The organism is Rhabdochromatium marinum (genome assembly GCF_016583795.1).
GTDB lineage: Bacteria > Pseudomonadota > Gammaproteobacteria > Chromatiales > Chromatiaceae > Rhabdochromatium > Rhabdochromatium marinum.
Window position 1 is genome coordinate 1 of record NZ_NRRS01000007.1, and the last position, 93,821, is coordinate 93,821.

85 protein-coding genes and 1 pseudogene are annotated in these 93,821 nt (G+C 60.7%); 34 read left to right on the plus strand and 52 right to left on the minus strand.

The features are described from left to right. Positions 1 to 76: 76 nt before the first annotated feature. Together CKO36_RS03555 and CKO36_RS03560 are read left to right on the plus strand one after the other, a co-directional pair. On the plus strand, positions 77 to 8,629 hold the full coding sequence (locus CKO36_RS03555; RefSeq protein ID WP_200280647.1) for a type I polyketide synthase: 8,553 nt from the start codon (positions 77 to 79) through the stop codon (positions 8,627 to 8,629). After that, positions 8,626 to 11,937: a type I polyketide synthase gene (locus CKO36_RS03560; protein WP_200280650.1), complete on the plus strand. Its 3,312-nt coding sequence runs from the start codon at positions 8,626 to 8,628 to the stop codon at positions 11,935 to 11,937. Before CKO36_RS03555 ends, CKO36_RS03560 begins: the two co-directional genes overlap by 4 nt. Here CKO36_RS03560 and CKO36_RS03565 read toward each other — a convergent pair. The 4 genes from CKO36_RS03565 to CKO36_RS03580 form a co-directional block, all read right to left on the minus strand. Then, on the minus strand, positions 11,901 to 13,169 hold the full coding sequence (locus CKO36_RS03565; protein ID WP_200280653.1) for a hypothetical protein: 1,269 nt from the start codon (positions 13,167 to 13,169) through the stop codon (positions 11,901 to 11,903). The two genes, CKO36_RS03560 and CKO36_RS03565, sit on opposite strands and share 37 nt — an antisense overlap. A 7-nt stretch (positions 13,170 to 13,176) precedes the next feature. Beyond that, positions 13,177 to 14,691 carry a serine hydrolase domain-containing protein gene (locus CKO36_RS03570; protein ID WP_200280656.1) on the minus strand — a complete coding sequence of 505 codons (1,515 nt, stop codon included), beginning with the start codon at positions 14,689 to 14,691 and terminating at the stop codon, positions 13,177 to 13,179. A 71-nt stretch (positions 14,692 to 14,762) separates the two neighbouring features. Beyond that, positions 14,763 to 15,779: a tetratricopeptide repeat protein gene (locus CKO36_RS03575; protein ID WP_200280659.1), complete on the minus strand. Its 1,017-nt coding sequence runs from the start codon at positions 15,777 to 15,779 to the stop codon at positions 14,763 to 14,765. A gap of 54 nt (positions 15,780 to 15,833) precedes the next feature. Continuing rightward, complete coding sequence (locus CKO36_RS03580; protein WP_200280662.1) at positions 15,834 to 16,940, minus strand: GGDEF domain-containing protein; 1,107 nt, start codon at positions 16,938 to 16,940, stop codon at positions 15,834 to 15,836. Between the two features lie 145 nt (positions 16,941 to 17,085). Here CKO36_RS03580 and CKO36_RS03585 point away from each other — a divergent pair, with 145 nt between their 5' ends. The 7 genes from CKO36_RS03585 (at position 17,086) to CKO36_RS03615 (ending at position 25,347) form a co-directional block, all read left to right on the plus strand. Continuing rightward, entirely contained in the window at positions 17,086 to 17,970 is an 885-nt protein-coding gene (locus CKO36_RS03585; protein WP_200280664.1) for an alpha/beta fold hydrolase, read from the plus strand. Positions 17,971 to 18,071: 101 nt separating this feature from the next. Continuing rightward, positions 18,072 to 19,553: an isochorismate synthase gene (locus CKO36_RS03590; RefSeq protein WP_242469369.1), complete on the plus strand. Its 1,482-nt coding sequence runs from the start codon at positions 18,072 to 18,074 to the stop codon at positions 19,551 to 19,553. Beyond that, positions 19,496 to 21,355: a 2-succinyl-5-enolpyruvyl-6-hydroxy-3-cyclohexene-1-carboxylic-acid synthase gene (menD, locus tag CKO36_RS03595; RefSeq protein ID WP_200280667.1), complete on the plus strand. Its 1,860-nt coding sequence runs from the start codon at positions 19,496 to 19,498 to the stop codon at positions 21,353 to 21,355. Before CKO36_RS03590 ends, menD begins: the two co-directional genes overlap by 58 nt. 181 nt (positions 21,356 to 21,536) lie before the next feature. Then, positions 21,537 to 22,355 carry a 1,4-dihydroxy-2-naphthoyl-CoA synthase gene (gene menB / locus CKO36_RS03600; RefSeq protein ID WP_200280839.1) on the plus strand — a complete coding sequence of 273 codons (819 nt, stop codon included), beginning with the start codon at positions 21,537 to 21,539 and terminating at the stop codon, positions 22,353 to 22,355. 41 nt (positions 22,356 to 22,396) lie between these two features. Beyond that, the gene (gene menA / locus CKO36_RS03605; protein ID WP_200280670.1) at positions 22,397 to 23,326 is read left to right on the plus strand and encodes a 1,4-dihydroxy-2-naphthoate octaprenyltransferase; all 930 of its coding nucleotides are present in this window, start codon (positions 22,397 to 22,399) and stop codon (positions 23,324 to 23,326) included. Positions 23,327 to 23,358: 32 nt separating this feature from the next. Further along, the gene (gene menC, locus CKO36_RS03610) at positions 23,359 to 24,549 is read left to right on the plus strand and encodes an o-succinylbenzoate synthase (protein ID WP_200280673.1); all 1,191 of its coding nucleotides are present in this window, start codon (positions 23,359 to 23,361) and stop codon (positions 24,547 to 24,549) included. Positions 24,550 to 24,561: 12 nt separating this feature from the next. Then, positions 24,562 to 25,347, plus strand: a complete 786-nt coding sequence (locus CKO36_RS03615) for an alpha/beta fold hydrolase (protein ID WP_200280676.1) — start codon at positions 24,562 to 24,564, stop codon at positions 25,345 to 25,347. 80 nt (positions 25,348 to 25,427) lie between these two features. Here the strand turns inward: CKO36_RS03615 and CKO36_RS03620 are convergent, their stop codons facing one another. Genes CKO36_RS03620 through CKO36_RS03630 form a run of 3 tightly spaced genes read right to left on the minus strand, consistent with a single transcriptional unit; the run spans position 25,428 to position 28,198 of the window. Then, on the minus strand, positions 25,428 to 26,048 hold the full coding sequence (locus CKO36_RS03620) for a DJ-1/PfpI family protein (protein WP_200280679.1): 621 nt from the start codon (positions 26,046 to 26,048) through the stop codon (positions 25,428 to 25,430). Positions 26,049 to 26,090: 42 nt separating this feature from the next. Then, positions 26,091 to 26,510, minus strand: coding sequence for a hypothetical protein (locus CKO36_RS03625; RefSeq protein ID WP_200280680.1), 420 nt, complete (start codon positions 26,508 to 26,510; stop codon positions 26,091 to 26,093). A gap of 41 nt (positions 26,511 to 26,551) precedes the next feature. Next, complete coding sequence (locus CKO36_RS03630) at positions 26,552 to 28,198, minus strand: methyl-accepting chemotaxis protein (protein WP_200280683.1); 1,647 nt, start codon at positions 28,196 to 28,198, stop codon at positions 26,552 to 26,554. Between the two features lie 807 nt (positions 28,199 to 29,005). On the opposite strand from CKO36_RS03630, the gene CKO36_RS03635 reads away from it, so the two are divergent. From CKO36_RS03635 to CKO36_RS03655, 5 genes are all read left to right on the plus strand, one after another. Further along, positions 29,006 to 29,713, plus strand: coding sequence for a GntR family transcriptional regulator (locus tag CKO36_RS03635; RefSeq protein WP_200280686.1), 708 nt, complete (start codon positions 29,006 to 29,008; stop codon positions 29,711 to 29,713). After that, a complete protein-coding gene (gene prpB / locus CKO36_RS03640) occupies positions 29,710 to 30,630 on the plus strand; it encodes a methylisocitrate lyase (RefSeq protein WP_200280689.1) in 921 nt (306 codons plus the stop codon). Before CKO36_RS03635 ends, prpB begins: the two co-directional genes overlap by 4 nt. Continuing rightward, positions 30,623 to 31,777 carry a bifunctional 2-methylcitrate synthase/citrate synthase gene (prpC, locus tag CKO36_RS03645; protein ID WP_200280692.1) on the plus strand — a complete coding sequence of 385 codons (1,155 nt, stop codon included), beginning with the start codon at positions 30,623 to 30,625 and terminating at the stop codon, positions 31,775 to 31,777. Before prpB ends, prpC begins: the two co-directional genes overlap by 8 nt. A gap of 68 nt (positions 31,778 to 31,845) precedes the next feature. Next, positions 31,846 to 33,294 (plus strand): bifunctional 2-methylcitrate dehydratase/aconitate hydratase, encoded by a 1,449-nt coding sequence (locus CKO36_RS03650; protein ID WP_200280695.1) that lies wholly within the window; start codon positions 31,846 to 31,848, stop codon positions 33,292 to 33,294. A 29-nt stretch (positions 33,295 to 33,323) separates the two neighbouring features. Further along, on the plus strand, positions 33,324 to 33,692 hold the full coding sequence (locus CKO36_RS03655) for a hypothetical protein (protein WP_200280698.1): 369 nt from the start codon (positions 33,324 to 33,326) through the stop codon (positions 33,690 to 33,692). 36 nt (positions 33,693 to 33,728) lie between these two features. Here CKO36_RS03655 and CKO36_RS03660 read toward each other — a convergent pair whose 3' ends face one another. Next, the gene (locus CKO36_RS03660; protein ID WP_200280701.1) at positions 33,729 to 34,247 is read right to left on the minus strand and encodes a putative 2OG-Fe(II) oxygenase; all 519 of its coding nucleotides are present in this window, start codon (positions 34,245 to 34,247) and stop codon (positions 33,729 to 33,731) included. Between the two features lie 77 nt (positions 34,248 to 34,324). Here CKO36_RS03660 and thiM point away from each other — a divergent pair, with 77 nt between their 5' ends. Together thiM and thiE are read left to right on the plus strand one after the other, a co-directional pair. Then, on the plus strand, positions 34,325 to 35,209 hold the full coding sequence (gene thiM, locus CKO36_RS03665; RefSeq protein WP_200280704.1) for a hydroxyethylthiazole kinase: 885 nt from the start codon (positions 34,325 to 34,327) through the stop codon (positions 35,207 to 35,209). Continuing rightward, on the plus strand, positions 35,206 to 35,862 hold the full coding sequence (thiE, locus tag CKO36_RS03670) for a thiamine phosphate synthase (protein WP_200280707.1): 657 nt from the start codon (positions 35,206 to 35,208) through the stop codon (positions 35,860 to 35,862). The genes thiM and thiE overlap by 4 nt, the downstream gene beginning before the upstream one ends. Here the strand turns inward: thiE and CKO36_RS03675 are convergent. The 8 genes from CKO36_RS03675 to CKO36_RS03710 form a co-directional block, all read right to left on the minus strand. Continuing rightward, positions 35,859 to 37,085 (minus strand): protoporphyrinogen/coproporphyrinogen oxidase, encoded by a 1,227-nt coding sequence (locus CKO36_RS03675; protein ID WP_200280710.1) that lies wholly within the window; start codon positions 37,083 to 37,085, stop codon positions 35,859 to 35,861. The genes thiE and CKO36_RS03675 overlap by 4 nt on opposite strands. A gap of 90 nt (positions 37,086 to 37,175) precedes the next feature. Further along, the gene (locus CKO36_RS03680) at positions 37,176 to 37,739 is read right to left on the minus strand and encodes a hypothetical protein (protein ID WP_200280713.1); all 564 of its coding nucleotides are present in this window, start codon (positions 37,737 to 37,739) and stop codon (positions 37,176 to 37,178) included. A 151-nt stretch (positions 37,740 to 37,890) separates the two neighbouring features. Next, on the minus strand, positions 37,891 to 38,469 hold the full coding sequence (locus CKO36_RS03685) for a Tll0287-like domain-containing protein (RefSeq protein WP_200280716.1): 579 nt from the start codon (positions 38,467 to 38,469) through the stop codon (positions 37,891 to 37,893). 192 nt (positions 38,470 to 38,661) lie between these two features. Further along, positions 38,662 to 39,021 (minus strand): septal ring lytic transglycosylase RlpA family protein, encoded by a 360-nt coding sequence (locus CKO36_RS03690; protein ID WP_200280841.1) that lies wholly within the window; start codon positions 39,019 to 39,021, stop codon positions 38,662 to 38,664. Between the two features lie 360 nt (positions 39,022 to 39,381). Next, positions 39,382 to 41,190, minus strand: a complete 1,809-nt coding sequence (locus tag CKO36_RS03695) for an RHS repeat domain-containing protein (protein WP_200280719.1) — start codon at positions 41,188 to 41,190, stop codon at positions 39,382 to 39,384. 282 nt (positions 41,191 to 41,472) lie between these two features. Then, entirely contained in the window at positions 41,473 to 41,724 is a 252-nt protein-coding gene (locus tag CKO36_RS03700) for a PIN domain-containing protein (RefSeq protein WP_200280722.1), read from the minus strand. A gap of 87 nt (positions 41,725 to 41,811) precedes the next feature. Beyond that, a complete protein-coding gene (locus CKO36_RS03705) occupies positions 41,812 to 42,132 on the minus strand; it encodes a hypothetical protein (RefSeq protein WP_200280725.1) in 321 nt (106 codons plus the stop codon). Positions 42,133 to 42,412: 280 nt separating this feature from the next. Next, positions 42,413 to 48,577: an RHS repeat-associated core domain-containing protein gene (locus tag CKO36_RS03710; protein ID WP_200280728.1), complete on the minus strand. Its 6,165-nt coding sequence runs from the start codon at positions 48,575 to 48,577 to the stop codon at positions 42,413 to 42,415. A 564-nt stretch (positions 48,578 to 49,141) separates the two neighbouring features. On the opposite strand from CKO36_RS03710, the gene CKO36_RS03715 reads away from it, so the two are divergent. Then, a complete protein-coding gene (locus CKO36_RS03715; protein ID WP_200280731.1) occupies positions 49,142 to 50,716 on the plus strand; it encodes an AAA family ATPase in 1,575 nt (524 codons plus the stop codon). A 66-nt stretch (positions 50,717 to 50,782) separates the two neighbouring features. Here the strand turns inward: CKO36_RS03715 and asd are convergent, their stop codons facing one another. After that, the gene (gene asd, locus CKO36_RS03720; protein ID WP_200280733.1) at positions 50,783 to 51,697 is read right to left on the minus strand and encodes an archaetidylserine decarboxylase; all 915 of its coding nucleotides are present in this window, start codon (positions 51,695 to 51,697) and stop codon (positions 50,783 to 50,785) included. Continuing rightward, a complete protein-coding gene (locus CKO36_RS03725) occupies positions 51,698 to 52,387 on the minus strand; it encodes an SCO family protein (RefSeq protein ID WP_200280735.1) in 690 nt (229 codons plus the stop codon). It abuts the gene before it with no gap. A gap of 221 nt (positions 52,388 to 52,608) precedes the next feature. On the opposite strand from CKO36_RS03725, the gene msrB reads away from it, so the two are divergent. Beyond that, positions 52,609 to 53,031, plus strand: coding sequence for a peptide-methionine (R)-S-oxide reductase MsrB (gene msrB / locus CKO36_RS03730; protein WP_200280737.1), 423 nt, complete (start codon positions 52,609 to 52,611; stop codon positions 53,029 to 53,031). Here msrB and CKO36_RS03735 read toward each other — a convergent pair. The 13 genes from CKO36_RS03735 to CKO36_RS03795 form a co-directional block, all read right to left on the minus strand. Further along, positions 53,028 to 54,065, minus strand: coding sequence for a type IV pilus twitching motility protein PilT (locus CKO36_RS03735; RefSeq protein ID WP_200280739.1), 1,038 nt, complete (start codon positions 54,063 to 54,065; stop codon positions 53,028 to 53,030). The genes msrB and CKO36_RS03735 overlap by 4 nt on opposite strands. 107 nt (positions 54,066 to 54,172) lie before the next feature. Continuing rightward, positions 54,173 to 54,697: a 5-(carboxyamino)imidazole ribonucleotide mutase gene (purE, locus tag CKO36_RS03740; protein ID WP_200280843.1), complete on the minus strand. Its 525-nt coding sequence runs from the start codon at positions 54,695 to 54,697 to the stop codon at positions 54,173 to 54,175. A 38-nt stretch (positions 54,698 to 54,735) separates the two neighbouring features. Then, on the minus strand, positions 54,736 to 55,908 hold the full coding sequence (locus CKO36_RS03745) for a 5-(carboxyamino)imidazole ribonucleotide synthase (RefSeq protein WP_200280741.1): 1,173 nt from the start codon (positions 55,906 to 55,908) through the stop codon (positions 54,736 to 54,738). After that, on the minus strand, positions 55,905 to 57,005 hold the full coding sequence (locus tag CKO36_RS03750) for a LysR family transcriptional regulator (RefSeq protein ID WP_242469371.1): 1,101 nt from the start codon (positions 57,003 to 57,005) through the stop codon (positions 55,905 to 55,907). Before CKO36_RS03750 ends, CKO36_RS03745 begins: the two co-directional genes overlap by 4 nt. A gap of 37 nt (positions 57,006 to 57,042) precedes the next feature. Further along, entirely contained in the window at positions 57,043 to 57,282 is a 240-nt protein-coding gene (locus CKO36_RS03755) for a hypothetical protein (protein WP_200280742.1), read from the minus strand. An 89-nt stretch (positions 57,283 to 57,371) separates the two neighbouring features. After that, complete coding sequence (locus CKO36_RS03760; RefSeq protein WP_200280744.1) at positions 57,372 to 57,719, minus strand: 4a-hydroxytetrahydrobiopterin dehydratase; 348 nt, start codon at positions 57,717 to 57,719, stop codon at positions 57,372 to 57,374. Further along, positions 57,700 to 58,179: a ferritin-like domain-containing protein gene (locus tag CKO36_RS03765; protein ID WP_200280748.1), complete on the minus strand. Its 480-nt coding sequence runs from the start codon at positions 58,177 to 58,179 to the stop codon at positions 57,700 to 57,702. The genes CKO36_RS03760 and CKO36_RS03765 overlap by 20 nt, the downstream gene beginning before the upstream one ends. Before the next feature lie 135 nt (positions 58,180 to 58,314). After that, positions 58,315 to 58,617: an alpha-carboxysome major shell protein CsoS1 gene (locus CKO36_RS03770; protein ID WP_275957815.1), complete on the minus strand. Its 303-nt coding sequence runs from the start codon at positions 58,615 to 58,617 to the stop codon at positions 58,315 to 58,317. A gap of 114 nt (positions 58,618 to 58,731) precedes the next feature. After that, positions 58,732 to 59,052 carry an alpha-carboxysome major shell protein CsoS1 gene (locus CKO36_RS03775; protein WP_200280751.1) on the minus strand — a complete coding sequence of 107 codons (321 nt, stop codon included), beginning with the start codon at positions 59,050 to 59,052 and terminating at the stop codon, positions 58,732 to 58,734. A gap of 18 nt (positions 59,053 to 59,070) precedes the next feature. Then, positions 59,071 to 59,358, minus strand: coding sequence for a carboxysome peptide B (locus CKO36_RS03780; RefSeq protein WP_200280754.1), 288 nt, complete (start codon positions 59,356 to 59,358; stop codon positions 59,071 to 59,073). 41 nt (positions 59,359 to 59,399) lie between these two features. Next, positions 59,400 to 59,648, minus strand: a complete 249-nt coding sequence (locus tag CKO36_RS03785; protein WP_200280756.1) for an alpha-carboxysome shell vertex protein CsoS4 — start codon at positions 59,646 to 59,648, stop codon at positions 59,400 to 59,402. A 34-nt stretch (positions 59,649 to 59,682) separates the two neighbouring features. Then, on the minus strand, positions 59,683 to 61,461 hold the full coding sequence (locus tag CKO36_RS03790) for a carboxysome shell carbonic anhydrase (RefSeq protein WP_242469372.1): 1,779 nt from the start codon (positions 61,459 to 61,461) through the stop codon (positions 59,683 to 59,685). A gap of 39 nt (positions 61,462 to 61,500) precedes the next feature. Then, on the minus strand, positions 61,501 to 63,642 hold the full coding sequence (locus CKO36_RS03795) for a CsoS2 family carboxysome shell protein (protein ID WP_242469373.1): 2,142 nt from the start codon (positions 63,640 to 63,642) through the stop codon (positions 61,501 to 61,503). On the opposite strand from CKO36_RS03795, the gene CKO36_RS19535 reads away from it, so the two are divergent. After that, positions 63,641 to 64,081, plus strand: coding sequence for a hypothetical protein (locus CKO36_RS19535; protein ID WP_242469374.1), 441 nt, complete (start codon positions 63,641 to 63,643; stop codon positions 64,079 to 64,081). The two genes, CKO36_RS03795 and CKO36_RS19535, sit on opposite strands and share 2 nt — an antisense overlap. A gap of 147 nt (positions 64,082 to 64,228) precedes the next feature. Here the strand turns inward: CKO36_RS19535 and CKO36_RS03800 are convergent, their stop codons facing one another. Next, positions 64,229 to 64,573: a ribulose bisphosphate carboxylase small subunit gene (locus tag CKO36_RS03800; protein WP_200280762.1), complete on the minus strand. Its 345-nt coding sequence runs from the start codon at positions 64,571 to 64,573 to the stop codon at positions 64,229 to 64,231. A gap of 90 nt (positions 64,574 to 64,663) precedes the next feature. Further along, positions 64,664 to 66,079 (minus strand): form I ribulose bisphosphate carboxylase large subunit, encoded by a 1,416-nt coding sequence (locus CKO36_RS03805; RefSeq protein ID WP_200280765.1) that lies wholly within the window; start codon positions 66,077 to 66,079, stop codon positions 64,664 to 64,666. A 479-nt stretch (positions 66,080 to 66,558) separates the two neighbouring features. Here CKO36_RS03805 and CKO36_RS03810 point away from each other — a divergent pair, with 479 nt between their 5' ends. Both CKO36_RS03810 and CKO36_RS03815 read left to right on the plus strand, forming a co-directional pair. Then, entirely contained in the window at positions 66,559 to 66,984 is a 426-nt protein-coding gene (locus CKO36_RS03810; RefSeq protein WP_200280768.1) for a YajD family HNH nuclease, read from the plus strand. A 12-nt stretch (positions 66,985 to 66,996) separates the two neighbouring features. After that, entirely contained in the window at positions 66,997 to 68,301 is a 1,305-nt protein-coding gene (locus CKO36_RS03815; protein ID WP_200280771.1) for a chloride channel protein, read from the plus strand. A gap of 49 nt (positions 68,302 to 68,350) precedes the next feature. Here the strand turns inward: CKO36_RS03815 and CKO36_RS03820 are convergent, their stop codons facing one another. Together CKO36_RS03820 and CKO36_RS03825 are read right to left on the minus strand one after the other, a co-directional pair. After that, complete coding sequence (locus CKO36_RS03820; protein ID WP_200280774.1) at positions 68,351 to 68,824, minus strand: hypothetical protein; 474 nt, start codon at positions 68,822 to 68,824, stop codon at positions 68,351 to 68,353. 96 nt (positions 68,825 to 68,920) lie between these two features. Then, positions 68,921 to 69,595: a Fe2+-dependent dioxygenase gene (locus CKO36_RS03825; protein WP_200280777.1), complete on the minus strand. Its 675-nt coding sequence runs from the start codon at positions 69,593 to 69,595 to the stop codon at positions 68,921 to 68,923. 96 nt (positions 69,596 to 69,691) lie between these two features. Between CKO36_RS03825 and CKO36_RS03830 the strand changes: the two genes are divergently transcribed. Then, positions 69,692 to 70,345: a hypothetical protein gene (locus CKO36_RS03830; protein WP_200280778.1), complete on the plus strand. Its 654-nt coding sequence runs from the start codon at positions 69,692 to 69,694 to the stop codon at positions 70,343 to 70,345. A gap of 31 nt (positions 70,346 to 70,376) precedes the next feature. On the opposite strand, the gene aroB is transcribed toward CKO36_RS03830, so the two are convergent. The 9 genes from aroB to CKO36_RS03875 all read right to left on the minus strand — a co-directional run bounded on the left by aroB (position 70,377) and on the right by CKO36_RS03875 (position 78,889). Then, positions 70,377 to 71,468 (minus strand): 3-dehydroquinate synthase, encoded by a 1,092-nt coding sequence (aroB, locus tag CKO36_RS03835; protein WP_200280780.1) that lies wholly within the window; start codon positions 71,466 to 71,468, stop codon positions 70,377 to 70,379. 43 nt (positions 71,469 to 71,511) lie between these two features. Next, positions 71,512 to 72,036 carry a shikimate kinase AroK gene (gene aroK, locus CKO36_RS03840; RefSeq protein ID WP_200280782.1) on the minus strand — a complete coding sequence of 175 codons (525 nt, stop codon included), beginning with the start codon at positions 72,034 to 72,036 and terminating at the stop codon, positions 71,512 to 71,514. A gap of 44 nt (positions 72,037 to 72,080) precedes the next feature. Beyond that, entirely contained in the window at positions 72,081 to 73,553 is a 1,473-nt protein-coding gene (locus tag CKO36_RS03845; protein ID WP_242469375.1) for a hypothetical protein, read from the minus strand. Then, on the minus strand, positions 73,553 to 74,332 hold the full coding sequence (locus CKO36_RS03850) for a hypothetical protein (RefSeq protein ID WP_200280784.1): 780 nt from the start codon (positions 74,330 to 74,332) through the stop codon (positions 73,553 to 73,555). The genes CKO36_RS03845 and CKO36_RS03850 overlap by 1 nt, the downstream gene beginning before the upstream one ends. Next, positions 74,329 to 75,546, minus strand: coding sequence for a glycosyltransferase (locus tag CKO36_RS03855; RefSeq protein WP_200280786.1), 1,218 nt, complete (start codon positions 75,544 to 75,546; stop codon positions 74,329 to 74,331). Before CKO36_RS03855 ends, CKO36_RS03850 begins: the two co-directional genes overlap by 4 nt. Before the next feature lie 27 nt (positions 75,547 to 75,573). Continuing rightward, the gene (locus CKO36_RS03860; protein WP_200280788.1) at positions 75,574 to 75,993 is read right to left on the minus strand and encodes a DUF2304 domain-containing protein; all 420 of its coding nucleotides are present in this window, start codon (positions 75,991 to 75,993) and stop codon (positions 75,574 to 75,576) included. Positions 75,994 to 75,995: 2 nt separating this feature from the next. After that, entirely contained in the window at positions 75,996 to 76,679 is a 684-nt protein-coding gene (locus CKO36_RS03865) for a glycosyltransferase family 2 protein (protein WP_200280790.1), read from the minus strand. Between the two features lie 129 nt (positions 76,680 to 76,808). After that, positions 76,809 to 77,585: a glycosyltransferase gene (locus CKO36_RS03870; protein ID WP_200280792.1), complete on the minus strand. Its 777-nt coding sequence runs from the start codon at positions 77,583 to 77,585 to the stop codon at positions 76,809 to 76,811. Continuing rightward, the gene (locus CKO36_RS03875) at positions 77,585 to 78,889 is read right to left on the minus strand and encodes a glycosyltransferase family 4 protein (RefSeq protein WP_200280794.1); all 1,305 of its coding nucleotides are present in this window, start codon (positions 78,887 to 78,889) and stop codon (positions 77,585 to 77,587) included. The genes CKO36_RS03870 and CKO36_RS03875 overlap by 1 nt, the downstream gene beginning before the upstream one ends. Positions 78,890 to 79,083: 194 nt before the next feature. Between CKO36_RS03875 and sdhC the strand changes: the two genes are divergently transcribed. Genes sdhC through CKO36_RS03900 form a run of 5 tightly spaced genes read left to right on the plus strand, consistent with a single transcriptional unit; the run spans position 79,084 to position 82,607 of the window. Next, positions 79,084 to 79,497 (plus strand): succinate dehydrogenase, cytochrome b556 subunit, encoded by a 414-nt coding sequence (gene sdhC, locus CKO36_RS03880; RefSeq protein WP_200280797.1) that lies wholly within the window; start codon positions 79,084 to 79,086, stop codon positions 79,495 to 79,497. Beyond that, the gene (gene sdhD / locus CKO36_RS03885) at positions 79,494 to 79,859 is read left to right on the plus strand and encodes a succinate dehydrogenase, hydrophobic membrane anchor protein (RefSeq protein WP_200280800.1); all 366 of its coding nucleotides are present in this window, start codon (positions 79,494 to 79,496) and stop codon (positions 79,857 to 79,859) included. The genes sdhC and sdhD overlap by 4 nt, the downstream gene beginning before the upstream one ends. Before the next feature lie 7 nt (positions 79,860 to 79,866). Beyond that, positions 79,867 to 81,630, plus strand: a complete 1,764-nt coding sequence (gene sdhA, locus CKO36_RS03890; RefSeq protein WP_200280803.1) for a succinate dehydrogenase flavoprotein subunit — start codon at positions 79,867 to 79,869, stop codon at positions 81,628 to 81,630. Position 81,631: 1 nt separating this feature from the next. Then, positions 81,632 to 82,324: a succinate dehydrogenase iron-sulfur subunit gene (locus CKO36_RS03895; protein WP_207161381.1), complete on the plus strand. Its 693-nt coding sequence runs from the start codon at positions 81,632 to 81,634 to the stop codon at positions 82,322 to 82,324. 4 nt (positions 82,325 to 82,328) lie between these two features. Then, positions 82,329 to 82,607: a succinate dehydrogenase assembly factor 2 gene (locus CKO36_RS03900; RefSeq protein WP_200280806.1), complete on the plus strand. Its 279-nt coding sequence runs from the start codon at positions 82,329 to 82,331 to the stop codon at positions 82,605 to 82,607. Here CKO36_RS03900 and CKO36_RS03905 read toward each other — a convergent pair. After that, positions 82,604 to 83,527, minus strand: a complete 924-nt coding sequence (locus CKO36_RS03905; RefSeq protein ID WP_200280809.1) for a CHAD domain-containing protein — start codon at positions 83,525 to 83,527, stop codon at positions 82,604 to 82,606. The genes CKO36_RS03900 and CKO36_RS03905 overlap by 4 nt on opposite strands. 100 nt (positions 83,528 to 83,627) lie before the next feature. Between CKO36_RS03905 and CKO36_RS03910 the strand changes: the two genes are divergently transcribed. Together CKO36_RS03910 and CKO36_RS03915 are read left to right on the plus strand one after the other, a co-directional pair. Continuing rightward, entirely contained in the window at positions 83,628 to 83,912 is a 285-nt protein-coding gene (locus tag CKO36_RS03910; RefSeq protein ID WP_200280812.1) for a BPTI/Kunitz-type proteinase inhibitor domain-containing protein, read from the plus strand. Positions 83,913 to 83,945: 33 nt separating this feature from the next. Then, complete coding sequence (locus CKO36_RS03915; RefSeq protein WP_200280815.1) at positions 83,946 to 84,827, plus strand: hypothetical protein; 882 nt, start codon at positions 83,946 to 83,948, stop codon at positions 84,825 to 84,827. A 3-nt stretch (positions 84,828 to 84,830) separates the two neighbouring features. Here CKO36_RS03915 and CKO36_RS03920 read toward each other — a convergent pair whose 3' ends face one another. The 6 genes and pseudogenes from CKO36_RS03920 to CKO36_RS03950 all read right to left on the minus strand — a co-directional run bounded on the left by CKO36_RS03920 (position 84,831) and on the right by CKO36_RS03950 (position 90,711). Continuing rightward, positions 84,831 to 85,403: an ankyrin repeat domain-containing protein gene (locus CKO36_RS03920; protein ID WP_200280818.1), complete on the minus strand. Its 573-nt coding sequence runs from the start codon at positions 85,401 to 85,403 to the stop codon at positions 84,831 to 84,833. A gap of 140 nt (positions 85,404 to 85,543) precedes the next feature. Continuing rightward, positions 85,544 to 86,407, minus strand: a complete 864-nt coding sequence (locus tag CKO36_RS03925) for a glycine betaine ABC transporter substrate-binding protein (RefSeq protein ID WP_200280821.1) — start codon at positions 86,405 to 86,407, stop codon at positions 85,544 to 85,546. Positions 86,408 to 86,442: 35 nt separating this feature from the next. Further along, complete coding sequence (locus tag CKO36_RS03930) at positions 86,443 to 87,366, minus strand: ABC transporter permease (protein WP_242469376.1); 924 nt, start codon at positions 87,364 to 87,366, stop codon at positions 86,443 to 86,445. A 24-nt stretch (positions 87,367 to 87,390) separates the two neighbouring features. After that, positions 87,391 to 88,596: a glycine betaine/L-proline ABC transporter ATP-binding protein ProV gene (gene proV / locus CKO36_RS03935; RefSeq protein WP_242469377.1), complete on the minus strand. Its 1,206-nt coding sequence runs from the start codon at positions 88,594 to 88,596 to the stop codon at positions 87,391 to 87,393. 182 nt (positions 88,597 to 88,778) lie between these two features. Then, positions 88,779 to 89,350 (minus strand): annotated as a pseudogene (locus CKO36_RS03940) (Uma2 family endonuclease). 122 nt (positions 89,351 to 89,472) lie between these two features. After that, entirely contained in the window at positions 89,473 to 90,711 is a 1,239-nt protein-coding gene (locus CKO36_RS03950; protein ID WP_200280865.1) for an ATP-binding protein, read from the minus strand. A 366-nt stretch (positions 90,712 to 91,077) separates the two neighbouring features. Between CKO36_RS03950 and CKO36_RS03955 the strand changes: the two genes are divergently transcribed. The 5 genes from CKO36_RS03955 to CKO36_RS03975 are packed head-to-tail and all read left to right on the plus strand — an operon-like array spanning position 91,078 to position 93,433. Next, positions 91,078 to 92,031 (plus strand): Gfo/Idh/MocA family protein, encoded by a 954-nt coding sequence (locus tag CKO36_RS03955; protein WP_200280827.1) that lies wholly within the window; start codon positions 91,078 to 91,080, stop codon positions 92,029 to 92,031. 32 nt (positions 92,032 to 92,063) lie between these two features. Next, entirely contained in the window at positions 92,064 to 92,651 is a 588-nt protein-coding gene (locus tag CKO36_RS03960) for an N-acetyltransferase (RefSeq protein WP_200280829.1), read from the plus strand. Further along, entirely contained in the window at positions 92,648 to 92,863 is a 216-nt protein-coding gene (locus CKO36_RS03965) for a hypothetical protein (protein WP_200280831.1), read from the plus strand. Before CKO36_RS03960 ends, CKO36_RS03965 begins: the two co-directional genes overlap by 4 nt. Positions 92,864 to 92,918: 55 nt before the next feature. Then, the gene (locus CKO36_RS03970) at positions 92,919 to 93,122 is read left to right on the plus strand and encodes a DUF4160 domain-containing protein (RefSeq protein WP_242469378.1); all 204 of its coding nucleotides are present in this window, start codon (positions 92,919 to 92,921) and stop codon (positions 93,120 to 93,122) included. Between the two features lie 2 nt (positions 93,123 to 93,124). Next, complete coding sequence (locus CKO36_RS03975) at positions 93,125 to 93,433, plus strand: DUF2442 domain-containing protein (RefSeq protein WP_200280833.1); 309 nt, start codon at positions 93,125 to 93,127, stop codon at positions 93,431 to 93,433. 66 nt (positions 93,434 to 93,499) lie between these two features. Here CKO36_RS03975 and CKO36_RS20075 read toward each other — a convergent pair whose 3' ends face one another. Continuing rightward, complete coding sequence (locus CKO36_RS20075) at positions 93,500 to 93,706, minus strand: hypothetical protein (RefSeq protein ID WP_207161382.1); 207 nt, start codon at positions 93,704 to 93,706, stop codon at positions 93,500 to 93,502. Between the last annotated feature and the right edge of the window lie 115 nt (positions 93,707 to 93,821).

A 93,821-nucleotide genomic window follows, 5' to 3' on the forward strand; every position in this document is an offset into this window, starting at 1 on the left:
CCACCCCATACCCACCCCGAACGCCTGACCGCCGGATGTGATCCAGGCGCGCAGCGCTGTAACCGCAAGCATCGAAATGGCCCCCACACCCGATTTTCTCTGCCTGACGCTCAGCCCCATCGAACTGACTCCACCGGGCATCGCCCTTGCCACCGCGCGGGCTGGTGGTATAGGCCTGCTTGACCATGAATGGTGCCCGGACGCACAGCTCAGCACGGCGGTGGAGAATCTCAACCGGCTGCGGAGCCTCACAAGCCCCTCCCAGGCCATCGGCCTGCGACTTGCCGCCGACCAGCTCGATGCAGACACCCTAACAGCGCTGCTCAATCCGCTGCTGGAACGCCCGCACTGGATCATCCTCTGCCAATGGACGCCGGCGACGCTGCACACCCAGCTCGGCAAACTGCCCGCCGCAGCCCAACGCCAGCTGCTGCTTGAAGTCACCGCTGCCGAGGCGCTGCAAGCACTGGAGACCATCCCCCCGGCCGTCACCGGCCTGCTCGCCAAGGGACATGAAAGCGGCGGCTGGGTGGGTGAGGATAGCGCCTTTGTACTGAGCCAAAAACTGCTGGCACATGGTCAGTGGCCAGTCTATGTCCAGGGCGCCATCGGCTCGCACAGCGCCGCCGCGTGCCGCGCCGCTGGCTGCGCAGGCGTCGTGCTCGACGACAGCTTGTGGCTGATGCCGGAATCCCCCTGGCCTGATGCCTGGCAGTCACTCCTGAACCACAGCAGTGGTCAGGATGCCCAATGCTTCGGCCCGCTGCGGGTACTGAAACGCCCTGGCTTCGCTGCCCTTGCACCCTTGCAGGATGCCACCACCCAAGGCGTGGATGACTCAGACGCCTGGCAAGCACTGGCGCAGTCCCAGATCGGCTGGGGCGATCCGGCCCGCAAGGCCTGGCCACTGGGCCAGGGTATCGACCATGCCAGCCGCTCACTAAAGAATCACAAAACCACTGGTCGCTATCTGCGCGCTCTGCTGCGCCAGAGTGCACAGAGCCTGGATCACAGCCAGCACCAACCGCAACTGCGAGCCGACGCGCCGCTGGCCCGCTCCCACGGCACGCGTTACCCCATTGTGCAGGGCCCCATGACCCGGGTCAGTGACTGCCCCGCTTTTGCCGCTGCGGTCGCCGCAGCCGGCGCCCTGCCGATGCTGGCGCTGGCGCTGTTACCCTCGGACACGGTTGCCGCTCTGCTGGCCGACACTCAGGCGCAACTGGGCGACCGGCCCTGGGGCGTCGGCCTGCTGGGCTTTGCACCGGCCGAGCTGTACGCCGCCCAGCTGGAGTGCATCCAGCGCGTGCGTCCGCGCTTTGCACTTATCGCCGGCGGCCGCCCCGATCAGGCTCAGGTGCTGGAAGCGCTGGGTATCGCCACTTACCTGCATGCGCCCACCCCGGCGCTGACGCGGCTTTATGTCGAGCAGGGTGCGCGCCGGCTGGTGTTCGAGGGACGCGAGTGCGGCGGTCATGTCGGCCCCCTCAGCAGCTTCGCACTCTGGGAAGGCGTGGTCGCCACCCTGCTGGAAACCGTGCCTGAATCTCAGGCCCCGGACATGCACCTGTTGTTTGCCGGTGGCATCCACGACCACCGCTCGGCACAGATGATCGAGGCACTGGCCGCTCCGCTGGCGGCGCGCGGCATGAAAATCGGCGTCCTCATGGGCACCGCCTATCTGTTCACCCGCGAGGCGGTCAGCACCAAGGCTATTCTGCCCGGCTTTCAGCAGCAGGCCCTGGCCTGCACGCGTACCGTCAACCTGGAAACCGGCCCCGGCCATGCCTCGCGCTGCGCCCTCACCCCCTTTGCCGACACCTTCGAGCACACCCGCCAGGCGTTGCGCCAACAGGGCCGCACCGCCGACGACATCCGCCAGGCGCTGGATCAACTGTGCCTCGGGCGCCTACGCGTCGCTGCCAAGGGGCTGACGCGCGACGGGGAGCAACTGGTCGAAGTCGATGCTGCCACCCAGGAACGCGAGGGCATGTACATGATCGGCCAGGTGGCCAGCTTGCGCGATGCCGTGATCAGCCTGGAGGAGCTGCATACGTCGCTCTGCACCCCCGAGCCGGACCAACAACCTGAGCCGGTCAGTCACTGCCAGAATCTTCCCGCCGCGCCAACCCCAAGCGACATCGCCATCGTGGGCATCGGCACCATCTTGCCGCGTGCCGATGACCCCGAGCGCTTCTGGTCCAACATCCTGGCTCAAATCGACAGCATCAGCGAGATTCCCGCCACCCGCTGGGACTGGCGGCTCTACTACGATGCCGACCCCAGCACGCGCGACAAGGTCTATTCCAAGTGGGGCGCCTTCCTCGACGAGGTGCCCTTTGACCCAGCACGCTTCGGTATCCCGCCCAAATCACTGCCGTCGATCGACCCCATCCAGTTGCTAAGCCTGGAGGCCGTGCGCCGCGCCCTGGAGGATGCCAACTATGGCGAGGGCGACTTTGATCGCGCCAATACCTCAGTGATTCTCGGCTACAGCGGCGGCCTGGGCGAGCTGGGGGAGCACTATGTGACCCGCGCGGAACTGAGCGCGCGCTTGGCCGGGCTGCCCTCGGCCGTCTTCGACCACCTGCCGGAATGGAGCGAAGACTCCTTCCCCGGTCTGCTGCCCAATGTCGCTGCCGGGCGGGTAGCCAATCGCTTTGACTGCGGCGGGGCCAATTTCACTCTTGATGCCGCCTGCGCCTCCTCGCTGACCGCCATTGATGTTGCGGTCAGTCAGCTCGACAGCGGCCGCTGTAACCTGGCCATTGCCGGTGGCGTAGACACCAAGCTGTCGCCCTTTGCCTATCTGTGCTTCTCGAAAACCCCGGCGCTGACGCCCCAGGAACGCGCCCGCCCCTTCGCCGCCGACACCGACGGCATTCTGCTCGGCGAGGGCGTGGCCATGGTGGTGCTCAAGCGCCTGGCCGAGGCTGAAGCAGATGGCGACCGCATCTATGCGGTGATCAAGGCCAGCGCTAGCTCCAGCGATGGCAAGGCGCTGGGCCTGACCGCGCCGCGCGCCAGCGGTCAGCGCCTGGCCTTTGATCGCGCCTATGCCCGCGCCGGGATCACTCCGGCCAGCCTGGGACTCTACGAGGCGCATGGTACCGGCACCCGCCTGGGCGACGAGACCGAGCTGGGCAGCGTCCAGCAGCTGCTGGCTGATCACCGCGCTCCGGCGCGCAGCTGCGCCCTGGGCGCGGTGAAGGCACTGATCGGTCATACCAAAAGCACCGCCGGCGTGGCGGCATTGATCAAAGCCACCCTGGCGCTGCATCATCGCACCCTGCCCCCGCAACCCGGTGTGCAACAGCCCCTGGCCAGCCTGTGCGATCCGGCCAGCCCCCTGTATCTGCCCAGTGAGCCGCTGCCCTGGCTAAGTCCGGATGGACACCCGCGCCGGGCCGGCGTCAGCGCCTTCGGTTTCGGTGGCGCCAATAGCCATGCCGTGCTGGAGGAATATCAGGGCAACCTGCACTCAGCCCGCGCCGGCGGCGAGTTGTGGCCCCAGGAGCTGATTCTGCTGGCCGCCGAGTCCCGCGCCGCGCTGGGTGAACGCATCACCGCCCTGCAAGACCAGCTACAGACACCGGAATCGGCTCCCGCACTGCTCACCCTGGCCAGCGACTGCGCCCGAGTGCTCACCCGCGACAGCGACAGCAATAGCGACGGTGACCAATCGCCAGCCCCCTGGCGCCTGGCGATTGTCGCCAGTGATGTTGCCGGCCTTGGCACGGCGCTCGCGCAAGCGAAAGCGGCGCTGGAGGCCGCGAGCCGCCCGCCGCTGCCCCCGCATATTTGCCTGACCCGCCCCGACGGCCCCCTGAAAACGCCCAACTCGGGGCAACTGGCCTTTCTGTTCCCCGGACAGGGCGCCCAATATCCCAACATGGGGCGCGAAGCGGCCCTGTGGTTCGACCCGGTGCGCGGCGCCTGTGAGCGCGCCGAACGGCTGTTCGCCCCCGAGCTGTCGCAGCCACTGAGCCAATATCTGTGGCCACGCGGGTTTGCTGATGAGCTGGAGTCCGCTACGGCGGCACTCACCGCCACTGAGATCGCGCAACCGGCCCTGGGAGCCATTGAACTGGGCTATCTGGATCTGCTCAGCCGCTGCGGCCTCAGCCCCGAGCTGGTCGGTGGTCACAGCTATGGTGAGTTCGTTGCCCTGGCCGCCGCCGGGGTTCTGAGCCCGAATGACCTGCTGCGTCTGTCGCGCGCCCGGGGTCTGGCGATGGCTGCCGCCAGCGGGGCTGGCGCCATGGCCGCTGTGCAGGCGCCGCGTGAGCGGCTGCAATCCCAGCTCAAAAACAGCGACCCCAGCGGTCAACTGGTGCTTGCCAACCATAACGCCCCCGAACAGTCGGTGGTCTCCGGGCCGCGCGCCGCTGTCGAGGCGCTGCTTGCGCAACTGGAAGCGGACGGCCTCAAGGTCCGACGACTGCCGGTGGCCGGTGCCTTCCATTCACCGCTGATGGCCGACTCGCTGGGCCCGCTGAGCGCCGCGATTGATCAGGTGACGCTGCATGCTCCGCGCCTTCCGGTTTATTCCAACATCCAGGCCCAGCCTTACCCGAGCGATCCAGAGGCAGTGCGCACCCAGCTCAATCAGCATCTGCTGAGTCCAGTGGAATTCGTCGCTCAGATTCAGGCCATGTACCAAGCCGGCGCGCGCCTGTTTGTCGAAGTCGGCCCCCGCGCCATTCTCAGCGGTCTGACCGGCCAGATTCTGGCCGATCAGCCGCATCTAGCGGTGGCTGTGGATGGCGCTGGCGGTGGACTGCGCGGCCTGCTGTGCGCCCTTGCAGCGCTGTTTGCCGAAGGCGTTGACTTAAACAACGAGGCTTTGTTCACCGGTCGCCGCGCCCCACAGCGTCCAACCACAACCGCCCAGTGGCTGGTCAGCGGTGGCGGTGTGCGCCGTCGTGATCAGACGCCCAGTCTTCCGACGCCCATTGCCATCGCCGCGCCGCCAACCGAACCATCAGCAGCAACCATCAGCCGCTCACGCCCGGAGCCCAGCGCGGAACCAATGTCGAATTCCAATTCAAGTGCAGCTCCCAACCAGGAAGCCACCCTCGCGGCCTATCGCGCCTATCAAGCCACCATGCAGCAATTCCTCGCGCTGCAAGAACGGGTAATGACAGGCCTCCTGTCTGGCTCCATGCCTGAAATGACTGGCGTGCCTGGTCTGCCTGGTATGCCAGACGGGCCAAGTGGATCTGACGCGCGCTCTGAACATCCCAACCAGGCGGATCTGACCGCAGCGCTACCCACAATGCCCGCTGCCGCTGTCAGATCCGAACACCACTGGAACGGACAGCAAACTGCTCCAACCAACCCCGCGTCCGAAGCTGAATCCAGCGTCAATTCCGCCCGCCCAACCGAGCGTCCGCTGGATCGCGCTGCCCTGCTCGCCCGTGCCACGGCTGTGGTCAGCGACTGCACCGGCTATCCACCCGAGATGCTCGGGCCGGATCTGGCACTGGAGGCCGAGCTGGGCATCGACTCCATCAAGCGGGTGGAAATCATTGCCGGTCTCGAAAAAACATTGCCCGACGCCCTGGCCAGTGCCATGCGCGCGCAGATGGAGCCGATCAGTCGGGCTGGCACCCTGAATCAGCTCATCGATCAGCTTGCGCAACTGATTCCTGCCAGCCCGAGCACCACGGCAGACGAGGTTGCCATTACACCAGCCGATGTGGATACGCCATCCCCCGCTTCGCCTCCCAGCGTCCTGGACCGCCAGTCTCTGCTGGAGATCTTGGTCGGCGTGGTCAGCGACTGCACCGGCTATCCGCCCGAAATGCTTGGGCTGGACCTGGCGCTGGAGGCCGAGCTGGGCATCGATTCCATCAAACGGGTGGAAATCATTGCTGGTATCGAAAAAAAGCTGCCCGCCGCCCTAGCCAGCGCCATGCGCGCGCAGATGGAATCCATCAGCCGCAGTGCAACACTCAATGCCATGGCTGAAGCACTGCTGGGCTTGCAGACCGACAATCATAGCCAGGCCGGCAATCAGTCCAACACCAAAACCGACAGCGAACCCAGCCCGCCACTCCCATCTTCGCCCCAGACACTGGGTCGCTACCTGATGCGCGCCATGCCCGCCCCGCTCGCGCATGTGCCGCGCGCCAGTCTCCAAGGACAAGTGCTGATCACCGAAGATGCCCTGGGCGTCGCCAGCGCATTGGCCTCAGCACTGCAAGCGCAGGGCATCCCAACATCCCGGCTTAACAACGCGGATTTGGACACTCAAGAACATCTGGTGCAGGCGCTTGTCGAAGCCCGCGCGGCCTCCGGCCCCATCGGCGCGCTGGTGCATCTGGCTGGCCTGGAAACTGCTGACCTGCCGGACACCCTGGCCGACTGGCAACGCCAGAGCGCACGCCAGGTCAAGCAATTATTTGTGCTGTTGCAGCAGTGCGCGGCCGAGCTGCGCACGCGTCAAGCGCCGGTGCTCAGCGCTTCGCTGCTCGGTGGCGCCTTTGGTCGCAATGGCCGTTGCGGCCCTGGTCTGCCACTCGGTGCCGCTGCCGCTGGACTGCTCAAAACCGCCCGCCTCGAATGGCCCGAACTGCGCACGCGAGCCATCGACTTCCCGGACGCCGAGCCTGCGCTCCTGGCGCAGTGGCTCACCGATGAGCTGTTGGCCAGCGACGACGCGGACGAAATCGGCTATGCCGAGGGTCAGCGCGCAGTCTTTACCGCTATCGCCGCGCCAACCCAACCAGCGACACAACAGCCACCGACCCCACAATCGCCAGTAGAGCCAGCCGCAGACTGGGTCGTCCTGGCGCTGGGCGGTGCGCGCGGTATCACCGCTGCAATTCTGCGTGATTTGCTGTGCCCCGGCATGACACTGGTGCTGGTTGGGCGCAGCCCGCTGAAGCCGGAAGCGCCAGCCACTCAGGGGCTGAAGGACGACGATGCCTTACGAACAGCCCTAATCGAGCAGGCGCGCCAGAGCGGACAGGCGCCAACCCCAGTTGCAATCGACCGACAGCTGCGCCAACTCAAGCGGGCGCGCGAGATCGTCAGCAACATTGAAGCCTTCGAGGCCGCTGGCGCACGGGTGCATTACCATCCGATTGATGCACGGGATTCCAGCGCCCTGATCGAGCTGATCGACACCATCTATCAAGACCACGGCCGCATCGATGCCCTGCTCCAGGGGGTCGGCATCATTGAGGATAAGCTGCTGCAAGACAAGGGCCCGGAGTCCTTTGCGCGCGTATTTGACACCAAGGTTGACAGCACCTGGCAGCTGTGCCGGCATCTCAAACCCGACAGTCTCAAGCTCGCCTTGCTGTTCGCCTCCATCGCCGGGCGTACCGGCAATCGCGGCCAGGCCGACTATGCCAGCGCCAATGAGGCAGTCAACCGCCTGGGCTGGTGGATGCACGAACACTGGCCCCAGACGCGGGTACTGGCAATCAACTGGGGACCTTGGGCCATCACCGGCATGGCCTCCGAGGCGGTCAACCGCCAGTTTCGCGAGCGCGGCGTGACCCCCATCCCGCCGGCCGCCGGCTGCCGTTTTGTACGCGATGAGCTGACCTATGGTGATCCGTCCCAGGTGGAACTGATTGCCGGGCTCTTTGAGGGACTGGAGACCAGTGACACAGCAGCAGGATCAGAATCTTATCCGCTGCTCGGGACACGGCGCCCAAGCCCGCAGGCCGACGGCAGCCGGACGCTCGACTATCGCTTCGACCTGGCGCGGGATCGTTATCTGGACCATCATCGCCTCGACGGAATCCCGGTGGTGCCAGCCGCTGTCGCGCTGGAGTTGATGGCCGAAGGCGTTGCCGCTGGCTGGCCAGCGCAGCCAGTCACCAGTATGCAGGATCTGCGCGTACTGCAGGGCATCACCCTGGAACAGGATCAAGCACGCGAGCTGCGCCTCTGGGCCCAGGCCAAAGCGACATCCGCCGGCGAACCGACCGTCATTGAGGCCGAAATTCGCGACCCTTCACTCCAGCGAACGCACTATCGCGCCTGCTTCACGCTGGGTGAGCCGAGCGATCCGACGACTGTCGCTGACCCAGTTGCTGCGCTGGTCGCCGCCCCGGCAGCACTCAGCACAGGCCAGCGCATGAGTGCCACGACCGCCTATGCCGAACATTGCTTTCATGGGCCACTGTTTCAGTGCCTGCACGGCGAACTGCTGATCGCGCCCACCGGGGTCGATGGTCAGCTGCACCCAAGCGATCCGCAAGCCTGGATCGCCGATGCGCCGCCCGAGGCCCGCTGGCTGTTCGATCCCGGTCTGGTTGATGCACTCTTACAGACGGTGATTTTGTGGGCACGGTTGCAACAGAGCCGCTATCCGCTGCCCACCGGCCTGCGTCGGGCCATGGTGCCAAACAAGGGCGTCGCCGGCCGAGATCCGCGTCAGCGCACCCAGCCACTGCATCTCACCAATCGCATTACCCAGTCGAGCCGCCACGGCAGCGAGCAGGATTTTCAGATCCGCGACGCCCAGGGCACCCTGGTGCTGCAACTTGACGGGGTCAGCGTCAGCCACAGCGACGCACTCAACCGCCTGGCGCCCGTACCATCCGCCCCGCCCAATCACGGACAAGCAGCCCCCGGACATCCAACCCACGGAACCCCAGCCCCATGAGCGCCGCCGCACATCAGGATCAGGACGTTGCCATCATCGGTCTGTCGGGGCTGTTTCCCGGCAGTGCCACAGTAGAGCACTTCTGGAACAACATTCTGGCCGGCCGCGATCTGGTGCAAGAGGCACCCGATACCTGGGCGCAGCCCTGGTACGATCCTGACGGCCCTGATCTGGGCATGGACTCAGCGCGTATCCGCACCCGCAAGGTCGGGCTGCTGGGCGATCTGGCGGTGTTCGATCCGTTCGCCTTCGGCATCCCGCCCAAGGCGGTTGAGGGCGACCCGGCGCATTACATGGCGCTGCAACTGGCTGGCGATGCCTTGCAGGATGCTGGTTATCAGGAGCGTTCCTTCAACCGCGAGCGCACCGGCGTGATTGTTGGGCGGGGTTCGAGCCCCAACCGTGGCGACGTCCTGGGCATGCAATACGGCCTAGTGATCGACCAGACGCTCGATTTGCTCAGCACCCTGATGCCAGACATCGACCACCAGCGGCGCGAAGTGCTGCGTGCGGCACTGAAGCGCAGCCTGCCCCAGGTCGAGACCGAGCACGCACCGACGCTGATTTCCAACGTCATCAGCGGGCGCATTTCCAATCGGCTCGATCTCATGGGGCCGAGCTATCTGGTCGATTCGGCCTGTTCTTCGAGCCTAATCGCGCTGGATCTTGGCGTGCGCGATCTGAACTCCGGGCGCTGTGACATGGTGCTGGTCGGGGGCATACAGGCCTCAATGCCGGCGCAGATTTATATGCTGTTTCAGCAGATCGGCGCCCTGGCTGCGGGTGACATCCGCCCCTTCGATGCCAGCGCCAGCGGCACCCTGCTCGGCGAGGGTGCGGGCTTCGCGGTCATCAAGCGTCTGGCCGATGCGGTGCGCGATGACGATCAAATCTATGCCGTAATCAAAGGCGTCGGTGTCGCCAGCGACGGCAAGGCCATGGGGCTGCTGGCGCCGCGACTCGAAGGCGAGGCCCTGGCCATTCGCCGCGCCTACGAACAGACCGGCATCGCGCCCGCATCCATCCGCCTGATCGAAGCCCATGGCACCGGCATCCCACTCGGCGACCGCACCGAGATCCAAGCGCTGAACCAAATCTTTGGCGCCCGACGCGGACATCTGCCCGATTGCGCCATCGGCTCGGTCAAATCCATGATTGGCCACTGCATCCCGGCCGCCGGCATGGCGAGCTTAATCAAGACCAGCCTGGCGCTGCACCATAAAATCCTGCCGCCCACCCTGTGCGGCGAGGTCAGCCCGGAACTTGGGTTGGAGCGTACCCCTTTCTATGTCAACACCCGCACTCGCCCCTGGGTGCAGGGCGGCGATTGTCCCAGACGTGCCGGCATCAATGCCTTTGGCTTTGGTGGCATCAACACCCATGCCATTTTGGAAGAAGACCGGCCACCGACGGCACTGCCGCCGCCGGGACTGGGACGCTGGCTGCTGCGCGACTCGCAGCGTGCCGCAGCCCGGCTGGCCGCTGGTCCCATGGTGAAGGCCGGCACCGGCAGCTGGCCAAGCGAACTGCTGGTATTTGCCAGCGCCAGCCGCGCCGCCCTGTTGGATCAGATTGGCGACCTGCTGGCCCGGTTGTCGACTGAGCCGGACGAAGCACGGCAAGAGACGTCGCACACAACCTTGGGCGAACTGGCGGCGCAATGCTGGCGTGAGCAAGGGACTGGCCCGATACGTCTGGCCGTGGTGGCCAGCGATCTGGCCGACCTGCGTGCCAAGCTTGCGCTGCTGCGCGATAAACTGCCCGGCCTGTTTGCCTCGAAAAAACAACGCCCTAGCCTCAGCACCCGCAAGGGCCTTTTCTATGCCGAGATAGCCCCCGAGGCTGAGTCCGAGACTGAATCCGAGGCTAAGCCGGAAACTAAAGCGGCCCCTAGTAAGATCGCCTGGCTGTTTTCCAGCGAGGGTGCTCAGTACCCGAACATGCTCGCCGATCTGGCGGTGCATCTGCCACAGGTGCGGCGCTGGTTTGACTTTCTGGATGACATCTTCCCGCGCGACCCGCGCCCGAGCGCGCAGCTGTTTCCAGCCCCGACCACGCTCGATCCTGCCGCCCGGGACTGGCTGCATGCGCAGTTGCATGCCGGCGATCTGGCCACCGAAAGCATTTCCATGGCCAGCCATGCGCTCTACGAACTGTTGCGCGATCTGGGCATTCCCTGCGATGCCATGATCGGGCACAGCGCGGGCGAGCATGTCGCCCTGCGCGCCAGCGGTCTGGCACGCACCACCTCCATGGAAGGCTTTCGCGACCAACTGCGTGCCCTGAACCAGCTCTATCAACAGATGGAAGAACAGGGGCTGCTGGCCACCGGACGCCTGATCTCAATCGGCGCCCTGGACGATGCGGCGCTGGCAGCCCTGCTGCGGGAGCGTCACGACCATTTGTATTTGGTAGCAGACAACTGCGCCAATCAGGCGATAGTCTTTGTCGAAGAATCCCAGTACCAGGCACTCCAAGCCCAGTTGCAGGCCCTCGGTGCCATCCATGCGGAGCTGCCCTTCGACCGCGCCTATCACACCCCCTTATTCGCATCTGGCGCCGCCGCCATACGCGCCTTCTATGCCGAGCAGATTGAAACCAGCGCCGCCGAGGTGCCGGTCTACAGTTGCAGCACTGCCGCTCCCTATCCCAGCGCGGGAGGACCAGCCAGTCTTGATATTGCCGCCGAGCAATGGACCAAGCCGGTGCGGTTTCGCGACACCATTGAGGCACTCTATCGCGACGGGGTGCGGGTGTTTATCGAGGTGGGCGCAAATAGCTCGCTCACCGCCTTTGTCGACAGCATCCTCAAAGGCCGTGATGCACTCACCGTGGCGTCCAATGTCCAGGATCGCCCGGCGCTCGAACAACTCCAGCACCTGCTAGGGCAACTCTTTGTCCGGGGGATTGCGCTGGATCTTGAACCGCTGTTTGCAGAACGCATCGCAAGCAAGGCGGTTGGTGCCGCCGCAAACCGCCGCCGTCAGTATCCGCAACTCAAATTATCCGGCGAGCTGCCGCACCTGAGTCTGGATGCCGAGACGGTACAGCAACAGCACGACTGGCTTGCGAGCAACCGGACAACCGCCGTGCCCCCTCCTGCCGAGGCTTTACAAAACGAAGCCCCCCTCAGGCAGGAAATCGTTATGCAGCATTTTCGGCTCATGCAAGCCTTTCTCGACAGCCAATCCCGCATGGCCAGCCTGCTTACCCAGCAGACCGACAACCAGGCTGCGAACCAGTCCGCGAAGGATGCGCCGGACAGGTCACATCAGTCGAGAAACAGCACAAAGGTAAAGGTTCCCTGAGCAGTTTCCACCTGTCGCAAGACAGGCGGAAAATCGGCTGGGAAGCCCCATGGCAGACTTGCGGGCATTTCAAGTCTTGCCTTGCCAAGATTATGCTCTGGTTCAAACAGCAGATAGCGATCAAAGGTGAAGCTGCTGCCATTGTCATCACTGCGCAGCAGTCGGACAACATCATGGTAGGGTCGAGGGTTGGCTGAACTGGCAATATACAGCCGCCCATCGGCGGTGGTTGCAATCTGCATATAGGGACTGGATGCACCCAGCCGACGAATTCGCACCGCACCCAAGGGATCCAAGGGTGACCAGCGCAGATGCAGAAGTTTCCCATTGCTCACAGTGACCATCTGCACCTGCTGCATAGAGTCAACCACGGCATTGAAGTGGGCACCATGACGGTCTTTCAAACCATCATCCGCTGTATAGTCAAATAACTGGACATGGTTCCAGGTTTCCGGGTCTTCGAGCATCGGACAATAGCTCAAATTCAGTCGATACTTGGAACTGTGCGCACTCCCGCCATCGGTATAAAGCAGCACCATGGAAGTGCCGAGTGTCAGAATGCGCGCGCTCTTGCGCTCAGAACGACTGAAACGACCAAAGTCAGTGTCGAGCCAGCGAAAAACATCGTCTTCTGATCGCAAACCAACCCGAATGCGCGATTGGCCGGTCTGAGCATTCAACTCGGTAAAAGCCACCCACAAACGCCCCATCACATCAAATGCAAGGGTAGCACGTTGCGCACGAAACGACTCAGTGGCTGGAATTAAAACCTGAGAGGCTTCAAGCTGCCATGCACCATCACCGGCCTGAACAGCGGTGGCATACATCAGGGAGGCGTCTACAGCGGGATATAGCAGATGCAGACGCCCATTCTGATAGAGCAGATCCGCTTTTGGGCGCGCGCCGGTTGCGGAAATCTCGAGTGTCGGCGTCCAACTCCAGCCCAAATCCTGACTTGAGAAGACGTTTAATCCCCTTTGCAGCCGTTTTGATCCGGCAATGAGCACATGCAATCCAAAGTCCGGTGTAACCCACAGGTGTTCCTGGTGGCGATTGGAGAGAGCCCCCTGGATCATAGAGGTCATCGGAGCCGGTCGCCCATTCAACAGGATCTCCCTTGCAGGCGAGGGAAACAAGGGACCGGCCATACCCATGGCGGGCAGCAGCCAAACCAGCAGACCGCAGACCAGATAAGCGCAGCGCATCCGGCAGGAGCGAGTATGGGCCGGCATCAGACGCTCACAAGGCCTCGCGCGAGCGTCTGCGGGCATCCCGCGCAGCGGCTACGGCCTGCTGACAATCGATGGAAAAATCTTGCCGTAAATCCTGATAACAGCGCCACAACGCCGGTCGGTCATGGATGACATCCGGACATAGACGCTGAACATCGTCTCGACACGCCTGTCTCAAGTCGCGCCGCACCTGAGCGGCCGCTCCATCCACACTCCCGAAAGTACCGCCAGCCACAGATCGACTCGCGATCCCCGGTGACACTGTTCCCATGACGGACTGGCCGGTGAGCAGAATTGACAAAAACTCACTGTCCTTCCAGTCCCCACCCCTGGTGTTGCCTTGGCGAAGAATCACCAGACGGCGCGATGGAATCACATAGAGCCGCTGCTTGCCCTGCCCGGCAGCCATCACCAGATCCGGCGGACCCTCGCGGTAGATATAGCCATCATCAGTGCGGTCGAGTCGGCGCTGGTTCGCCCCATCCGCCAGGTCATGACTCTGACTGGCGCTGGCATTATGGTTAAGCCACAGCGTCAAACCGTAAGCTGGGTTGGCGGTGCTCCCCTGAAAAATCTCGCGCAAATATTCAGGTTTTATCAGCGCGCGCCCCTGCCAACGTCCCTGATTGACGATCAGCTGACCGATTTTGATCCATTCACGCGGTGCCACATGCGCCCCGGAGGGCATAATCGGATGTCCGTCGGCGTCGCGCATCCATTCTCCAATGCTCAGGCCCATCGGATCCAACAAGCGCTCCTGCAAATAAGCCAGCGGATCGGTGGTACGGCGCCCCGCCGCGCGCAGCTTGCGCTCCAACCAGGCACCAAACACGAACAAATGGCTTGGACCATAAGTAAAGGTGGTACCCGGCTCCGCCACGGCGGGCACTTGCAAAGCCTGGGCGAATTTATTTCCCGAACGTGGATTGCCGCGCAGTGTTGCGATGGCAGGGTCCAAGCCGCTGGTGAAATTCAGCAGTTGGCGCACGGTGATGCGTGACTTGCGCGGGTCGGACTGCCATTCGGTGATGGTATTGGCCACGCGCTCATCGAGATTAATCACTCCATCCTGAGCAGCGGCAACGGCCAGCAGTCCCCAAAAGGTCTTGGTGCCGCTGGCCAAACGATGCGGTTTTTCAGCCCCCCCATCGGCGCCGTAACGCTCAAACAACACTCGTCCAGCGGCGGTCATCACGATGAGCGCATCACCATCGCGCGCGCGTGAGTAATCAGCCGCGCGCTGCAAATTATCCGCGCTGGGCTCGGCCCGATCGGCTCCCGTAACCGACTCGGAGTAATCCGGGAGCGCCGTCTCAGCCGTTATGCGATGCGCCTTTGCGGTGGAATTACTAAGCTCGGTGTCGTCACCTGGCGCGAAGACGGGGGCTGTCTCAGTCACCGAGGTGTGGCTGTCCACAAAAAAGTCCAGCAAGCTGCAACCACCCAGCAGTGGCATCGTTATAAACGCCAGCAGCACCGCCAGCAACAGCCGATGTGACCGCAAGTTCAGCCGAACAGGCATAATCCATCCCTCACAATAAGCACACTATGAACCACGGCTTGCTTGCCTATATCTAATCAGACGCTGCGCAATCAAACGCCGCGCGCCTGCCCGTCGCGCCGGGCATCAATGATCTCCGAGGTGGCACGCTTGGCGTTTTGAGCCACAGCCTCCCAGCGGCTGTCATCGCCATCATCGGCCAAAATATCCAGGGTATCGAAACCTTCAATCTCGACCGCTTGCCCGCTGATCAGCACCGCACCGCGATACTCTTCCGTGGCCTCTTTATGCAGGCCCCGAGCGGTGTAGAGGTCGCCCCACAGCTTGTGCAGCAGCGCCGAGTACTGATCGCGCTGGGGAGTTGAGTTCAGCAACAGCTCAGCCTCCTCAAGCTGGCCGGCACCAATGCAGGCTTCCGCCAGCCCGAGGCGAATGCCCAGTTTCTGTTCCTCGGGGTCAAGCTCCACGGCCTTGCGATAGGCGCGCAACGCCTGATCGAACTGCTTGGCAAACAGATGCAGACGCCCCACAATGGCATGCGACTCCGGATCTGTGGGCTGAATCCGCAAGGCCGCCTTGGCCTGGGCCATGGCATCACTGGGACGCCCGACCCGCTGCAAGGCCAGGGCAATGCGCTTGCGCACTGGCAGCATGCGCGGATTAAACCCCAGCGCCCGCGACCAGGACTCAATCGCCAGCTCCAGCTGCTCGCTGCGTATATGCACAAACCCGATAGCCGCGTGCGCAATAGCTGAGCGCTCATTGACGCGCAGCGCATTCAGGAAGGCTTCGCGCGCTTTCTCGAGTTCGCCGCGCTGGAAATAAATCCGCCCGCTTCTGAGATAGGGCTGCGCATGGGTCGGATCGAGCTCAATGGCGGTATTGAAATGCTCCAGGGCGTCGTCAAAGTCTTTCTTGCGTGCCTTGATACGCCCGATAGCCAAATGCACAAAGGCGTTGGCCTGATCCTCACGCACCAAGGTTTCGAACTCGGTCAGGGCCTCATCGAAGCGCTTGTCGGCCAGCAGCTTCTTGCCGCGCTTGATGCTGGCCTCGGTCGCCGCCGAGCGATTAACGCGCTTGATGGTTGGAACAAAGGTACTGGTCATGGCAAAAAACTGTCGGAGTCTGAAAATTGAAACGGAATCTGTGAATTTAGCGCACTATACCACCCGTCCCCGTCCACTGCCCTTGGCTTGATAGAGCGCGGCATCAGCCACTTGCATCAACGCCTGCCCGGCACGAGCGATATCCTCGCAGAGTTGCTCCGATTCCATGGATCCGACACCAACGGACAGGCCAATCGAGATGCTGACGCCATCCTCAAGCAGCAGTGGCTCGGTACTGATGACACCACGAATGCGTTCGCCCATATTCAGCGCATCGGCGTAACTAGTCGCCGGCAACAGCAGCGCCAGTTCATCACCGCCAAAGCGCGCCGCGATGTCGCCGCTCCTGAGCGCCGAACGCAGGCGATTGGCCACTTCCCGCAACACCGCATCGCCGGCACTGTGGCCATATTGGTCATTGATCTGCTTAAACAAATCCAGATCCAGAAACAGGCACGACAGTGGCTGGCCTTCACGCCGCGCCCGGTCAACCTCGGCATGCAGACGTTGTTCCAGCGAGCGCCGATTGTGCAGCCCAGTTAGCGGATCGGTCAGCCCCCCAAGTTCAAGGCGCGCGCGATTGGTGGCATTCTCCAGACAGACTGCGCAAATGGCGGCCAGCCGCGCCAGTGCATGCGTCTGCAATTCCGGATCATAGCGCTGCGCATCGTGACTGCCGAGCCCCAGCAGGCCAAGCAACCGCTGTTCGCGCAGCAGGGGCAGCAGCGCGATACTCCGCACCGCGCCACCCCCTTCGAACAGCGGCGGCACTCCGGCTTCATCCAGCATTCTGAGCTGGGGCTGGCGCAAATGGGCTAGTTCGGTTGGAATCCGCTCAAACAGCACATCCTTGGGTGCTTGTACCTCAGTCGCATCGAGCAGACTGCGAATGCGCCGATCCGCATCCGGCAGCAACAGACGCGCCTGATCGATATGAAAGCGCGCGCGCAGATCGCCGGTCATGCCATCAAGCAGCCGTTCGAGCGAGCCAATGCTGAGCAGCACCATTTCCAGATCATGCAAACGCTGAAACAAAGCCTCGGTTTCGACCGCACGGTGGCGCAGCGACTCCAGCTGCGCATTCAGGCGACCATTTTCCAACTCCAATTCCAACGCATAACGCTCGCTTGCGTGCGTGTCTGCTTCAATGACCACTGTCATGGTATTAAATATCCTGTACTGCAATGCACCCTCGGCAGCATAGGCGATTGCTTCCCGCCTGCCAACACAAGCACAAGCCAAAGGTGACGCAGGTTCGGATCGCGCTATACTCCCGAGTTTGCCACCCGCACCTACGGAGACTTGCATGGAACAGTCATTCACGACCAAGCTGCCCGACGCACTTGAGGCACCGCGCGCGCGCTTCGCCAGCTCGGGCCTGCCGGAAGTCAATTATTACCTTGACGGCCCCGAGAATGCCGACCCCATCGTGCTGCTGCACAGTATCAATGCCGCCCCCAGCGCCTTTGAGATGAAGCCGCTGTTTGATCACTATCGTGCCGAGCGCCGCGTCTATGCGCTCGAACTGCCCGGGTTTGGCCTGTCCGATCGCAGCGACCGAGTCTACTCTCCTGAACTCTATGCCGAGGTGATTGGCCGCTTCCTCACCGAGGTGGTCAAGGCGCCAGCGGATGTCATCAGCTTTTCGCTGAGTTCAGAATTCACCGCACGGGCCGCCTTGCAACATCCCGAGAGCTTTCGCCGCCTGACCTTCCTCTCCCCCACCGGCTTTTCCAAGCGCCGTCTGCCCAGCGCCAAGACCGGCAAGCGCCTGCATCGCCTGTTCAGCCTGCCGCTGTTCGGCCCGGCGCTCTATGCCTTGGTCACCACCCGCCCAAGTGTGCGCTATTTCATGAAGCTCAGCTTCGTCACCGAACCGGCCGAGGAGCTGATCGACTATGCCTATGCCACCTCGCACCAGCCGGGGGCTCGCCATGCACCCTTCTATTTTCTCTCCGGGCAGCTCTTCACTCACAACCCGGTCGAACAGCTCTATGCCAAGCTCCAGATGCCGGTGCTGGCGATTCATGATCGCGACGCCAATGTCACCTTCGACCAGTTGCCCGAGCTGATTGCACGTAAAAGTAACTGGCAGGTAACGCGGATCGAGCCAACGCTGGGTATGCCGCAATGGGAGCAACCGCAGAAGACCATCGCCGCCATCGATGCCTTCTGGCAAGCGCACGCCTAAGCGCGCCCTTTCTTGATCGACCAAAAAGCCTTTAGAATTGGCCCGGACGGTCTGATCCGCCCTATCCCTGCTGCCAGCCGACGGTTTTTTGAGTGGAATCCTTGCAATTTGACATCCATCACGCGCGCCCACCGCTGAGTCATCCAGCCCCTGCTGCCGCGCGCGAGGATTGGACGCCCGCCGCCACCGCTGTGCTGGAGCATCTTCAACAGCGCCTGGCCGCCGAGATCACCCGACTGCCCCTAGGTCGAACGGGCGGGCGCACAGACGCTGAGGCCCAGGCACTCTGCTCCCTGATCCTGGAGCTGCCACAGCAGCCCAATGCGGTGGCCCAACTCGAAGGGGCGCAGTTTCAGTTCCTGCAGCCGGATGGCGATGGTCTGCGCGCCGGCTATGGCCAGGCGGCGCACTGGGAAGCTCAGGGGCCGCAGCGGCTGACCACGCTGGCTGCTGTGGCGCGCGACTGGCCGGCGCAGTGGGAACAACTGGACCCGGAGGCCACCGGGCTGCGCGCCTTCGCCATGCTGGGCTTTGCTGCGGCTTCCGATCCGCTGCCGCAGATCGAGGATCAGCTGCCCAATGCACTGCTGTGGGTGCCGGACATCGGCTTGCGCCACACGTCGGAGCGGGCCGCGCTCATGTTCAATGCGCCGCAGCAGCAAGCACGCGACGTTGTCCAGGCGCGCTGGATGGCCCTGCTCGAAGTCCTGATTCCACGGCTGTTCGCCCCACCACCCCGCCCGGCCCTGATCACCCGCCTGCAGGCCGATTTCTCCGAGCCGGAAGCGAAACACTGGGCCCAACTGATTGAACAGGCACTGGAGCAGATTCACGCTGGCGAGTTGCAAAAGGTCGTGCTGTCGCGCCGCATTGATGTGCAGGGGAGCCGCTCCTTCGATATCGCCCGTCTGTTTGAGGTGCTCAGCAGCGTTTTCCCTTCCTGCCAGATCATCAACATGCGTCGCCATGGCACCAGCTTTGTAGCCGCCACGCCCGAACGCCTGCTGCAACTGAAAGGCCGCCAGCTCGAGGTCGATGCCATTGCCGGAACCGCTGGGCGCGCTACCGGCGATGCACGCGACCAAGCTCTGGGCGAAGAGCTGCTTGGCTCGGAAAAAAATCTGCGCGAGCATGCCTTTGTCGTCGCCGCTGTGCGCGAGGCCCTGGCCTCCGGCTGCACCTCCATCCAGGTTCCACCCGCGCCCCGGCTGATGCAACTGCGCAATGCGCAGCATCTATGGAGCCCCATCACCGCCGAGGTCGCTCCGGGCACGGATCTGTTCGATCTGGCCGCACAGCTTCACCCCACTCCAGCCACCAATGGTCAGCCACGCCGCGCGGCTCATCAGTGGCTGCGCACGCATGAGCCCTTCTCACGCGGCTGGTATTCGGGCGCTGCCGGCTTCATCGAGCCCGGTCGCGGAGGCGAACTCTGGGTACTGCTGCGCTGCGCGCGCCTGTGTGGTGCCCACGCCGAACTTTATGCCGGTGCCGGCATTGTCGCCGGCTCCGATCCCGAGGCCGAATGGGAGGAAACCGAGGCGAAACTGGCAGCCATGCTCACGGCGCTGCAATTCGCGTGACCGGCTGCCTGAATCTGCGCTGGTCGCTGGCGCTGCTTGATGGGCTGATCCAGGGCGGTCTACGCCATCTGGTGCTTTCGCCCGGTTCGCGCTCTACTCCGGTGGTGCTGGCCGCCCGCCAGCGTCAGGCGCTCCAGCTCAGCCCCATCCTTGATGAGCGCAGCGCGGCCTTCTTCGCGCTTGGCCTGGCCCGCGCGGGCCGCGCGCCGGTTGCCTTGCTGGCCACCTCCGGCAGCGCCCCGGCGCACTGGTATCCGGCGGTGATCGAGGCCCATCACTGGGGGCTGCCGCTGCTGCTGCTCTCGGCGGATCGCCCGCCGCTGCTGCGCCACAGCGGTGCCAACCAAACCATCGACCAAACCCGGCTATTCGGCGCTTATGTGCGCGAGTTTCACGACCCCGGCCTGCCCCGCCAGGAGGCCGACAGCCTCAAAGCCATCTACGCCCTGGGTCTGCGCGCTGCCTGGCGCAGTCGCGCGCCGCAGGCCGGGCCGGTGCACATCAATCTGCCGTTCGATGAACCTCTGGTTCCAGCCGGTGACTGCGAGCCGGAATGGTCTGAGCGGCCATCGCCGGCATCATCCAGCCCCCCCCCTGATGAACGCCAGGCATGCGCCACTGCGCCCCGCCATCACGCCTTCAGCCGCCATCACTTCAGCGTCCAAGGGGTTATGGTCTGTGGTCCCGCCAGTGCTGCCTCCACCGAGGAAGCCGAGGCCCTGTTGCGCTGCGCCCGCCAGCTCGGCATCCCGCTGCTGGCCGATCCACTATCCGGCCTGCGCTTTGCCAGCGTGCCTGAGGTGGCACCAGCCCCCAACAACGGTCCAAACAGCAACCCTAACAGCGGCTCAAACAGCCCGCTGATCCGCCACTACGACGCCCTGTTGCGCAATCCAACAGTCGCAGCCCGGCTGCAACCGGACTGGGTACTGCGCTGCGGGCTGGCGCCGGTGTCGAAAACCCTGGGCCAGTGGCTCAGCGGCGTGCCCAGCTGGCTGCTGGGTTCGCAGACGCCTTGGTGCGATCCCGGCCATGATGTTCAGGGCGTGATCGCAGACAGTGCGCTGGCCCTGGCTGATAACCAACCCGCTCAACCGGCTGATCCTCATTGGCTGTCGCTCTGGCACCAGGCCGAGCAAGCCACAGCCGCGCTGGCCGAGGCACACCTGCACGCCAGCCCCTGGTGCGAAGCGCAGATGATCCAGCAACTGCTGGCTGCCATCCCCAGCGGCGAAGGCCTGCTGTGCGCCAATTCCCTACCCATCCGCCAACTCGACACCTGGTGCTACGCGCGCCAACAGCCCTTGCAGCTGTTCGGCAATCGGGGCGTCAGCGGCATCGACGGCCAGCTCTCGACCCTGGCTGGACTGAATGCCAGCGGCTTACCCACCTGGGGCCTGCTCGGGGATCTGTCCTTCTGCCATGATCTGAGCGGACTGTTGCTGGTCGCCGAGCTGCAACGCCCGCTGCTGGTCATTAACAATGGCGGCGGGCGCATTTTCGACTACCTGCCCCAAGGTCAGTTGCCAGAGCTTGAAACCTACTGGCGCACGCCGGTGACCCCCGATCTCGGCGCCCTGGTCAAGCCCTTTGGCCTGCGCCATCAGCAGGTGCGCAATGGCACTGAGTTCGCGGCCGCCCTGGCTGCGGCCCCCGCGCCCGGCCTGATTGAAATCGCTATTGATGCAGCACAAAGCCGGACCATGCACCTGGCCTACTGGCAGAAGGTCGCCACCGCTCCCTTAATCGAAGCTGGCGCGACCGTTGCAACTGGCGCAACCGGTGCGGCAAACGGGCGTTGAGGCGCGCTTTTGGGCTAAAATTCCGCACCCGCATGCGTCCGGCTCGAAGCCACCGGCGCCAACCATCCGAATTCAATCCGCGCGGAGTCCGATCTTGACCACGCCCAACCTTGATGCCAACCCGGCATCCCAGAACAACCCCGCCAGTCCGAACCCTCCGGTCCATTCAGCCCAAGGGGCCATCACCTGGCAGCAGCCGGACGGACTTGACTATCAGGACATCCTCTATCATCAGGGCGACGGCATCGCCCGGCTGACCATCAACCGCCCCGAGGTGCGTAACGCCTTTCGCCCCGAGACGATTCGCGAGCTGATCGACGCCTTTCACCGTGCCCATCAGGATCCGAGTATCGGCGTCATCATCCTGACCGGCGCCGGAGATCTGGCCTTTTCCTCGGGAGGCGATCAGCGCATCCGTGGTGAGGGCGGCTATCGCGATGGTGATGGCGCTGAGCATCTGAATGTTCTGGATTTGCAACGCCAGATCCGCACCCTGCCCAAGCCGGTGGTGGCCATGGTGGCTGGCTATGCCATTGGTGGCGGCCATGTGTTGCATCTGGTGTGCGACCTGACCATCGCCGCCGACAATGCCCGCTTTGGCCAGACTGGCCCCCGGGTTGGCAGCTTCGACGCCGGCTTTGGCGCCGGACTGCTGGCGCGCAATATCGGCATCAAAAAGGCCAAGGAAATCTGGTTCCTGTGCCGCCAGTACGACGCTGCAGAAGCCCTGGAAATGGGACTGGTCAATGCCGTAGTGCCGCTTGCCGAACTCGAAGCCGTCACTGTTAATTGGTGCCGGCAGATGCTGCGCCACTCGCCGACGGCGCTGCGGATGCTGAAAGCCGCCTTTAATGCCGACACCGATGGCCTGGCTGGTATTCAGGAGCTGGCGGGGCATGCCACCGGGCTTTACTATCAAACCCCCGAGGCTCAGGAAGGCCGCAATGCCTACCTGGAAAAGCGCCCGCCTGATTTTGCGCGCTTTCCGCGCCGCGCCTAAGCACCGCGACTCCTGCCTCGACACACAGGTTTCAACACTGCATGAAATCATCCACTGCTGCCGCCGTTCAGCCCCGCTGGGATCGCTTGCGTTTACACACCGGACACTGGATCAGCGCGGCGCGCCCGCGCACCCTGTTCCTGGCCGTCTCCCCGGTCATCGCCGGTCTGGCCCTGGCCTGGTTCCACACCGGCACCCTGGCCGTCTGGACAGCCCTAGGAACCCTGTTCGGCGCCACGGCCATACAGATCGGCACCAATCTTTACAACGACGCCGCCGACTTCGAACGCGGCACCGACACGCCAGATCGCCTCGGGCCTGCCCGCGCTTCGGCCCAGGGCTGGTTCAGTTCCACTCAGGTCAAGCACGCCGCCCATCTGGTGTTTCTGACCGCCTTTCTGGTAGGGCTGCTGTTGGTGATCCGCGGCGGCTGGCCGATTTTTCTGCTGGGTCTGGCGGCGATTCTGGCCGGCTATGCCTACACCAGTGGCCCCAAACCCATTGCCTATGGCCCCTATGGTGAGCTCTTCGTGCTGGCGTTTTTCGGCATTGCCGCCGTCGCTGGCACCTATTATCTGCAAAGCCTGCAACTCAGTGCGGCGGCCCTGCTGCTCGGCAGCGCCTGCGGCCTGCCCTCGGCGGCTGTGCTGGTGCTCAACAATTATCGCGACTTCGACACTGACCAGCGCGCCGGTCGCCGCACGCTGAACCATCTGCTTGGCAAGGCCCGTGCCCGCCAGCTCTATGCTGCGCTCCTGCTGGGTTGCGTGCCGCTGTTTCTGCTCAGTGCCCCCCTCGCCCACTCCTGGCCGGTACTGCTCGGGCTGCCGATGGCCATAGTGCTGATCCGTCGCCTGTTCGCCGGCACCGAGGGTCGCCCGCTCAATGCCCTGCTGGGACAGACCGCGCTCTATCAAAGCCTGCTGGTGGTGCTGCTGGCCGGTGGCCTGGCCTGGCCGGCCTCGTCCTGAAGCGCGCGCCATCGGCTCTGATCACGCGCGCGATGCGCCTGCACCTGCAACCCTATGCCCTGGCCCTGCGCAATCCCTGGCGCAGTGCCCAGGGCACCCTGCGCGAACGACGCGGCTGGCTGGTCATCGCCGATGATGGCCGCCAGCCTGGCTATGGCGACTGTGCACCGCTGCCAGCCGCTGGCACCGAAACCCTCGCTGCGGCTGAATCCCGACTCAGTGCCTGGCAGGCGCAAGCACGCCAAGCGTCCCCCACGGCCCTGCTCGCAGCGCTGACCGCCGCCCTGCCCAGTGCCTCTCCGGCGGCGGATGCGGCCGTTGAATGCGCCCTGCTGGATCACCTCAGCCGCACCGCCGGGCAACCGCTGCGGGCGCACCTGCTCGCCGCCGCTGGGGCATACGAACGTCTGCCGGTCAATGGCGCGCTCGGCACCCTGATCAACTGCCAGCCAGCGATGGTGACTGCGGCTATCGCCACCGGGCTGCGGGTGCTCAAGCTCAAGGTTGGTACCGCCCCTGCGGCTGACGAAATCGCCCAGCTGCGCCAGCTGCTCGGCGTGCTGCCCGCCGGCGTGCAGCTACGCTTGGATGCCAATGGCGCTTGGAATCTTGCCACCGCTCAGGAGATGCTGTGCCGGTTGGCTGAATTGGAGGCGGAGCTGGAGGCCACGCAGCCTCCTGGGCACAGCGCCGGTGTGCGGCGCATCGAATCACTGGAAGAACCGCTGCACGATCCACAGGACGTTGTACTGGCGGAACTCCAAGCGGGCACTCCGATTGCGCTGGCACTGGATGAATCCTTGCCCCAGCGGCCCTGGCCACTCCAGGTCAGCGATCTGCCGGTGCGGCGCATTGTGCTCAAACCTCCGGTCCTTGGCGGTCTGCGCCCCAGCCTGGCACTCGCCACTGCTGCCCAGGCAGCCGGCATTGAGGTTGTCATCACTAGCCTGATCGATTCCGCCGCCGGACTCTGGGCCAGTGCTCAGCTCGCGGCGGCTGTTGCTGTTGGCGGTCTGACGGCCACGCGGCCTGCAGATGGAGATGCGGCTGCGGCTGCGGCTGCGGCTGCGGCTGCGGCTGAGAATAGCCCGGAGCTGTGCCATGGACTGGCAACTGCTGACTGGCTACGCAGCGACTTGGGCGCAACGCCACCGATTCGCGACGGAGCACTTGCATTGGGCACCGCGCCTGGCAGTGGATTTATGCCTGGAGGTGCCACATGAACCATAACCACTATGTTGACGGGCTATCATAGCCGCTGGCTGGGAGCGACACCGCACGCGCGCAGCGCTCAGGCACACTGGCTGTTATTGCATGGCTTTACCGGCACCGGTAGCGATTGGGCTGGCGTCTGGCCCAACTGTGAGCCAGCGCTGGCGATTGACCTGCCCGGTCACGGATGCAGCCCAGATCCCACCGGGGATTTCAGGCATGAGATTGCCCGCCTGTTGCGCGCATTACCGGCCAGCATCGACAGCCTCGCCGGCTATTCGCTTGGTGGACGTATCGCGCTGTCATTGATGGCCAGTGCTCCAGAACGTTTTCAACGCCTGTTGATTCTGAGCGCTCATCCCGGCCTTGGCAGTGCTGCCGAGCGCCACGCCCGGCGCGCACAGGACCAAGGCTGGATCGACAAGCTGCGCCAGCAGGACATCCGCCGCTTTGCTGCGGCCTGGCAGCGCCAGGCACTGTTTCGCACCCAGGCCATCCGCGCCCCTGCCGCTGTCCGAGCCCAGCACCATCAGCGCCTGGCACAAAGGCCCGAAGGATTGGCACGCAATCTTGCCTGCTTCGGTCTGGGACAAATGCCCCCGACCTGGACCGCTATCCGTGCCTTTGCCGGTGACCTGTATTGGATCAGTGGCCGTGAAGACAGCAAATTCAGCGCCATCGGTGAGCAGGTGCGCCAGCAGCGCCCATCAACGCCGCACGCCATCATCGACCACTGTGGGCATAATCCACTGATTGAAGCTCCGGAAGCTTTGCATCACCGGATGCTGTCACTGTGCGGTCGGTGTTGACTGATCGGCTGAAGCGGCTGGTCAACAGTCGGCAGAATCCTCAGGATTATCTGGAGTTGCGGATTGTTTTGAGCCCATGCTCACACGAGACCATGTAGTTTAGCGAATGGATCCCAACTGGAATCTCGGCACCATTGGTACTCAGCCCGCAGAGCCGTTTTATCGGCCGTTTCTTGTCCAAGTAGCTTTTGAATGAGCGCTAGCGACATGTCTATGCCGGCCGAAATGCCCGAAGACGTGAAAAACTTGCCATCTTCCACCCACCGCGCTTGTTTTTTCCATATCACTGCCGAGCTTTGTGAAGTAACCCACTCAAACGCCATTTTATTTGTCGTTGCGCACACTCCATCAAGAATACCAGCCTTCGCCAACAGTGCACTTCCTGTGCATACTGAAGTTACATATTCCGCACCTTTAGCTTGTTCTTGCAACCAAGACAACATGGACTCGTTATAAACTTCCCTGCGTGTTCCTTGGCCGCCTGGCACCAACAGGATGTCATACCGGACAGCGTCACCAAATGAATGGTCAACGACCGATTTTGGCCCTTGCCTACTCGCTACAGTCTGTCCATCTTCAGAAACCATGCGAATATCGAAATGCTCTCTAGCAATTCCAAACATCTCAACCGGACCAAACACATCAAGAAGTTCGAATTCAGGAAATAGAACAACGCCAATAGTTCTTTTCAAAACAATCATTCTCCAACTGAAATAACCCCCACCGGCAACCCGATTATGTGTTTACATCACGACTGAAAAATTAAACATTCCATTTTCACTTTTTGCTCTATTTGCAAATTGAAGGCTTTCTGTTAACTCCCTAACGATCTCTTCATGATCATTATCGAAAAGCCCAAACCGAACACCTTTCTCAGAAAGATGGGATATGACTTTTTCGAGCATTTCTACTGCATCGGATCCTGAGACCCATACCCCTTTTTTAGCCATCAACTCGTCTGTTGACTCCATACCTTCAGGTAAATCATCAGACATATTGTATTGCATATCGGTAAAATCTTGTGTTGCCTCAAAATTGACGACATTGAGACTTTTTGTAATCTTATCTAGCTTCTTCGAATGTTTGTATATAGCGCATTTATCTGACTCGTCTGAATCGACCTTCCCGTTAATGAGGACGTTTGCCCATAGTGCTGTGCTCATATTTTTTCTTACACATAAAGTCATGCACCCGGTCATCTAGCTCAGGATGCGGTTCCCACCTTGAACTGACTCACCAGAGTATGCAATTCGGCACCGAGTCTAGAAAGTTCATGACTGGACGATGCGGTGTGCTCGGTGTTTTGTGCTGTCTCGGTGGATAGATCCGAGATATTGACCACATTGCGGTCGATTTCATGCGCAACAGTTGCCTGCTCTTCTGCGGCGCTTGCGATCTGGGTATTCATGTCGCGAATCCTGCCAATGGATTGTACGATCTGATCCAGGGATCGCTGCGCCTGGGTTGCCTCCTCCAACGTCTCCTGGGTCAGCGTCTCGCCGTGCTCGATCGCACTCACAGCTTCCTGGGCGCCTGAACGCAGCCGCTCGATCATCGTCTGGATCTCGCTCGTTGACACCTGAGTCCGGTTGGCCAGGCTTCGAACCTCGTCGGCGACCACCGCGAAACCGCGCCCCATCTCTCCCGCGCGGGCGGCCTCAATAGCCGCGTTCAGAGCAAGCAAATTGGTCTGTTCAGCAATACCACGAATCACGTCCACCACGCTGCCGATGGCAACGCTCTCATCGTTGAACCGCCGGATGCGTTCCGCGATCTGCTCAACCTCCGCTGCAAGACGCTGATTGGCCTGCATGGCCCGATTGACTGTCTCGCTACTCGCACGCGAGTGGCCGTCCGCATCGAAGGCTGCCGAGGCGGCCTCTTCCGCGTTCCTGGCGATCTCCTGGATGGTCGCGGACATTTCAGTGACAGCGGTCGCAACCTGCTGAGTCTCGTTGCGCTGCCTGCCCATCATCTCTGTATTGGACCGAGTCACTGCGGAGAGCTCTTCGGCCGCCGAGGCAATCTCAGTCGTAGCCTGACCAACGGCGATCACCATGCGTTCGGTCTTGCTGACGAACTGATTGAAGCCCGACGCCATTTCGGCGACTTCGTCCTTGCCACTGGTGTCCAGCCGGCGCGTGAGGTCTCCCTCGCCACTGGCGATATCCACCATCGTAAGGGCGGCGTCATGAATGGGTGCCACCACGGAGCGCGCGGTCAGGGTGGTGATCAGAATCAGGCCGAGCAGCAGCGGTACGCCGAATCCGGCCATGAGCATGGCATTTTTCTGGAAGGCGGTGTCCACATCGTCGACATAGATCCCCGCACCGACCACCCAGCCCCAGTCGCGAAAGGTCTCGATGTAGCCGATCTTGGGCACGGGCTTGGTGTCTCCTCCTCTGGGCCACACGTAGGTGACGATGCCCTTGCCGTCGTCGCGTGACTTCTGCCACATTTCCTTGTGATAGAGCTTGCCGTTGGCGTCCTTGAGCGACAGCAGACTTTTACCGGCCAGATCAGGTTTAAAGGGGTGCATGACGTTTTTACCGTCTAGGCCGTCGACCCAAAAATAGTTGTTTCCCTCAAAACGCAGGCCAGCGAGCGCGCGCAGCGCGGCAGCCTTGGCGTCAGCCTCCGAGAATTCGCCCTTCAATGCGCGCTGACGATAATCGATGGCAATACTCTTGGCGGTTTCCACTAGTCGGGTGACCTGCTCGATCTTCTGCTCCATCAGAATGGAGCGGATTTCGAGCAGTGCGAGCGTGAGCCCAATCGCGAAACCGAGCGTAACGAAACCGGAAATGATCCAGAGTCGACGATTAATACTGATATGACGTAATAGATTCATCTGTGCACCAGGGAGACGAGAATAAGGACAACGTACCTCCAACGGATCGGATCACGCTTGGAAGCGGGGTAAAAGCCAAGGGTGTTTATCAAGAACACGGATCATCGCCAACATCTTTGTGTGCTGTAGCGGATACTAAAGCTGTAGCGGATACCAGCCCTTTTAATGCGCATAAAAACAACATTAAAAATCAAATGGTTACAATATAAGGTGATCCTGGCAATCCTTGAACCTAGCGATCGCGCGCAAGCACTTTGAAGAAAAATCAAGGGATTGCAACCGGACACATTTCGCCACCTTAAAAGGGCTGCTGTACAGAGACCCCTTAGACCGCTGTCACCCAACCAGATCACGATAAACCCATCTTCGCGGCCCGATGATACCGCACTCCTGACCGATGCACCTCAGCGACCACAGTCTCAGCCAGATCATGATGGGCACGCGCGGCGAGGCCGGATCGCGCACCTTCACCTTACTGGCCAGCGCGATCGAAACCTGAAAGCACCGCTGTCAGATGCTTCAGCATCGGTCACATTTTGTCAGCTATAGGCGCTGAAAGCGTAGCTTTTGCAGCTACTGCTGCAGCACCTAGCATCGTTCACGCAGCGCTGTTATCTGCTACCACACTTTACCCGCAGCAATGCCACCCCGAAGCGATGCGCAGAAACGCGCGTGCGACCCGCCCTCTTCGTCTTTACTCCATTGATAAGCAGTGCTCAGAGCCAAAATTGTCGACAATCTAGCTTGCCATTCGCGAAGAAATTCGCTAACCTGCCTTTATTCTGCTTTGATTGTCGACAACTACTCATGCTGACAGCCGTTGCTTCTAACCCGGACAGCACCACCCTGGCCGACCGGGTCTTTGCGCAGATCCGCCGTGCCATTGTGGAGGGTGAGATTGCGCCTGGCTGTAAGCTGAGCGAGCCGGTGCTGGCGGAGCGTTTTACGGTCAGTCGCGGGCCGCTGCGCGAAGCGTTGCGACGCTTGGAGGCAATTCATCTGATTGAGCGCAAGGCGAATGTCGGTGCGCGGGTGGTGTCGCTTAGTGGTGTGCAGCTGGTTGAGCTTTATCAAATTCGCGAGACGCTCGAAGGCTTGGCCGCACGCTTGGCGGCTGAGGCCATGACCGACACGGCGGTCGCGGAGTTGCAAAGCCTGCTGGCTGAGCATCGTGCTAGCGTCGCGCGCGATCAATGGCAGGCTTATTTCCAGACCGAAGGGGACTGGGATTTTCATTATCGAATTGTGCATGGCAGCGGCAATCAGCGGCTGATTGCGATCCTGTGCGATGATCTCTATCACCTCGCCCGCCTATACCGCTGTCAGTTCGGCATGAAGAGCGAACGCGCCACTGCCGCGCTTAAAGAACACGGCTTGATCGTGGATGCCATCGCCGAGCGCGATGGCGAGCTGGCCGAATGGCTGATGCGGCGCCATATTCGCGCCTCGCGCCGCCATGCCGAACAACGCATCGCCCATCATCCGATCCAACCAACCATGAGACCCGTTCCATGAGCCAATCCGCTCCAGCTACAACTCCCGGTGCCCGCTTGCGCGCCGCCGTTGCCGAAGAACAGCCCTTGCAGGTCGTCGGTGCCATCAATGCCTATCATGCCCTGATGGCCGAGCGCCTGGGCTACCGGGCGCTCTATCTGTCCGGTGGCGGTGTCGCCGCAGCGTCCTATGGGGTGCCGGACCTGGGAATCACCAATCTTGATAATGTGCTGGAGGACACCCGCCGCATTACCTACGCCAGCGAGCGGCCCTTGCTGGTCGATGCCGACACCGGCTTCGGTGGCGCGCTGAACATCCAGCGCACCATTCGCGAGCTGATTCGCGCGGAGGCGGCCGGCTGCCATATCGAGGATCAGGTTGCGGCCAAGCGCTGCGGTCATCGCCCCGGCAAGGCCATTGTGTCGCTCAGCGAGATGGTTGATCGCATTAAGGCAGCGGTCGATGCACGCGACAGGGATTTCGTCATCATGGCACGCACCGATGCCCTGGCGGTCGAGGGACTGGAAGCGGCGGTTGAGCGCGCGGCGGCCTGCGCGGAAGCCGGCGCAGATATGATTTTTCCCGAAGCCGTGACCAAGCTGGAGGATTATCAGCGCTTTGTTGAAGCCACCGGGGTGCCAGTGCTGGCCAATATCACCGAATTTGGCTCCACGCCGCTGTTTAGCACCACAGATCTGGCCTCGGTGGGCGTGGCGCTGGCGCTCTATCCGCTCTCGGCCTTCCGCGCCATGAATCAGGCCGCCCTCAAGGTATATCAGGCGATTCGCCAGCAGGGCAGCCAGGCCGAGGTAATCGATCTGATGCAAACGCGCATGGAACTGTACGATTTTCTCGGCTATCACGCCGCCGAACAACACCTCGACCGGCTGTTCGCCAGTTCTTCCCATCCTCCCACCGGAGTGGCTGACCATGACTGACATCACCGCGACCACCACGCCCAAGCCAAAGAAATCCGTCGCCCTGTCCGGGACTGCGGCCGGCAACACGGCCATTTGCACGGTCGGACGTACCGGCAACGATCTGCATTATCGCGGCTATGACATTCTCGACTTTGCCGATCGGGCCGAGTTCGAGGACATTGCCCATTTGCTGATCCACGGTCGCCTGCCGAGTCCCGCCGAGCTGTCCGCCTACAAGCAAAAGCTACGCCGTCTGCGCGGTCTGCCAGCGGCACTGAAAACGGCACTCGAACAACTGCCGCCCTCAGCACATCCGATGGATGTGCTACGCACCGGTTGCTCGATCCTGGGCACCCTGGAGCCGGAAAAAGACAGCATGCCGGAGGCCGCTACCCGCGACATCGGCGACCGGCTGCTGGCCAGTTTCGGTTCCATGCTGCTGTATTGGTATCATTTCGCCCACAACGGCCGGCGCATTGAGGTTGAAACCGATGATGATTCCATCGGTGGTCATCTGCTGCATCTGTTGCACGGCGAACGCCCCTCGGCCAGCTGGGTGCAGGCCATGCATTGCTCGCTGATTCTTTATGCTGAGCATGAGTTCAATGCGTCTACCTTTGCCGCGCGGGTGATTGCGGGCACCAATGCCGATGTGTATTCGGCGATGAGCGGTGCCATTGGTGCGCTACGGGGGCCCAAGCATGGCGGCGCCAATGAGGTGGCCTGTGAGATTCAGAGTCGCTACGCCAGCGCTGATGAGGCCGAGGCGGATATTCGCGAGCGACTGGCCCGCAAGGAGATCATTATTGGTTTCGGCCATCCGGTCTATACCACTGGCGATCCGCGCAACCAGATTATCAAGGCGGTGGCGCGGCGCTTGTCCGAGGACAATGGCCAACGGCGGATGTTTGAGGTCGCGGAGCGGCTGGAAACCGTAATGTGGGAATCCAAGCAGATGTTTCCCAATCTGGACTGGTTCTCGGCGGTGTCCTATCACCAGATGGGCGTGCCGACACCCTTGTTTACGCCAATTTTTGTCATCTCGCGCACCACAGGCTGGATTGCTCATGTGATTGAGCAGCGCCAGGATCGCAAAATCATTCGCCCCAGTGCCAATTATACTGGGCCGGAGAATCGCCCCTGGGTTCCGCTTGAGCAGCGTTGAGCGGGCTAAGTGGCCGCTGGCTGGTGCCCGTGCTGTTGTCCATGGATAATGATTAACAAAGAGTGAATATGACTGCTCATAGTGCTGATACCAATGTGCGACCGGATCCGGATGCGGAACTGGTCGCCATCGCGGATTATCTCTGCGATACGCCGATTGATTCCATTGAAGCCCTGACCACGGCGCGCCATTGCCTGATGGATTCGCTGGGCTGCGCCATGCTGGCGCTGCAATACCCGGAGTGCACCAAGCATCTCGGGCCTATTGTGCCAGGAACCCTGGTGCCCCAGGGCTCGCGGGTGCCGGGCACCTCCTTTGTGCTGGATCCGGTGAAGGCCGCGTTCGACATCGGCGCCATGGTGCGCTGGCTGGACTTTAACGATACCTGGCTGGCGGCGGAATGGGGGCATCCCTCAGATAACCTGGGCGCCATTCTGGCCCTGACGGATTATCTGTCGCGCCAGGCGCTGGCCAATGGTGGTACGCCGCTGAGCGTGGCCGATGTGCTGGAAGCCATGGTCCGCGCCCATGAAATTCAGGGCGTGCTGGCGTTGGAGAACAGCTTCAATCGGGTCGGACTCGATCACGTCATGCTGGTCAAGATCGCTTCCGCTGGAGTGGCTGCGCGTTTGCTCGGTCTGGATAAGGGGCAGATCATCGACACCCTGAGCCACGCCTGGATCGACGGCCAGTCGCTGCGCACCTATCGGCATGCGCCCAACACCGGCTCGCGCAAGTCCTGGGCGGCGGGCGATGCCAGCTCGCGCGGCCTACGCCTGGCCCTGATGGTGGCCAAGGGCGAGATGGGTCTGCCCTCGGCGCTGAGCGCCAAGGGCTGGGGCTTCCAGGATGTGCTCTTCAAGGGTGAGCCCTTGCGCCGCTCACGCGACTATGGCAGCTACGTAATGGAGCATGTACTGTTTAAGCTCAGCTTCCCGGCTGAGTTCCATGCTCAAACTGCTGTCGAGTGCGCCCTGACCCTGCATCCACAGGTTCATGATCGCATTGAGCAGATCGAGCGCATTGAGCTGACCACCCAGGAAAGCGCGATTCGCATCATCAGTAAGGACGGCCCGCTCTACAACCCGGCCGACCGTGATCACTGTCTGCAATACATGGTGGCGGTGCCGCTGCTGTTCGGTCGCCTCACGGCCGAAGACTACGAGGATCAGGTCGCCCAGGATCCGCGCATTGATCAACTGCGGGCCATCATGCAGGTGCAAGAGGATCCGCGCTACACGGCGGACTACCTGGCTCCAGACAAGCGCTCCATTGCCAATGCGGTGCAGGTGTTTTTCAAGGATGGCAGCAGCACTGAGAAGGTGGCGGTTGAATACCCCATCGGCCATCGCCGCCGACGCGCTGAGGGGCTGCCGGTATTGGAGCGCAAATTCGCTGCGGCCCTGCGCACCCGCTTTCCGCGCCGCCAAGCCGAGCGCATTGAGGCGCTCTGTCAGGATGAGGCCGCGCTGTTGGCGACTCCAGTGCCGGAGTTTCTTGATCTCATGATGATTTAATCCTGCACCACCGCGCCCCAAGCCCATTCATGCTGACCAAATTACTCCTGACTGTCGCTGTGGTGCTGGCCGCTTATACGGTGCTGCGTGCGCGGCGCACGACCTCGGATGCGCGCGCAGCACCGGCAGCAGGATCCGGCATTCCTTGGGGGGTGGTGCGTCTCGGTGCCTATGGCCTGATCGGGGTCATCCTGCTTGCGAGTGCCTGGTCGGTCTATCATCAATGGCAACGGGGGCGCGAGGTGCTTGAGGTGCAGGTGGTCAACCCGGCCACCGGCGCGAGCGATCATTATCAGGCACGCCGTAGCGAGATCAAGGGCCGGGTATTTCGCACCCTCAATGGACAGCAGGTGCGCATCGCCGAATTTGAGCGCCTGATTCTCAGCGAACCGCGCTGAATCTATTGAGCACCGCTCAACACCAGACAACAGCCGTCATTCCTGAACGGGGCCGATATTGAAAGCCACCGACAGGCGCTCACCCGCACCGCGATGCTCCTCGACCCAGTGGGTCAGCTCCGGATCGAACAGCACCCCCATCCCAGCCCGGGGTCGGATGCGTATCTCAAAGGGATCGTCGTCAAACAGCAGATCGCCGCTGTGCGCGGGCACCTGGATGTAATACACCCCGGAAAGCAGTTCGTCATGCTCGGCATGGGCGTGGCGGCTGGTCACCTGCCCTGGAGCCATGCGGTTGAGCCAAAAACCGCGTCGCAGTTGCTGCAGCGGTCGCTCCAACTGAGCCGCTGCCTGTTCGAGCGCATAATCAAGCAGCGCCTCAAGCCCTGGAATCCGGGCCGGGTCAAGGTACAGATTCTCAAAGCGCCCAGCGATGAAGTGGCTACGCTCGCGAAAGTCTTCCGGCCCCAAAGCGGCCATGGCGCGCGCGGCGGCGGCATTAAAGGCCTCCGCCGACGGGTAATCAAACACCCGGATTGGGCTGATGGCTGGCATACTGTTATCAATCCTGTTTTTGCTCTTACTGTTATTGCACGAAATGTTTGCACTAAACATTGCTACGGAGAGCCACGATGCCCAAAGTTTCCGCCGGTGATGCCCTGCGGCGCCTGCGCCAGCGTACCCCTCTGGTGCACAACATCACCAATTATGTCGCCATGAACCCCATGGCTAATATTCTGCTCGCCGCTGGCTGCTCGCCAGCCATGGTGCATGCGCCCGAGGAGGCCGCTGATTTTGCTGCCATCGCCAACGCACTTACCATCAATATCGGCACTCTATCAACCCCCTGGTTGCAGGCCATGCTCAGCGCGGCCGAGGCGGCCAGAGCCCATCAGCGTCCCTGGGTGCTGGACCCGGTAGCCGTCGGCGCCACCCGATTTCGCCAACAGGCGGCAGTCCAGTTACTCGACCTGCAACCGACGGTGATCCGTGGCAATGCCTCGGAAATTCTCGCCCTCGGTGCTTGCACCGGTCAAGCCGCCACCGGCGAGCTCCAGGGACACGGCGTCGATGCCAACGACCCGGTCTCAGCAGCAGCGGCAGCCTCGGTCACGCTGGCCAAACGCTATCAGACCATAGTCGCCGTAACCGGCAAGGTCGATTGGGTCACCGACGGACGCCGCGCGGCGCAGGTTCACAATGGCCATGCACTGATGCCCCAGGTGACTGCGCTTGGCTGCTCCCTGACCGGCCTCATCGGCGGTTTTCTCGGTGCCGGCTGCGAGCCTTATGCGGGCACTGTGGCGGCGCTGGCCTATTATGGCGTCGCCGGTGAGCAGGCGGCATGCACGGCACAAAGCGCCCTGCAACACTCAGGGCAAAAGCTGGGGCCGGGTTCCTTTGCCGTTGCCTTTATCGATGCACTGGCCAATCTGGAACCGGAAGCTCTGGATGGTGCCGCGCGCATTGAGCCGATGTCGCACCCGGATCCGCGCCAAGTCGAGGAGTTGTCGTGAAGCCATCTTTTGATCTGTCAGTCTATCTGGTCACGGATTCCCAACTGTGTGGCACGCGCGGAGTGATCGCGACTGTGGCCGCAGCGGTGGCCGGGGGTGCCACCATGGTGCAGTTGCGCGACAAAACCGCCAGTGATGCCGCCTTGATTGAACTGGGGCAGGCACTGAAAGCCGCCCTTGTCGGTCAGCCGGCGCGTCTGATGGTCAATGACCGTCTTGAAGTAGCCGCTGCCATTGGCGCCGATGGGCTGCATATCGGCCAAAGCGACGCCGACCCGGCAGCGGCCCGAGCCCGACTGGGTCCGCAGGCCATTCTGGGGCTATCGGTGGAAACCCCGGCCATGGCCCGGGCGGTTGATCCCGAACTGATTGATTATCTGGGCGTCGGTCCGGTGTTTGCAACGCCCACCAAGGCCGATCACGCCACACCGCTGGGCTGGGACGGACTCCGCGCAATTTGCGCCGCCGCTCCCGAGCTGCCCAAGGTGGCCATCGGTGGCCTGAAAGCCGAACATGCCGGCGCAGTGATTCAAGCCGGTGCGCAGGGGCTGGCGCTGGTCTCAGCTATTTGTGCTGCCGCTGATCCGCAGGCCGCAGCGGCGGCCATCCAGGCACAGGTACGTGAGGCGCGGGTACGTGAGGCGCGGATCTAGCCGGCAAAGAGTCGCGTCATCTCGTCGTGGCTGCGCGTCACACAGTCTTCAATTGACACGCCGAGAAACCAATTCCCCGTGACGGCCAATGGATGACCCGCTGCCGTTGTCGCCTGCAACGCCTGATTGAGTCGCGCCATCCAATCGCCATGGCTTTTGCGCAAGCTCGGCAGGCGATTGTGCTCCTGGCGCACGGCGGCAACCTGACTGGGCGCGACATCCAGCGCCTGGCAGGCGGCTTCGATCTGGCGCTCGGTATCCAGGCGCCCGCCGGGGAAATGGAAGGCAAAGCCACGGTACTGCGGATGCTCGAGAAAATCGCGGGACACCGCCGACAGGAAGGGGCCATCCACGCTGATCAGGCCGGCAATGGCGGGCAGCTTGAGGTCTTTTTTGTCAAAGGCTAGCAGCAGAGAATCGATCTCCGCCACGCCGATCATGCCAATCGCCGCTGCGGCTGCCGGACTCACGCCCTGCAACAGGCGCGTGGCCACATCGGGCGGCACGGCCAGTGTCAACGCCTGGGCGCGCAGTGAGGCTCCGCTGTCCAGCTCGACGCGATAAGCGCCCTCCTCCAGCGTCACGCCGACCACAGCGGACTCCAGGCGCACCTCAATGCCATCCTGAGCGGCCAGGGCACGCGGGATCTCCGCCAGACCGCCGGGCATGGTGAAGCTGCGCAGAATCTCTTTGCGGCGCGGTTTTTTGCGAAACAAAGCCGACGCAGGATAATCATCGGCCGTTTGACAAATCACCGAACGGAAGGCTGGACCAAACAGATCACTGTAGTTTTTGCGCCCCAGTCCACGTCCATAGTATTCATAAACGCTGAGCTTCTCCTTATTGAGCTTAAACAGGCGCGGCAAGGAGGTTAGCAGTTCCAGAGGGTGCAGAGCCGACAGGATCGATGCCCGCTGCCCTCCGCGCCACAGCCGGTAACTCGCTTTGGCCTTAGCCTGAATCTTGCTAAGCAGACCAATACGCTCCAGAATCTCCAACAAATGACCGTAGCTGTTGAAACAACTGTGACTGCCGGCTTCGACCCAAAAATCGCCCAGCCCGTCGAAGCCCTGGGTGTTCATGCAGCCCCCGACACGCGATTGCTGTTCCAGCACCAGAGTGGGCGTGCCGGCACGGGAGGCAAAAAAGGCGGCTCCCAGGCCGCTGATACCACCGCCAATGACGAGGTGGGGATGAAGGTCGGAAGAGGCTGGTTGATTCATGTTGAGCTGTCAGCTGTAAACAATAAGAAACGGGAGGATCGCTTGGCGCTGGCACCATGCTGGCGCCGCGCTGCTGCCACGCTGACACCACTAGGAGTCGCGTGAACTATCGGTCATCATCGATTGCGGCTCCATTTCCATGGAGTCAATATCCGGAATCGGCTCGGCCAGCGGCGGCGGGGCACAATCCTCCAGCGACCAGTCCTGGCCCTCGACCAGACTAAGCTTGCTGGTATCCGGATTTTGCTCCGGGCCTTGATCCGAGAGTTCTTCAAGGGTTGCACCGGCTGGGGCAATGGACAAGGCCGCATTGGCATTGGACGTTGCCGCCTGCGCACGAGTGGCAGCCGCTGGTTGCGCCGAGGATGCCGCTGTCTCCTCGTCGGAGTCATCAAAGCGAAACACCTCTTCCGACTCGCCGCCGACCGGTATGATGTCAGCAACGGCGCCCAGTTTGCGGAAGGCCTCGCGGTAGCGCTCGGCTGTTGGGTGATCGACACCGCGCTTGATAAACACCGCTTGACCACAGAACAGGCGGTCGATTCCAGCCTGATCGAGCTTAAACGCCTCAGCCACGCGTTGCTTGACGTGCTCCAGTGTCGCAGCGCCAATCAACTCACCCGAGAATTGCACGTCGAATGTGGGTTCTGGCATCGATTCCTCCGGGACAGACAGGCCGCGATGAGTGGGTCACCCATGCAAGGCAACACAGATTCAACGCAGAATTGTAGCCGGGATTCTGGCCAGAGGTGGGAGGATTTTCAAGTCCGGGATCGCCGATCGCAATCCCGGTCTTGACACAAACTCAGAGCGGTTTTTGCAGCGTGAAGGCGCCACGCAGATCACCGGCCTTATAACCCCGCGCCTGATCCTGGGGATAGGCCGCATCCAGGGCGGCGGCGATCTCGGGGTTAATCGCCTCGCCATGACAGGCCAAACACACCTGCTGAGTCGGGATTGCTTTCATGAAGCGATAGCTTTGACCGTCTTCGCCATCAACCACGGAGGCATAGGTCAGCTGACTCAGATCAGCACCGGCATTGGCGCGATCCTCAAATTGCCGCAGCACCCGCTGCTCCCAGACATCCGGGCTGTTGAGCTCCACATTACGCGGCTTAAGACTGGTACGACCGATGCTCCAGCCTTCGTCCTGCGACAAGGATTCAGCAATGGCCGGTGCCCGCTCCTTGCAAAGGTTAACAGCGGCCACTGGCCCACCGTCCTGCATGGCGCTTTTCAGCTCACCCTGTAACTGCTGGGCAAAGGTGTGAATCAACTGTTTGGCCTGGTAGGCATTCATCATGGCCGAATCCTGCTCGGCGACAGCCGTTCCGGACAGCGCCGCTGCGGCGAAAACACCGGCGACCATTTGTGACATGCGCATGGTTACAACTCCATAGTGGACAATAACGGATCGAGACAGAGCACTGCGACACACCGGGCGACCGTCAACGACTCGCCCGGCCATCACAAAGGTGCGACTCTGGATGCGTTATTGTTGCAACAGACACGCGCTCGCACAATGATGATTCAAAATCGCCAGGGATTTTTTCAGCTCAGTTGTTTCGGCCCTGCATTAGGCGCCAGTGCCCGGCAGACTCAGCACTTCCACTTTTACCCGGGCAATACCGCGGTGAATCATGTCCAACTGGCTGGCCGCACGCCGCGACAGATCAATAATGCGCCCCTTAACGAAAGGACCGCGGTCATTGATGCGCACCACAATCGAGCGGCCTGTTTTAGTATCGGTCACCTTAACCTTGGTGCCCAACGGCAGGGTCTTATGCGCAGCGCTAATCCGATTTTTATCATAGATTTGGCCACTGGCTGTTTTGTTGCCCTGCAAACTGTCGTGATAGTAGGAGGCGATACCGCTCTGCACAGCGCCGGGGACCGCTTTCACGGAGGCTAAGGCCGGCAGCGTGGTCAGCGCCATCAAAACGCCCAAGGCAATCCAGAGGGCGCTTGGGTTGACATGATTGGTTTTGCTCTTGTTGATCATTCCAGGGTCCTCACTGGCTTAAACATCGGCTGGCACAGCAAAGTGCGAACCGAGTCACAAATTTGGAGGACGCAAGGATACAGGAAAACCCGCATAGGGAAAACCCCTATACGCAGGTTGTTGGGCAGATGCTTACTTGTGAAGAGAATTGCCAAGCACGCTGGCATTCTCTTTAGGGTGTGAGCATAGCACTCCCAGGCGCTTCAGCGAGGTGGACAGGACGCGGGCGGGTCTTGTCCCATAGCGCGACGGAGCCAACACCCCGTCGCGCGGCAGCACGTCGACCCGCTCGTGTTAGCGCAGCGGATTGACCTGCATGACCACTGGCACGTCGCCATCGACGGCTTGGTTCTCGGTCTCCAGCCACCATAGCTCAGCACCATCCGGGCTGAAAGCCAGCCGCGTTGGTCTGGTCAGCGCTGGCCAGGCCAGGGTGGCGGTGATGCCCTGTGGCCCGTACAGATCCACCCAGCAGTCGGTGCGCTCCGGCGCGCGACCCGCCGTCGCATCCACGCACACCCGGTAAGCCAGATAGGCCCCATCAGCGCTCAGCGTTGGCTGATCCACCCGCCAGGCTGGATCGGCCTGATCCGCCGGATCGGTGTAGCACCAGCGCTGGCCGCTGGCCAGTTCGGTCAGGTAGATGGCCGCCGAGGCAGGCGTGGCGCCGATACAACTGGCCACCCAGCGCAGTTTGGCATCGGCACGCGCGTCGAGAACAGGCTCAATCTCGGGTGCCTCGGTGACAGCGCGCGGAGTTGCGGCCATGCGGGCGCGAACCTGAGGCTCGGCATCCGCCGGAGGCAAGACCACCGGCTCCAACGTCCCGTCAGTGCTGACCCGCACGGGGTTGGGGGCGAGATTAGGCGTCGTCTGACCGGGACGCGGAACCGTGGTGCCGAAGGCGCCGGCCAGCGCAGCATAGGTCAGCTTGGTCTCGGGCTCCAGCAGATCACCGCCGATGACATAGCGGGAGGTGTCGGGTCGGCCAATTACGCGCACAACATGCCCGTTGATGGTCAACTCGAAGCCGTCGCTCAAGAAGCGCCCAGCGGTAATCACCAGCCCTTCGGGTAGGTTGATCTGGCTGGCCTGGTTGTCAACCAAACGCACGTCGGTGCTGAGTTCGGGACTCAGGGTGTAGGTATCGATGCCACCAAAGTCGAGCGTCTGCACGAAGCTGCCGTCGAGCACCAGCGGCGAGTCGCCGGCGTTCATGTAGAGCTTGTCCTGGGGCGTGCTGAGCTGACGACCGGGGGCGCCCTGGATTTGAACCTCGCCATTGACGCTAGCGTCAGCGTCGAAGGGGCCGCCGTCCTTAACCTGAAAACGCAGTTGCCAGTAATCGTCGACCAGGGCCGTCATGCCGCCTTGCGCGGGGCTGGCGAGGTTGTCCCAGGTGTCGCTGTGCTGGTTGAGGGCGTAGAAGCCGTTGACGGCCACCTCGGCCGCGGTGATCACCGTGAGTGGTAAGACGCTTCCACCGGTGACGGTGTTAGCGGCAGCGGTCTGACGGGCGGTGCGGCTCTGCTGTTGGACGTCGATGCGCTCGATCATGGTGAAGTCCAACACACCCATCGGCAGGTCGAGTCCGTCGGGCCAGACAATGTCCGTGATCTGCGTAAAGGCCTTAACCTGCCCGGAATCGTCGTTGACCAGGGTGACCCAGACCAGGTGGCCGTTGTCATCAACCGTTGGATAGGCGGTGACAGTGTCCTGCTGCCAATCGGGTGTTCCGTCGCCGTTGTTGTCGCCCGCGACGGTTTGCCCGTCTGGACCGGGGCGACCGGGTGCAAAGGCTTCGATCTCATCGGGGATGTCATCGCCATCCTCATCGGTCATGCCTCCCCAGGTCGTTACTGGTGGCCAGGTAGTGGGGTCATCAGGATCCGGAAACGCAGTGCCGTTCACAGCGACCGAAAGGATGTTGCCGGCGGGATCGAAGGCGTATTGCAGCGACTGGCCAGTGTCGTAACTCACCTGGGTCAGGCGACCGATGGCGTCGTAACTGTAGGTGACGTTGGCGGCTGCGGCCTGCGTCAGCGGCATGATGCCAAGGAGGGCCGGTAGTGACGGGGCCAGAGAGGTGAGTAATCTGTGCATAGACATTGCGCGCTCTGTGCCTGCGACGCCCGTCGCGGGAGGAAGCACGCCCTCCTTAAAGATTCATGTTGAAATTTGTGGTACGTCCGCGATTTTCCTAAATTGAACGACCTACTTTCGTGCTTCGCTGATGGTTCCAATCTCGACGATCCACCCGTTTGCAATCGGGCCGTTGCTGGCGCTCCCGAAGGTCGGCGACCATTTCAGTGAGGCTATTCTGATGTCGCGCGGCGTAAGCATCCCGGTTTCGCCAAACCTCCGCGATAATTTCATCGCGATACATCAGTTTTCCTCCGGAAAGAGTTCCAATGGCGCGCAGATTTCGGGGGAGGAATACCCGGCGGCACCACAAATGGCACGAATAATGGGCTTTTTGGTCGCATTGTCGATATGCTGGCAATTCCACGTCAGCAGATAATCCATGCGATGAACCGCCGCGACAGCGACATGAATCGCGTCAGCTTTGGCAACCTCAGGTATTCCGCCTTCCGCCATCAATCTTGCAGCAAAGTCTTGAACTTCCCTGTCGATCATCACGGCTTGGCCCAGCCGCCAGATAGCCCGGAATGGACATTTCGAGATAGGCGCTCTTTTTCATGGCCTGCTTTCGCTGAATGGCATTCAAAAATGGCGGGTTAGGCTGTCGCTAACCGGCTCTACCTTGCTATCGCGTTCCACCCTAAGCGGACTGCGCCGCTCCGTGGCTGGAATGGCCCGCACGAATCGAATCTTGATCGCCTTGACCCGGTTCGAGAAATCATCGTCCCCCTCCGGTAGCACCACCCAGCCATCGATATGAAACGGGCGTTGACGCCGCGTCAGGCGCACCGCCTCGCGCAGGGTATCGATCTCGCGCACCAGCAGATCCGAGCGCCGTTCGAGCAGATTGATCGTCAAGAAATAGGTCCCACCCCGAACCCGATAGCCACGATAGTGCGGCATCTCGACCCTTCATCCTCATGTCCATGCAACCTGCTGTTCCATCAAGCGGATGCGTAAGTCGGATACGCAGGGCGATCCGCCATAGCCGCCATCATCATGCCAAATTCACCTGGTGGAACCTCCTTTCGAAAACTCCTCCTGATACAGACAGTTAACTTGATCCGTTGGCAGGTGGCGGAACCGCTATTGCGTTCCGCCCGACGCGAGCTCGGGTAGCTCGAAAATAATTCGAGCCTGGCCCGTTTGATTCGTTTGATTGATTCTGGCCTACGCGGGCTGATCAGTGAAACCCAAACATCCGTCTCAATGCCACGGGATTAGGAATTGATCGAAGCCAATCTCCAAATTTGATGTAACTTTCTACCGCTTTTGTCTGCATTAATACGTCGAAATTAATCCCGACCTGAAATTTTGCCGATACCGGACCCACACCACCAGACAGCCCCACACCTACAAGAGCAGGACCGGAGGATTTTAGGAGGAAACCAAGTCCGGGGGTTGAAAGACCTCCGCATATTTCAATAGTCGTATCTAATAATAATGTAGAAGGAGTTTTGAGTTTTCCGCAACCTTCAATTCCTGCAGAAGGTAGCTTAAGCTCAGCCCAACTATCTTCATAGGTTAGGAAAAGACTAGCGCTTTCTTTGACGTAAACATAATCTCCTATTATTCCATACGTTGCTTCCATATTTAATATGCTGATTCCGCTGCTTCCAAGAACATCTTCGGTTTTAAAGTTCCACCTAGTAGGCGAAGAATCATTCAACAGTTCTGGCCGCCATATCTTCCCGGTTGGGGACTGATTAATTTCCGGGCCTTCTAGACCATTCTCAGACATTACATAACCAGAATAATTATCATAACCTTCTTTTTTACCACTCGGATCCACTCCCATCACCGGATCCCCCAACACATACGCATACCGATTCAAAGCCTGCGGCGTTAGCATATCCCCATGCAACGCATCCAAGCTCACAAACCGCATAATATCCTCCTTGTAATACCGCGCCCGCATGTAATGCAGGCCATTACCATCATCCATCACGCCATACTTGCCAACGAACCTGAACGGATTCGGGGTGCTGCCCTGGCTCGTCGTATGCCCATAGGGTGAGTAGGCATATTCATCCGTCACAGTGCCACTGGCATCGGTCAAGGCCAGCGTGTGCCCTGTCGGATCGAAGTGGTAATAGTGGCTGTTCCCGCTCGCATCGATCTGCGAGACCAGACCCTCGCCATAGACGTAATAACGGCTGATCGCGCCCTGCGCCGTGGTTTCGGCGATCACATTGGGTAATGACGCCAAGGGATCGATGACATAGCGGGTTTCGACGCCGTTTTGCGTCTGACTGATGCGGTTGTCGTTCAGGTCATAGGCGTATTGGCTCAGGATCGTCCCATCGCGCGTGATCTGGCTGATGTGATCCTTGATATCGAATTGATAGATGGTCTGCACGCCATTGGCGTCTTCCTCGATGATCCGGCCGGAGTCGTCATGCGTGTAGGTCTTGCCCGCCGCCGTCTGGAGACGGTTGGTATTGTCGTAGGTCATCGCGTCAATGCCTGCTGGTAAGGTCGGCATGAGTGGCAGATCGACCGTGGCCTGGGTGATGTTGCCCGCCTCGTCGAGGGTCAAATCATGGCTACTGATGACGCTGTTATTGGCGTGCAGGTTTTGCAGTCGAACCAGGCGTCCGGCGTCGTCGTAGTCGAAATGGGCCTTGGTGCCGTTGCCATTGGTGATGTCCGTCACCTGCCCGGCCTGATTGCGGGTGTAGCTTGTCGTTTGATTGAGCCAGTCGGTCAGGCTGTCGAGGCGGTCGGCCTCGTCATAGACATAGCTGACAATCTTGTTGCCGGGGTAGGTCAGACGGGTGCGGTTGCCGGCCAGGTCATAAGCGTAACTCAGGGTCTGGCCTTTCTGATCGGTGACGCTGGTGATGCGGTTGATTGCATCATAGGTGTACTCAATGGTGCCGCCGCCGGTGGCAATGCTGGTGACATTGCTGTTGGCGTCGTAGGTGTAACCGATACTGCGGGTGAGACTTTGATTGGCGTCGTACTCAGTGCGCTGAGTGACCCGTCCGAGTTCATCGAAGATTTGTTGAGTCTTTTCACCATTGGGCGTGGTTTCACTGATCAGATTGCCGGCGCTATCGTATTCGTAGATCCATTGCTGGCCATGGTGCAGGGTGGTCGAGGTACGCCGATCCAAGGCGTCGTAGGTATAGCGGGTGATGTGACCAGCCGGGTCGGTGACCGTCACCAGATTCCCGTTGCCATCGTAATCGGCCTTCGTCACCTTGCCGTCTTGCAGGGTTTCTTTGAGATTGCCTGAGGCGTCATAGGTGTAGCGAGTGATGTTGCCGCGTGCGTCCTCATGGGAAGCCACCTGTCCGTTGGGATAATAGGTCCACTGTTGCTCATGGCCTTCATCGTCCCGCTGCTTGATCTTGCGATTTAGTTCGTCGTAGCTGTAGGTGAGGGTATGACCGTCGCCATCGGTCACCGTGGCGACATTGCCGTTGGCGTCGTAGGTATAGGTGGTGGTTTCGTTCAGCGGATTGATCTTTTCGATGACCTGACTGCGCGCATCATAGTGGGTGGTCGTCGCGTTTCCGCGCTCATCGGTGACGGTCGCGAGGCGGCCCATGGCGTCATAGGTGTAGCGGCGGATATGATCCACCCCGTCAACCCGATATTTTTCCTCGATCTTGCGGTTGAGTACGTCGTAGATATAGTCGGTGCGATGATTGAGCGGATCAATGGTCCAGATCAGGTTGTCGCTGTTGTCGTACCCGTATTGGGTGGTGTAGTCGATGCCTCCACCCTGCTCGTTCTTGGTCAGGATATTGCTGTGCTCATCGTAGGTGTAGCGAGTGACCAAGCTAGAGGGTGACGTTTCCTCGATCAGGCGACCGAGGTTGTCATGGATGCGGCGGGTTTGCCCACCAACCAAGGGGTTTGGGTTGTTGATTGCCCAGTTGATGAGCCAGAGATTGCCAAACTCATCGTAGCTATAGCCGGTTGAGTTGCCGAGCGGTTTGGTTTCCTCACTGATCCAGGCATTTGCGTCGAATGTTCGAGTGGTGGTATTGCCGAGTGGATCGGTGATCGAGCCCGCCTGACCGGTCGGGCTGAAGTCATCAAACTGGGTGGCCGGTACGCCGGGTTGCTGAGTCGAATTGAGGGCCGTCAAGTTGGGGGCACCGGGGATGGCCTCATAACTGGCCAGGTAATCGCCGTGGGCGGCATCCGTGACCTTGTCCGGACGGTTGCGGGCGAGGTCGTCGTAACGGATCGCGGTGGTATTGTTGTTGGGGTCCGTGACCTGTACGACTAACGCGGCTTCCGCGACATGCTGACGGTCTAGGCCATCATACCCCTGATACCCTTGGGTTCTGACGTACTCGGCGGCATTAACCGTATCCAGACGGGCCTCGACGCGCGTGCGCTGGTCGTCGAGCATGAAGACGACATTGCTATTGACCCCATTGACTTCGGGCTGCTCAATGCCGGTGGCTTGCTTTAGATAGAAGGGCGAGCTCGATTGTTCAACGAACGGGTAGGAAAACGTCGTCATTGCATCAGCGCCATCCGTGAGGGTGACCACGCGATCTTGAGTATCGTCCTCGCCGTTGATGGTGAAGGTGACCGGCGCATAGTCGATGCGCATCTGAACATTTCCGCGCGGATCAGTGATGCTCGCAAGGCGGTAGCGGTCCTCGCCGGTCGTGCCGACATAGGCATACCGATCATGATAGTCGCGCATGTTGCGCACGTCGGTGATCATGCCGTTGGCGTCGTAGGTGTATTCGACATAACGCCCGGCAAAGTCGGTGACGCGCTGGACGCGATGATTCCCATCCCGCGTGATGGAATAGTCACGCCCATTCGCATCGGTGGCGCCGGTTAGATCGCTGCCGGTGTAATGGAAGGTCAAGGCATTGCCCATGCGATCCTCAATGCTCTTAAGGTCGCCGGGTTCGGTGGTGGTTGGAGGGGCAAAGCGATACAGCCGATTGCCCTGGGTATAGAGCACGAAATCGCCGCTGCCGTCCGGATCTTCCATCAACTGGTCGAAGTTGCCCGGATTGAGGGTGTACCAGAGGTCGTCCATGTCCTTATAGAAGAACTGCACACGGCCGTCCTCGCGGGGGCCGATGGTCACCTGTCGGTCGAAACTGTCGGGCACGAAGGCGATCTTCGCCTCGTAGCCGAAGGTCCAGGGGCGAAGCGCTAGCGAGTTATAGGCGCGGCTGAACGCAAACGCCGGGCCTTTGCCATCGACGCTCATGTCGGTGGTGGCCAGATGGTAATTGCCATTGCTGACATCCACCTGCTTGAACAATTCACTGCCGCTGCCGGTGATGGCCGGATCGCCATACGAATTGGGAATGGCCACGGCTTCCAGACAGGACACCTCGGTGCAGGTTTGCGAATCGGTGTAATCGCCCACCAGGGTGTCGTCACTGTCGCCGGGATCATTCAGTTGGAAGATTCCAGCTCTAAAGGAGCGCAGGCCGGGCTTTACCAGGGAGTAGTCGACCATGTAGGTCATGCTGTCACCCTGGTCTTGCAACTCCAAATGCCAGCCGTCTTGACCCACGCCAAACCAGTGGCCCTGTTGATCGTCGAAGTTGACGAAGACGCCATAGCCGTCGGGCAGGGGTTCTGACAGGGTGACTGTGAATCTCAGGCCGGTTTCGGGGATGGTGCCTTCACCCACGGTAAAGTCGGTGATGGTGGGAACCTGGCCAGATTCGACTTTTTGAAACAGATACTCTTGACGCGCTGATTCTTGTGGCTTCGTATCGCTGGCTCCAACTTCAATTTTATACGAGCCAACCGCCAAACTGTCCAGGTCAATCAGAAAAGTTGCGGTGTCCGTGGTTCCGGTCAAGTTGACGACACCATTTTGTCCAGTCGAATCGCCGGAAGATGTCTTTATCGCGTAAGCGACCGACTGTAATCCAATATCATCCGTCACCGTGACATTGATTGAAAAATCAGCGGTCTTCGGATTGTAGTAACCGCTTCCTGATGTATTGATGGTGACGATTGGTGGGTTGTCGGTCGTCTCGACCTTCTGAAACAGATACTCTTTACGCGCTGATTCTTGTGGTTTCGTGTCACTGGCTCCAACTTCAATTTTGTATGAACCAACCGCCAAACTGTCCAAGTCAATCAGAAAAATTGCGGTGTCCGTGGTGCCGGTCAAGTTGACGACACCATTTTGTCCAGTTGAATCGCCAGAAGATGTTTTTACCGTGTAAGAAACCGCCTGTAATCCGATATCATCGGTCACTGTGACATCGAGATCAAAATCCGCCGTCTTCGGATTATTGTCACCGCTTCCAGAGGTATTGATGGTGACGATTGGTGGGTTATCGTTGGTCGGGTCGACCTTTTGAAACAGATACTCTTTACGCGCTGATTCTTGCGGTTTCGTATCGCTGGCTCCAACTTCAATTTTGTATGAGCCAACCGCCAAACTGTCCAGATCGATCAGAAAAGTTGCGGTGTCCATGGTGCCGTTCAAGTTGACGACACCATTTTGTCCAGTTAAATCGCTAGAAGATGTCTTTACCGTGTAAGCAACCGCCTGTAATCCAATATCATCCGTTACAGTGACATCGAGATCAAAATCCGCAGTTTTCGGATTGTTGTCGCTGCTTCCAGATGTATTGATGGTGACGGTCGGTGGGTTGTCAACCACAGTGCAGGAAGTTTTTTGGGTCGCTTGCCAGCCGGGATCTTTCTGATCCAGAAATGTGGCGACGGCAGGGTCTAAAGTCGATTCGGATAAACAGTTATTAGAGATGGAAAAGCTGCACGTTAATTGAGCAATCTGCGTGGCAATGTTGGTAATAATATTGTTAGAGACTTCGAATAAAGACAATTGGTTCAATTGCCCCAGCTCCGCTGGGATACTGCCGCTGAACTGGTTGATGGAGAGATTAAGGTATTGCAATTGACTCAATTGCCCCAGCTCTGCTGGAATACTGCCGTTGATCTGGTTGTCGTAAAGATAAAGACCTATCAATTGATTCAATTGCCCCAGCTCCGCTGGAATACTGCCGCCGAGCTGATTGAGGGAAAGATTAAGGTATTGCAATTGACTCAATTGCCCCAGCTCCGCTGGAATACTGCCGCCGAGCTGGTTGCCAATGATTTCAATCGCTACGACATGACTGCCATTAGCATCACTACTACAATACACCCCATACCATCCTTGACCAGTCCCTGCCTCCCAGCCACACTCTGTTCCAACCGCGCCTAACCAGCCGGTCTTATCGATCCAATTCTCTCCATCGGTCGCGTCATACAACGCAATCAAGGCCGCGCGCTCGCTGGCCGGGATCGCTGCCTGTGCCGGCTGCTGCCACAGACAGACACTCGACAACAGCAACATCGAAATCGCGGCTTTTTTGAATATAATCATCCCGGCACCTGAATCGTTCTGGCTCTAGAAAAAATGCGGCGGATCTGTCAGCTGGACTTGCCGCATCGGAAGCAGATCCTACTTGATAAGGTCATCGATCTTTACGCTCTCATCTGTTCACCCGGAGGGTGATCGCGTTTCGTGTGATCGCAGGCAAATCGTATCGGCATGACCCAATGATGGCCATCATGGTGTCTAAAATATACCCGGAAATCGCTCGTGGCAACCGCAACGCCGGAGAAGGCTGCAAAGCATTTGTAATTTAAAAACAAATACTTAGCGATTTTCTAATGCCATAAAAATAATGCGGGATTCTAGTTATCCAAACACAATCCCGTCAAGCTATTTTTTTTGGTCGCTCATGAATTGTGGTCGATATTATTTGCTGCCAGACTGGAATTGCGGAAATGGAAGTTGCTTGCCCGGCCGCGAAGGCTGCGGTTCCGGCTCCTCACCACATCGTCGAGCGGTATACAGAGTGGCGAACGGTCGAATACTGACCATTGCTTGTTGCGCACGGGTTGCTGTAGAAGAGGCTGAATAATCAGGCACAGGGATCCCGCGATGCGCTTTTTCAACACCGAAGGCCCGAATCAATCCGAGCGTCATTACAGTCTGCCACCCTTGAGCCGCTGGGATCTGGACGCGATTCTCGGGCTGATCGATCAGGATAAGTATTTCCTGCTCCATGCTCCGCGCCAGACCGGTAAAACCAGTTGTCTGCTGGCGCTGGCCGAGCATCTGAACCAGGCGGGTCGCTATCGGGCTTTGTATGTCAATATCGAAAGCGCGCAGGCGGCGCGCGAACAAGTTGCGCTCGGCATGGCGGCGGTGGTGCAGGCGATCGCCAACAGCGCCCGCTGGCGCTTGGGCGATACCACGACGGAACCGCTGGCGCAGCAGGTGCTCCGCGATCAGGCGGGGCTCACGAGTCTGGAGTCCTTTCTCACCCGCTGGTGTGAACAATCGCCTCAACCCCTAGTGCTGCTGCTTGATGAGGTCGATGCGCTCATCGGCGATACCCTGATCTCGCTGCTGCGTCAGTTGCGCGCGGGCTACCCGCAGCGCCCGCACCATTTCCCCCAGACGGTAATTTTGTGTGGGGTGCGCGATCTGCGCGACTATCGTATCCATTCAACGTCCGAGTCCGCCGTCATCACCGGCGGCAGCGCCTTCAACATCAAGGCCAAATCGTTGCGGTTGGGGGATTTCAGTGCACATGAGGTGAGGACTCTGCTCGGCGAACATACCGAGGAGACCGGGCAGCTTTTTACACCCGAGGCATTGGACCGGGTCTGGGCGCTGACGCAGGGCCAGCCCTGGCTGGTCAATGCCCTGGCCTATGAAAGCTGTTTCGAGATGCCCGAGGGGCGCGACCGCGCTTGCCCGATCGGGGTTGAGCTGATCGACCGGGCCAAGGAAAACCTGATCCTGCGCCGCGTCACCCATCTGGATCAGTTGGCCGACAAGCTGCGCGAGGAGCGGGTGCGCCGGGTGATCGAGCCGATGCTGGCCGGCACGCTGCCGAGCGAGGTGCCCGAAGATGACCGTCAGTATCTGGTGGATCTGGGTCTGTTGCGCCGCGATGGCAGTGGCGGGTTGGTGATTGCCAATCCGATCTACCGAGAGGTGTTGCCGCGCGCCCTGGCCAGCGGGCCGCAGGATTCACTGCCGCAAATCGCCCCGACCTGGCTTGACCCCGACGGTCGTCTCAACCCCGATCGCCTGCTCGACGCTTTTCTCGCCTTCTGGCGTCAGCACGGCCAGCCGCTGTTCGCCAGCGCCCCCTATCATGAGATCGCCCCGCATCTGGTGCTGATGGCTTTCCTGCATCGCGTCATCAACGGTGGCGGCACGCTAGAGCGCGAGTACGCCATCGGCGCGGGCCGCATGGATCTGTGCCTGCGCTATGGCGCGGTGACGCTGGGCTTGGAACTCAAGGTCTGGCGCGACGGTGCCCCGGATCCTCTGACCCAGGGGTTGACGCAACTGGACGCCTATCTGGCCGGACTGGGACTGGACCACGGCTGGCTGGTGATCTTCGACCGGCGCGCCGGGCAGCCACCACTCGCCGAACGCACCACCAGTGCCGAAACGACCAGTTCCCAGGGACGACGGATTTTGGTGATCCGCGCTTAAAGCGACAAGATTATCATCTCATGCCGTGTATAAAAAAGAAATCGTAGTTTTTCGAACCAGGCGTTGTCAAAATTGCGTATTTCGAACGGGACACGGTTTAAGGGGCGCGCGACAGCGCACCTGGGTGCCGGCGTGCAAGTGCGGCCAGTGTTCAGCAGCGACGGCTGGCAACAGGAGTATCACGGTCGAACCCATATTGAAACGACCCATTTCTTCGCCTCGGGCCAGCGTGATCCCGGCCTCATGCGCACCCGGCGCCGGATAGTCAATCCGGGTCAGGCGCTGACCGCGTGGCGGGGTCACCTCGCCCGCCCAGACGGTTTCGATACTGCCGACAAAGATCGCGCCAACCAGCACCAGCGCCATGGGACCAAAGCGTGTGGCAAAGAGGGTCACCACCCGCTCATTGCGCGCAAAGAGTCCTGGCACGCCCGCCACGGTGGTCGGATTGACGCTGAACAGGCGTCCCGGCACATGCAGCATTTGCGTCAGATGCCCGTCAAGCGGCATGTGAATACGATGATAATCGCGCGGCGACAGATACAGCGTCGCGAAGTATCCGCCAACCAGGGGAGCGGCTAGTTCGGCATCACCGAGCAAATCCGCCAGCCCAAACCACTGGCCTTTGCACTGGAACAGGCGCGTCCCATCAATGCGCCCGGCGGCGCTGACCGCGCCATCAACTGGGCTGAGCAGTATCGCGGTCTCTGCCGGCAATGGGCGCGCATCCGCTCGCAGCGCCCGGGTGAAAAAAGCATTGAAACTGGGGTAAGACTCCACGTCAGGGGCTGCGGCCTCGCGCAGATCCACAGCAAAATGCGCGCTAAAGCGCCGGATCAGCCAGTGGGTGACAGCCCCCAGGCGCAGCCGGGTTAACCACAGCATCAGACGCGAGAGTCCATGCTGTGGCAACGCATATTGCAACCAGACGAACAGGCGTGCGGCCGCTGACCGGCGCGCGGAAGGCTTGGTATCCACCATTCAGGGTTCCTGCGAGGGGTGATCAGCCAGTTGCCGCACATCCGAGGCCACCTGAGCCGGCGGTTGCACAGCGGGGAAAATAGCCACCAGGGCGTTGTGGGGATCAATCAGATAGAGCGCAACCGGCGTAGCGGCCACGTCTGTATCTGCGTCTGGAGATTGCAGCGCATCAGTCGTGGGCACTGGCCCGACCAGGCTGGCCTGCAAGCGCTCACGTTGCTCAGCCGAGCCGGTCAGCACCCAGGCTGAGGGCAGCAAGCGGCGAAAGTCCCGCGCCAGGGGCGCATTCAGCGGCGCGCTGACCAGCACCAAGCGTAACTGAGCACGCAGATCCGGGCGATCCGCCAGGCGGTTGAAGACCTCCAGCAGGCGCGTCATGGTCAACTGCCCGCGCAGCGACGCCACCGGCGCAAAGCCAAGCAGCACCCAGTCACCGGCGAAGGCATCGGATGTCATCGGCTGCGCCTGTTCATCCTCAAGCTGCCAGACCGGCAAAGGCACCGGCGGGCGCAACCGCACGCCAGCAATGGATGCCGTCGGGGCCTGACGCAGCGACACCTGATTACCCCATTGATAGCCAATCAGAAAAAGCCCCACGGCGAGCAACGCCATGAGCAAACGCCGCGCGAATGAGCGCCGCTGCCACAGCGTTGGCAGGAGAGATTTGCGGTGCGACTTTGATTCCAACATAGCAACGCTGACCCAATAACCAAAACTGACCCGATACGACCCAAGCGGCTTGTGGCACGGCAGTATAAGCCCAGCCGCTGCGGGCGGCCTGCCAGACCAGAGGCACCACAGCATCGGGCGACGTTGAGAATCTCCGCGCCAAGCCTTACCTTGCTTAGCAACACCTTGCTCAGCAACGCAAGCACGCAACCCAAGGCAGCCCACGCAAGCGGCGGAGGCCAATGTTCATGAGTGATCGAATCGACAAGACTGAGGCGCAGTGGCGTGAAACCCTCACCCCCGAGCAATTCCGGGTATGTCGCCAACAGGGCACCGAGCCGGCGTTCACCGGCGCCTACTGGAATCTCAAGGCATCGGGTAGCTATCACTGCGTCGCCTGTGGTGCACCCCTGTTTCACTCCGCGCACAAGTTCGATTCCGGCACCGGCTGGCCGAGCTTCTTTGATGTCGCAGACAAAGGCGCCGTCGCCGCACAACAGGACCGCAGCCACGGCATGGTTCGCACCGAAGTGCACTGCCAGCGCTGCGGCTCACATCTCGGGCATCTGTTCCCGGATGGGCCGGCACCCACCGGCCAGCGTTACTGCATTAATTCGGCATCCCTGCACTTCGAGCCGCAGGACGCTGAGGAGACGACGGCCTAACTGAAGGCTTCCTTATTCTGCGCCTTGGCGCGGGCATCGTGTTTTTTCAGCAGCCCCTTGCGCACCAGCTCTTGCAGGCATTGATCCAGCGTCTGCATGCCATGGGCCTGACCGGTCTGAATGGCGGAATACATCTGCGCGACCTTGTCCTCGCGAATCAGATTGCGGATCGCGGGGGTGCCGATCATGATTTCGTGGGCGGCAATACGCCCACCATTGGGCTTTTTCAGCAATGTCTGCGAGATCACTGAGCGCAGGGATTCCGACAGCATGGAGCGCACCATGGTTTTTTCGGCGGCCGGGAAAACATCGACAATACGGTCGATGGTCTTGGCTGCCGAACTGGTATGCAGAGTACCAAACACCAGATGGCCGGTTTCAGCCGCCGTCAGGGCCAGACGAATGGTTTCCAGGTCGCGCATCTCACCGACCAGCACGATGTCCGGATCCTGGCGCAAGGCCGAGCGTAGCGCCTCACTAAAGCCCAGGGTATCGCGGTGCACCTCACGCTGGTTAATCAGGCAGCGCTTGCTGATGTGCACAAACTCGATGGGATCTTCAATGGTTAGAATATGCTCATAGCGATTCTTATTGAGGAAATCGATCATAGCCGCCAGAGTGGTGGACTTACCCGAGCCGGTCGGCCCGGTCACCAGCACCAGCCCGCGCGGCACTTCGACAATCTCCTTAAAGATAGCCGGAGCATCGAGTTCTTCCAGGGTTAACACCTGCGACGGAATGGTACGGAACACCGCAGCTGCGCCGCGCTTCTGGTTGTAAGCATTGACACGAAACCGCGCCACACCGGGAATTTCAAAGGAAAAGTCAGTCTCCAGAAATTCCTCGTAGTCCTTGCGCTGCTTGTCATTCATGATGTCGTAGACCAGCGCATGCACCGCCCGATGCTCCAGCGGAGCAACATTGATACGGCGCATATCGCCATCGACACGAATCATCGGTGGCAAACCGGAGGACAGGTGCAGGTCTGAAGCTTTGTTCTTGACGCTGAAGGCCAGAAGCTCGGCAATGTCCATTGAAGGAACTCCGCGAATTAACACAAAAGGCTGAGGTCACACAGCGCTCATGCGGCCATTAGCCACAGCCTGACAGCACACCGGCGCGCGCCCTCTGCCTTGGGATTCTAGCCTGCCGGTAGCGACTCTGCTGAACCGGGCATTGCATCCGCACCTGCTGAAGCTCCGGCCGTGGCCTCCAGCGCAACGGCCTTGGCCAAAACCTGCTGTTCCATCCGCGCAGCAAAGGCCTCGACCTGGGCACGCACTTCCAGATCGGCGATGCCAAGCATTTTCGCAGCCAGCAGCCCGGCATTGCGCGCGCCATTGATGGCCACAGTTGCCACTGGCACACCAGCCGGCATCTGCACAATAGACAACAGGGAATCCTGCCCACTGAGCGCTGTAGTCTTAACCGGCACACCAATCACCGGCAAGGGGGTCATGGCAGCGGTCATGCCGGGCAGATGCGCCGCGCCGCCGGCACCGGCGATAATCACTGCCAATCCGCGCTGACTTGCTGTCCTGGCATAATCGAACAGCCGCTGCGGCGTGCGATGCGCCGAGACAATGGTCAGTTCAAAGGGAATGGCAAATTCGCTCAGCACGTCCGCCGCCGCCTGCATCACCGGCAGATCCGAGTCACTGCCCATGATGATGCCGACCCTGGGCCGAGCCTTCTGTGTTGCGGTCAAGGATGATCCTCCCCGGTAATCTCAATCAGCTCGCGAACCTGTTGAGCCTTGCGGTATGCCTGTTCGATGTCGGCATCCAGCACGGTCACATGGCCCATTTTACGATAGGGACGGGTCGCCGCCTTGCCGTAAATATGCACCGCCACGCCAGGAATCGCCAGCGCCGCGCGCAGCCCCTTAATAACCGGGCGACCATGATGCCCCGGGGCGCCCAACAGATTGACCATGGCGGCCGGGCACAGCTGATCGGTCGCCCCGAGTGGCAGGCCGGCAATGGCGCGCAGATGCTGCTCGAACTGATCGGTCACGCAGGCCTCAATGGTGTAATGACCTGAATTATGGGTGCGCGGTGCGACTTCGTTAATCAGCAGTTCACCGCTGGACGTCAGAAACATCTCAACGCCGAAGATGCCGACGCCATCGAGTGCCTGCACGGTACGCTGCGCAAGTTGCTCAGCCGCCGCCGCCGTTGCAGCCTCAATGCGCGCCGGCGCCAGCAGCCAATCGAGAATATTGTGCTCTGGACAGACGCGCATTTCCACCGCCGGATAGCTGCGACTCTCACCATCGCGCCCACGCGCGACCATGACCGCAAGCTCCATGGCCGCCGGCACAAAGCGCTCAATCAGCGAGGGCACCGGCAGATGCTTGGCGAAGTCTTCCGGGCCGCGCAGCACCGCAACGCCACGCCCGTCATACCCGCCCCGGCAGGCCTTTTGCACCAGCGGATAACCAAAGCTGGCACAAAGCTCAGCCTGTGGCTCCGGCATGGCGCGAAATTCAGCAACCGGCAGACCGGCGGACGCCAGCGCTTCTTTCTGGCGCAGTTTATCCTGCACCACAGCGAGCAACTGTGGATGCGGAAAGATCGGCCGACCTTCCTTGCTCAGTTCCGCGAGGATGGTGCTGTCGATATCTTCCAGATCGAAGGTGGTGAGATCGCAGGATTCCGCCAACTCACGCAGTGCCGCTGCATCCTGATAATTGGCAACGATCTGATGGCCGGAGACCTGGCCGGCCGGCGAATTGGGCGTGGGATCCAGCACGGTGCAAGTGCAACCCAGCTGCTTTGCCGCTTTCACCATCATGCGCCCGAGCTGCCCGCCGCCGATGATGCCAATGCGCGCAACCGGGTAAGGGAAGCGGTCTTGATTCAAATGAGCCGTCATGCAAAATCCTCAGCTCCGGCCTCAATGGCCCCCAGCATCCTGGCACTGATCTGCGGATCTGTATCTGAGGCCGGACACAGACCGGACACCCGCATCAAAGCCGTCATGGCCTCATGAAGTTGAGCGCGAATGTCAGCTTCACTGGCAATGGCAAAATCGCGAAAGGTTTGCGCCACCAGCGACAATTCGCGCGTCTTGGAATACACAATATGCCAGCGACGGCGAATCGGGAAGCCTTCAACATCAAGCACTGCAAAGCGCCCGCCGTTGCTTTCCAGCCGTACTGTATGCAGAGACAGCGCCGAGATGCCCAGTCCACCCAGAATGGCGTGCTTAATCGCCTCGCTGCTGCCCAACTGCATGCGCACCCGTGGCTCCACCCCAGCGGCGGTAAAGTGCTTGAGCACCGCATCGCGCACCCCGGAACCCGGCTCACGCAGCAGCAGGTTTTCATCAGCCAGCCGGCGCATGGGGATGCGCGTGCTGCCAACCAAGGGATGATCGGCGCGGGCAATCATCACCAGGGGATTGGATGCAAAGGGCACTGCATCCACGTCGTAGCCGAGATCATGGTGTTGTCCCATCACATAAAGATCGTCGTCATGCGCGGACAGACGCTCGAACAACTGATCGCGATTGGTCACATTCAATGACACATCAATCCCGGCATAGCGTTGACAGAACGCGCCCAGAATTTCCGGTGCCACATAGGTGGCCGTGGTGATAACTCCCAGACGCAAGCGCCCGCTGCGCAAGCCCTTGAGATCCGCGAGCTTGGTTTCGAGATTGGCCAGTCCGTTGAGAATGCCACGGCAGGCGCCATAAACCTCGCGACCGGCATCGGTTGGCTCAACCGTGCGCCCCACATGGTGAAACAGTGGCGCGCCAATGGAGTCCGAGAGCTTCTTAATCTGCATCGACACCGTCGGCTGCGTCAGGAAGAGTTCCTCGGCCGCACGGGTGAAGCTGCCCAGACGCACAATGGCCTCAAGCAATTGCAGTTGCCTTAAGGTGCAATGCCGAACCAAATAATCAGCCCCAGGGCTGCTGAGATTCGGTTCGGACAGCGCGAGCTTGGAAGGAATTTTTGCTGGCATCAGGAACGCCAGTGGCACACCGGCGCGAAGGTTGCCATCAGTCCGGCCATACCCGGGCGCCTCCGCAGAAAGCGTCCGCGCGCAGCGGATCCAATGCCGGCCCAGTCGACGCCGCAGTGGCTGAGACAGTAGGCGCGTGCGGCAACTGTCTGATCGCCCAGGGATTATTGTCGCTACCGCTGGTCTCGATGGTGGAAACCTCAGGCGCAGCCTCTGCCACAGTGTCCGGGGAACAGGCCTCTGGCGAATCATTCGCCGTTTCAGTGTATTCAGACATGGAAAACATCTTAGCACGCGCAACGGGCATGTGCGCATGAAGAATAGGGACGATGACGGCGTTATCCTGGTGAGATAACAGCGGTATCCTCAGGGTGGCGGGAACTCAATCGAGCAACTGCGGCCGATACATCTGTCAATGCGTTCGGCAAAGGCCCGTGCCTCAGGGGGCAATGTTCCCGACTCCTCATCGGCAAACACCGTCAGGTTCACATAGGTTCTCCCGAAGCTGAGGTCGGGATACAGATCCATGGCCTCAGAGACTTCACCCGCTCGCTCCAGGAAGACGCGTGTGGCCTCATAGTCCGGAAATTCCAGACGCCGTTCCAGGCGCAACGGGCGCTCCCGTTGAGTCCAGCCATGCGTGCCCGGCGGGGCAGCTGGTGTCGCCGCTGGCGATCGGTCGGGAACTGATGGATCAGAAATAGGCTCGCTCATTCCAACTCCTGGTCTGACCAGCACCCAGGCTCTGCAACCATTCATCAACCTCCTTGGCATGAGCGATTTCGTCATTCAGCAAGCCGTGGAAAAATTCGGCGTTTTCCATCTCGCCAATCTGCCGACAGAATCCCGTTGCCTCCTGATAGAGCGCGACAATCTCCGCTTCCAGCACCGCATCCTGTTGCAGCAGACCGATCAGACTGTCGGCGACGGCCACCGGGCGCAATTGCGAAGCATTAGGCACCACGCCAACACCAAGCATCCGCTTGACCAAGCGTTCAGCATGGCGCATTTCCTCAACGGTCTCAACGCGGAAACGATCCGCCGCCGTCTGCAGTCCCCAGGCCTCGGCCAGAGCGGCCTGGGTCATATACTGTTGCACGGCGGAGTATTCCAGACTCAATGCGCGCCCGAGATACCCGAGCGTGCGGGGATGAACCCGTGGCTGTTGCATCATCTGCATGGTGATCTTGATCGCTGCCTGACTGACTCGCCGAAGGCTTCAGTGCCCTGTGCGCTGGCAGACGTGCACGCCTGGCACATCCGCCAGCGCAGCGGCCGAAACCAATCGGGCATTGGACTGCGGCGGTGCTTAAGCGGCCGAACCACCTGTGGGCAGCACCGGTTCAACCTCACGATGCGGACGGGCAATAATGTGTGCGGCAACCAGACCGTCGCCCACGCGCTCACAGGCATCAGCACCGGCCCGCACGGCGGCATTCACAGCACCGGTTTCACCGCGCACCAGCACGGTGACATAGCCACCACCAACGAATTCACGACCGATCAAGCGGACTTCCGCCGCCTTCGTCATCGCGTCCGCTGCCTCGATCGCTGGTACCAGACCGCGCGTTTCGATCATGCCAAGAGCAATACCCATGGTTTCGTTTGCCATTGTGTTTCTCCGTCTATCTACGCTTACTACGCTTAAAGAAAAGCTCTAATAACGCGGTCGCTGACCGCCATTGACCGGGATCTATTCCGGGGCCAATTACCGGGAAGATGTCGCCTAGCGCCGCTGTGCCCCCGGCGCAAAACCGTCGCTGGCCTCCAGGACCGGATCCAGTTCCGGATGCGGACGCGCAATAATATGTGCGGCCACCAGACCATCGCCGACCCGCTCGCAGGCATCAGCCCCAGCCCGCACGGCTGCATTGACAGCACCCGTTTCACCGCGCACCAGCACGGTGACATAGCCGCCGCCAACGAATTCGCGTCCAATCAGCCGCACCTCGGCTGCCTTGGTCATCGCATCGGCCGCCTCAATCGCTGGTACCAGACCCCGGGTCTCGATCATGCCCAGCGCGATACCGTAGTGCTCGCCTGCCATTTCAGTGTCTCCTCGTTATCAACTTGCCTGAGGCGCAACTGCCGCCGATGCTGGGGTCGCTTCGCTCTCCCAATCATCAATGATTCCGCCGATGGTGAGATCGGTCAGAATTTTTGCATCACCCATCGCATAGCGACCGGCTGAACCATTTACCGTAAAAACCCAGTTCCCAGGTCGCGCCCCCACCGGATCGGTCGCGACCTGGAGTTTGCCTTTAGCATCCCGCAGCACGCGCAGACTGCAATGATCCAATCCAGAAACCCGCAGCGTGCAAACCAGGGTATCCACCACCTGAAAAATATCCATGCGCCCTGAAAAACTCCTGCGGTCAGGTTCGCGCCGCCGGCTCAGGTCTCCGGCTGCCAATCATCAATAATGCCGACAATAGTCAGATCACTGGGGTACTCCTTGCTGCCCGCCGCCTCGCGTGCGGCTGAGCTGCCGACGCAGATCACCCAATCACCCGGCACCGCACCGACAGCATCCACTGCAACCATCTTGTTGCTGCCGTCCAGCACCACCTGCAACCGCTTGTGCTCGAACCCGGCAATTCGGTTGGTTGAAACCAATGGCTTGAGCACCTTACAAATTTTCATATCAGGCCACGAGTCATTTCAGTTAGTCTCGCATTCAATGCGCCGCCTGATCCTGGTGTTCATACAGCGAGCAGCCCACCACCTCAATCGGTGCGGCGGCATCGCAATCGCGCACCACGCGCAAACAATGCAGCAGCCCGTCGGCACAGAGTTGCGGGTAACGCGCCTTGAGTGCCTGGGCGATGCGCTCGCAATGCGTGACCGCGCGTTCACGTGCTCCCGGCACCCCGCCGTGGTAGTCATAGCGCACCACCACCGGCACCGGCAGCCCGCGACTGACATTCAGCCCAGAGAAAATTTTAATGCCAACATCGACATCAGCCGCGCCTTCCTCCACCGTCGTCAAATAGGCGAAATAGGTCAGGTTACGCAGTTGAATCTCTTCAAAGCCAATGCCTGCCCCGATAAAGCGCTCGGCATGACCAATATCGGCATAGCTCCCCTGATGGTAGGTGCGCACATAGTCGATCTGCGAGACATTGTTTTCGATCAGGCGGGCAATCAGCCGCAGCATTCCATCAGCGGCTGCTGCAGCCCCGGTGCTACGCTCCTGCTCCGTCGCCTGGGCACGCACCAGCTCCAGGGTATGCTTGCGCGCCTGCTCGGCCGTCATGCCGCGCGTGATCTCGTAAATTTTCCGCCCATCAACCCAACGCTTGAAATCGATATGGCTGTTGCGATCCGGAATATGCACGCGAATCGCATCGGTGTCCGTATCCAGTCCAATCATTAATAAATCGACTGAAGCACCACAGCAGTAGGTGTTTTCAATCGCCTGCTGAAAGGCCTGTAAACGCTCCAGTCCGGCACGCGCCGCCAGATCGTCATCCGACCCATGGGCAGCACAGCCCTGATGGGCTGGATCGACCGAGCTGTAATGGTAGATCACCGTCTTCAGATAACGAGTTGGTGCATCCGCCGTATTAGGGCGCCCCTCACGGAAGCGCAGCATCTCGGTCTCGGCCCACTTCTGCACGGTATTCTCGACATCAAACAACGAGCCCGCGTAAGACTTACGCCGCACCGCCGCATAGGGCAGGCGCAACACATAGCTGATGGCGTGGGCCAGCCGTCCGTCCGCACAAGGGGTGACATCGAGCAGATGAAAACCACAGTCTTGCAGGAAGGCCTCAAACGCTTGAGTCTCACGCCCCCCCAGTGGATCCTGGGTATAAAATTCATCGCTGATGCGCCGGTAGGTCTTAAACACCGACACGGCAAACAGCCGGCGCATATCCAGACCACTGACCCAGGCATGTTCAACTTCCTGCCTGGGCAGTTCAAAGCCAAGCTCGGATTCGATCAGCTCAACCGCCCGCTCCTCAAAGCGCGGTTCGCATTGCATGGCGGCGACCCGCTTGAGCACCGGGACAATGCGATCAAAGGATTCCTTGACCCGGGATTCATAGTCGAACAGCGCCGCATTGGCCGCCGCATTGGTCAGCGGATGCAAGCGATGTTGGGTGCCAAGCGCCTGATTGTCCGTTGCACGCGACTGCGCAGACTGAGCACGCCGGGGAGCCTGTTTTCTGCTGGCGGCCACCTGTGGTCGGTGCGTTGTCTGACGTGAGCGCTTGGCCTCAGCGGCTGAGCGTTCGCGTGCCGCAGCCGCTCGTCTGGCGGCTTCCTGTGCCTCGCGACCTCGCGGAGCCTCGTTGACCGCGACGTCTGCATGCGTTAGTACCGCAGTGTCAGGCGCCGATGGTGCCGCAGCCTCGCTGGTGCGCCATCCCGGTCGCGCGATGGGTGCCGCAGCCGCCGAAGCGGTCGGCAGCCCTCGCGAGCGCGGTGATTGTCGATGACGTCCTAACATGGTGCTATGAATCCACGACTCTGCCTGAACCGGACCGGTTTACCCGCGCGCCCCACCCGAATAGGTGATCAACGAACCGCGCTCGGTATTCCCGCTGCTGCCGGTGACCCGGCTAACCGGCAAGGGGGTTTCCTCATTGCGCTTGCGCTCAAAGCTTGGCATCGCTGAGGTCGGGCCGGAACGGGTCGGGTTGCGCTGCTTGGACCAAGCACCCTCGGTTCCCGTCACCCGCTCGCCGCGCGCCCAGTCGTCGCCGGTAATTCTTAACCCCGCTGACAGCCCTTCTCCGGTCACCTGACGCCCACCGGATGGCGCCGGCTCGCCAGCAGGAGCAGAAGCAGAAGCCGGTGCCGACTTGCGTCCTGCGCCAAAGCGGGCCTCTTCCGTGCCGGTAATCTTGCCAGTCGCCATGCCAAAGGGGCCGGTAATACGTCCGCCGTTTTTGCTGTCGAGGCCGCCGGTGACCGCGCTGGCACGTACGGCGCGCTGATGATCGGCCTGGCGCGCTGGCGAGGTCACACTAAAGGACGGCCAGGAAGCACCACTGAGTGGCTGGGGAAAGTCCGCCTCATCGGGCGTCGCTGCCAGTCCGGATTGGTCGGCCTGGAAGCTCTCGTTCTCAGCACAGACCGCTGACTGTTGAGCAGGGCTGACGTAGGGCGTACCGGTAAGGGGTTCACAGACACCACGTTCGTCACCAGAAATCTTGCCACCAACGCCCGGTGCCTGGCCGGTCATCGCCGCGCCAGCGGAACGGCGCGCCATCGGCATCATGCGCTCGCGCGCCGACTCCCGCGCCGCCGGACTGCAATACTCGGCCATCTGTTCCATACCGGCATAAGGCGTCCCTGTGACCGCCTTGCAGGTGCCAGGCTCATCACCTGTGACGCGTGTCGAGCGACCGGTTTGGGTGCCCGAGACGCGCTGCCCAAGCGCGGTACGGGATTCCTCGCCCGCCCGGGCCGGTTCCGGCTCAGGTCGCGTGGCGCAGAAGCTTTCGTACTGTTCACTGGAGAGATACTCATCACCGGTGACCGAGCGGCAGCTGCCGGGTTCATCGCCCGTGACCTGCGCGGCTCGTCCCACTCGGGTACCAGTGACCTGGCGACCGCTCAGAGTCGAGGAGACACCAACCTTTTTCGGAACCTGCGCCGCCGGGCGATTCCCGCTCTGGTGTGGTGGAATGCCATCGGTGATGCTCTGCACGTTGGTGTACTGAGTACCCGTGGTCTGGACACCGGCGCCTTGTTCGTCGCCGGTTACCCTGGTGGAGCGACCCACCTGACTGCCTGACACAGGCTGCCCACCCTGAGTGGCTGCCAGGCCGGTGCGACGCCCATGATTGGGTTCCGGCGTAGTTTCGCAGAAGGCCTCAAAGTGAGCTGGGGACAAATAATCCGTCCCGGTCACGCGGGTACAGCTGCCCGGCTCATCGCCGGTCACCCGTGTCGAGCGCCCGACTTCATTGCCAGTAATACTATTGCCCTGCCCGGAGGGACTGACACCAACCTTGAGCACCCCTCGTCGGGGTTCTGTGTGACAGAATTCGCGAAAGATATCCGCGCCCATGTATTCGGTGCCAGTCACCGCTCGACAGGTGCTGGACTCGTCACCGGTGGTTTTGGGGCTGCGCCCAACCCGGGTGCCGGTCACTGTCTGGCCGGCGGCGGTTTCGCTGACGCCAACTTTCCAGTGCTGATCGGCAGCGCCACGCGCAGCCGCATTGGGGCGCAAGCGACCAGTGGGAGCGGATTTGGGTTCGCCTGCACCACCGTTGTGACTGCGCTGGGCGCGCACGCGCTGAGACAGTTCGCGCCCGGATAATTTTGGATTGGCCTGCCGCGCCAGACCTGCCGCCGAGGTCGGCGCATTGGTCGCCGCCTTGCCGCGCCCGGACTGAGCTGCACGCCGCGCCTGAGACAGCATGCGCCCGGTCGGTTTGGCACCCAGGCCATGGTCACGGCGACGGCTGCGGACGCTCTTGCCTGAGGCGGATTCGGAGCGCGCGCGACTCTGGCCTAAGCTATTCGTGCCTGAGCGATTACTGCCCAAGCTGGGAGCGGTCAAACGACTGGTGGTCTTGACCTGACTGCCGGCGTTGGCCGACGCCGGCGACCGGGCCGCTTCCACAGCCGCAGAGGCCGTCGCTGCTTTGGGCGCCGCCGTCGCTGAAGCCGACATGCGTACCGACTCCGGGGAACGCACCCGATCCTGGCTCTTGGCGGCACGCCGCCCCTGCCTCGACAGCGCCTCGCGCCGCGCGCGGGCCGCTGAAGGCTGGCCCACCGGTGGCCGGCGCCGTGATCCTGAAGCAGCGAATGAGCGACTGGTTGCTGGTTGGCGCGCGTCTGAACTTCGACTTGGGCTTGGTTCCGGGCGTTGCCGTGCCTGCGGCGCCGGTCGAGAGGCGTTACCGGAACTCACCGGCGGCCGCACCGGGGCGCTGCGACTGCGCTCAGCTGCTGCCGAACTCGCTCGCGGCTTGCCGCCGGTCGAGAGCGCGCGGCGACGGGCCAATGCGGCCTCGCGACCGCTGGTTTTCAGGTTCGCTTTGCTTGCCATCGTGGTATCCGTTAACTGTGTCTGCGATTCCGGTGCCTGTAAGTATGGACTCGGGTAGAGCCCGACCAGGTGATCATCCGACCTTCCAGCGGCACCTCCAGCGAGGTGCTCGAACATTGGGTAGGCGGCAATCGGCATCGGCGGCATGCCTGCACCGGTAGCGACAGACGATCAAGGCGCCAGGCTACCCGCCAGGCAGGAGCAATCAGCCGCGCCCTTGAAAGACCACGAAGCAGGATCCCTGACTCTGGGTATAGTTGTCGTACCCGGTCAGACGCACATGGTGGTCTGGATAGGCGCGGTGGCAGCTCTCAAGCTCATTGACGACATTGGCCAGTTCGGTTTCGCCAAAAAAGGGCAGCTTCCACATGGTCCAGTAGTCCTTCATGGAGTTGCTGGGGTGGACATGCTCAATAGCCGGAGTCCAGCCCTGAGCGATGATATAGGCGATCTGGTCGTAAATCTCGTCCTGGGTCAGGGGCGGCAGAAAGCCGAAGGTTTCGAGGGTTTGTTTAGTCTGGTAGTCGCCTTGAACGCTCTGGAAAGGCATGGCTTGCATCCTCTGAAAAAATGGGTCAGCGGCAAAAGATGGGGCGGCCAGCGCACGGCGCGTTTAAACGCGCCGCAGCCGGAAGCGCGATCAGCTCACGTCGAGCTTGTCGACGGTGTCAAACTCGAACTTGATCTCCTTCCAGGTTTCCATGGCAACTGCCAGCTCGGGGCTGTGACGGGCCGCCTCGGTCATGATCTCGCGGGATTCTTTCTCCAGCTCGCGACCTTCGTTGCGCGCTTTGACGCAGGCCTCGACCGCGACGCGGTTGGCTGCGGCACCAGCGGCGTTGCCCCACGGATGGCCCTGGGTACCACCACCGAACTGCAAGACTGAGTCGTCGCCGAAGATGGTGACCAGTGCCGGCATGTGCCAGACATGGATACCGCCAGAGGCGACCGCAAAGACGCCGGGCATGGACCCCCAATCCTGATCAAAGAAGACACCACGGCTGCGATCTTCCGGCACGAAGGATTCACGCAGCAAATCGACATAGCCGAGAGTGGATGCACGATCGCCTTCGAGCTTACCCACCACGGTGCCGGTGTGCAGGTGATCACCACCGGACAGACGCAGGCACTTGGCCAGCACGCGGAAGTGGATACCATGCTTGGGATGACGATCAATGACCGCATGCATGGCACGGTGAATGTGCAGCAGTACGCCATTTTTGCGGCACCAGCGTGCCAAACCGGTGTTGGCAGTAAAGCCGCCGGTCAGGAAGTCGTGCATGATGATGGGCACGCCGCATTCCTTGGCAAATTCAGCCCGCTCATACATATCTTCAGGGGTAGCGGCGGTGACATTCAGGTAATGCCCCTTGCGCTCGCCGGTTTCCTGCTGGGCGGATTGAATGGCCTCACCGACGAATTCAAAACGGTTCTGCCAGCGCATGAAAGGCTGGGAGTTGACGTTTTCATCGTCTTTGGTGAAGTCCAGGCCGCCACGCAGGGCTTCGTAGACGGCACGACCGTAGTTTTTGGCCGACAGGCCCAGCTTAGGCTTGATGGTTGCGCCGAGCAACGGGCGGCCATATTTGTTCATCTTGTCGCGCTCGACCTGGATGCCGTTGGGCGGCCCCATGCAGGTCTTGACATAGGCAATCGGGAAGCGGATATCTTCCAAGCGCAGGTGGCGCAGCGCCTTGAAGCCGAAGACATTGCCGACCAGGGAGGTGAGCACGTTGACGATGGAGCCTTCCTCGAAAAGATCGATTGGATAGGCGATAAAAGCATAGAAGGATTCACTGTCACCCGGCACATCTTCAATGCGATAGGCACGACCCTTGTAATATTCCATATCGGTCAGCAGCTCTGACCAGACGGTACTCCAGGTGCCGGTGGACGACTCGGCGGCGACGGCGGCGGCGACTTCTTCGCGTGGTACACCTGGCTGACCGGTGCACTTGAAGCAGGCGAGAAGATCGGTGTCGAGGGGGACGTAATCAGGCGTCCAGTACATGTCCCGGTATTCTTTTACACCGGCGTCGTAAGTTTTTACGCTCATGCTCAGCTCCTGTGGTCTGTTTGCGTCTGCTTCGGCCTGCCGACGCCTCAAATCCGAGAATCGAATCGGAACAAGGTTAGCCGGCTGCTGACTTAAACGAAAATCGATTCTCCTGATCTGATCGATAGACGATTGCTGATGTCAGCAGCCAGCGGGGAATCGGTTTCAATGCGGCTCGGGACTTTAACCCGAATCAACGCATCCGAACAATGCTTTTCAGCTAATGTGATCTATCAACGATTATCAATGTATCGTTAAAATTGCTTGTTGAGTGATGGTTACAATGCCCATCACCACTGCCGTAATCGCAAGGAGTCAAGTCTCGGGGCTAGCGGCAAGAGGTCATCCTTGACTAGACTTGCGCTCTGATGGGGCGGCGAATGGCCTGGCCCCCACCAACGACAATAACCCCCTAAAGATTACAGGCGCCACCCTGGCCACCTCTACTCACAGACCCGCTGACAGATCCGGAGCCGCTTATGACTCAAGCCCGCCATCCCAAAACCGGCAAGCCCATCGACACCGGCAAGCTCGATCAAATCGTCGCCAGCGCTCGTCGCGCCAGTGACGAGCGCGCCTCCGGCTATCGCGCGCAGGCACTCAAGCTCTATCCTTGGGTATGCGGTCGTTGCGGACGTGAATTCAGTCAGACCAATCTGCGCGAACTGACGGTGCATCATAAGGATATGGACCATGACAACAACCCGCCCGATGGCAGCAACTGGGAACTGCTGTGCCTCTACTGTCATGACAATGAGCACCAGAAGTTCGAAGAGCATCTAGCCGCACTCGGCGCTGGACGAACTTCGGGCGGCGGCCAGACCGAAAGCCAGACATCCACCACCTACCGACCGTTCGACGCCCTCGGCGACCTGCTGCGCAACTCATCCTCGCAGGGCGACTAAACTTAATTTTTCGTGCCTCCCTACAAGCATCTGCGCTCGCTTAAACGCCTGCTACTCTCCCTGCATGCCTGGCGTATGCGCCTGGCATTCCTGATTGGGGCCATCCTGGTGGGCCTGGTATCGACCGTCTTTGGCATACTGAGTCTGCACGCCAATCAGCTGTTCTTTAACATGGCCGAACAGGCGCCGCTGGCCCCCCTGATCATCACCCCCCTGGGCCTGGTGCTGGTAACCTGGCTGGCGCGCCGATTCTTTCCCGGCAGTGAGGGCAGCGGTATCAATCAGATTATCGCCGCACTCGAAATGCGCACCAAATCGCGGGTGGTATCGCTCAAGCTGGCCGCCGGCAAAATTCTGCTCACGCTGATCGGCCAGTCATGTGGGGCCTCAATTGGACGCGAAGGACCCACGGTACATGTCGCCGCCTCCATCATGTACTCCATGCGCCATTTCGCGCGCTTTCCCCCGGACTACATGGCGCGCGCCATGCTGCTTGCTGGCAGTGCGGCCGGCATTTCTGCGGCCTTCAGCACGCCTCTGGCCGGTATCATCTTCGCTATTGAGGAAATCGCCCGCACCTTTAGTGCACGCCTGGCCGGCATCGTCACCCTGGCGGTCATCATCTCGGCTCTGGTGGCCATGGCGATCGTGGGCCAGGACAGCTATTTTGGCACCGACAGCGTCGCCAGCGTCGATGCACCGGGTGACTGGGTCGCCGTGTTGATGTGTGGTGTTGTGGCCGGTCTTGCCGGCGGACTTTTTGCCTTGTTGGTGATCAAGGGATCGCGCTGGCTGATGCCTGTGGTTGCGACCAACCCTCTCAGCGTCGCTTTTCTGTGCGGCTGCGTGCTAGTCACTGTCGGGGCACTCACCGATTATCAGGTCATGGGATCGGGCTACGACATCGCCAAGGCGATGGTCATCGAGAGCGCCCAGTCCGATCCGCTCTACCCGCTCTATAAGTTCATCGCCTCACTGGCGTCCTATCTGAGCGGCATTCCAGGCGGCATCTTCGCGCCCACGCTCTCAACCGGCGCTGGCATCGGCGTCGATCTACACCGGATCGCACCGGTTTCATCGCTGGAGATGATGATTTTGCTCGGCATGGTAGGCTACTTTGCTGGCGCAGTGAAATCCCCCATCACCGGCTTTGTGATTGTGATGGAAATGACCAATGATCAATACGCCCTGCTCGCCCTTATGGCCACAGCCATGATTGGCTATGGCGTCTCCTACCTCATCAGCCCGCACCCCCTCTACCATTCACTCGCCGAATTATTTCTCGAAAAGCAGGGCGAACAATCTGAGCGGAATTAGCCAGTCGCCCAGAAAAAACGCAGTGTTGAGTAGCGCTAGTTGAGTGGCACTAAAGATAACGCATCGCGCCGATGATAATCATCACACCCGAGCCAATAAATCCCACGAGCCACAGGAAATGGGTATCGTGGCGCTTGAGCATCTCGTCGAAGCGTTTATCGACTTGATCAAAACGCTTGTCCATGTCGGCTTGCATGAGATCCAAGCGCTTATCCACTTGCTCAAAGCGCCTGTCGATTTGCTCGAAGCGCTTTTCGACTTGCTCGAAGTGTTTATCAACCTGCTCAAAGCGCTTGTTAACCTGCTCAAAGCGCAGGTTCATTTCCGTTCGGTTGTGTTCGAAGCCTTCGCGCATGAGTTCACGCTGGGCCTTGAGTTCTTCTTCGACGCGAACCATGCGCTCGCGTAACTCAATCTCGTAGACCACGGGTGGTTTGCCAAGGCTTTGCTCGGCGATCCACTCGCTGATGTGGTTCTTGACGTATTCGCCGATTTGCTGCAAGTCTTCCTGAGCCAGAGCCATAGTAGCCATCTCCGGGTTAGCAAAAATCATCCTAATGGGCACAACACCAAGCGACAGGGCCGTCGCTGAAGCAGGTTTCCACACGTAACCTGGACTTCAGAGTTCCGCCCACATGCGCACCAGATTGTTATAGGAACGATCCACGCAGGCGGTATGCTCAGCCTCTGGGGCTTCCCTTAGCAAATGCTCGCGGGCCTGATTGAGTTCATACAGCAGTTCGCGCTGGGCTGGATCACGCACATAGCTTTGAATCCAGGTCAGCGCAACCAGGCGTTCGCCGCGCGTTACGGGTGCCACGCCGTGCAGACTCGATGAAGGATAGAGCACCGCATGGCCGGCGGCCAACTTAACCGCGCGTTCGCCAAAGCTGGTGCGAATACTCAGCTCGCCGCCATCGTAGTCTTCGGGCGGATTGAGAAAGACCGTCAGCGACAGATCGGTGCGAAAGCGTGGCCCACTGGCACCCATGATGGGGTCGTCAATGTGGGCACCATAAGTCATCCCCGGCTGGTAACGGGCGATAATAGGATCGGCCACCCGATGCGGCAGCGCACCGAAGCGAAAGGTCGGATGATGCCCCAAGCTAGACATCAAAATCCGCACCAGCAATTCCTTGCGCTTATTCTCAGCAGCCAGTTCCTGGTTGTGCTTGACTCGAGCAGCCGCCAGTCCGGCGCTCAGCTTGCCATCGACAAACTCGGCCCCATCGAGTACCTGATGGATTTTTTGTAATTGCGCTTCATGCAGGAGTTCCGGGATCATCAGCAACATCAGTCCTTCACCTCATCGCAGCGGTAGTCAAGACGCCAGCTCGCCCCTATCATCAAAGCCAGCGATACATGATAGAGATTGCCCGGAGGCAGCCGTATGATTCTTGAAGCCATGATTGACGAACAGGTCTACAGCCTGAACGTCCCCGAGACCCTGCTCACTCAAGCCAGCGATTTATTTGACCAGCTCGACCGCGATATGGATCAGGGTTGGCAAATGAGCCGGGACTGGGTCGCCAAACCCGACCGCGTGCAGCGCGGGCAAATTGTCGCCAACAAGCTGCTGACAGCACTGGAGACAGAAAACGACAAGCTCGGTCGGCTGATGGCCGGGTATCTGCTCGCCCGCCTGCCCGGACTCAAGGCTGTTGAGCTGGATATTCAGGGTGAGATGCAAAATAACCTGTTTCACTTTCACCCGAACACTGAGATTGCAGCCGACGCGGCCAAGACAACCGATGCCACCCCTGCAACCACGACCACTCCCACCCAAGCTGCCGCCCAGCTCACCCGCATCGCCAGCGATTGCACTGGCGCGCCCGGGAACTTAAGCAAACTTGATGCAATGGCGCAGGCCGGACAGGATGTGACCAAGGTATTCAAGGTCGGCAAGGGCTACCGTTTCTCGGTATTCGATCACAGCACCCAGAGCTGGCAGGATGGCCCACTACTCAAAACACTGGAAGAAGCCGACCGTCTGCGCCAACAGGTGTTCAGCCACCGCTACGAGGCGTTGCAGCGTCCAGCCTAGCCTCTAGCCTGATCAGATTCAGCCCGTCAGCTCAGCGCCGGGCGCCATCAATCCCGGCGATAATCTGCGCGGCGCTCAGATCCCGCGTTACCAGAGCTGTACCGATACCCTTGAGCAGCACCAGCCGCAGCACCCCGGCCTGAACCTTCTTATCCACCGCCATCAGTTCGAGCAGGCGGTCACTGGCCAGCGCCGCCGGCGGAGCCACTGGTAAACCCAAACGCTCCAGCAGCGCGCGGATGCGCTCCACGGACGGAGCCTCCAGCCAGCCCAGCTGCCGCGACAGCTCAGCGGCCATCACCATCCCTGCTGCGACTGCCTCCCCGTGCAGCCATTCGCCATAGCCCAGGCCGGCTTCGATAGCATGGCCAAAGGTGTGCCCCAGATTGAGCAGCGCACGTTGCCCCTGCTCGCGCTCATCGGCCTCAACCACCTCGGCCTTGTTGCGGCAGGAGCGCTCAATGGCCTCCATCAGCACCGCCGCATCACGCGCCAGCAGCGCATCGGCCCGGGACTCCAGCCAGGCGAAGAACGCTGGATCACGAATCAACCCGTACTTGACCACCTCCGCCAATCCAGCCGCAAGTTCGCGCGCCGGCAGCGTCGCCAGAGTATCGGTGTCAGCAATCACGGCTGCGGGCTGATGGAAGGCACCGATCATATTTTTCCCGGCGGGATGATTGATGCCAGTCTTGCCACCCACCGAGGAATCCACCTGTGCCAGCAAAGTGGTCGGCACTTGAATAAAGGCCACCCCACGCTGATAGCAGGCAGCGGCAAAGCCGGTGATGTCCCCCACCACCCCGCCGCCAAGCGCGATCAGGGTGCAATCACGCGCCAAGCGTTGTTCCAGCAGCGCATCGAAAATGCCATGCCAGGTGCCCAGTTCCTTATAGGCTTCACCATCGGGCAGAATGCGCTCGGCCACCTGATAGCCCGACAAGCCTGCGCGCAACGCATCCAAATAGAGCGGTGCGACTGTGGTATTACTCACCACCATTACCTGCGGTCCCCGGATGAAGGGATGCAGGCCATTGGGATCACGCAACAACCCCGGGCCGATCAAAATCGGATAGGATCGTGCGCCAAGGTTGATCTCCAGGCGTTGACGCGCTTGGCTCATGGGCGTTTTTCCATTCAGTACCAGCCCCTAAGGCATTACAAACCTAAGGCGTTTCCCGTTCCAGGCGCCGGGTAATTTCCTTCACCACCGACAGAGTACCCCGACGTTCAGTCGAGACCACCATATCTGCCACCTGGCGATACACCGGCTCACGCTGCGCCATGAGCTCCTTGAGTCGGGCCAGGGGGTCATCGGTTTCCAGCAAGGGACGGTTGCGATCCCGCGCCGTGCGGGCATGCTGCTGGTCAGCACTGCAATGCAGATAAATCACATACCCGCGAGCCGCCAGTCGCTGACGATTCTCAGCTGCCATCACCGCCCCGCCGCCAGTGGCCAGCACCACGCCGTCGCGCTCGGTCAGATCCTCAAGCACCTGGCGCTCGCGGGTGCGAAACCCCGCCTCGCCCTCAAATTCAAACACTGTGGGGATATCAACACCGGTACGGCGCTGAATTTCCTGATCGCTGTCAAGAAACTCATAACCCAGCGCATCGGCCAGTTGGCGCCCAACGGTGCTTTTGCCGGCCCCCATCGGGCCAACCAGAAAAATATTCGGAGGCATTGTCATACTAAACAGATATGCCAGATTTACCGGCTCAGAGCAAGGCGAATTCAAGCGCGGGAAGATTCTGCAGGGGGTAAAAGCTTGGATTGATGCCTCAGCAGCAGCCAAAGCGTCAGCATCCAAAACAGCAACGCCGGCGAAAATTGCAGCAAAATCCGATTCACACTGGTTCCTTGCAACACCCAGGCCGAAGCATCGGTCCAAAAAAACAGCACATAAACGGCACTCAGCGCCGACAAGACCCACAGCACACCCGCGCGCAACGCCCGATCCGCCCGGTCGCGCCACATCAAAGCGACCGCCAGCACCAGAGCGGCCGGCACCAAAGCCCCCAACAGATGCCAGTTATCCAGCACGAACAGATGGTAGAGCACCGGTTGCCAGGAACCGCTCAGCGCCAACCGAAAGCTGCCGATGCCGGGCACTTGCAGCTGGGTTGGGCTCAGAATAACCTCACCCAGAAGCGGCAGAGACAGCTGCACGCCGCCGCTGAACCAGATCGCCACCAGCGCCAGGCCGATACCCGCAATCACGCCCAGCAACCAGACCGGCGGGCGCCGCGCGACCAGCAACGCTGGCAGAAACAACCCGATCCAGACCGCGCCTTCGTGTTTCATCAGCAGGGTGGCGAATGCCAACATCAGCGCCAGCAGACCCTGGCGCCGGTCATTGGTCCGCACCCAGTGCAGGAAGGCGAAAAAGCTCATCCCCAGCGCCGTTGCCAACCACAAATCGGCATAGCCGGCCAGTGCAATATGGGTATCCAGCATCGGCAGGGAAAACAGCAGCCACAAAAACAGCAGCGTACTGAGCACCGAGGCACCCCAGGCCCGCGCCTGACCAACAAACGCCAAGGCCAGCGCCATGGCACTGCCCAGCCAGGGCAGATTGGCCGCCCGGTCAGACCAGGCTCCCAAGGCCAGTCCCGGCCAAGTCGCCAGCAGAGAAACCGTCGCGGGATAATCCCAGGCCTGCAGGGCGTAAGCCGCACCTAGCGGCTGCTGCAACCACAGATCAGGCGCAATAAAGGGCACCAGCTCCCGCGCCTGCACCCAGACCTGCGCCCGCACCGCCCAGGTCGTCCAGGCATCCCAGGGAAACAGCGGCCGCCACCAGAGTTCCAGCGCCAAGCCCAGCACGCGAACCCCGAGCCACAGCAGCAACAACCCAATCAGCCAGGACGCCCAGGGTTGCGCAACCGTATGGCTCAGCGGCCCGGTATCGGGTGCCCTCTTGATCGGTGCGGCCGGCCAGCGCCAGCCCTTGTAACCCAGCCACAGTGCCAGAGCCGCTAGGGCGCTAAGCACCAGGGTTGGCGGCCAAAATCCCAGCCCCAAACCCAGCCCGGCCTGGACTCTTAGCAAGAGCGTCGTCAGCAGCAGGCCCAGCAGATAGCCATAGCCGAGCAGCATCGGCCAGCGCCCCGGCTGCGGCTGGGAAAAGAGCCGCTGCAACCACAGCACAGCGGTCAACCACGGCAATCCCAACGCAATCCCCAAGGCCAGCACACTCATTGACATCAGTCGTCCCGCACCCGAAACAGATAGGCTTCATTGGCCTGGTTAAACACCAAATCAGCCGAAATAGCGTGCCCGCCATGCACCAGCTGATGCGATTCGCTCGAGTAGCGCATACCCGCCGGCGGCAGGATCAGGTAAAGAAAATCCCCAGGTTTGAGCACCTCGGGCGCCGGCAACTGCGCCAGACCAGGATGCATATTCAGCGGCAACAGATGGTAGCGCGCCCGCAGCGGCACATAGCCCCCCGGGTCAGCAGTCACCATCACGACACGGCTGGCAGCCCCCGCCTCCGCCACCTGCGCCCGCACCCGTTCAGCCAGACGGGCCAGGGAAGCATCGGGTTCTTTCGTATGCCCGCGCTCAGCCACCGGTAACCCCGCATAGTCATGCCAGGTATCCGCCAGCCGCTGCGCCAACTGCCACTGCCAGTGCACATCCAGCACCAACCAGGCAAACAGCACCAGTAACCCCGCCCCCAGCCATAGCCCCGGCTGCTGCGCCTTCAGCGCCAGCATCAGCCACAAAGCCAAACTGATCGCCAGCCACAAGCTCACCTGTACCAGAGGGCTGGCCAGCCAAAAGGGACTGGGCGTCTCGCGAAAGTTAATCGAGCCCATATTCCAGGCGTCCTGGTGCAGCCAGCTGCGACCAAGTTCCGCCAGACTCCAGCTCACCCTAGCCGACTCAGAGGCTCCGAGCCCCAAGGCCTGCAACAGGCTGATCAGCGCCAGTGCCAGCGGAATACCAGTCAATGCAGCAATGACAAGTCGCTTGATCATGCAACGTCTCCAGTGCCAGTGCCAATACCAGCGCCAATACCAGGATTACCTGCCTGTGCACTCAACACCCGTGCATAGAGTGCTTCGACCTGCACGGCGGTCTGATCAATATCAAACAGCTTGCTCAGCGCGGTGCGTCCCGCTTCACCCAGGTCCCAGCGTTGCTCTGGCGATGCGTGCAGGCGCGCGATGGCCTCAGCGACGGAGACGGCATCACCGGGCGTGGTCAGCACGCCATTGCGCGCTTGACGCACCACCCAGCCGGTGCCAGACCCGGGAATATCACTGACCACCACGGGTTTGCCAAAAAACATGGCTTCCAGTAGCACCAGACCGAAGGCTTCGGTGCGTTCCAACGACGGCAAGCACAGGAGATCACAGCTGGCCATTAAGGCACTGAGTTGATCATCGGGCACAAAGCCGGTCAGGGTCACTCGCTGTTCAAGTCCCAGACGCGCGATCTGCGCACGCAAGCGCGCCTGTCCTTCACCGCTGCCGGCAATGACCAAACGCGCCTCTGGCACCCGGGTGAGTGCGTCAATCAGCACATCATGCCCCTTGTAGTAGGTCAGGCGTCCCACCGCCAGCACCCGTAGACCATCGCCACCCCACAGCCGCGCCGCACGCGCGCAAGCCGCCTCATCCGGCCTTGTCAGGCGGCGCGTATCCAACCCCAGCGGAATCGCAACACAGCGCTCCCGCCAGGGCCGCAATGCCTCGCTGGCCTGCAAATAGGGTTCTGAGGTCGCAATCACGGCACGACTGCGCCGCAACAAGCGTTGCTCCAGCGGACGATACAACCGATAGGCCAGCGCCAGGCGCCGGTCGAGAGGCATCCCGCCAACATCCGCATGCCAGTGAATGACCCAGGGCAAGCGACGCGCCCGGGGGATGGCCAGCGCAGCAAAGACCGAGGTGTTCGGTACATGCAAATGCAGCAGATCCGGTTTGAACTCCTTAATGACACGATTGAGCCACAGCGGAAACCCGGGACTCAGAGGCGCGTACAGAAACTGCCCAAAGGTCGGTGCCCGAAACACAGCCGGCCACTCATCAGGCGCCGGCCTCCGACCGGCCAGGCCACGCGAGTTCTGATGCACCAGGGCGGCCACGCGCACGCCGCGCCGCTCCAGCGCCTCGCCCAGATCAGCAAGCAGGCGCTCCACGCCACCCGCCACCGGCGGATAATACTTACCAATATGCAGCACGCGCATCACAACAGCGCATCCCCAACCCCGTCGTCACTCATCACCCGTCACAGTGCCAATCAGATCGCCATCATCGTCATTACCATCTGCATCGCTGGCCCTATCTATATCAGCGTCGCCTAGCCCACGCTGATCGGCCTCCAGCAGCGCCAGGCGCTGGGCGAGCCGACGGATTTTGCGCTCCTGCCGTGAGCGCTCGATATCCATGGTCAGCATCTTCACCAGAAGCAAACCAAACCCCAGCACCACGGCCAGAATAGGCGGGTAGCTGACGCCCAGAACACTCGCCACCCCATCAAACAGACGCGGCCACAGCCCCAGGATGGCGACGCTCAGCGCCACACCAATCCACCAGATTGCATAGGGGCCATGCAGATGATCGCGCCGCACCAGCCAAAGAATGGCAGTCGCAATCAACAAGCCGATGCCGAGCGAGGTCAGTTGATAGGTCATGCTTAGGCTCTTCCCCCGGTCTGAACTCTTTGTCCGACCCGGGCCAGACACAGCACGCTGGTCTTGATCATATAACCAGCCACCGTCCACCAGGAATCAAACACCCGGGAGTGGCCATGCAGGCGCGGCTTCATGGGCACCGGCACCTCATGAATTCGCAAGCCCTGGCGGTTCAGGATCATCAGCACCCCGATATCCTGATAATCTAGCAAAGTGGCATCAGGCTGTGCCAGGCGCTCGATGGCTGCGCGCCCATAGGCGCGAAAGCCCGAGGTGATATCGATCAGATTGATCCCCGCCAACCAGCGCAAATAGTGCCAGGCTAGGCGCCGCAGAACGCTGGCGCGATCTGGACAGGCCCCAATCACCACATCGGCCTGACCGTGATGAATATGCGTCGTCAAGGCGTCAATGCGCGAGGCTTCATGCTGCCCGTCGGCATCGAGCGTCACCGCCAATGGCCACTGTTGGCGCACGGCATAGCGCAGTCCGGTTTGAGTCGCGCCCCAGGCACCGAGGCGCACCGGCAAATCCAGCACGATGGCCCCTGCCGCCCTCGCCTGCACCGCCGTGTCATCAGTACTGCAATCGTTGATCACAACGACTGGTTTGCGGGTGAGACGCCGGGACTCCAGTACCAGGGCAGCAATGGAATGGCCCTCGTTACGGGCGGGAATTAACACCATTGGAAGATTCTTGTTGCCTCATGCCGTTGCAATGCCACCAACCGGATCGACGCACTGACACTCCAGTGGCGCAGGATCCATCATGATCGTGGCGGAACATGATAATGCGCTCCAGGCACGCGTGCTAAATTATCCGCGCTTCCAGCTGCGCAGCCAGACCGCATAGGGCTGCGCCAGCCACCATTTCCAGGGCACCTTGCCATAATGGCGGCGCACCACAGAGATCGCCTCCCGATAGTGATGCGCGCGCTGAGTATTGGTCTTGGTCGCCCGATGCTCGCGATTCACCGCCACTAGGTCAGGCAGATACAATGGCGTGCCACAGCCATTGCACACCCGCCACCACAGATCATAGTCCATGGCAAAATGCAGCGACTCATCCAGACCGCCCAGAGCCTCCCAAACCGAGCGCCGGATCAGGGTGCCGGGTTGCGAGATCAGGCACAGGCGCGCCATCAGCCAACGGTTAAAAGGTCGCACCAGTGCCGGCTTGCGCTGACCGGTGCGCTCCCAGTGGTTGAAGGTCCGACCATAGGCCATGGGTGCTTGTGGTTGTTGCTCCAGCGCATGTAGCAGCTGTTGCAGTCCGCCAGGCAACAACCAGTCATCGCTGTTCAACCAACCCACGTAGGGCGCCCGTCCGCGTGCAATACCCTCATTGATCGCAGCGGCCTGCCCCGCATCGGGTGCACTGCGCCAACCGCTCAATCGGTGCTGCCAACGCTCGATCACGGTGGCAGTCTCATCGCTCGATCCGGCATCCATCAGAAACACTTCAACCGGGCACGCTTGTTCAAAGATCGAACGCAGCGCCTGATCCAGATAGCGCCCATGGTTGAAGGACGGCACCGCCAGGGTAATGCGCGCCCCGGTACTGTCTTGTGAGTGCTCAAGCCCAGCAGACATCAGTCGTCCGCCGGAGTGACTTGATCAGCCGGATCAACGCAAACAGGTGCGGTCATCAGCGCGCAGATCAGCGCCCAATATTCTGCGGCCATGCGCTCCGCCTCAGACAGCGCCGCAGCACGTTGCCGCCCGGCAGCAATCAAGCGCGCACGCAGCGCCTGATCCGTGATCAGACGCACCATCGCCTGCGCAATCGCATCCGGCTGGTGCGGGTCGAACAGCAGGGCCGCATCGCCGGCCACCTCCGGCAAAGCCGTCACCTGGCTGCATGCCACAGGCACGCCAGCCGCCATAGCCTCGATCACCGGCATGCCAAAGCCTTCATAGAGGGATGGAAACACCAAGCCGCCAGCACCGCGCAGCATGACCGCCAGCGTATCCTCGGTCACATAGCCTGGAAAGCATAAGCGGGAACCGATCCCCAGGGCATTCGCTGTTGCAATTAACTCCTGCTGTCGCGCTCCAGGCGCTCCCGTGCAGACAAGAGCAAAGTTCGCTGGCAGACCAGTTTGTGCAGCAATCCCGAAAGCCGTCAGCAGCAGCGCGTGGTTCTTGTGCTTCCAAAAATTGGCGGGATACAACAAATACCGCCCTGGCCTGAGCCGATAAGACTTAAGAAGCCGCCGATCATCAGCCTCATGGCCAGCACCCATCCGACTGGCGACCCGGGGATAAATCTGATGCATGCACTCAGGCTTAGGCAGACCGGTCGCCAGCGCTGAATCTAGGGTATAACGAGAAATCGCCACCAGCGCATCCGCGCGCTGACAGGCATCCCGAAAACTCCAGTCCCGATTCGCCAAATCATCAGGTGCAAACAACTCGGGGTAAGTCTTGAACTGAAGGTCATGCAGCACCGACAGGCAGGGCACTGACGGCTCAGCAAAGGTTGGCGCCGTAAAGGGACACAGCAGCACATCGGCTCCCAGCTGCTTTAATAACCCCTGACGACGGCCAGCCCCCTTCAATCGACCATGCACGGCATAGCCAAGTCGCCCCAAACCACGCGCCCAGGATGACGGTAGCAGCGGCAGTATCAATCGCCCCGCGCGCTGCATCCATCGACGGACTGGTGCCGCAATGCCAGGCTCAGGCAGGAGATAGCGCGACACATTGACACCTTCGAGACAGGCCAACTCCTCATAAACCGATTGTTGCGTCAACAGCAGGAATTGCGTGTGTGGCGCCAGGCGCGCCAGCTGTTCGATCAGCGTCAGCGTAAGAATTTTGACCCCACCGTTCCCACCACCGGGGAGCAGAGGCGTGACATCAATGGCGATGGTTTTTGGAATGCAATCCCGCATTTTGCTACCCTGAAAAAACAACGGACGCAGACTCTCTGAGGCGACGGTCCCCCCTCGGCCCATGCAGCTGGACAGGATCGACGATATTGCGCCCGAGATCAATCCGGCTCGCACGGATGCAACCCTTACCGCTATAATCGCTGGATTCGTGCGCGCGCATAGCACCTGATAATGATCAGTTCCCATCGGCCCCAATGAGCTCCCAATCATCCCCACTGTCGGACCGCAAGCCTCCTCTACCGCCCCGCCCGGTATTTCTTGACCTGTGGCGCATTCGCCTGCCCTTGCCCGGCGTGGTGTCGATTCTGCATCGCATTAGTGGGGTACTGATGGTGCTGGCCATCCCCATCAGTGCCTGGCTGTTCGGCATGGCGGTGACGAGCGAAACGGGGTTTCAGCGTGCAACCGGGTGGCTCAACTCGCCGCTGATTAAGCTGCTGCTGTTGGTGCTGATGTGGTCCTTTTTGCATCATCTGTTCGCCGGGATACGCTACCTGCTGATGGATCTCGGCTATGCTGTTGATCTGGCTGCGGCCCGTCGCACAGCCGCGCTGGCGGCCGGCATTGCGCTGGTGGCCACTCTGATTTTAGGCGGAGGTCTGCTATGAGTCGTCAGGCGGCGGGGCTGAAAGCCTGGATCATACAGCGTCTGAGTGCTGTCTATATCGTGCTGTTTGGCAGCTATCTGGCCATTCAGCTGGTCTTCGCGCCTCCGGCGAGCCAAGCGGAGTTTGTCGCCTGGGTGGCCGCGCCCCTGGTCGCACTCGGGCTGCTGCTCTACATCCCGCTGCTGCTGTTGCACGCCTGGGTAGGCATCCGCGACGTACTCATCGATTACATCAAACCCTACGAGCTACGCGTCGGGGTGCTCAGCTTCTTTGCCCTGCTGCTGCTCGGTTCGGGCGTATGGGCCATACAGGCTGTTTTGGTGGCACGGGCCATGCTGTCCGGGCCGGGGATTACGGGGTAAGTTAAGCATGGGGTTACAACACCGGCATTTCGATGCCCTGATCATTGGCGCTGGCGGCGCTGGACTAAACGCTGCGCTGCGACTGGCCAGCGCCAACCACCGGGTCGCGGTGGTGTCCAAGGTCTTCCCGACCCGCTCGCATACTGTGGCGGCTCAGGGCGGCGTGAACGCAGCCCTGGCCAATGTGCTGCCGGACAATTGGCACTGGCACATGTTCGACACTGTGAAAGGCTCGGACTATCTGGGCGATCAGGATGCCATCGAAACCATGTGCCGCGAGGCCATCCCGACCGTCTATGAGCTGGAGCATGCCGGGGTGCCCTTCTCGCGGCTGGACAACGGCAAGATTTATCAGCGCGCCTTCGGCGGCATGAGTCAGAACTTCGGCGGCGAGCAGGCGGCGCGCACCTGCGCGGCAGCTGACCGCACCGGGCATGCGATTCTGCACACCCTGTATCAGCAGAATATCCGCGCACGCACGCACTTTTTCGATGAAGTCTTTGCCGTCGATCTGCTGCGCGACGACGCCGGCGTAGTGCTGGGCGCCCTGGTGCTGGATATCGCCACCGGTGAGCCACTGGTGATCGAATCCAAGACCACCCTGCTCGCCACCGGTGGCTATGGCCAGGTGTTTCGCACCACCACCAACGCCTTCATCAACACTGGCGACGGCATGGCCATGGCATTGCGCGCCGGGGTGCCGGTACAGGATATGGAGTTCTACCAGTTCCATCCCACCGGCGTCGCCGGCAAGGGCATGCTGATCACCGAAGGCGCGCGCGGCGAAGGTGGCTACCTGATCAATGCCCAAGGCGAGCGTTTCATGGAACGCTATGCGCCCAATGCCCTGGATCTGGCCAGTCGCGACGTGGTCGCCCGCGCCATCGTGACCGAAATTCGTGAAGGACGCGGCTGCGGCCCTCATCAGGATCATGTGCTGCTGAAACTCGACCATCTCGGCGCCGATGTGGTACACCACCGCCTGCCGGGCATTGTTGATATCTGCCGCGTCTTTCAGGGCATTGATCCGGCCAAACAGCCCATTCAGGTCTTCCCCACCGCACACTACGCCATGGGCGGCATCCCAACAGATCGCGCCGCACGTGTGGTGGCGCCGGTGCACAAGGGCCCGGAGGAAGCGGTGCCCGGCCTGTACGCGGCTGGCGAATGTGCCTGCGTTTCCGTGCATGGCGCCAACCGCCTTGGTGGCAACTCGCTACTGGATATTTTGGTATTTGGGCGCGCCGCCGGTCAGGACATCGAACGCTACCTGAGCGAGAACCCTCATCACCGCCCTCTGCCCCAGCATACGTTGGATCCCATCCTGGCCCGCCTGGAACGCTGGGATCGTCACGGCGAGGGCGAGCCGGTGCATGTGGTCAAGGCTGATCTGCGCAAACTCATGGAAGATCATTGCGGCGTGTTTCGCGATCATGACACCATGGCCAAGGGCGTGGAGAAATTGCGCACGCTGCGCGAGCGTATCGAGCACGCCCGCTTGCAGGATCACAGCCAGATCTTCAACACCGCCCGCATTGAGGCGCTGGAGCTGGATAACTTGGTGGATGTAGGCATGGCCACCCTGGCCTGCGCCCTGGCGCGCGAGGAAAGCCGTGGCGCCCATTCGCGCATCGACTTCCCCGAGCGCGATGATGTCCATTGGATGCAGCACAGCCTATTCTGGCGCGAGGGCGATCGCGTCGAGGCTAAACCGGTGCGCACCAAGCCTTTAACGGTGGAGAGCTTTCCGCCCAAAGCCCGGGTCTATTGAGATGAAAATCAGGGTCTATCGCTTCAACCCAGAGCGTGATACCAAGCCGCGCATGCAAAGCTTTGAGGTCGCCACGCGCCCTGGCATGATGCTGCGCGAAGCCTTGCTGGACATTCGCGCCCTTGATGAGAGTTTCGGCTTCCGCCATTCCTGCGGCGAGGGCGTGTGCGGTTCTGATGGCATGAATGTTAATGGCGTCAATTGCCTGGCCTGCATCACCCCGCTGGCCGATCTCACCGAGCCGGTTGAGGTGCGCCCTCTGCCCGGGCGGCCGGTGATTCGCGATCTGATCGTCGATATGAGCCAGTTTTACTTGCAGTACAAAGCGGTTCAGCCCTATCTGATCCGCAAGGAACCGCTGCCGGAACAAGAAATTCCCCAGACTCCGGCCGAGCGCGACCGGCTCGACGGCCTCTATGAATGCATTCTGTGCGGATGCTGCTCAACCGCCTGCCCGTCGTTCTGGTGGAATCCGGACAAGTTTCACGGCCCTGCGGCCCTGCTGCAAGCTTGGCGCTTTCTCGCCGACAGTCGCGACCAGGCGACGGATGAACGTCTGGATGCCCTTGATGGTCCCTATAAGCTGTTTCGCTGCCACAGCATCATGAACTGTGTCGCCGTCTGCCCCAAGGAACTCAACCCCACCAAGGCGATTGGGCATATCAAGGAATTGATGCTCGAAAAGGCGGTGTAAGCGGGTGTCGTCCCAGACCGAGGCTGACCGACGCCGCCTGCGCTGGCAATGTCGCCGCGGGATGCTGGAACTTGATCTGCTGTTCAGCACCTTTATTGATCAGCTGGATGCACCGCTGTCGGCCGCTGAGCACGCCGACTTGCTGCATCTGCTCGGCTGCCAGGATCAACAACTGCACGACTGGTTGATCGGCGGGAATGAGCCGGAGGAACCCCGACTGCGCGCGCTAGTGGCACGCATTCTGGCGGCGCAGTCGGGCGCAACAGCTTCGAGCGACGCCTAATCCCACCAGGGCCGCCGCGCCGCGACCAGCGCCTCCCAGCGATTGTCGAAGTCTTCCAGCAGCACATGAAAATGATAGCTGCGCCAGCCAATCAGGGCACCGGCGTAGGCGTGCAGCTCGCGCTCATCGGGACTTGAGCTGAGCAGTTCATCCAGCAGGCTTTGGGTCAGCGCCAGATCGTTCATGACCCCCAACACATCCTGAATGCCTTTCATGCAGCTGATGAAAGTGCCCATGTCGCTGAACAGGGGGCGAAAAAACTCGGCGGCATAGCGCAGCTTTTTGCCTTCAATGCGCAATTGGTGCATGGCAGGCGCATCATGGCGATCCACAAAGCGACCAGCATTTAGCACACGCCGCTCCTGTTTGTCAAGCAGTTTGCGCGCCCGGCTCACAATCGGACGCGAGAGCTTGCAAGCGCCCTGGCCCTCCAGCGCCTCGGCAGGCGTAATGCCCTGCTCGATCCAACGCGGAAACTCGGCACAAAATCGCTGGTAGCTGTCACTGTCGAGCATGGGGCGAACCTCCTGCTCATAGACCGTGGCACGCTGCCTCAGCGCCAGCTCGCGCAGCCGGGCCTCGCCGGGCAGCGGCAACTTTCCCGCCGTATCCGCCAAGCCCTCATCAATGAACACATCCAGATCGCGTGCACGCCCGAGTTGTCCAGCCAGATCACGCATCGCGTCACGCCACAGGCGCGTCTGCTCGGGATCCAACAAGGAGCGAAACAGCGACAGGGCCGAGCGCAGGCGGCGCAAGGCGACCCGCATCTGGTGCACACCTTCGATATCGGTCCCCTCACGCGCGCGCGCTTCATAATCGAGCATCACCGCAAAATGATGCCGCAGAATGGTTTGAATTGCCGCCGCGACCGTCATGTCGGCACGCAGCGCCGGGGATGCCTTATGCTTTACTGCCACTGAATCCTACTTCCGTCCGTTGATATCCGGTGATAGCCTAACGCACGCCCAACAGGCTTTACTTACTCAGGCGTCAACCCTCACAGGAGTCAAACGGAAGATGCTAAAACGCTTCGCTTCCAGCCGCAAGTCGCGGGTCATGGTCGGCAGCCTGGTGCTGTTACTCGGCGGCTGCATGCACAACCTGCAAAAACAGGATCTCATGCACGTCAGCTGCATGAATGCCCCCGATCCTGGCCCCTGCAAGGGAGCGATCCCAGGGTTTTATTATGACTATCCAAGCGACAGCTGCCGGCGCTTTATCTATGGCGGCTGCGGCGGGCAACGGCCGTTTGATTCCATGGAGGCCTGTATCAAAGCCTGTGGCGCCAAGGGAAATCGGTAGGGAGCCACTCACCCACACCGGACATGAACTGCCATGCTGTTGCACGACCCTGAGCTGACTCAATCTGCGCGTCTGCTGAGCCTCCTCCAGTGGATTCTGTTCAGTACCATGCTGTTACTGCCTGTCTGGCTGATGCTGTTTGTCTTCAGCAGCCAAGAGACCGCGCCGCTCAGCCAGCGGCCGCTGACATGGCTCGCACTGGGCGGCTCGCTCATCAGCCTCATCCTCCTGTTGCCGATTGCGCTGATGATCCGCACGCGCCGACGCTTATTACCGGCTGTCGATCAACTCATACAACAGGCGCCGCAGCGCCCCTTGATCATGCAACGCACACTTGGCTTCACTGGCTTGATCGCATGCCGGCAGCCTGGCGGATCCGGCATGTCGGCCACAGCTGCGTCCAGCGCCGGCCCAGCACCCGCCTGGTGGCTCCAGCCCCTGGTGACCAACGACCGCTTACCGCCGCTCGGCAGCCAACCCATTCAGGGCTATTGGCATCCGGCTAGCGTGGAGCGACTCCTGGCCTGGCGGGCTCCCAAGCTCGGCTGGGGGCGCGTGCTGTCGAGTGCTGACATTCGCCAGCAAGGACAACAAATGCTGCTGATAGTGCTTGGCTTTGGCCTGCTCATCCCTCTCGTGATCGGGGTGATGGTCGGGTTTCTGGTCCAGGGAATCATGACGCCTGCGCCCGAATTGGCGGATCTGTCGTCCAGCCAGGGCACGGCAGCGGCCAGTCAGCTTGCAACCATTGAGGCCAGTATCAGCACCACTCAGGCCCAAGTGCAGCATCAGCTTACCGCGCTATGGATCGCCCTTGCCGCCGCGCCACTGCTTTCCCTGGTGCTCGCTTGGCTGACCTGGCGTGCCACGACGCGAATAGCTGCCACGGCACTTGATCCCCAGCAACTGCGCTAGCGCTTAGCGCAGCAGAGCCAATACCTGTTCGTGCCCCTCGGCCGCAGCCCAGTCAGCCGCTGTGCGCCCCTGGAGATCGGGCAGCGTCTTGTCCGCCCCGGCGCGCAACAGCGTCGCGACTACCTCGGCATGGCCGCGCTTGGCCGCCCAGATCAGCGCGGTAAAGCCCTGCGTGCTTTCCTGGTGATCAATCATGGCACCATGGGCCAGCAGGGTTGCAACGATTTGAGCATGGTTGTTCGAGGCCGCCAGCAGCAGCGCGGTATAGTCACCGGTATCGGCCGCATCAACCTCAGCGCCCGCCTCCAGCAGCGAGCGCACCGCATCCAGATGCCCGTTGACCGCCGCCTTCATCAGCGGCGTCCACTGGCAAGTGTCGCGATAATTCGGCTCGGCATCACGGCCCAGCAGCGCATTCAGCGCCTGGGTATCGCCGCTTTCGGCCAGCTGCATGAGTTGCGCGCCTGAATCAGCGCTGTTATCGCCGCAGCCGCTCAACAGCACAACACTCAACAACACAGCATAGCGCGCCGCCGGTACAGCCAGGCTCAGTAAGGGAGAGAATCTTGGTTTCATGGGCCTTAGCTTGGCCCAGACTGTGCAACAGCGGCAATGATGGAACGCAACTGCAACGCTGCACAGCAACAGGGGCGCTTTTAAGCGCCCCTGCTGATTACCTGATCACATGGAAAATGGTCACAAGGGCCAGCTAACGCTTAGAGGTCGCCGGTGACCCAATAGTTAATGCGATCAACATTGTTGTCGATGTACTTATCCACGGCTTCTTCATACGAAGACTCTTGGGCGTCGTACATGCTCGACTGCAAATCATCAAGCGGGATTTGCATGCGCGACAGGAAGCTGGCAGCTTCGATTTGGTCCTGATAGAACCCCTTGCGGGCCATCGCCATGACGCGCTCGTAGCTGCCGAGAACGCCCTTGGGATCATCGAGATAGCGCAGATCATAGGCGCCGAACATCCAATGCGGACTCCAACCGGTGACCACGATCCATTCGTTGCGATCAATCGCGCGCTTCAGAGCAGCCGTCATGGCCGCACCTGAGGAAATTTGCAGGTCGTAGTCCAGGTCATAGTTTTCGATGGCCTGCTTGGACAAGCGTGTCAGGCCCGCGCCTGGGTCGATGCCGGTGATGGTGCCATCGAGCTTTTCCTTGACCTCGTCTTGTTTCAAATCCTCAATCGAGCTCAGCTCATCTTCGGGGATGTAGTTTGGCACCACCCAGCCGAGTTTGGCTTCGGTATAGAGAATACCCAGCGGCACCACGTCATTGCAGACCTTTTCCATATAATCGGCATGGGTGCCAGGCTGCCAGGACATCAGCATCACGTCGATATCGCCATTGGCAATGCCCTGGTACTGCGGGGCAATGTCGGTCTGAATCAGTTCGACATCGTAGTCCAAGCGATCTTCCAGGATTTTGGCCGCCAACTTGGTGACAAACTCGGCGTCGGACCAGGCGGTCCAGCCGATTTTGATGGTGTCCTTGGCCAGGGCCGCAGTGCTGAGGCCAGCGGTCAGCGCCAGCGCCAGCAAGACTTTAAGGCTGTTTTTCATCATAGAGACTCCTTATTCAGTTTTGATTCAGTTTTGGATCAGTTTGGAGATCGAAGAGTTTGAGTATCGGGGTTCCGCCCCGCCCAGCTGCGCAGCCGTTCCACCAATCCAGGGCCGGAGCGGGTGCGGATGTGACCGTAACTCTGGGTGATACGGTCAAGCAAAATCGCCAACAGCACCACGCCAAGTCCGCCTTCAAAGCCGAGACCGACATTCAAGCGCTGAATGCCGGTCAACACGGTATTGCCCAGCCCGCCGGCACCAATCATTGAGGCGATTACCACCATGGACAGCGCCAGCATGATGGTCTGATTGATACCGGCCATAATCGACGGCATGGCCAGGGGCAATTGCACCTTAAACAGCAATTGCGAGCTGGTGCAGCCAAAGGCCTTGCCCGCCTCGACATGCTCGGTACTGACCTGGCGAATGCCAAGATTGGTCAGCCGTACCGCCGGTGGCATAGCAAAGATCAGGGTCGCGATAGCCCCCGGCACCTTGCCAAGCCCAAAGAAAATCGCCGCCGGAATCAGATAGACAAACGGCGGCATGGTCTGCATCAAGTCCAGAATCGGCCGTGCGATCATTTCGACCTTGTCGTTGCGCGCCATGGCAATCCCAATGGGAATCCCAATGGCGAGCGCCACCAGACTGGAAGCAATCACCAGGGCCAGGGTCACCACGGTTTCTTCCCAGATGCCCATACCGAACAACAGCACCATGGCCCCGACAGCGAAGAGTCCGAAGCGCCAACCGACGCGCCAAGTTGCCAGCAGCACAATCAGCGCCGCCAGTAGCAGCGGCGGAAAAAACAGCAGCAGATCTTCAAAGGCGCTGATGATCAAATCCAGACCATCAGCAATCGCATCAAGCAGCGGGGTCAGGTTGTTCTGAATCCAATCGACGCCGGTCTCGACCCAGTCGCCAATCGGAATATCGAAATTCATGCCAGATTCAGCCATACCAAAGGATTCCAAACGCACCGCTCAGGTGGTCTTATCGAGGGTTTGCAGCAAAATAGTCTTGTCGATGATGCCGCGATACTTTCCCTGATCGTCCACCACAGGAATCGGGTATTCGGTGGTCGCGACGCGAGAAAGCACCTCGGAGAGATCCATCTGCGCTGGCGCCGGCTCCACATCCGGAATAAAGGCTTGATCCCAGTGCGCGCCATCGCCTTTCGCCGCTGCAGCAAGGGTATTGACACTCACCATGCCGCGATAGCGATTTTCACGATCAGTGACAACCCCCAGCGCGCGCCCCCGATCCTGCAACTGTGCCAATGCAGCGCGTACATTCACGCCGGTACGCTCGAAAACGATGAGCGCGCGGTTGGAAGCAATGTCGCCAGCGTTGAACACTTTACTGACATCCACGCCATAGAAGAAAGAACGCACATAATCGTTCGCCGGGCAGGTAACGATCTCCTCCGGGGTGCCGATCTGCACCACTGAGCCCCCTTCCATGATGGCGATGCGATCCCCAATACGGATGGCCTCATCCAGATCATGGGAAATAAACACAATCGTATGGGGCTTTTTGTCTTGCAGGCTGACCAATTCATCCTGCATTTCAGTGCGAATCAGCGGATCCAGCGCCGAAAAGGCCTCATCCATCAGCAGGATGGGTGCCTCGGTGGCCAGAGCCCGAGCCAGACCAACGCGCTGGCGCATGCCACCGGAGAGTTCATCCGGATAACTGTCTGCATAGGGCTCTAGGCCAACAGTCGCCAAGGCTGTGATTGCCTGCTCGCGCTGCTGCTGGCCATCAACCCCGGCTACATCCAGCCCAAAGGCGGCATTCTCGGCCACCGTCTTGTGCGGCAGCAGGGCAAAGGACTGAAACACCATGCTCATCTGATGCCGGCGCATGGCAATCAGCTCGTCCTTGCTCATTGCGGTGATATCGACCCCGTCGAGGAAAATGCGCCCGCGCGTGGGTTCGATTAAGCGGTTGATCATGCGTACCAGCGTCGATTTACCCGACCCTGACAGGCCCATGACCACAAACACCTCGCCCTCGCGAATACTGAAGTTGGCCTTTTGCACGCCCACCGTGGTTCTGGTGCGCCGAAAAATCTCTGTCTTATCAAGCCCCTGATCGAGCAGCGTCATCGCCTCATCAGGTGCCGGGCCAAAGATTTTGTAAAGATCCTCAATGACAAGTTTGTCGGGTGTATCAGACATAGACATGCGCGACCCGTCTGGCGCGGTTTACAGCAGTTAAGCGCGACGAAACACGCAAGACACGAATAGAGGCATAAAAGCCCGCAATGGGAACAGCATCGGAGTCGTCCCCCGGCTCCATAAATACCCTAACAGCTCTAACTGACGGATTCAACTTGTTGGCCAGACATGTTGCGAGCGAAGGTTCGCTAGATCCGCACGGATGAAGAACTGCATTCGCCTGCGCTATCCGACAGCGGAACATCTTCGTACAGAGTCTCCAGGGCCACCTCGACATCAATACACGCAAGCCGAAGACTGCCTTGGGTGATGCGCTCGCATCCCCAGCCGTTTGTGTGGCGGTAAATTTCGACTGCGCGCGTGTTTTGCTCGATGAGCAGATACTCACGCAGGCTCGGGATAGTCTGATAGGCAAAGAACTTTTCGCGCCGGTCGATGCGCGCGGTGGAGTCCGAGAGCACCTCGACCAGCAGACAGGGGCTGCGGCGATAATAGGTCTCGCGGTCATCCGGGTCGCAGCTCAGCAGCAAGTCAGGATAGTAGAAGATATCCTGATCGGCGATCCGAAGCCGCACCTTCATGTCATTGGCGAAGAGTTGGCAGGGCGTGCCACGCAGCCGGGGGCGCAGAAGGCGTAGAGGTTGCCGGAAATAAGGCCATGCCGGTCGCTGGCGCCGGTCATGGCATAGATTTCGCCATCAATGTACTCATGGCGGATATCCGCGCCATCCTCGGCAGCGAGGTAGTCATCGACGCTCAGATGAAACTATCGGGCGAGGTTGGTCATGGAGCGCGCATCCCCTTGTTGATCGATTGGTGACTTTCAGCCTGCCGCCCGATTCTACCTCGGGCCGTCAAACAGCGCCCCTCAGCTCGGTGTCGCTATGGAGCAGCGAAACGATACAAGGTCACTTTAAGCGCATCATCGCTCAATCTGAAGACAGGCTCAGTGCCATTGTGGGCGCGCATCGCGGGAATGACCTTGGTACGCACGCCCATGCCGCGCGCTTCCACATAGCCGTAATCACGCAAAATATCCATGATGATGGGATTGCGCGGTGAGCGTTGCCCGGCAATCATTTTCTCGATGGTCATGGCATTCTGCAAGGCGCCAGGGCTGACGATTTCCAGGCGATCAGCATAACAGGCAATCTCGATATCGACCGAGCGCGTCCAGTCGCGATGCGCGAGGGCGTTCATGGCCAACTCGCGCACGGCTTCCCAGGGGTAGTGCCATTGGATTGTGCGCCGCATATCGGCATCGATGCTAGGACTTTCCTCAGTGATGAAGGGGCGCAAGCTGGCCGCTAGCTTTTCGATCAGTCCATCATCGACATGCTGAGTCACCCCGCTGGCTGAACGCTTGCGGCGCGCAATCAGCGGCGCATCGAGGACGTTATCAAAACGGGCATCGTAGGATTTCTCGCTCCCCTTAAAAACCATGACGCGCAACCCAGACTGCCTGAGGGCGTGGCGGGGTTGGATACCAAAGCAGAGCAAGCCGGCGATTGAGGCGGTTTGATGACCACAACCATCCTCGGCCATCAGACCAAGTCCAAGCAGGCGTTGTTGCCATTGAGCCAGGTCCTCTGGGACTTCAGGATCCTGGATAATGTGCCGCAAATAATAGTCAAGCCGGTCGAGATCGAGCTGGTCGATGGTTGTGCCGGAGACAGGCAGGGTTTCCGTATGTAACAGGCCACCGGTGGCGAAAAGTCGGAGTTGTTGTTCGCGAGAGGCGATCTCTGAGCGGTTGCCCATGCGAATGTAAATGTCCTCGCGTCCCTGATGACGGAGGACATAAGGCTTAGACGTTCCGGCCGCCAGGGAGATGATACCGACGCGCAAGCTTTGGTTCCACTGCACTTCTTCGTAAAAGGGGATAATTTGCGGATGAACTTTGTCGCGAAACACGTTCAACACCCATTCCTGAGTGTCCAGGCGCTGCAGGCCACTGACACGGCCATCGTCCTCGACTCCGAGCAAAATGCGACCCCCCTGAAGATTCGCCAGAGCGACAATTTCCTTGGCAAGTTGTTCCGGTCGGATATCATCACGCTTGAATTCAATGCCTGAATTCTCTCCGTTGGCAAGAAGTTCGTCGAGCTCGTGTTTTCGCATCACTTCGTGTATTTTTTTCTTGAGTTATTGGGAAAGTATCGGCAATTCCCGTGGTGCTGTCACCGACCCACCAAGGAAAATTGGAGGTGACGCAAAGAATGCGACCGCTGGCCACTCAGGAATGGGTCCTCGGCGCCCGTACCCAAGGACTGGAGCCGGGAAATCGCCAACCCCTTCTACGAGCGCCTGGCCAGTGATATGGCTGACCACCTAATCCCCGCCCTCACCCCCGGTTTCCATGACCATGCCGACTCACCGACCGAGCCGCACGCTTGAGGTAGCGCATCCTCCAAGCCTTGATTGCACGCGCGCAATCCATTGTGCAAACATACAGCTTCAAAACTCAAACAACCCGCCTGCAGCACCATGCCTAACCCACCCGCCATCTTTGCCCTCATCGGCGCCGCCGGCTTCGTCGCCCCGCGCCACATGCGCGCCATCCAGGACACCGGCCAAACGCTGGTCGCTGCACTCGACCCCAATGACAGCGTCGGTGTCATCGACAGCTACTTCCCGCAGGCGGACTTCTTCACCGAGTTCGAGCGCTTCGACCGCCACATCGACAAGTTGCGCCGCAAAGGCCAGCCGATTGACTACGTCAGCATCTGCTCACCCAACTACCTACACGATGCCCATATCCGCTTCGCGCTACGCAATCGCGCCCACGCCATTTGCGAAAAGCCCCTGGTCCTCAACCCCTGGAACATCGACGGCCTGCATGAGATCGAGGCGGAGACCGGCGCGCGCGTTTTCAACATCCTGCAACTGCGCCTGCACCCCAGCATTATCGCGCTGAAAGACCGCATCCAGACTGCGGGTGTCACCAACCAGGACGTCGATGTCACCTACATCACCTCGCGCGGCAACTGGTATCAGCGCAGTTGGAAGGGCCAACTGGAGAAGTCGGGCGGCATCGCTACCAACATCGGCGTGCATTTCTTCGACATGCTCACCTGGGTCTTTGGTCCGGTGCGCTACAGCACGGTTCACTTAGGCCGCGCCGACTGCGCCGCCGGCTATCTGGAACTGGCCAACGCCCGGGTGCGCTGGTTTCTCTCCGTCAATGCCAATCATTTGCCCGCCGCCGCGCGCGAGCAGAACCAACGCACCTATCGCTCCATCACCGTGAATGGCGAAGAGATCGAATTCTCCGGCGGCTTCACCGACCTGCATACCGAGAGCTATGGCCACATCCTCAACGGCCAGGGCTTCGGACTCGACACCGCCCGCACCGCCGTCGAAACCGTCTACCACATCCGCAACGCTGCCCCGCAGGGCTTGCAGGGCGAGTATCATCCTTTCTGTGCCGACGTCCATTAACCCCGGCGCCGCGCGCGAGCCAATGCCAACTCATGACCACCGAATACCAAGCTCACTCCAGCGCCATTATCGACGAGGGCGCGCGGATCGGCACCGACACCCGCATCTGGCACTGGGTGCATATCTGCGCCGGCGCCCGCATCGGCGCGCGCTGCTCCTTCGGCCAGAACGTCTTTGTCGGCAATGATGTCGTGATCGGCGACAATTGCAAGGTGCAAAACAACGTTAGCTTGTATGACGCCGTTACGCTCGAAGACGACGTCTTCTGCGGCCCCAGCATGGTCTTCACCAATGTCACCAACCCCCGTGCCGCCGTCAACCGCAAGGACCAATACCGTCGCACCCTGGTCCAACGAGGCGCCACCATCGGCGCCAACGCCACTATCCTCTGTGGCGTCACTCTGGGCCAATACTGCTTCATCGCCGCCGGCGCCGTCATCACCCGGGATGTTATGGCCCATGCCCTGATGGCCGGCGTTCCCGCGCGCCAGATCGGCTGGATGAGCGACCATGGCGAACGCCTTGACTTGCCGCTGCGGGGAGAGGGACAAGCCCAGTGTCCCGCGACCGGGCAGCGCTATCGGCTGATCGCTGGGCACATCGCTGAAGCCGCATCATGAAAACCGACTGGCGTACCATTGCAGAGGCCAAGATCGATCCGCATCATCGCGAGCGCCTGGGCGCGCTACTCGAATATTGGTTCATGGAGCGCTTCCGTATTCGGCTGAGTCATTTGTTTAGCATCACCGGATCGGCGCCGACACGCGCATCTGGCACTGGGTGCACATCTGCGCCGGCGCCGTTGTCATGGCCGTACAGGAGAAAAACCTGAATGCCTGAGATCAGTCGCTTTCTTGGCATCATTATCGCGATGTACTACAACGACCATGCGCCGCCCCATTTTCACGCGCTATGGTGATGCCAAAGTCGAAATTGCCATCCAAACGCTATCGGGGCTGGCAGGCAAACTACCACCCAGAGCCATGGGCCTCGTCATCGAATGGGCCAGCCGTCATCAGCACGAATTGCTCGCCGATTGGGAATTGGCGCGGCGGCAAGAGGCACTTAACAAGATCGAACCGCTGGAGTAGCCATGTTCCTAATCGACGTGACGGATGTAAAGCCATTACCTCAACGGCAACTTGCCCTGACCTTCGCTGATGGAGTTCAAGGCATTGTATTCCTTGATGAAATTGCACCCAAATACCAAGGTGTTTTTGCGCCTTTGCTCGATAACGATTTCTTCCAGAAGGTGACATTAGACAAAGAATTGGGCACCGTGGTTTGGCCTAATGGCGCGGATTTGTGCCCAGATGTCCTGTATTCATGCGCAACAGGCCGTCCCCTTGTCGTCACGGGCGAATCTCTGATCAGCCAACCATGTTCGGCATCACCGGCCTGATCCATCTCGACGGCGCCCCCCGTATCGCCGGTCTCCTCAATGTCACCCTGGGTCAATACTGCTTCATTATCCGCCGGCGCAGTCATTACCCGGGATGTCGCAGCGCATGCCCTGATGGCCGGCGTTCCCGCACGCCAGTTCGGCTGGATGAGCGCCCATGGCGAACGCCTTGACTTGCCGCTGCAGGGGGAGGGAGAAGCTCAGTGTCCCGCGACCGGGCAGCGCTATCGGCTGATCGCTGGGAACATCGCTGAAGAACCGGGCCTTGATCATGCCTTGGTCCATTGTTGCTAAGCCGCCACAGGCATCAGGTAGGGGCGCTTTGCCGGTCGAGGTCGTCGTCGAGCCGGCCAAGCCGGCCAAGGCATGCGTTCAAGCACTTGCTCAA

What these genes read in the sequence shown, in the direction of transcription:
- CKO36_RS03555 (WP_200280647.1), top strand. Translation starts at nt 77, where the DNA reads ATGGCCCCCACACCCGATTTTCTCTGCCTGACGCTCAGCCCCATCGAA.
- CKO36_RS03560 (WP_200280650.1), top strand. Translation starts at nt 8,626, where the DNA reads ATGAGCGCCGCCGCACATCAGGATCAGGACGTTGCCATCATCGGTCTG.
- CKO36_RS03565 (WP_200280653.1), bottom strand. Translation starts at nt 13,169, where the DNA reads ATGCCGGCCCATACTCGCTCCTGCCGGATGCGCTGCGCTTATCTGGTC.
- CKO36_RS03570 (WP_200280656.1), bottom strand. Translation starts at nt 14,691, where the DNA reads ATGCCTGTTCGGCTGAACTTGCGGTCACATCGGCTGTTGCTGGCGGTG.
- CKO36_RS03575 (WP_200280659.1), bottom strand. Translation starts at nt 15,779, where the DNA reads ATGACCAGTACCTTTGTTCCAACCATCAAGCGCGTTAATCGCTCGGCG.
- CKO36_RS03580 (WP_200280662.1), bottom strand. Translation starts at nt 16,940, where the DNA reads ATGACAGTGGTCATTGAAGCAGACACGCACGCAAGCGAGCGTTATGCG.
- CKO36_RS03585 (WP_200280664.1), top strand. Translation starts at nt 17,086, where the DNA reads ATGGAACAGTCATTCACGACCAAGCTGCCCGACGCACTTGAGGCACCG.
- menD (WP_200280667.1), top strand. Translation starts at nt 19,496, where the DNA reads ATGGGAGGAAACCGAGGCGAAACTGGCAGCCATGCTCACGGCGCTGCA.
- menA (WP_200280670.1), top strand. Translation starts at nt 22,397, where the DNA reads ATGAAATCATCCACTGCTGCCGCCGTTCAGCCCCGCTGGGATCGCTTG.
- menC (WP_200280673.1), top strand. Translation starts at nt 23,359, where the DNA reads ATGCGCCTGCACCTGCAACCCTATGCCCTGGCCCTGCGCAATCCCTGG.
- CKO36_RS03615 (WP_200280676.1), top strand. Translation starts at nt 24,562, where the DNA reads ATGTTGACGGGCTATCATAGCCGCTGGCTGGGAGCGACACCGCACGCG.
- CKO36_RS03620 (WP_200280679.1), bottom strand. Translation starts at nt 26,048, where the DNA reads ATGATTGTTTTGAAAAGAACTATTGGCGTTGTTCTATTTCCTGAATTC.
- CKO36_RS03625 (WP_200280680.1), bottom strand. Translation starts at nt 26,510, where the DNA reads ATGAGCACAGCACTATGGGCAAACGTCCTCATTAACGGGAAGGTCGAT.
- CKO36_RS03630 (WP_200280683.1), bottom strand. Translation starts at nt 28,198, where the DNA reads ATGAATCTATTACGTCATATCAGTATTAATCGTCGACTCTGGATCATT.
- CKO36_RS03635 (WP_200280686.1), top strand. Translation starts at nt 29,006, where the DNA reads ATGCTGACAGCCGTTGCTTCTAACCCGGACAGCACCACCCTGGCCGAC.
- prpB (WP_200280689.1), top strand. Translation starts at nt 29,710, where the DNA reads ATGAGCCAATCCGCTCCAGCTACAACTCCCGGTGCCCGCTTGCGCGCC.
- prpC (WP_200280692.1), top strand. Translation starts at nt 30,623, where the DNA reads ATGACTGACATCACCGCGACCACCACGCCCAAGCCAAAGAAATCCGTC.
- CKO36_RS03650 (WP_200280695.1), top strand. Translation starts at nt 31,846, where the DNA reads ATGACTGCTCATAGTGCTGATACCAATGTGCGACCGGATCCGGATGCG.
- CKO36_RS03655 (WP_200280698.1), top strand. Translation starts at nt 33,324, where the DNA reads ATGCTGACCAAATTACTCCTGACTGTCGCTGTGGTGCTGGCCGCTTAT.
- CKO36_RS03660 (WP_200280701.1), bottom strand. Translation starts at nt 34,247, where the DNA reads ATGCCAGCCATCAGCCCAATCCGGGTGTTTGATTACCCGTCGGCGGAG.
- thiM (WP_200280704.1), top strand. Translation starts at nt 34,325, where the DNA reads ATGCCCAAAGTTTCCGCCGGTGATGCCCTGCGGCGCCTGCGCCAGCGT.
- CKO36_RS03675 (WP_200280710.1), bottom strand. Translation starts at nt 37,085, where the DNA reads ATGAATCAACCAGCCTCTTCCGACCTTCATCCCCACCTCGTCATTGGC.
- CKO36_RS03680 (WP_200280713.1), bottom strand. Translation starts at nt 37,739, where the DNA reads ATGCCAGAACCCACATTCGACGTGCAATTCTCGGGTGAGTTGATTGGC.
- CKO36_RS03685 (WP_200280716.1), bottom strand. Translation starts at nt 38,469, where the DNA reads ATGCGCATGTCACAAATGGTCGCCGGTGTTTTCGCCGCAGCGGCGCTG.
- CKO36_RS03690 (WP_200280841.1), bottom strand. Translation starts at nt 39,021, where the DNA reads ATGGCGCTGACCACGCTGCCGGCCTTAGCCTCCGTGAAAGCGGTCCCC.
- CKO36_RS03695 (WP_200280719.1), bottom strand. Translation starts at nt 41,190, where the DNA reads ATGCACAGATTACTCACCTCTCTGGCCCCGTCACTACCGGCCCTCCTT.
- CKO36_RS03700 (WP_200280722.1), bottom strand. Translation starts at nt 41,724, where the DNA reads ATGATCGACAGGGAAGTTCAAGACTTTGCTGCAAGATTGATGGCGGAA.
- CKO36_RS03705 (WP_200280725.1), bottom strand. Translation starts at nt 42,132, where the DNA reads ATGCCGCACTATCGTGGCTATCGGGTTCGGGGTGGGACCTATTTCTTG.
- CKO36_RS03710 (WP_200280728.1), bottom strand. Translation starts at nt 48,577, where the DNA reads ATGATTATATTCAAAAAAGCCGCGATTTCGATGTTGCTGTTGTCGAGT.
- CKO36_RS03715 (WP_200280731.1), top strand. Translation starts at nt 49,142, where the DNA reads ATGCGCTTTTTCAACACCGAAGGCCCGAATCAATCCGAGCGTCATTAC.
- asd (WP_200280733.1), bottom strand. Translation starts at nt 51,697, where the DNA reads ATGGTGGATACCAAGCCTTCCGCGCGCCGGTCAGCGGCCGCACGCCTG.
- CKO36_RS03725 (WP_200280735.1), bottom strand. Translation starts at nt 52,387, where the DNA reads ATGTTGGAATCAAAGTCGCACCGCAAATCTCTCCTGCCAACGCTGTGG.
- msrB (WP_200280737.1), top strand. Translation starts at nt 52,609, where the DNA reads ATGTTCATGAGTGATCGAATCGACAAGACTGAGGCGCAGTGGCGTGAA.
- CKO36_RS03735 (WP_200280739.1), bottom strand. Translation starts at nt 54,065, where the DNA reads ATGGACATTGCCGAGCTTCTGGCCTTCAGCGTCAAGAACAAAGCTTCA.
- purE (WP_200280843.1), bottom strand. Translation starts at nt 54,697, where the DNA reads ATGGGCAGTGACTCGGATCTGCCGGTGATGCAGGCGGCGGCGGACGTG.
- CKO36_RS03745 (WP_200280741.1), bottom strand. Translation starts at nt 55,908, where the DNA reads ATGACGGCTCATTTGAATCAAGACCGCTTCCCTTACCCGGTTGCGCGC.
- CKO36_RS03750 (WP_242469371.1), bottom strand. Translation starts at nt 57,005, where the DNA reads ATGCCAGCAAAAATTCCTTCCAAGCTCGCGCTGTCCGAACCGAATCTC.
- CKO36_RS03755 (WP_200280742.1), bottom strand. Translation starts at nt 57,282, where the DNA reads ATGTCTGAATACACTGAAACGGCGAATGATTCGCCAGAGGCCTGTTCC.
- CKO36_RS03760 (WP_200280744.1), bottom strand. Translation starts at nt 57,719, where the DNA reads ATGAGCGAGCCTATTTCTGATCCATCAGTTCCCGACCGATCGCCAGCG.
- CKO36_RS03765 (WP_200280748.1), bottom strand. Translation starts at nt 58,179, where the DNA reads ATGATGCAACAGCCACGGGTTCATCCCCGCACGCTCGGGTATCTCGGG.
- CKO36_RS03770 (WP_275957815.1), bottom strand. Translation starts at nt 58,617, where the DNA reads ATGGCAAACGAAACCATGGGTATTGCTCTTGGCATGATCGAAACGCGC.
- CKO36_RS03775 (WP_200280751.1), bottom strand. Translation starts at nt 59,052, where the DNA reads ATGGCAGGCGAGCACTACGGTATCGCGCTGGGCATGATCGAGACCCGG.
- CKO36_RS03780 (WP_200280754.1), bottom strand. Translation starts at nt 59,358, where the DNA reads ATGGATATTTTTCAGGTGGTGGATACCCTGGTTTGCACGCTGCGGGTT.
- CKO36_RS03785 (WP_200280756.1), bottom strand. Translation starts at nt 59,648, where the DNA reads ATGAAAATTTGTAAGGTGCTCAAGCCATTGGTTTCAACCAACCGAATT.
- CKO36_RS03790 (WP_242469372.1), bottom strand. Translation starts at nt 61,461, where the DNA reads ATGTTAGGACGTCATCGACAATCACCGCGCTCGCGAGGGCTGCCGACC.
- CKO36_RS19535 (WP_242469374.1), top strand. Translation starts at nt 63,641, where the DNA reads ATGCGTACCGACTCCGGGGAACGCACCCGATCCTGGCTCTTGGCGGCA.
- CKO36_RS03795 (WP_242469373.1), bottom strand. Translation starts at nt 63,642, where the DNA reads ATGTCGGCTTCAGCGACGGCGGCGCCCAAAGCAGCGACGGCCTCTGCG.
- CKO36_RS03800 (WP_200280762.1), bottom strand. Translation starts at nt 64,573, where the DNA reads ATGCCTTTCCAGAGCGTTCAAGGCGACTACCAGACTAAACAAACCCTC.
- CKO36_RS03805 (WP_200280765.1), bottom strand. Translation starts at nt 66,079, where the DNA reads ATGAGCGTAAAAACTTACGACGCCGGTGTAAAAGAATACCGGGACATG.
- CKO36_RS03810 (WP_200280768.1), top strand. Translation starts at nt 66,559, where the DNA reads ATGACTCAAGCCCGCCATCCCAAAACCGGCAAGCCCATCGACACCGGC.
- CKO36_RS03820 (WP_200280774.1), bottom strand. Translation starts at nt 68,824, where the DNA reads ATGGCTCTGGCTCAGGAAGACTTGCAGCAAATCGGCGAATACGTCAAG.
- CKO36_RS03825 (WP_200280777.1), bottom strand. Translation starts at nt 69,595, where the DNA reads ATGTTGCTGATGATCCCGGAACTCCTGCATGAAGCGCAATTACAAAAA.
- CKO36_RS03830 (WP_200280778.1), top strand. Translation starts at nt 69,692, where the DNA reads ATGATTCTTGAAGCCATGATTGACGAACAGGTCTACAGCCTGAACGTC.
- aroB (WP_200280780.1), bottom strand. Translation starts at nt 71,468, where the DNA reads ATGAGCCAAGCGCGTCAACGCCTGGAGATCAACCTTGGCGCACGATCC.
- aroK (WP_200280782.1), bottom strand. Translation starts at nt 72,036, where the DNA reads ATGACAATGCCTCCGAATATTTTTCTGGTTGGCCCGATGGGGGCCGGC.
- CKO36_RS03845 (WP_242469375.1), bottom strand. Translation starts at nt 73,553, where the DNA reads ATGTCAATGAGTGTGCTGGCCTTGGGGATTGCGTTGGGATTGCCGTGG.
- CKO36_RS03850 (WP_200280784.1), bottom strand. Translation starts at nt 74,332, where the DNA reads ATGATCAAGCGACTTGTCATTGCTGCATTGACTGGTATTCCGCTGGCA.
- CKO36_RS03855 (WP_200280786.1), bottom strand. Translation starts at nt 75,546, where the DNA reads ATGCGCGTGCTGCATATTGGTAAGTATTATCCGCCGGTGGCGGGTGGC.
- CKO36_RS03860 (WP_200280788.1), bottom strand. Translation starts at nt 75,993, where the DNA reads ATGACCTATCAACTGACCTCGCTCGGCATCGGCTTGTTGATTGCGACT.
- CKO36_RS03865 (WP_200280790.1), bottom strand. Translation starts at nt 76,679, where the DNA reads ATGGTGTTAATTCCCGCCCGTAACGAGGGCCATTCCATTGCTGCCCTG.
- CKO36_RS03870 (WP_200280792.1), bottom strand. Translation starts at nt 77,585, where the DNA reads ATGTCTGCTGGGCTTGAGCACTCACAAGACAGTACCGGGGCGCGCATT.
- CKO36_RS03875 (WP_200280794.1), bottom strand. Translation starts at nt 78,889, where the DNA reads ATGCGGGATTGCATTCCAAAAACCATCGCCATTGATGTCACGCCTCTG.
- sdhC (WP_200280797.1), top strand. Translation starts at nt 79,084, where the DNA reads ATGAGCTCCCAATCATCCCCACTGTCGGACCGCAAGCCTCCTCTACCG.
- sdhD (WP_200280800.1), top strand. Translation starts at nt 79,494, where the DNA reads ATGAGTCGTCAGGCGGCGGGGCTGAAAGCCTGGATCATACAGCGTCTG.
- sdhA (WP_200280803.1), top strand. Translation starts at nt 79,867, where the DNA reads ATGGGGTTACAACACCGGCATTTCGATGCCCTGATCATTGGCGCTGGC.
- CKO36_RS03895 (WP_207161381.1), top strand. Translation starts at nt 81,632, where the DNA reads ATGAAAATCAGGGTCTATCGCTTCAACCCAGAGCGTGATACCAAGCCG.
- CKO36_RS03910 (WP_200280812.1), top strand. Translation starts at nt 83,628, where the DNA reads ATGCTAAAACGCTTCGCTTCCAGCCGCAAGTCGCGGGTCATGGTCGGC.
- CKO36_RS03915 (WP_200280815.1), top strand. Translation starts at nt 83,946, where the DNA reads ATGCTGTTGCACGACCCTGAGCTGACTCAATCTGCGCGTCTGCTGAGC.
- CKO36_RS03920 (WP_200280818.1), bottom strand. Translation starts at nt 85,403, where the DNA reads ATGAAACCAAGATTCTCTCCCTTACTGAGCCTGGCTGTACCGGCGGCG.
- CKO36_RS03925 (WP_200280821.1), bottom strand. Translation starts at nt 86,407, where the DNA reads ATGATGAAAAACAGCCTTAAAGTCTTGCTGGCGCTGGCGCTGACCGCT.
- CKO36_RS03930 (WP_242469376.1), bottom strand. Translation starts at nt 87,366, where the DNA reads ATGGCTGAATCTGGCATGAATTTCGATATTCCGATTGGCGACTGGGTC.
- proV (WP_242469377.1), bottom strand. Translation starts at nt 88,596, where the DNA reads ATGTCTATGTCTGATACACCCGACAAACTTGTCATTGAGGATCTTTAC.
- CKO36_RS03950 (WP_200280865.1), bottom strand. Translation starts at nt 90,711, where the DNA reads ATGCGAAAACACGAGCTCGACGAACTTCTTGCCAACGGAGAGAATTCA.
- CKO36_RS03955 (WP_200280827.1), top strand. Translation starts at nt 91,078, where the DNA reads ATGCCTAACCCACCCGCCATCTTTGCCCTCATCGGCGCCGCCGGCTTC.
- CKO36_RS03960 (WP_200280829.1), top strand. Translation starts at nt 92,064, where the DNA reads ATGACCACCGAATACCAAGCTCACTCCAGCGCCATTATCGACGAGGGC.
- CKO36_RS03965 (WP_200280831.1), top strand. Translation starts at nt 92,648, where the DNA reads ATGAAAACCGACTGGCGTACCATTGCAGAGGCCAAGATCGATCCGCAT.
- CKO36_RS03970 (WP_242469378.1), top strand. Translation starts at nt 92,919, where the DNA reads ATGCGCCGCCCCATTTTCACGCGCTATGGTGATGCCAAAGTCGAAATT.
- CKO36_RS03975 (WP_200280833.1), top strand. Translation starts at nt 93,125, where the DNA reads ATGTTCCTAATCGACGTGACGGATGTAAAGCCATTACCTCAACGGCAA.
- CKO36_RS20075 (WP_207161382.1), bottom strand. Translation starts at nt 93,706, where the DNA reads ATGATCAAGGCCCGGTTCTTCAGCGATGTTCCCAGCGATCAGCCGATA.